General features: G+C 67.4%; 70 protein-coding genes and 36 pseudogenes (2 of these 106 only partly in view). 53 read left to right on the top strand and 53 right to left on the bottom strand.

Annotation, left to right across the window (positions count from 1 at the left end; genetic code table 11):
- The 6 genes and pseudogenes from SNOUR_RS01705 to SNOUR_RS01685 all read right to left on the bottom strand — a co-directional run.
- Nucleotides 1-8: the start of a hypothetical protein gene (locus SNOUR_RS01705; RefSeq protein WP_067357541.1), read on the bottom strand. It extends 520 nt beyond the left edge of the window; the window shows 8 of its 528 coding nt (coding positions 1-8); it begins with the start codon at nt 6-8; the stop codon falls past the left edge of the window.
- Between the two features lie 336 nt (nt 9-344).
- Nucleotides 345-1,394: a chitinase gene (locus SNOUR_RS01700; protein WP_312631639.1), complete on the bottom strand. Its 1,050-nt coding sequence runs from the start codon at nt 1,392-1,394 to the stop codon at nt 345-347.
- A gap of 281 nt (nt 1,395-1,675) precedes the next feature.
- Nucleotides 1,676-1,759: pseudogene (locus SNOUR_RS45145) on the bottom strand (dienelactone hydrolase family protein); the annotation flags it as partial.
- 205 nt (nt 1,760-1,964) lie between these two features.
- Nucleotides 1,965-2,936 (bottom strand): annotated as a pseudogene (locus tag SNOUR_RS01695) (cytochrome P450); the annotation flags it as partial.
- 282 nt (nt 2,937-3,218) lie between these two features.
- Nucleotides 3,219-4,589: pseudogene (locus SNOUR_RS01690) on the bottom strand (NAD(P)/FAD-dependent oxidoreductase); the annotation flags it as partial.
- Nucleotides 4,586-4,813, bottom strand: coding sequence for a ferredoxin (locus SNOUR_RS01685; protein ID WP_067357535.1), 228 nt, complete (start codon nt 4,811-4,813; stop codon nt 4,586-4,588). The gene SNOUR_RS01685 and the pseudogene SNOUR_RS01690, both read right to left, overlap by 4 nt.
- 416 nt (nt 4,814-5,229) lie before the next feature.
- Here SNOUR_RS01685 and SNOUR_RS01680 point away from each other — a divergent pair, with 416 nt between their 5' ends.
- Nucleotides 5,230-5,787 carry a GNAT family N-acetyltransferase gene (locus SNOUR_RS01680; RefSeq protein ID WP_067343205.1) on the top strand — a complete coding sequence of 186 codons (558 nt, stop codon included), beginning with the start codon at nt 5,230-5,232 and terminating at the stop codon, nt 5,785-5,787.
- 108 nt (nt 5,788-5,895) lie between these two features.
- Here SNOUR_RS01680 and SNOUR_RS01675 read toward each other — a convergent pair whose 3' ends face one another.
- The 11 genes and pseudogenes from SNOUR_RS01675 to SNOUR_RS01630 all read right to left on the bottom strand — a co-directional run bounded on the left by SNOUR_RS01675 (nt 5,896) and on the right by SNOUR_RS01630 (nt 33,266).
- Nucleotides 5,896-7,197 carry a cytochrome P450 gene (locus SNOUR_RS01675; protein WP_312631636.1) on the bottom strand — a complete coding sequence of 434 codons (1,302 nt, stop codon included), beginning with the start codon at nt 7,195-7,197 and terminating at the stop codon, nt 5,896-5,898.
- A gap of 546 nt (nt 7,198-7,743) precedes the next feature.
- On the bottom strand, nt 7,744-8,310 hold the full coding sequence (locus tag SNOUR_RS01670; protein WP_174717828.1) for a DUF6529 family protein: 567 nt from the start codon (nt 8,308-8,310) through the stop codon (nt 7,744-7,746).
- A gap of 4 nt (nt 8,311-8,314) precedes the next feature.
- Nucleotides 8,315-8,818 (bottom strand): hypothetical protein, encoded by a 504-nt coding sequence (locus SNOUR_RS01665; protein WP_067343204.1) that lies wholly within the window; start codon nt 8,816-8,818, stop codon nt 8,315-8,317.
- A 2-nt stretch (nt 8,819-8,820) separates the two neighbouring features.
- Entirely contained in the window at nt 8,821-9,306 is a 486-nt protein-coding gene (locus tag SNOUR_RS01660; RefSeq protein WP_067343201.1) for a cupredoxin domain-containing protein, read from the bottom strand.
- A 617-nt stretch (nt 9,307-9,923) separates the two neighbouring features.
- Nucleotides 9,924-10,058: pseudogene (locus SNOUR_RS42295) on the bottom strand (transposase); the annotation flags it as partial.
- A gap of 118 nt (nt 10,059-10,176) precedes the next feature.
- The gene (locus tag SNOUR_RS01655) at nt 10,177-11,400 is read right to left on the bottom strand and encodes a cytochrome P450 (protein ID WP_067343200.1); all 1,224 of its coding nucleotides are present in this window, start codon (nt 11,398-11,400) and stop codon (nt 10,177-10,179) included.
- A complete protein-coding gene (locus SNOUR_RS01650; RefSeq protein ID WP_079142050.1) occupies nt 11,397-15,236 on the bottom strand; it encodes a type I polyketide synthase in 3,840 nt (1,279 codons plus the stop codon). The genes SNOUR_RS01655 and SNOUR_RS01650 overlap by 4 nt, the downstream gene beginning before the upstream one ends.
- Nucleotides 15,229-20,709, bottom strand: a pseudogene (locus tag SNOUR_RS01645) (type I polyketide synthase); the annotation flags it as partial. The gene SNOUR_RS01650 and the pseudogene SNOUR_RS01645, both read right to left, overlap by 8 nt.
- 111 nt (nt 20,710-20,820) lie before the next feature.
- Nucleotides 20,821-22,083, bottom strand: coding sequence for a cytochrome P450 (locus tag SNOUR_RS01640; RefSeq protein ID WP_067343193.1), 1,263 nt, complete (start codon nt 22,081-22,083; stop codon nt 20,821-20,823).
- Nucleotides 22,084-22,086: 3 nt separating this feature from the next.
- Nucleotides 22,087-31,656, bottom strand: a complete 9,570-nt coding sequence (locus SNOUR_RS44420; RefSeq protein ID WP_376738491.1) for an SDR family NAD(P)-dependent oxidoreductase — start codon at nt 31,654-31,656, stop codon at nt 22,087-22,089.
- A gap of 377 nt (nt 31,657-32,033) precedes the next feature.
- The gene (locus tag SNOUR_RS01630; RefSeq protein ID WP_312631628.1) at nt 32,034-33,266 is read right to left on the bottom strand and encodes a cytochrome P450; all 1,233 of its coding nucleotides are present in this window, start codon (nt 33,264-33,266) and stop codon (nt 32,034-32,036) included.
- A gap of 308 nt (nt 33,267-33,574) precedes the next feature.
- On the opposite strand from SNOUR_RS01630, the pseudogene SNOUR_RS01625 reads away from it, so the two are divergent.
- Nucleotides 33,575-33,997: pseudogene (locus SNOUR_RS01625) on the top strand (transposase); the annotation flags it as partial.
- Between the two features lie 522 nt (nt 33,998-34,519).
- Nucleotides 34,520-35,818, top strand: a complete 1,299-nt coding sequence (locus SNOUR_RS01620; RefSeq protein ID WP_079142046.1) for a flavin monoamine oxidase family protein — start codon at nt 34,520-34,522, stop codon at nt 35,816-35,818.
- A 417-nt stretch (nt 35,819-36,235) separates the two neighbouring features.
- Here SNOUR_RS01620 and SNOUR_RS01615 read toward each other — a convergent pair whose 3' ends face one another.
- The 4 genes and pseudogenes from SNOUR_RS01615 to SNOUR_RS01605 form a co-directional block, all read right to left on the bottom strand.
- On the bottom strand, nt 36,236-37,162 hold the full coding sequence (locus SNOUR_RS01615) for a DUF4232 domain-containing protein (RefSeq protein WP_067343187.1): 927 nt from the start codon (nt 37,160-37,162) through the stop codon (nt 36,236-36,238).
- A 67-nt stretch (nt 37,163-37,229) separates the two neighbouring features.
- A complete protein-coding gene (locus SNOUR_RS49105) occupies nt 37,230-37,874 on the bottom strand; it encodes a hypothetical protein (protein WP_067343185.1) in 645 nt (214 codons plus the stop codon).
- A gap of 281 nt (nt 37,875-38,155) precedes the next feature.
- Nucleotides 38,156-38,371 (bottom strand): annotated as a pseudogene (locus tag SNOUR_RS47800) (carboxylesterase family protein); the annotation flags it as partial.
- A 24-nt stretch (nt 38,372-38,395) separates the two neighbouring features.
- A complete protein-coding gene (locus SNOUR_RS01605; protein WP_067343183.1) occupies nt 38,396-39,208 on the bottom strand; it encodes a maleylpyruvate isomerase family mycothiol-dependent enzyme in 813 nt (270 codons plus the stop codon).
- Nucleotides 39,209-40,291: 1,083 nt separating this feature from the next.
- Here SNOUR_RS01605 and istA point away from each other — a divergent pair.
- From istA to SNOUR_RS01590, 3 genes are all read left to right on the top strand, one after another.
- Nucleotides 40,292-41,830 carry an IS21 family transposase gene (gene istA, locus SNOUR_RS01600; protein WP_067343181.1) on the top strand — a complete coding sequence of 513 codons (1,539 nt, stop codon included), beginning with the start codon at nt 40,292-40,294 and terminating at the stop codon, nt 41,828-41,830.
- A complete protein-coding gene (gene istB, locus SNOUR_RS01595; RefSeq protein ID WP_067342987.1) occupies nt 41,830-42,621 on the top strand; it encodes an IS21-like element helper ATPase IstB in 792 nt (263 codons plus the stop codon). Before istA ends, istB begins: the two co-directional genes overlap by 1 nt.
- Before the next feature lie 151 nt (nt 42,622-42,772).
- Nucleotides 42,773-43,588: an SDR family NAD(P)-dependent oxidoreductase gene (locus SNOUR_RS01590; protein WP_067343179.1), complete on the top strand. Its 816-nt coding sequence runs from the start codon at nt 42,773-42,775 to the stop codon at nt 43,586-43,588.
- Nucleotides 43,589-44,031: 443 nt separating this feature from the next.
- On the opposite strand, the gene SNOUR_RS01585 is transcribed toward SNOUR_RS01590, so the two are convergent.
- Nucleotides 44,032-44,526 carry a DUF1269 domain-containing protein gene (locus SNOUR_RS01585; RefSeq protein ID WP_159425771.1) on the bottom strand — a complete coding sequence of 165 codons (495 nt, stop codon included), beginning with the start codon at nt 44,524-44,526 and terminating at the stop codon, nt 44,032-44,034.
- Nucleotides 44,527-46,287: 1,761 nt separating this feature from the next.
- On the opposite strand from SNOUR_RS01585, the gene SNOUR_RS47795 reads away from it, so the two are divergent.
- Nucleotides 46,288-46,833: a MerR family transcriptional regulator gene (locus tag SNOUR_RS47795; RefSeq protein WP_312631621.1), complete on the top strand. Its 546-nt coding sequence runs from the start codon at nt 46,288-46,290 to the stop codon at nt 46,831-46,833.
- Between the two features lie 13 nt (nt 46,834-46,846).
- Nucleotides 46,847-48,271, top strand: coding sequence for an MFS transporter (locus tag SNOUR_RS01575; protein WP_067343174.1), 1,425 nt, complete (start codon nt 46,847-46,849; stop codon nt 48,269-48,271).
- Between the two features lie 238 nt (nt 48,272-48,509).
- On the opposite strand, the gene SNOUR_RS01570 is transcribed toward SNOUR_RS01575, so the two are convergent.
- Nucleotides 48,510-48,866, bottom strand: a complete 357-nt coding sequence (locus SNOUR_RS01570) for a DUF1266 domain-containing protein (protein ID WP_079142042.1) — start codon at nt 48,864-48,866, stop codon at nt 48,510-48,512.
- Nucleotides 48,867-49,003: 137 nt separating this feature from the next.
- On the opposite strand from SNOUR_RS01570, the gene SNOUR_RS01565 reads away from it, so the two are divergent.
- From SNOUR_RS01565 to SNOUR_RS01545, 5 genes and pseudogenes are all read left to right on the top strand, one after another.
- Nucleotides 49,004-49,432: an MMPL family transporter gene (locus tag SNOUR_RS01565; protein ID WP_067343170.1), complete on the top strand. Its 429-nt coding sequence runs from the start codon at nt 49,004-49,006 to the stop codon at nt 49,430-49,432.
- Between the two features lie 178 nt (nt 49,433-49,610).
- Nucleotides 49,611-50,333, top strand: a complete 723-nt coding sequence (locus SNOUR_RS01560) for a GNAT family N-acetyltransferase (protein WP_159425769.1) — start codon at nt 49,611-49,613, stop codon at nt 50,331-50,333.
- A 13-nt stretch (nt 50,334-50,346) separates the two neighbouring features.
- Nucleotides 50,347-50,991, top strand: a complete 645-nt coding sequence (locus tag SNOUR_RS01555; RefSeq protein ID WP_079142038.1) for a beta-ketoacyl [acyl carrier protein] synthase domain-containing protein — start codon at nt 50,347-50,349, stop codon at nt 50,989-50,991.
- Between the two features lie 47 nt (nt 50,992-51,038).
- Nucleotides 51,039-52,301 (top strand): IS701 family transposase, encoded by a 1,263-nt coding sequence (locus tag SNOUR_RS01550; RefSeq protein ID WP_376738482.1) that lies wholly within the window; start codon nt 51,039-51,041, stop codon nt 52,299-52,301.
- A 267-nt stretch (nt 52,302-52,568) separates the two neighbouring features.
- Nucleotides 52,569-53,057: pseudogene (locus SNOUR_RS01545) on the top strand (winged helix-turn-helix domain-containing protein); the annotation flags it as partial.
- Between the two features lie 81 nt (nt 53,058-53,138).
- Here SNOUR_RS01545 and SNOUR_RS01540 read toward each other — a convergent pair.
- A complete protein-coding gene (locus SNOUR_RS01540) occupies nt 53,139-54,428 on the bottom strand; it encodes an IS256 family transposase (protein ID WP_067343128.1) in 1,290 nt (429 codons plus the stop codon).
- Between the two features lie 111 nt (nt 54,429-54,539).
- Between SNOUR_RS01540 and SNOUR_RS01535 the strand changes: the two are divergent.
- Together SNOUR_RS01535 and SNOUR_RS01530 are read left to right on the top strand one after the other, a co-directional pair.
- A pseudogene (locus SNOUR_RS01535) lies at nt 54,540-55,139 on the top strand (IS630 family transposase); the annotation flags it as partial.
- A 267-nt stretch (nt 55,140-55,406) separates the two neighbouring features.
- Nucleotides 55,407-55,937, top strand: a complete 531-nt coding sequence (locus tag SNOUR_RS01530) for a transposase family protein (RefSeq protein WP_079141959.1) — start codon at nt 55,407-55,409, stop codon at nt 55,935-55,937.
- An 18-nt stretch (nt 55,938-55,955) separates the two neighbouring features.
- Here the strand turns inward: SNOUR_RS01530 and SNOUR_RS01525 are convergent.
- Nucleotides 55,956-56,336, bottom strand: a pseudogene (locus SNOUR_RS01525) (transposase family protein); the annotation flags it as partial.
- Between the two features lie 561 nt (nt 56,337-56,897).
- Here SNOUR_RS01525 and SNOUR_RS01520 point away from each other — a divergent pair.
- From SNOUR_RS01520 to SNOUR_RS47790, 4 genes and pseudogenes are all read left to right on the top strand, one after another.
- Entirely contained in the window at nt 56,898-57,089 is a 192-nt protein-coding gene (locus SNOUR_RS01520; protein ID WP_067343163.1) for a hypothetical protein, read from the top strand.
- Between the two features lie 123 nt (nt 57,090-57,212).
- A protein-coding gene (locus SNOUR_RS01510) for an IS3 family transposase (protein WP_099055637.1) occupies nt 57,213-58,381 on the top strand; the annotation gives its coding sequence in 2 pieces (ribosomal slippage) (nt 57,213-57,465 and nt 57,465-58,381; 1,170 coding nt in all).
- Between the two features lie 659 nt (nt 58,382-59,040).
- Nucleotides 59,041-59,846, top strand: a pseudogene (locus SNOUR_RS01505) (transposase family protein).
- An 820-nt stretch (nt 59,847-60,666) separates the two neighbouring features.
- Nucleotides 60,667-61,347: pseudogene (locus SNOUR_RS47790) on the top strand (transposase).
- A 54-nt stretch (nt 61,348-61,401) separates the two neighbouring features.
- Here SNOUR_RS47790 and SNOUR_RS01495 read toward each other — a convergent pair.
- Nucleotides 61,402-62,580 (bottom strand): annotated as a pseudogene (locus tag SNOUR_RS01495) (ISL3 family transposase); the annotation flags it as partial.
- 63 nt (nt 62,581-62,643) lie between these two features.
- Between SNOUR_RS01495 and SNOUR_RS01490 the strand changes: the two are divergent.
- Nucleotides 62,644-63,132, top strand: a pseudogene (locus tag SNOUR_RS01490) (winged helix-turn-helix domain-containing protein); the annotation flags it as partial.
- Nucleotides 63,133-63,213: 81 nt separating this feature from the next.
- Here SNOUR_RS01490 and SNOUR_RS01485 read toward each other — a convergent pair.
- Complete coding sequence (locus SNOUR_RS01485; RefSeq protein WP_067343128.1) at nt 63,214-64,503, bottom strand: IS256 family transposase; 1,290 nt, start codon at nt 64,501-64,503, stop codon at nt 63,214-63,216.
- Between the two features lie 115 nt (nt 64,504-64,618).
- A pseudogene (locus SNOUR_RS01480) lies at nt 64,619-65,089 on the bottom strand (winged helix-turn-helix domain-containing protein); the annotation flags it as partial.
- Nucleotides 65,090-65,143: 54 nt separating this feature from the next.
- Between SNOUR_RS01480 and SNOUR_RS01475 the strand changes: the two are divergent.
- From SNOUR_RS01475 to SNOUR_RS45920, 10 genes and pseudogenes are all read left to right on the top strand, one after another.
- Nucleotides 65,144-65,698 (top strand): annotated as a pseudogene (locus SNOUR_RS01475) (transposase); the annotation flags it as partial.
- A complete protein-coding gene (locus SNOUR_RS01470; RefSeq protein ID WP_174717826.1) occupies nt 65,695-66,093 on the top strand; it encodes a hypothetical protein in 399 nt (132 codons plus the stop codon). The pseudogene SNOUR_RS01475 and the gene SNOUR_RS01470, both read left to right, overlap by 4 nt.
- 20 nt (nt 66,094-66,113) lie before the next feature.
- Nucleotides 66,114-66,593: pseudogene (locus SNOUR_RS45135) on the top strand (transposase); the annotation flags it as partial.
- Nucleotides 66,590-66,904: a transposase gene (locus SNOUR_RS45130; protein ID WP_067343154.1), complete on the top strand. Its 315-nt coding sequence runs from the start codon at nt 66,590-66,592 to the stop codon at nt 66,902-66,904. The pseudogene SNOUR_RS45135 and the gene SNOUR_RS45130, both read left to right, overlap by 4 nt.
- Before the next feature lie 64 nt (nt 66,905-66,968).
- The gene (locus tag SNOUR_RS01455; protein ID WP_067343125.1) at nt 66,969-68,234 is read left to right on the top strand and encodes an ISL3 family transposase; all 1,266 of its coding nucleotides are present in this window, start codon (nt 66,969-66,971) and stop codon (nt 68,232-68,234) included.
- A 7-nt stretch (nt 68,235-68,241) separates the two neighbouring features.
- Nucleotides 68,242-68,454, top strand: a pseudogene (locus SNOUR_RS49100) (transposase); the annotation flags it as partial.
- 277 nt (nt 68,455-68,731) lie between these two features.
- Complete coding sequence (locus SNOUR_RS42215; protein WP_079142032.1) at nt 68,732-69,478, top strand: bestrophin-like domain; 747 nt, start codon at nt 68,732-68,734, stop codon at nt 69,476-69,478.
- Nucleotides 69,479-69,655: 177 nt separating this feature from the next.
- A protein-coding gene (locus SNOUR_RS01440; protein ID WP_376738490.1) for an IS3 family transposase occupies nt 69,656-70,857 on the top strand; the annotation gives its coding sequence in 2 pieces (ribosomal slippage) (nt 69,656-69,941 and nt 69,941-70,857; 1,203 coding nt in all).
- A 259-nt stretch (nt 70,858-71,116) separates the two neighbouring features.
- Nucleotides 71,117-71,800: a transposase family protein gene (locus SNOUR_RS01435; RefSeq protein WP_159425767.1), complete on the top strand. Its 684-nt coding sequence runs from the start codon at nt 71,117-71,119 to the stop codon at nt 71,798-71,800.
- A gap of 171 nt (nt 71,801-71,971) precedes the next feature.
- A complete protein-coding gene (locus SNOUR_RS45920; protein ID WP_159425766.1) occupies nt 71,972-73,255 on the top strand; it encodes a DUF3472 domain-containing protein in 1,284 nt (427 codons plus the stop codon).
- A 216-nt stretch (nt 73,256-73,471) separates the two neighbouring features.
- On the opposite strand, the pseudogene SNOUR_RS47785 reads toward SNOUR_RS45920, so the two are convergent.
- A pseudogene (locus SNOUR_RS47785) lies at nt 73,472-74,140 on the bottom strand (transposase).
- Nucleotides 74,141-74,412: 272 nt separating this feature from the next.
- Here SNOUR_RS47785 and SNOUR_RS47780 point away from each other — a divergent pair.
- Nucleotides 74,413-74,592, top strand: coding sequence for an IS3 family transposase (locus SNOUR_RS47780; protein WP_079142026.1), 180 nt, complete (start codon nt 74,413-74,415; stop codon nt 74,590-74,592).
- 65 nt (nt 74,593-74,657) lie between these two features.
- A protein-coding gene (locus tag SNOUR_RS01420) for an IS3 family transposase (RefSeq protein ID WP_099055635.1) occupies nt 74,658-75,826 on the top strand; the annotation gives its coding sequence in 2 pieces (ribosomal slippage) (nt 74,658-74,910 and nt 74,910-75,826; 1,170 coding nt in all).
- Nucleotides 75,827-75,981: 155 nt separating this feature from the next.
- Here SNOUR_RS01420 and SNOUR_RS47775 read toward each other — a convergent pair.
- From SNOUR_RS47775 to SNOUR_RS01410, 3 genes are all read right to left on the bottom strand, one after another.
- A complete protein-coding gene (locus tag SNOUR_RS47775; protein ID WP_312631599.1) occupies nt 75,982-76,524 on the bottom strand; it encodes an IS3 family transposase in 543 nt (180 codons plus the stop codon).
- A gap of 32 nt (nt 76,525-76,556) precedes the next feature.
- Entirely contained in the window at nt 76,557-76,742 is a 186-nt protein-coding gene (locus tag SNOUR_RS47770; protein ID WP_312631597.1) for a helix-turn-helix domain-containing protein, read from the bottom strand.
- 126 nt (nt 76,743-76,868) lie between these two features.
- Complete coding sequence (locus tag SNOUR_RS01410; RefSeq protein WP_067343144.1) at nt 76,869-77,153, bottom strand: transposase; 285 nt, start codon at nt 77,151-77,153, stop codon at nt 76,869-76,871.
- Between the two features lie 32 nt (nt 77,154-77,185).
- Between SNOUR_RS01410 and SNOUR_RS42200 the strand changes: the two are divergent.
- The 5 genes and pseudogenes from SNOUR_RS42200 to SNOUR_RS47765 all read left to right on the top strand — a co-directional run.
- Nucleotides 77,186-77,377: pseudogene (locus tag SNOUR_RS42200) on the top strand (transposase family protein); the annotation flags it as partial.
- A 41-nt stretch (nt 77,378-77,418) separates the two neighbouring features.
- Nucleotides 77,419-78,843 carry a glutamate decarboxylase gene (gene gad / locus SNOUR_RS01405; RefSeq protein ID WP_067343146.1) on the top strand — a complete coding sequence of 475 codons (1,425 nt, stop codon included), beginning with the start codon at nt 77,419-77,421 and terminating at the stop codon, nt 78,841-78,843.
- Nucleotides 78,844-79,104: 261 nt separating this feature from the next.
- Nucleotides 79,105-80,451 (top strand): ISAs1 family transposase, encoded by a 1,347-nt coding sequence (locus SNOUR_RS01400; RefSeq protein ID WP_079142024.1) that lies wholly within the window; start codon nt 79,105-79,107, stop codon nt 80,449-80,451.
- Nucleotides 80,452-81,097: 646 nt separating this feature from the next.
- Nucleotides 81,098-81,466, top strand: coding sequence for a hypothetical protein (locus SNOUR_RS45910; RefSeq protein ID WP_159425763.1), 369 nt, complete (start codon nt 81,098-81,100; stop codon nt 81,464-81,466).
- A 243-nt stretch (nt 81,467-81,709) separates the two neighbouring features.
- A pseudogene (locus tag SNOUR_RS47765) lies at nt 81,710-82,390 on the top strand (transposase).
- Between the two features lie 108 nt (nt 82,391-82,498).
- Here the strand turns inward: SNOUR_RS47765 and SNOUR_RS01390 are convergent.
- Both SNOUR_RS01390 and SNOUR_RS01385 read right to left on the bottom strand, forming a co-directional pair.
- On the bottom strand, nt 82,499-82,783 hold the full coding sequence (locus tag SNOUR_RS01390) for a transposase (protein WP_067343144.1): 285 nt from the start codon (nt 82,781-82,783) through the stop codon (nt 82,499-82,501).
- A gap of 768 nt (nt 82,784-83,551) precedes the next feature.
- The gene (locus SNOUR_RS01385; RefSeq protein WP_159425762.1) at nt 83,552-84,331 is read right to left on the bottom strand and encodes a transposase family protein; all 780 of its coding nucleotides are present in this window, start codon (nt 84,329-84,331) and stop codon (nt 83,552-83,554) included.
- A gap of 526 nt (nt 84,332-84,857) precedes the next feature.
- On the opposite strand from SNOUR_RS01385, the gene SNOUR_RS01380 reads away from it, so the two are divergent.
- A complete protein-coding gene (locus SNOUR_RS01380; RefSeq protein ID WP_079142021.1) occupies nt 84,858-85,157 on the top strand; it encodes a transposase in 300 nt (99 codons plus the stop codon).
- Nucleotides 85,154-85,306 carry a hypothetical protein gene (locus SNOUR_RS45905; RefSeq protein WP_159425761.1) on the top strand — a complete coding sequence of 51 codons (153 nt, stop codon included), beginning with the start codon at nt 85,154-85,156 and terminating at the stop codon, nt 85,304-85,306. The genes SNOUR_RS01380 and SNOUR_RS45905 overlap by 4 nt, the downstream gene beginning before the upstream one ends.
- A gap of 55 nt (nt 85,307-85,361) precedes the next feature.
- Here the strand turns inward: SNOUR_RS45905 and SNOUR_RS01375 are convergent, their stop codons facing one another.
- Nucleotides 85,362-86,651 carry an IS256 family transposase gene (locus SNOUR_RS01375; RefSeq protein WP_067343128.1) on the bottom strand — a complete coding sequence of 430 codons (1,290 nt, stop codon included), beginning with the start codon at nt 86,649-86,651 and terminating at the stop codon, nt 85,362-85,364.
- Here SNOUR_RS01375 and SNOUR_RS45125 point away from each other — a divergent pair.
- Together SNOUR_RS45125 and SNOUR_RS01365 are read left to right on the top strand one after the other, a co-directional pair.
- Nucleotides 86,646-87,536, top strand: a complete 891-nt coding sequence (locus tag SNOUR_RS45125) for an IS3 family transposase (protein WP_079142019.1) — start codon at nt 86,646-86,648, stop codon at nt 87,534-87,536. The genes SNOUR_RS01375 and SNOUR_RS45125 overlap by 6 nt on opposite strands.
- Nucleotides 87,537-87,590: 54 nt before the next feature.
- Nucleotides 87,591-87,971 carry a transposase gene (locus SNOUR_RS01365; RefSeq protein ID WP_446677938.1) on the top strand — a complete coding sequence of 127 codons (381 nt, stop codon included), beginning with the start codon at nt 87,591-87,593 and terminating at the stop codon, nt 87,969-87,971.
- 135 nt (nt 87,972-88,106) lie between these two features.
- Here SNOUR_RS01365 and SNOUR_RS01360 read toward each other — a convergent pair whose 3' ends face one another.
- Nucleotides 88,107-88,688, bottom strand: a complete 582-nt coding sequence (locus tag SNOUR_RS01360; RefSeq protein WP_067343142.1) for a Uma2 family endonuclease — start codon at nt 88,686-88,688, stop codon at nt 88,107-88,109.
- Nucleotides 88,689-88,789: 101 nt separating this feature from the next.
- On the opposite strand from SNOUR_RS01360, the pseudogene SNOUR_RS01355 reads away from it, so the two are divergent.
- Both SNOUR_RS01355 and SNOUR_RS01350 read left to right on the top strand, forming a co-directional pair.
- Nucleotides 88,790-89,594, top strand: a pseudogene (locus tag SNOUR_RS01355) (transposase family protein).
- A 118-nt stretch (nt 89,595-89,712) separates the two neighbouring features.
- A complete protein-coding gene (locus SNOUR_RS01350) occupies nt 89,713-90,522 on the top strand; it encodes a transposase family protein (RefSeq protein ID WP_067343140.1) in 810 nt (269 codons plus the stop codon).
- A gap of 26 nt (nt 90,523-90,548) precedes the next feature.
- Here the strand turns inward: SNOUR_RS01350 and SNOUR_RS01345 are convergent.
- The 5 genes and pseudogenes from SNOUR_RS01345 to SNOUR_RS01335 all read right to left on the bottom strand — a co-directional run.
- Nucleotides 90,549-90,806 (bottom strand): annotated as a pseudogene (locus SNOUR_RS01345) (IS5/IS1182 family transposase); the annotation flags it as partial.
- A gap of 277 nt (nt 90,807-91,083) precedes the next feature.
- Nucleotides 91,084-91,206, bottom strand: coding sequence for a hypothetical protein (locus tag SNOUR_RS47760; protein ID WP_312631589.1), 123 nt, complete (start codon nt 91,204-91,206; stop codon nt 91,084-91,086).
- 53 nt (nt 91,207-91,259) lie between these two features.
- Nucleotides 91,260-92,873, bottom strand: coding sequence for a hypothetical protein (locus tag SNOUR_RS45900; protein ID WP_159425759.1), 1,614 nt, complete (start codon nt 92,871-92,873; stop codon nt 91,260-91,262).
- Between the two features lie 195 nt (nt 92,874-93,068).
- Nucleotides 93,069-94,115 carry an IS630 family transposase gene (locus SNOUR_RS01340; RefSeq protein WP_312631587.1) on the bottom strand — a complete coding sequence of 349 codons (1,047 nt, stop codon included), beginning with the start codon at nt 94,113-94,115 and terminating at the stop codon, nt 93,069-93,071.
- Nucleotides 94,116-94,131: 16 nt separating this feature from the next.
- A pseudogene (locus tag SNOUR_RS01335) lies at nt 94,132-94,936 on the bottom strand (transposase family protein).
- On the opposite strand from SNOUR_RS01335, the pseudogene SNOUR_RS01330 reads away from it, so the two are divergent.
- A pseudogene (locus SNOUR_RS01330) lies at nt 94,920-96,050 on the top strand (ISAs1 family transposase); the annotation flags it as partial. The pseudogenes SNOUR_RS01335 and SNOUR_RS01330 sit on opposite strands and share 17 nt — an antisense overlap.
- 5 nt (nt 96,051-96,055) lie before the next feature.
- Here the strand turns inward: SNOUR_RS01330 and SNOUR_RS47755 are convergent.
- A pseudogene (locus tag SNOUR_RS47755) lies at nt 96,056-96,733 on the bottom strand (transposase).
- 573 nt (nt 96,734-97,306) lie between these two features.
- Nucleotides 97,307-98,371 (bottom strand): annotated as a pseudogene (locus SNOUR_RS01320) (IS701 family transposase); the annotation flags it as partial.
- A gap of 67 nt (nt 98,372-98,438) precedes the next feature.
- On the opposite strand from SNOUR_RS01320, the gene SNOUR_RS01310 reads away from it, so the two are divergent.
- The 3 genes and pseudogenes from SNOUR_RS01310 (at nt 98,439) to SNOUR_RS01300 (ending at nt 101,674) form a co-directional block, all read left to right on the top strand.
- A protein-coding gene (locus SNOUR_RS01310; protein ID WP_376738489.1) for an IS3 family transposase occupies nt 98,439-99,640 on the top strand; the annotation gives its coding sequence in 2 pieces (ribosomal slippage) (nt 98,439-98,724 and nt 98,724-99,640; 1,203 coding nt in all).
- A gap of 329 nt (nt 99,641-99,969) precedes the next feature.
- Nucleotides 99,970-100,774: pseudogene (locus SNOUR_RS01305) on the top strand (transposase family protein).
- Between the two features lie 153 nt (nt 100,775-100,927).
- Nucleotides 100,928-101,674, top strand: a complete 747-nt coding sequence (locus SNOUR_RS01300) for a transposase family protein (protein ID WP_067342830.1) — start codon at nt 100,928-100,930, stop codon at nt 101,672-101,674.
- 7 nt (nt 101,675-101,681) lie between these two features.
- Here SNOUR_RS01300 and SNOUR_RS45895 read toward each other — a convergent pair whose 3' ends face one another.
- From SNOUR_RS45895 to SNOUR_RS01295, 3 genes and pseudogenes are all read right to left on the bottom strand, one after another.
- Nucleotides 101,682-103,367: a hypothetical protein gene (locus SNOUR_RS45895; RefSeq protein WP_159425756.1), complete on the bottom strand. Its 1,686-nt coding sequence runs from the start codon at nt 103,365-103,367 to the stop codon at nt 101,682-101,684.
- 224 nt (nt 103,368-103,591) lie between these two features.
- Nucleotides 103,592-103,885: pseudogene (locus SNOUR_RS47750) on the bottom strand (transposase family protein); the annotation flags it as partial.
- Nucleotides 103,886-103,894: 9 nt separating this feature from the next.
- Nucleotides 103,895-104,623 (bottom strand): annotated as a pseudogene (locus SNOUR_RS01295) (transposase); the annotation flags it as partial.
- Nucleotides 104,624-104,791: 168 nt separating this feature from the next.
- Here SNOUR_RS01295 and SNOUR_RS01290 point away from each other — a divergent pair.
- Nucleotides 104,792-105,889 (top strand): IS630 family transposase, encoded by a 1,098-nt coding sequence (locus SNOUR_RS01290; protein ID WP_312631584.1) that lies wholly within the window; start codon nt 104,792-104,794, stop codon nt 105,887-105,889.
- A gap of 92 nt (nt 105,890-105,981) precedes the next feature.
- Here the strand turns inward: SNOUR_RS01290 and SNOUR_RS01285 are convergent.
- The 4 genes and pseudogenes from SNOUR_RS01285 to SNOUR_RS01270 form a co-directional block, all read right to left on the bottom strand.
- Nucleotides 105,982-106,387 (bottom strand): annotated as a pseudogene (locus SNOUR_RS01285) (transposase family protein); the annotation flags it as partial.
- 111 nt (nt 106,388-106,498) lie between these two features.
- The gene (locus SNOUR_RS01280) at nt 106,499-106,897 is read right to left on the bottom strand and encodes a hypothetical protein (protein ID WP_174717826.1); all 399 of its coding nucleotides are present in this window, start codon (nt 106,895-106,897) and stop codon (nt 106,499-106,501) included.
- Complete coding sequence (locus SNOUR_RS01275; protein WP_312631495.1) at nt 106,894-107,748, bottom strand: IS5 family transposase; 855 nt, start codon at nt 107,746-107,748, stop codon at nt 106,894-106,896. Before SNOUR_RS01275 ends, SNOUR_RS01280 begins: the two co-directional genes overlap by 4 nt.
- A 111-nt stretch (nt 107,749-107,859) precedes the next feature.
- A pseudogene (locus SNOUR_RS01270) lies at nt 107,860-108,162 on the bottom strand (transposase family protein); the annotation flags it as partial.
- A 117-nt stretch (nt 108,163-108,279) separates the two neighbouring features.
- Here SNOUR_RS01270 and SNOUR_RS01265 point away from each other — a divergent pair.
- Nucleotides 108,280-108,918: pseudogene (locus tag SNOUR_RS01265) on the top strand (transposase); the annotation flags it as partial.
- 77 nt (nt 108,919-108,995) lie between these two features.
- On the opposite strand, the gene SNOUR_RS01260 reads toward SNOUR_RS01265, so the two are convergent.
- On the bottom strand, nt 108,996-110,285 hold the full coding sequence (locus tag SNOUR_RS01260; RefSeq protein WP_067343128.1) for an IS256 family transposase: 1,290 nt from the start codon (nt 110,283-110,285) through the stop codon (nt 108,996-108,998).
- Here SNOUR_RS01260 and SNOUR_RS45115 point away from each other — a divergent pair.
- The 3 genes and pseudogenes from SNOUR_RS45115 to SNOUR_RS47745 all read left to right on the top strand — a co-directional run.
- Nucleotides 110,194-110,532, top strand: a complete 339-nt coding sequence (locus tag SNOUR_RS45115; RefSeq protein ID WP_107407330.1) for an integrase core domain-containing protein — start codon at nt 110,194-110,196, stop codon at nt 110,530-110,532. The two genes, SNOUR_RS01260 and SNOUR_RS45115, sit on opposite strands and share 92 nt — an antisense overlap.
- 452 nt (nt 110,533-110,984) lie before the next feature.
- Nucleotides 110,985-112,250, top strand: a complete 1,266-nt coding sequence (locus SNOUR_RS01255; protein ID WP_067343125.1) for an ISL3 family transposase — start codon at nt 110,985-110,987, stop codon at nt 112,248-112,250.
- A 143-nt stretch (nt 112,251-112,393) separates the two neighbouring features.
- Nucleotides 112,394-113,142 (top strand): annotated as a pseudogene (locus tag SNOUR_RS47745) (IS3 family transposase); the annotation flags it as partial.
- A 120-nt stretch (nt 113,143-113,262) separates the two neighbouring features.
- Here the strand turns inward: SNOUR_RS47745 and SNOUR_RS01240 are convergent.
- A pseudogene (locus SNOUR_RS01240) lies at nt 113,263-114,322 on the bottom strand (IS701 family transposase).
- A 62-nt stretch (nt 114,323-114,384) separates the two neighbouring features.
- Between SNOUR_RS01240 and SNOUR_RS42175 the strand changes: the two are divergent.
- Nucleotides 114,385-114,663, top strand: a pseudogene (locus tag SNOUR_RS42175) (IS5/IS1182 family transposase); the annotation flags it as partial.
- Nucleotides 114,664-114,763: 100 nt separating this feature from the next.
- Here SNOUR_RS42175 and SNOUR_RS01235 read toward each other — a convergent pair.
- Nucleotides 114,764-115,343, bottom strand: partial view of a TetR/AcrR family transcriptional regulator gene (locus tag SNOUR_RS01235; RefSeq protein WP_067343123.1) — the 3' portion only. It continues 164 nt past the right edge of the window; the window shows 580 of its 744 coding nt (coding positions 165-744); its start codon lies beyond the right edge, outside the window; the stop codon is at nt 114,764-114,766.

Genomic DNA, 115,343 nt, shown 5'->3' with positions numbered 1-115,343 from the left:
GCGGACATGGTCACAAGCTATCGGCCCGTAGTCGCGACCGTGCGCCGTCCCCGGTGAACTGTTCGCGATCACTGAGCTGTTGATGCCTGACTGAGCCGGCCCGAAGCGGATCGCGGGCAGGCGGCGGCTGTAACCACCGGGGGATGGCGGCCCAGGTGACGTGCTTGTCACGGCCCTGCGACCCATGCCTTCCCGAACAGCGCCAGGTGACCCGTGCGGGACGGATCCATAAGTTACTGGCCGGTTGGAGTGCCAGAAAACCGCAGGTGGCACCCAGAATGCGAGCCCTGGATTCCGCGCCCGCATCGGACCACAGGCGCCGCTCGTTCTCCCGCGAGCGGGCGTCAGCCGTTGCTGAGTGCGTCCGTGAAGGCGAACGGCGACTGGGCGACGCCGCTGCATACCGGCGAGGAAGCCGGCCTCATGATGCGCGCGGCGTCCATGCCGCCGTTGCCCAACGCCTGGGCCTTGGCAACCGCGCTGCACGCTTGGTCGCGGCTGACGGACCAGTAGGACATCCGGCCGACCCCGTTGCTCGCCGCCCAGCTCGCCACCGAAGCGGCGTCGGCCAGGCTGAAGGTGGAGCCGTCGTCGTTCACACCGATCATCGGGGTGATGCCGAGGTTGGCGTAGGTGTAGCCGGGGTCCACGGACTGCATTTGCGCCAGGGTGGCCTTGCCCGCGCTGATCGCGGCCGCGCCCATGTCGGTGCCGGTGCCCTGCCCGTAGTCCATCGTCATGATGTTGACGTTGTCCAGCTGCACACCGGCCGCCTTGGCTGCCTTGAGCACGTTGACGCCGTCGGCGGTCAGGCCGGTGGGCATCACCGGCAGCGTCACCGAGGCGGTGAGCCCGGAGGTGCTCGCCTTGAGGTCCTTGATCGCGGTCATCTGCCGGGCCACGCCTGCGGTGTCCGCGACGGCCGCGCCCTCGATGTCGAAGTCCAGGGAGTTGGTGCCGTAGGCGGTGAGTTCCTTCTGGTAGCCCGCGTCGATCTGGCTCTGGTCGGTGCAGGTGAAGGCCAGCGGTTCACCGCTTGCTCCGCCGGAGGAGATGATCACGTTGGCGCCCTCGGCCTTGGCCTTGGCGATCTCCGGGTCGACGTTCGGGTCGTTGCCGACGGGGAGAGTGTCGCCCCAGATGTTGTTGCAACCGGCGCCGATGGTGAAAGCGGCGGTGTAGGTCTTCACGCCATGGTTGGTGATGGCCACATCGAGCTGGCCCTCGGCGGAGTTGCTCATGTCCACGAACGGGGCGAACTGTGCCGCGTCAAGGTGGGCCGCCGGGCGGGTCGACTGCAGGTGTGTGGTGTCCGCGCTGGCGGCGGTGATTCCGAGGGTGGACAACGCTCCGGCGACTGCCGCCGCCAGGGCTATGCGGGGGGATTTCCTCATCAGGTGTCCGGTCCTTCCGTGGGGGAGGAAGAAGGAGCATGACCGTTCACCGACACAAGCTGGACTAGACCAAGGCTGCCGTCAAGAGTCCCGCAGGCCGCAACCACCCCACCTTTACAACGGCTTGGGACGTTCCTGGGGCCGAGGTTGCCGTTGGTGCGGAGAGCGAGGAGTCCTCCGCGGTCCATACGGCGGAGGCCGGCACCGATGATCGCGTGGCCTTCCCCAGCGCCGGCCGGGGAAGGCCACGGCACACCTCACTCCGTAACCGGCAGGCGCTCGGCGAGCAGGTCGACGCCGTCGCGCCCGAGTTCCAACACGACGGCGCCGCCGGTGCCGTAGCCGATGCCGGCGATCCGGTCGGGGGCCGGGTATGCGACCGTGCGCGTGGTGACCGTCGTCATGAGACTGGACTGTAGCGACCGTCGAGCCCGGTCGGGCCTGCCCTCACCGTCGGCACATCAGCGCGGGTACGGCCCCGTGGGTGGGCACTGCCGTGGGCGGGCACTGTGGAAGGTACTGGTTCCGGCCGTCCGCGGCGTGAGCTTTCAACTGCCCTCGGCTGCCGGGTCACCCGTCACCCTGCTCGATGTCCAGATGGATCGGGCCCCGAAGAACGGGGCTGGGCCGGTACGGCGGCGGGTCGGCGACCAGCCTGGGGCGGTCGAGCCGGCGTACCAACTCGGTCAGCGCGATCTGGGTTTCCCGCCGGGCCAGCGGGCCGCCGAAACACAGGTGGATGCCGCTGCCGAACCCCAGGTGTTGGTTGTCGTGCCGATCCGGGTCGAAGCGGTCCGGATGGTGGAAGCGCTTCGGATCGCGGCTGCCTGAGGCCAGCATGAGCATGATCTGCGAGCCCTGGGGGATGACGGTGTCGGCGACGGTGATGTCGCTGTACGCCACCCGCCAGGGAATGATGTGCACGGGGGGCTCGTAGCGCAGCAGTTCCTCGACCAGCGGCACGACGAGGTCCGGTTCGTCGCGCAGCCGCTGCAGCACCTGCGGGTGACGCAGCAGCGTCAGCATGCCGTTGGTGATGAGGTTGACGACGGTCTCATGGCCGGCGACGAGGAACAGTCTGGCGGTGGCGACGATTTCGGCGTCGGCCATCCGACCGTCGGGCCCGTCGTCGTTGGCCAGCCGTGACAGCAGCCCGTCTCCCGGCCGCCCGTGGCACTGTTCCACCAGCTCGCCGAGGCACTGGCGCAAGTCCTTGCGTGCCTGTACGCCCTTGTCCAGTTTCTCCTTCGGGTCGGTCTCGGGGTTGTAGTCGATCGATTTCATGATGTCGTTCACCCAGAGGTGGAACCTCGGCTCGTCCTCGCGTGGCACGCCGAGCAAACGACAGGTCACGGTTACGGGGAGCGGGAAGGCGAAATCGTCGACGATGTCGATCTGCTCCTTGCCCACCACATCGTCGATCAGGCCGCCGACGGTGGCGGTCAGGAAGCCTTCAAGTCCGGTCACCAGCCCAGGGGTGTGCGGGGGGCCGAAGTGACGCATCGCCATCCGCCGCAGGCGTTCGTGCTCGGGCGAGTCCATGTGGATGAACGACGACGTGGCCCCGTCCTCGGGTGGGGGAATCGGATGCGCCAGATTGCGCAGGTCGGAACTCAGATGCGGGTCATTGAGTACGTCCGTGATCTCGCGGTAGGTGCTGATGACGTAGCTGCCGTCCTCCTGCCGAGCCACCGGTGTCTTGCGCAACTCGGCATACAGCGGGTAGGGGTCGGCCCGGGCGGAGTAGTCGAAGATCCGTTGCAGCGTGCCGGGCGTCCCGGTCGTGGTCGTCCGGTCCTCCTCCCGCCGATGCTGGTGCACGGTCGTGACGCGGGGCTCACCCGGGTCATGGCCTGTGACGACCGCCGTGGCACCTCGCGCGAGCAGAGCGGGGCCGGGGAAGTCGACGGGCACCGGTTTCCTGTCGGCCGGCTGGTCCGGCGTGGGGTAGGGAGGCGGGAAAGGTGCGGCCGTCTCGATCAACCGTCGGTAGTGGTCAAGCCACTTGCCGTTGTTGAAGCTCACGGCGGCCGTGACGCGGCCCCGATAGCCATATGCGGTGACGAAACGGTGGTCGTCCAGCGATCCCTGGGTGACGACCACCTCGTCGGCGAAGGTCGGCACGCCGACGGACTTGATGTTGACGCCGAACTGGATCGACCAGAACAGCGGGACGGACAGGTGGGGCCGGTGGCCCGCCTGGGCACTGACCATGTTGTGTGCCGCGATCTCCGCCTGCTCCACGGCGTTGGCCCAGTGCTCCAGCGAGATGAGCCGGTGTTCGTAGAGGGGGTTCGGGCAACGTGCCACGTCTCCCGCGGCGAAGACGTCGTCGGTGACGCGGCCGTTGAGGTCGAGGGCGCGGCAGCCCGTGTCACAGGTGATTCCCCATACGCCCGCCGCCAGTCCCGACTCCTTCAGCCATTCGGTGTTGCGGATGCTTCCGAGTGCCACCACCGCCACATCGGCGTCGACCGTACTGCCGTCGTCGAAGTGAGCGCGGCGGAACCGTCCTTGCGCGTCGCCCTCCAGCCGGGCGACCTTGACACCGCACCGCAGGTCGACACCGTGAGCGCGCTGCATGCCGGCCGCAACCTCGCCGATCATGGCGCCGAGTGCCCCGACCAGCGGGGCCGGCGCGAGTTCGGCGACGGTCACCGGGATGTCCCGCTCGCGGCAGACGGAGGCGATCTCGGAGCCGGTGAATCCCGCACCGATGACCAGCACACGGGAGGGCCCGGCGGCGAGGGCCCGCTGCAGGCTCTCGGCATGCTCACGTGTGCGTACGACGAACACCCCGTCCAGGGCCGCCTCGGACTCGACGAACCACGGCCGGGCCCGGACCCCGGTGGAGATCAGCAACCGGTCGAAGGGAACCTTGCGTCCGTCGGCGAGACGCACGTGGTTCGTCGCGAGGTCCAGCCCGCTGGCGGGCACGCCCAGCAGCCACTCCGCATCGATGCCACGACGGCGGGGCAAAGCGGTGCCTCCGGCCGGCACCCACCCGGTCAGTACCTGCTTGGACAGGGGAGGCCGGTCGTAGGGCTCGCCCAACTCGTCACCGATCATGGTCAACGATCCGGTGAAACCCTCGTCCCGCAGAGCCTCCGCGGCCCGCAGCCCCGCCAGCGAAGCCCCGACGACCACGATGCGGCCCTCGCGCTTGAACGCACGCAGGTCGTCGGCACCGGTCATGACGGCGACGCCTCCGCCGGGGTATGCCGCGCCTCCAGCTGGTCGACCAGGATCGCCTGGACCGGGCAGGCCGCCGCGGCGCGGAGCACCTGGTCGCGCTGGGCGTCGTCGGGGTTCGGGGCGTACATGAGCGCTTCCTCACCGTGCATCCGGAACGCCTCCGGAGCCAGGAACGCGCACTGCGCGTACCCCACACATCGGGAAAGATCAACGACAACTTTCACCCCGACCTCCACAGGGAGTGGGAGCTGCAGACCCTCAAGCCAGCGCCACTCCGGCGCGCAACGAGGGAGGATCCGGCCGCTGCCCACCCCTGCGAAGTGCGAGGGGGTGCACCGCGCTCGTCGGGTCCCCATGGAAAGAATGGATGATCGCGGCTGAGGCGATCGGTGCCTGATCAGGGGCGTATCCCTGGTTGCGGCTGCATTTTGGTTACGCGAGCGGCGTTCTTCTGGACTGCCGTTTCGACGGAAACCGTATGGCACGGTGCGCCGGAAAACCGTCACAAAATCAGCGTAACAGCGGCACCGATACCGGCGAGTCCGAGGACGACGACCAGCGGTGAGGCGGAGCACGGCGGGCAACGCCTGCCTCGGCGTGCCTGTCGGCCTCGTGCGCACAGCAGCGTTCAAATAAGGGCATGGCATCGTCCTGGACCGGCAATCGGGTACGCCTGCGCGCTGTCGAGCCCGACGACTGGACGGCGTTCGCGCGTTTCGCCGACGATGACGAGCCGCGAGCGGGACGGCTGGAGCTGCCGCGGTCCGCCGAGAGCTACCGTGCCTGGGCGAAGGAGCAGGCCGTCGCCGAGTGCGATGACGACCGCTTCCGGTTGGCGGTCGAAGCGACGGTCACGGGAGAGCTGGTCGGTACGGTCGGCTCACATCGCATCGGCCCTCACTCAGGCTGGTTCGAGTTCGACATCACCATCGGCGCAGGCCACCGGCGCAAGGGCTACGCGACGGAAGCCGTGGTGCTGCTGCTGCGCTTCATGTTCGCCGAGCGGCGCTATCACAAATGCCTGGCGGCGGTCTTGGCCCACAACGAGGCATCGCTGGCACTCTTTCGTGGGCTCGGCTTCACCGAGGAGGGGCGTTTGCGGGAGCACGTTTTCTTCGCCGGCCGGCACCACGACCTCGTCATGATGGGCATGCTCGTCGACGAGTTCGACCGGCGACACACGATGAGCGGACCATGAGCCGGTGATCCGTGCGCGTGTGGAACGGCACTCGGACGTGATCGACGTTCGTTGTTCGCGGGTGGAGGCGGCCTGCGAGGCGGCCTGCCACCGAGAGGAGGACTGCCCTCAGTCGCGCAAGGTGGCACGCAGGTGCAGGCCGGCGGTTGCCAGACCTTCGAAGGTGGTGACCCGGTAGCCGGGTTCCGCGCCGGGCGGCTCGCTCAAGTGGTAGCGGCGGGCGGTCTGCGCGGTCATGAGCGTGAGCATGGCCATGGCCAGGGCGGCTCCCTCGCAGCCGTGCGGCCCGGTACCGAAGCCGAGGAAGACCCCGGGTTTCGCCGGCGAGCCCGCATCGTCGAGCCAGCGTTCGGGCCGGAACCGGTCCGGCTCGGGGTGTTCCCGTGCGTCGCGGTGGGCGGTGTAGGGGCAGACGAGAACGGTGGACCCGGCGTCGATGGTGTAGTCGGCGAGCTGAGTCTGTCGCGGGGCGCGCCGGGTGAGCAGCCAGCTCGGGGGGTGCAGTCGGAGCACTTCGCGTACCAGCGCCCGGGCGTACTGCAGGTTGTCGAGGTGGGTGCTGGTCGTCGTGGTCGGGTCGGCGGGCAGCAGGGCGGCTTCGGCGGCGACGCGGTCCGCGGCCTGGGCGTATCGGGCCAGGTGGAGCAGGATCCATCCGGCTGCCCGGGCGGGAGTCTCGAAGGTGGCGACGGTGATTCCGGGGAGGGTGTCGAGGACGGCTTCTTCCGACAGCGGACCGTAGCGGGCGGAGGGCCGGAGCATCTGTCCCAGCACGTCGTCACCGAGCAGGCCCGATGCACGGCGTCGGCGGACGATGGGCCGCAGAGCGTTGGTGAAGGCGACTTGCCGGCGTGTGCGGAACCGCCGTGCCGGTGTGGGGACCCAGCGCGGCCACACCCAGCGCGAGGGTCGTACGAGCACCTCCCGGGCCACGAAGAGCTGCCAGGCGAAGGGCAGCAGGACGGGAGCGTCTTCGGAGAAGAGGTAGCGCACACCGATCTCCGCCAGGACGGGCCGGACAAGGGGCAGAATCTCGACGTCCCGGTCCGTGGGCCACTCGTCGACGAATCGAGCGGTCCCAGGTGCGATCTCACCGATCCGGGCCGCAACCGCCTGCGGGCGCAGTCCGCGCATGCGGGCGGCGCGAGCGTGCGCACGCTCCTCGGGCGTCGGCGCTCCGCCGGCCCGCTTCAACGGCGGGAAGAGGGGCGAGGACGGCTTGGGGAAGTCCTGCGCCCGGTGCAGGACCGCTTCACACACCCCGGCCGTAGCGGCTACGTAGACCCCCGGCTCCAGCTGCCAGACATCCCCGCACTCGTCGGCGCCACGGCGCGCCAGTGCCAGCCGGTCGCGGCTCCAGGCCGCGAAGCTGCCTCCGGGCAACCGCGGCGGCTCGTTCACTGGGCCCATGGGATCGCCCCTGACTTCTCGTGCCAGTCAGGCCGATATCGTCGGCAGCGCGACCAGGAGCCGGCGGGAGCCCGTGGCGCCCGCCGACCGTGTGGTCACACCCTGTCGTCGCCGGTGTGCGTGCCCCAGTCATGGGCCCCGTACGCACCGTAGTTGCGGGTGAAGGACAACTTGGCGAGCAGCTTGGCAATCATGAGGCGCTCCTCTCGCTTGCCTTCAGCGCCATGCGTCGGACGTGTATTTTCTTGACCCATAGCACATATGCCCTATTTTAGGGCATCGGTCGTACGCGTGGATACAACGCACGTGCTTGCAGGCCGGACTCGCAGCCGGCCGACGTCGCCCCGGTGCCCGCGGTCGGTGCCGCTCCCGGCGGCGAGGTGTGGCGGCGCGCCAGGCACCTCAAGACCGGCGGCACCAACGCCCCGAAGGAACGGACGGCTTTCGCGCGAACCGATCACCTCGCACCTCGGCAAGGCGGCGGGTGGGCGAGCCGTGACCACTGCCGACAGTGGCCGATGACGGCACCGATCCGGCGTCGTCCGCCTACAGGCCGGGCACCCGGAAGCCGTTCAGGTACCAGAACGCCGCCGAGTACCAGGCCAGAACGATCACCGTGACGAGCGTGCCACCGGCGAGCGGGAGTGCCCAGCCCGGCCAGCGGCGGTGGCGCACCACGACGACCTTGGCGACGAAGGCCCCGTAGAGAAAACAGCCGGCGAGCGAGTGCAGCGCCTGGCGGGGCCCGGTCAGGCTGACGCCGTAGGCGAGGATGCACTGCAGGGCGATCGGGATGGAGAACAGGAAAGCGAACATACCGATCACGCGGTGCACGGTGCCCACTGGGTGCGGCGCGGCGCGCAGGCCGGGCAGCCGGCCGTACATCCACAGCGCGAGGAGCAACTGGATCAGAGCCAGTCCCAACAGGGCGCTGCCCAGCTGGGACTTGAGCAGGATGACGGCGGGGCCGTGCGTCCCGAAGAAGCTGCGCCGGTGCTCCGGGGTGTGTACCAGGCCGAACCAGAACAGGGCGGCGGTCACCGCCAGGGGCAGTAGCAGCCACAGCAGCCCCAGGAACTGCCGGGGTTCGGCGCGGAGGGGGAGGCGTGACACGTGATCAGCCGCCCCCGCCGTCGCCCTTGTCGCCCTGAGGACTGGCGGCTCGAGTGGACGCGGAGCGCGGCGGGCCGGTGATCAGAAAGCCGCCGAGCGCGGTCACGGCACCGACGGCCTCGGCGATCGCACTGGCGGTCTTGTCCGGCCACCAGACCGGCTCGTACATGTTCGGCAGCGGACCGAGCGGGCCCACGTTCACATACCGATAGAGCAGCACGGCGCCCAAGGCGGAGACGGACACCAGGAAGGCGAACGCCCACACCGGTCGCCGGCGACCGAGGAGCAGGACCAGCAGCGCGGCCAGGGACGCCACAGCGGCTTCGAGGCGGAACAGCGTTCCCTGGCTGATCTGCTGCCCGACCGGGTCGAAGGCAGCGGCGAGGCCGGCGTGCACATAGGCGTTCACGGCCAGTGAGGCCGCGGTCACCACCTGGAGCAGCACGCGCACGACCGTGCGCCGGCTGATGGAGGTGCGGTCCGGGCGGCCGCCGGGTCCGGGAGCCATCGCTACTGCCCGGTCGCGGTCGCGGTCGCGGCGGCGCTGCCGGGGGCCTGTGACGCCGGGCTCTTCCCACCGACCTGGAGGTGGGTGTCCATGCCGAGTTCCCGATGATTGCCGATGGGGCACCACAGTTCGTAGCTGCCGGCCTGGAGGGTGACGGTGAGCCGCGCCTTGCCGCCGGGCGCGACGGTCGAGGTGTGCGCGTCGGACACGCCGGGCCCCGCGACGGTCAGTGCGTGTGCGACGGCGCCGGCGTTGTCCGCGACGAACGTGACGGTCCCCGCGGCCGCGTGGGCCGGCGAGAGGGCCAGTGAATACTCCTTCATCGTGACGGTGATCGTCGTGGCCGGCTTCGCGCTCGCGCTCGGACTCCCGGTCGGAGCCGGGGTCGAACCGCTGGAGCACGCGGTGGCGGCGGTCAGCGCGATGAGCGCCAGGAACCTCACTCCGTCGCGGGCGGGGCGCGGAGATCCGAAGCAGTGCACGACCATGTTTGGCGGGCCTCCCTTCCGCGACGAGACTGGCCCACGTTCCTGGCCGCGCCAACGCCGACACTCTCGGTGGGCGGGCCATCACCCGATCGGGCCGCGGCGGCCAGCATCAGCAGTGGCCGCGGCGGCCAGCATCAGCAGTGAAAGGGCCGCAGCCCCAACCGCGGCCGGTTACCGGCTGTCCCACGCAGGCGAAAGTCGAATCCGAAGCGGCACGGTGATGAGGCCGGGTCGCCCAGCCCCCAGGGGCCACTCACCGGCTGGGACCGGCGGTCGCCCCGCTGGTAGTGCCACTCGTCCTGCAGCCGCGGATCACGTACGAAGGAATCAGGCTGCTCGGCGTTGCGCGGTGGGTCGATGAGCGGTCAGGGAGCTCGGTGGCCCCGGGAAACACCGGGCGCGCCCGGTGCCGTCGTCCTTCGTCCTTTGGACCTCGCAACGAGACATGCCCGTCGCGTCTGTGACGTTCACTTGGAACCGCAAGGCGGAAACCTGGTGGCCAGGCGGCCAGGCGGCCAGGCGGCCAGGCGGCGGGACGGACACATGGAGCGTCGCCAGCCCGGCCTGCCGTGACGGTTGTGGGCGGTCTGGAACGGAACGAGTTCAACGGGCAGCTATCGCCAGGGCGAGTTGGTGCGGTACTTCCACGCGATGGCCTCAAGGGTGCGGCGGTGGTCGGCCCATCGCCGCCCGCGGACCGGATCGGCCGGCACCAGCGGCTCGATCCGGTCCCATATCGCATCAGTGATCACTCATCGGACAGGCACCTACGACCAACTGACCAACCCGTCAAAGAGACACGCGCCAGCCCGATGTAGCGGTGGGTTTCCTTGTCCTCGTCGTCGTTGCAGGACAGGTGGCTGGTGGCGGTCATTCCGGGCCGCCCTGCCAGGTCACGCGCATCGCCACCGCCCCCCGGATGTGCGGCCGTTCCCTCCACGTGATGTCGCGGACGGTCAGCTCCGGGGTCCTGGTGAGCAGCACCCGCAGTCCCTCCTGGAGGTCGATGCGCCCGAGCTGGGCGCCGGCGCAGTGGTGCGGGCCATGACCGAAAGTGAGGTGTCCACCGGGTGGCCGGGTGAAGTCGATCACGTCGGGGTCCTCGAATCGGGCCGGGTCGTGGTTGGCCGACTCGTTGACGACGGTCAGGGCTTCGCCCGCGCGCACCAGCGTGCCGCCGACGTTGACATCCTCCCGCGCATAGCGGACGAACATGCCGGCACCGGCGGAGGCGTTGTTGCGCAGCAGCTCCTCGACCGCCGCCGGCAGCCCGGCCGGATTCGCACGCAGCCGGTTCCAGAGCGCACGGTTGCCCCGCGTGAGAACGTAGACGCAGTTCGGAATCTGGGTGATGATCGTCTCGAAACTGGCCAGCAGCAGGGTGAAGACCAGGTCGATCAGCTCGGTGTCGGTGAGCCGGTCCTCCTCGTCCCGGGCCTGGATCATCGCCGACATCAGGTCGTCGCGGGGGCGGGCCCGACGCTCGGCGATGAGCTGCTCGGTGCAGGTACGCAGGGCACCGAACCGCCGCATCCTGTCCTCGGGGCCGACGCCGCTGTCGGGGAGCAGCGCCGCGCAGGTCGACTCGACCGCCACCCGGTCCGAGGCCGGCACGCCGAGCAGGTCGCAGAAGGACAGCACGCCGATCTGCTTCGCGTAGTCCACCACGATGTCCATGCCCTGCCCGGCGTTCATCGCCGACGACAGCGCATCGTCCGCCGCCGCGTGCACCGCCGGGCGCTGCGCTTCCATACGGGATCTGCTGAGGGCTTTGAGCAACAGCTTGCGCAGCCGGGTGTGTTCGGGGGCATCCAGGGTCATCAGCCCGGCGACGTCCGTCGCTTCTTCCTGGCGCGGGAAGTCCCGGCCGACCGACATCGCGCGGCTGAACCGCGCATCGCCCAGCACCAGCCGGACGTCCGCGTAGCGGGTGACCAGCCAGGTGGGTTCACCGTAGGCGAGCCGCACCCGGAGCAGCCCCTTGCGCTGCCGCAGCTCTCGGAACCGCTCGTTGACCTCGATGCCGCGGCCGTCGTCGAAGGGGAAGCGCTCCAGTGCCTCTGCGGCGTCGGGAAGATCGGGAAAGGTCGTCATGCGGGCTGCACCTCCGTCAGCCAGTCGTGCAGGTTCGCTGAGATCAGGTCGGCGTGCTGGGACAGGATGGTGAAGTGATCGCCGGGCAGCCTGCGCACGCGGTGCGCCAGTTCGGCCGGGAACGGGTGGTCCTCCGAGCTGGTGGGCATACCCGCGACGACCTCGCTGGCGAGCAGGTGCAGGATCGGCGCCTCCAGAGGGCCGGGCCGCCATCCGCTGAAGATCCTGCTGTACCCGCCCATCGCCGCGATCTGGCCGCTGGTGGTCACCGTCCGGTCCGGACGGTCGAGCGACATGCCCATGAGGTCACGTCGCCGGATCTGCTCGCGCATGAACTCGCTGCGGGTCTCGGTCTGGTCCATCTCCTCCTCCGGCAGGTACGAGTCCAGCAGGAGCAGCGCGGTGACGGGGACGCCGGTCTGCTCCAGGTGCGCGGCCAGGTCGTGCGCCAGCCAACCGCCCGAGGAGTAGCCAGCGATGATCAACGGGGTGCCGGCCAGCTCACGGCGCAGCGGTTTCGCCAGCATCCGCATCAGGGCGGCACGGTCGGCGGGCAGCGGAGCCTCACCCGCGAATCCGGGCGACCACAGCGACCACACGTCGCACGCGGGGTCCAGCCCGGCGTGCAGGTAGGAGTAGGGCAGGTCCAGGTTGGGGAAGATCGGCGGGGTGAGGCCGACGATCGTGGGGCCACCCGCGCCCGCCCCCACCTTGCGCAGTTCGGCGAGATCGCGCGGATCGTCCTGGTCGAACGTGTCGCGGGTCTCGGAGGCCGCGCGGGCCAGGCGGAGGGCGACGTTGATCCGGCCGGTGCGGATCGCCCGGATGTAGAACGAGGCCAGGCTGCCGTCGCCTTCGTCGGCGTTCTCGGGCGCCGGGTCCACCGGCCTGGTGCCGGATTCCGGGACCTCGTTCCCGGACCGGGCGGTCCCCACGATCTCGTCGAGCGTGCCCTCCTCGGCGCGGGCGGCCAGCTTTTCCAGCACGCGCTCGGTGAGATCGACCACCGTGGGATAGTTCAGCACGTCGGCGAGTTCGATCTCCACACCGGCACCGGTGGTGAGTCGATCGCGCAGCTCCTCCGCGCCCAGCGAGTCCATCCCGAGATCGCGGAACGTGGCGTCGGCGTCGACCTGGTCGTCCGGTCCGTTGCCCAGCGCCCGGTTCAGGCTCTCACGAACCAGCGTCTCGACGTGGCCGTTGCGCTCCTGCTCGTGCAGTGCCCACAGCAGAGCCGCGGGCGAGCGCCGATCGGGCTCGCGCGTCCCGGGGTCGTCGGAGATCAGCAGCGGCATGGACCACTGGCGCTCGATCCAGTACCGGCTGCGCTGGAAAGCGTAGCCGGGCAACGGGATACGCCGGGCACCGGCGCCGGCCAGGACGACACGCCAGTCCACCGCCGCGCCCATCACGTACGCGCGGCCCAGCGCGCGCACGAGCGCCGCTGGACCGGTCACCGCGCTCTCCGTCTCCTCCGGCACGGCCAGCACGGCGGGACCGTCGGACAGCGCGGCGGTCATGCCCGCGGTGTCCCCACCGAACACGAGCAGCAGTCGATGACCGTCGGCCCGCAGCTCGCGGGCAGCCAGGCCGGATTCGGCAGCCGGCGCCGTGCGGTAGTCGTCCTCGGCCGGACGGTCCCGCAGCCAACGGCCGGTGTCCCCGCACAGCACCGGCACACCGGGTGCGGGGGGCGGGACATCCACGACGTCGGGTTCAACGCCCGCGGGACACCCGGCCGCGATCCGCAGCGCCGAGGACAGGGACAGCCATCCGACCGCCCAGGACGCGGCCAGCCGGCCGGATCCGTGTCCCGCCAACGCCGCCGGGCGCACCCCGGACGCGCACCACACTCGTGTCACGCCGGTCAGCACGGCCAGCGTGGCCGGGGCCAACACGTCCGGCCGCTCCAGTGGTGGCACGTCCGGGTCACCGCGAAGCACGTCCGTCAGAGACCAGCCGACCAGCCCGGCCAGCGTGGCCGCACATGCGGAGAGGTGCTCGGCGAACGGCTCGGCCTCGGCGTACTGCGCGGCCAACGCGCGCACCACGGCCGGGGTGCACTCGTGTGGGTACAGGAACGCGGTGGTGCCGTTCCGCACGGCGGTGCCGGAGACCACCACCGCGGCGCTCCCGGTGTCGTTCCGGCCCGTGCTCAGCGCGGTCAGGCCCGCGGCGAGGTCGGCCGGGCGGGAGCCGAACACCACCGCGCGGTGCGGCAGGTGCGCCCGGGTGGTGGCCAGCGACCACGACAGGTCCAGCAGATCCGGGCGCGCCCGGTCGAGGTACTCGTGCAGCGCGGCCGCCTGCGCGGACAGCGCCTGTTCGGTCCTGCCCGACAGGGTCCAGGCCAGCAGTGGCGGGACGGTCCGGTCGCCGGGCTCGGTGTCCGGGGCGGGCCCTGGGTCCTCCAGGATCACGTGCGCATTGGTGCCGCCGACTCCGAACGCGGACACGCCCGCCCGCCGGGGACGCCCGTCGCGCGGCCACGGGACCGCGCTGGTGAGCAGTTCGACCCCGCCCTGCGCCCAGTCGACCCGGGGGGTCGCCGTGCCGATGTGCAGGGTCCTGGGCAGCGTGCTGTGCCGCATGGCCAGCACCATCTTCACCACGCCGGCGACTCCGGCTGCGGCCTGGGTGTGGGCGAGGTTCGACTTCACCGCGCCGACCAGCAGCGGCGGCCGGTCGCCGCGGTGGCGGCCGTACCCGGCCAACAGCGCCTGCGCCTCGATCGGGTCGCCGAGCGCGGTACCCGTGCCGTGCGCCTCCACCGCGTCGACGTCCGCGGGCGACAGGCCGGCCGAAGCGAGCGCGTCGGCGATCACCTGCTGCTGCGCGGTTCCGTTCGGGGCGGTCAGCCCGGAGGAGGTGCCATCGGAGTTGATCGCCGATCCGCGCAGCAGCGCGAGTACCGGGTGGTGGTTGCGACGTGCGTCGGAAAGCTTCTCCAGCACCAGCATCCCGGCACCCTCGCCCCACGCGGTGCCGTCGGCGGCCGAGGAGAAGGGCTTGCACCGCCCGTCCGGCGCCAAGGCGCGTTGCCGGGCGTAGTCGATGAACAGCAGCGGGCTGGACAGGACGGTCACCCCGCCCGCGAGCGCCAGGGTGCACTCGCCCGTGCGCAGCGACCGCACGGCCAGGTGGATCCCGACCAGGGACGAGGAACAGGCGGTGTCCACCGTGAGGACGGGCCCCTGCAGGCCGAACACATAGGCCAGCCGACCGGAGGTCACGCTGCCCGCGTTGCCGGTGGAGAGCTGGCCCAGCATGTCCTCGGGCATCTCGCGGACCGCCGTGGCGTAGTCCGCGTTGGACAGTCCGAGGAACACGCCGGTGCGGCTGCCGCGCAGCCCAGCCGGATCGATACCGGCGGACTCCAGCGCCTGCCAGCTGACCTCCAGCGCGATCCGCTGCTGCGGGTCCATGCCGAGCGCCTCGCGCGGCGAAATGCCGAAGAACTCGGAATCAAAGTCGGCCGCGTCGTCGAGGAAGGCACCGTGCCGGACGTAGGAGCGGCCCGGCGTGCCCGGTTCCGGGTGGTAGATCTGGTCTTCGGTCCAGCCGCGGTCAGCCGGGAACTCGGTGATCACGTCCCGCTCGGCGGCGAGCAGTTCCCACAGTTCCTCCGGCGAGCCGACCCCACCGCCGAACCGGCAGCCCATGCCGACCACGGCCACCGGGTCGTCGACGGGGTTCTCCAGCTCCCGCAACCGCTCCCGGGTGCGCTGGAGTTCCGCGGTGACCCGCTGGAAGTACTTGACGAGCTTCGGATCCTCGCCCACGGCTTTCGATTCCTCTCCGGTCGGCCGGTCGGCCCCGGCTGCTGGTTCACGCATCGCCGAGTTCCCGGTCCACGAAGGCGTAGAGCTGGTCCACGGAGGCCGAGCTCAGCTCGTCCACCCCGAGCCCCGGCTCGCCGTCCAGCGCGCGCAGCGCCGCCCGCAGTTGTCCGCGCAGCGCGTCGCGCTGCGCGTGCTCGCCGGCCAGCGCCTCCTCGACCGCCTGCGCGAGTCCGGAGAGTTGATCAGGGTCGCGCTCGGCGGGGCCGTCCGCCAGTTCCTCCGCGCCGGCGGCATCCGGCGCGATCTCCGTACCGAGGTGCGCCGCGAGGATGGCCGGAGTGGGGTGGTCGAACACCAATGTGGCCGGCAGGTTCAGACCCGTGGCGGCGTTGAGCCGGTTGCGCAGCTCGACCGAGCTCAGCGAGTCGAATCCGAGGTCTCCGAACGGACCGTCCGCGGGCACCCCGTCCGCGGACGGGTAGCCGAGCACGGCCGCGATGTGCCCGAGCACCAGGTTGAGGGCCTGTCGGTTCCGTTCGGTGGGGCTCAGCCTGCTCAGCCTGCGGGCCAGGTCCGCCGGGGACTCGGCGGGCGCGGCGGACCGCGCGGAGCGCCGGCGGGTCGGGCGGACCAGATCGCGCAGCAACGGCGGAATGCCCTCCTCTCCCAGACCGGCCACGGTGACCAGATCCAGCCCGATGGGCACCAGGTGGACCCTGCCCGAGCCGGTCGCGGTGTCCCAGAGGGCCAGGCCCTGCTCGACGGTCAGCGCGCGGATCCCGGTGCGGTCCATGCGGGCCCGGTCCGCGGCGCCCAGTCCGCCGCCCATCCCGTCGGTCGTGCTGGTCCCGCTGTCCGGCGCCCACAGGCCCCAGCCCAGCGAGCGGGCCGGGAGCCCGGCGGCGGCCCGCTGGTTCATGAGCGCGTCCAGGAAGGCGTTCGCCGCGGCGTAAGCCCCCTGGCCCGCGGTGCCGAACACGCCGGCGGCGGAGGAGAAACACGTGAACCCGACGAGATCGAGTTCCCGGGTCAACTCGTGCAGGTGCCAGGCTCCGTCGACCTTCGGCGCCAGCACGTTCTCCACTTGCCGATCGGTCAGCGACTCCACCATGCCGTCGTCCAGCACACCGGCCGCATGGACCACGGCGGTGAGCGGGTGTGCCGCGGGCACCTCGGCCAGCACCCGGGCCACGTCGTCCCGCCGGGCGACGTCGCCGCGCGCCAGCTCGACGTGCGCGCCGAGCTCGCCGAGTTCGGCGACCAGTTCCGCGGCGCCGGGGCTCTCCGCGCCACGGCGCGAGAGGAGCATCAGTCTGCGGGCGCCCCGGCTTGCCAGGTGCCGGGCCAGCGAGCGGCCCAGCGACCCGAGTCCACCGGTGATCAGCACGGTGCCGTCGGGATCGGGCGTGCGGGCGGCCGAGCCGCCGTCGCTCTCCGCCGGACCGTCGTCGCGGTGCAGCCGGGGCACCAGCAGCTCGCCCGCGCGCAGCGCCACCTGGGGCTCACGGGCCGCGGAGGCGGCGGCGACCGCGTCGCGCAACGCGGTGTCGGTCGGTTCGTCGACGTCGACCAGCAGGAGGCGACCCGGGTACTCGTTCTGTGCCGAGCGAGCCAGCCCGTAGGCCGCGGACAGTGCCAGGTCGGGTTCGTCGTCCGCACGCACGCCGAGCGCGCGCTCGGTGCGGACCACCAGCAGCGAACCGGCGAACCGCTGGTCGGTGAGCCACACTCGCAGGTGCCCGGTCAGCTCGGTGAGCGCGGCGCGGACCCGTGCGGTGACGTCGTCCCCGGCGGGACGGGACGGGCGTAGCACCACCACCGGCGGCACCGGGTCCTCCGCGTCCGCCAGCGTCGCGAGGTCGAGCCGACCGATCCCAGGATCGTGCCACCCACCGGCATCGTCCACTGTGGAGGGCCGGCGCACGGGCACCCAGTCCTGTGCGAGCAGTTCCGCGCCGTCCTCGGCCGGTCCCAGCAGGTAGGACTCATCGGCGGGCAGCGGCCGGAACACCAGGGAGTCCACCGTGGCCACGGTGGCACCGGTCTCGTCCGCCAGCGTGATCGCCACGTCACCGTTCCCGCCGGTGGCGTGCACCCGCACCATCGAGGCTCCGGCCCGGAACAGCGACAGCCCCGACCACGAGAACGGCATCGAGCCGCTGCCCTGGTCGATCCCGTCCAGTTGCGGGCCGAGACCGACCGCGTGCAGTGCCGCGTCCAGCAGCGCCGGATGCAGGCTGTAGCGCTTCGCGTCCCCCGCCGCTTCGGCGGGCAGGGCGACCTCGGCGAACATCTCCGAGCTCCCGTCGGGGTGGTCGCGTTGCCAGAGGGTCCGCAGACCTCGGAACGCGCCCTCGTAGCGGAAGTGCCTGCCCTCCACCACCTCGTCGTAGACGTCCGCGACCGGGATCTCCCGCACGTCCCCCGGCGGCCAGTGCGCGAGGGTCGTGTCCGGCGTCGCGGTGCGGATGCCCAGGTAGCCGAAGGCGTGTGACCGCCATGGGCCCGGCTCGGCCTGGCCCACGCCCTCCGGCCGGGAGTACACCCGCACCGGGCGGCGGCCGGTCTCCTCGGTGTTGCCCACCACCACCTGCACCGATACCCCGCCGTGCTCCGGCAGGATCAGCGGTGCCTCGACGGTCAGCTGTTCGAGCAGGTCGCAGCCGACGTGCTCGCCCGCGGCCAGTGCCAGTTCCACGAAGCCGGTGCCGGCCAGCAGGGGCATGCCGCGCACCCGGTGGCCCCCCAGCCAGGAGTGCGACTGCAAGGACAGCCTGCCGGTGAGCAGCACGCCGTCGCCCTCGGCCGCGGACAGCATGGCGCCCAGCAGCGGGTGGCCCACCGAGAGCAGCCCGCTGGAACGCAGGTTCAGCCCGTTCCCGTCGGGCACCAGCCAGTACCTCTCGTGCTGGAACGCGTAGGCGGGCAGGTCCGCCGTCCTGGCGGGCGCGGCGGGCAGCGCGGCGGGCCAGTCCACCTCCACGCCTTGCGTGTGCAGCGCGCCGAGGGCGAGCAGCACGTCCTTGGTCTCGTCACGATCGGCCCCGCGCAGGGTGGGCACCCTCGCCTCGTCCGGCCCGGCATCCCGCCCGGCCAGCGCGGAAAGCACCGCGCCCGGTCCCAGTTCGAGCAGGACGCGTGCACCGGCCTCGCGTGCGGTGCGCAGCCCGTCGTGGAACCGCACCGCCTGCCGGACGTGCGCGGTCCAGTACTCCGGCGAGCGCAACTGCTCCGACGTGGCCAGCTCGCCGGTGAGGTTGGATATCACCGGGATTTCCGGTTCGTGCGCCGTCAACCCGGCCACAACGGTGCCGAATTCGGCCAGCATCGGCTCCATCAGCGGCGAGTGGAACGCGTGGCTGACCCGCAGCCGCCGGGTCCGCCGTCCCCGTCCCGCCCAGTCGGCCTCCAGTTCCGTGATGTCTTCGTCCGCACCGGAGATGACCACCGTGTCCGAGGCGTTCACCGCCGCGACGGACACCCGCTGCGCGCGCCCCGCCAGCCAGGGGGCCAACTCCTGCTCGGTGCCCTGCACGGACAGCATCGCGCCGCCCTTGGGCAACGCGGCCATCAGGCGGCCTCTGGCGGCCACCAGCCGGACCGCGTCCGGCAGCGACCACACCCCGGCCACGTGCGCCGCGCTGATCTCCCCGATCGAATGTCCCAGCAGCAGGTCCGGGCGCACACCCCAGGAGTGCATCAGCCGGAACAGCGCGACCTCCACCGCGAACAGGGCGGCCTGGGCGTAGTCGGTGCGGTCGAGCAGGTCCGGTTCGCTCTCCAGCACGGTCCGCAGCGGACTCTCCAGCTCCCGGTCGAACAGCTCGCACACCTCGTCGAACGCCTCGGCGAACGCCGGAAAGGAGGCGGCGAGCTGCCGCCCCATGCCGGGCCGCTGCGCGCCCTGGCCGGTGAACAGCACGCACAGCCCGCCGCCGGCCGCAGCGCCCACCGCCACGTCGGGGACCCGGCCGGTGTCGAGGTGGCCGCGCAGCGCGGAGATGAGTTCGGCCCGGTCCCGGCCGGGCACTGCCAGCCGGTGGCGGAAGTGGGTGCGGCGGGTGGCCAATGCGTGTGCCAGCCCCTCGGCGGAGGGAGCGTCGTCGGACTCGGCGAAGGCCAGCAGCCGGGTCGCCTGGGCGCGCAGCGCGTCCTCGGTCCGGCCCGACACCGTCCACACCAGACCGGCGGACGGCACGTCGGGCTCCGGGGCCTCCGGCTCGACGTGCTGTTCCAGCACGACATGGGCGTTGGTGCCGCTGATCCCGAAGGAGGAGACGGCGGCGCGGCGCGCTCGACCGGTCTCCGGCCAGGGCATCGCGTCGGCGAGCACGCTGACCCCGTCCACTCCCCAGTCCACCTTCGGGGTGGGGCTGTCCACGTGCAGCGTCTTCGGCGCGAGACCGTGCCGCATCGCCATGATCATCTTGATGATGCCGGCCACGCCGGCCGCGGCCTGGGTATGCCCGATGTTGGACTTCAGCGAGCCCAGCAGCAGCGGCTGGCCGGGCGGCCGGTTCCGGCCATAGGTCGCTACCAGCGCGGTGCCCTCCACCGGGTCGCCGAGCGGGGTGCCGGTGCCGTGCGCCTCGACCACGTCGACGTCCTGGGTGGACAGTCCGGCGTCGGCGAGCGCGGTACGGATCACCTCCTGCTGGGCGGTGCCGTTGGGTGCGGAGAGCCCGTTGCTGGTGCCGTCGGAGTTGACCGCCGAGCCGCGCAGCACCGCGAGCACCTGATGGCCGTGCCGCCGCGCGTCGGACAGCCGCTCCAGTACCAGGAGACCCGCCCCCTCGGCCCAGATCGAGCCGTTCGCCCCGGCCGCGAACGCCTTGATCCGAGCGTCCCGGGAGGTCACGCCCTGGCCGCAGAACTCGACGAACGTCTCCGGAGTGCTCAGCACCGTCACACCGCCCGCCAGCGCGATCGGGCACTCGCCGGCGCGCAGGGCCCGCATCGCGAGGTGGGTGGCAACCAGGGAGGACGAGCAGGCGGTGTCCACGGTGAGGGCCGGGCCGTGGAAGCCCAAGGCGTAGCTGATCCGGCCCGAGATCACGCTCATGGTGTTGCCGGTGATGCCGTACTGGGAGAACTGGTCGGTGCCTTGCCAGAGCATCTCGTAGTCGTTGCTGGACGCGCCGACGAAGACCCCGGCCCGCTCGCCCACCAGCGAGTCCGGCAGGATGCCCGCGGACTCCAATGCCTCCCAGGCCAGCTCCAGCACCAACCGCTGCTGCGGGTCCATCACCAGCGCCTCGCGCGGGGAAATCCCGAAGAACGCGGGGTCGAAATCGCCCGCCCCGCCGAGGAATCCGCCCTCGCGCACGTAGGACCGCCGCGCCTGCTGGGACTCCGGATCGGCGTCGTAGAGCTCCTCGATCGGCCAGTGCCGGTCCCCGGGGAAAGCCGAAATGGCGTCCGTGCCCGCAGCCACCAGGTCCCACAGCTGGGCGGGCGAGGCCACGTCGCCGGGCAGCCGGCACGACATGCCGACCACCGCGATCGGCTCGGCGGACTGCTCGGTCGCGTCACGCAACTCCTCCCGGGTGCGTAACAGATCGGTGGTGACCCTTTTCAGATATTGCCGTAGCGTGCTGACTTCATCGGACATGAACGACTCCCTGCGACGGATGGCGGGTCAGAGTTGGAAGGTGATCCGTTCGGTCTCGAGACCGCGGACGACCACGTGCCTGCGATAGCTCAGTGAGTCCTCGTGCACGTGGAAGCCGCGCAGCCGGCGAGCCAGCTCACCGAACACGATCTCCGCCTCCAACCGGGCCAGGCTGCTGCCGAGGCAGAAGTGCGCGCCGGCGCCGAAGGCGAGGTTCATCACGGACGGCTTCCGGTCCGCGATGAACTGGCCCGCCCGCGGGTGCACCCGCTCGTCCCGGTTCCCGGACGCGAGGACCAGGGTGACCACCGAGCCCTCGGGGATGTCGAGGCCGTTGATCCGGTCGGACCGCAGCGCGACACGGCCGGTCAGCATGATCGGGCAGTCGTAGCGCAGCGCCTCGCTGACCACGTCGCCGACGATCGCCGGGTCCTGGCGGAGCAGTTGGAACTGCTCCGGGTGGCGCGACATCGCGAGCAGGCCGTTGGTGATCAGGTTCGTGGTGGACTCGTGGGCCGCGGTGAACACGGTCACCACGACGTTCGTCACCTCACGTCGGCTCAGCCCGCGCCCGTCCTCCTGCGTGGCGAGCAGGCTGGAGATGAGGTCCTCGCCGGGGTTGCGGCGGCGCTTGTGGATGAGGTTCGCGAAGTAGCCGTGCAGTTCGGTGGTGGTGCGGATGATGCGGACGAGTTCCTCGCGGTCGAACATCGCGGCGGAGTGGAAGCTGGCCACCAGCGTGGGCAGCTCCGTGGACAGCGCCATGTCGCTGGACCACTCCCGCAGCATCGGGATGTCCTCGCGCGGGATGCCCAGGAGAGTCGCGATGACCCGCAGCGAGAGCACCGAGGCCAGGTCCTGCACGCCGTCGAACTCGCCGTCGGCCAGGCAGTCGCGGAGCAGTTCGTCCACGATCTCGCGAATCCACGGCTCGAAGCGCGCGGTGATCCGTGGCGTGAACGCCTTGCTGACGAGGTTCCGCTGCCGCCCGTGGCCGGGATCGTCCATGAAGAAGATCGAGTTGAGCACCGGCTCGTCGCCGCGGTCGCCGAAGAGTTCCCGCATCCCCGGCGCGTTGAACGTGTCACTGCCCATGGTCGTGTGGCTCTTGAGCACCGCCAGACAGCTGTCGTGGTCGCTCAGCAACAGGGAACCGTCCGACGTCCACATCGGACCTTGCTCTCGCCACCGCTCGAACAACGGGTAGGGGTTCGTGAGCACCTCCCGGTCGAGCAGGGCGTGCAGCGGGTTGTCAAGCACGGTGGTCGGTGGGCGGCTTGGCACTGACATGGGCTAGCTCCTCTCCGTGACACGGCCGGCGGTGCGACCGATGTCCGATTTCGCGTCGTCGAGCACTCCGTCGATCAGCGTGAACATCTCGTCGTCCGTGGCGCCGCTCAGGTCGGGCACCGCGGCCCGCTCATCGGCGGTGCCGTCTTCCTGGCTGCGCAGCAGTCGCCGCAGTGTCGTAGTGATCACCTCGGGGACGGGCGCGGACGGAGACCGCCGCAGCAGGGCCGCCTCCAGCTCCCTGAGGCGGTCCAGCACGACCCGCTCGGCCTGGTCGCCCTCGTCGACACCGAGCGCGTCGCCGAGGTACCGGGCCAGTGCGGCGGCGGTGGGATGGTCGTAGACCGCGGAGGCCGCCAGCGGCACTCCGGTGTCCGCGCCGAGCAGGTTGCGCAGCCGGACCCCGGCCAGCGAGTCCAGGCCCAGCTCCTGGAACGGCCGGTGCGCGTCCAGGTCTCCGGCCGGCCGGCCGGAAACGACGGCGACCCGGGCGGTGACCAGCTCCAGCAGCACCGACGACCGCCGCTGCGGCGCGGTGGCCGCCAGCTGTTCCCGCAACGCGTTCGCGGGTTCGGGCCCGGTGTCCGCGCCCACACCCGGCAGTCCGGAGCACAGGCGCCCCGGCCGTGCGGCGGCGAACCGCGGCCAGTCCACGGCACCGACGGCGTACTGCGCCGCACCGCCGGACAGTGCCCGCTCCAGCGCGTCCAGCGCCCGGTCGGCGGGCATCGGCGTGGCGCCGCTGTCCGACCGCGAGTCGACAGGCCAGGACGTGGTCATCCCGGTGTCCAGCCAGGGGCCCCAAGCCAGGCTCGTCGCGGGCAGGCCGCCCGCCTGCCGATGGGCTGCCAGCGCTTCCACGACGGCGTTGGCCGCGGCGTAGTTGCCCTGCCCCGGCGAGCCTGCGGTGCCGGCCAGCGAGGAGCACAACACGAAGAAGCGCAACGGATGGCCGGCGGTCAGCTCGTGCAGGAACCGCGCGCCATCCGCCTTCGCCGCGAACACACGCGCCAGCCGGGCCTCGGACAGCGCCTCCAGCACCCCGTCGTCGAGCACCCCGGCGGCGTGCACCACACCGGTGAGCGACCGCCCGGCGAGCAGCCCGGCCAGCGCCTCGCGGTCCGCCACGTCGCAGCCGGCGATTTCGACCTCGGTACCCAGCGCGGTGAGTTCGGCGCGCAGTTCCGTCGCGCCAGGGGTGTCCACGCCCCGGCGGCCGACCAGCAGCAGGCGTTCCGCGCCCCGGGCCGCCAGCCGGCGGGCGACGTGCGCCCCGATGCCGCCCAGCCCCCCGGTGATCAGCACGGTGCCGAGGGGCTCCGTCGTGGCGGGTTCGGTGCGGGGCACCGGGACCAGTCGCCTGGCGTGCAGCCGCCCGTCCCGGATCGCGATCTCGTCTCTGGCAGCCAGCGCGGCGGGCAGCGCGGCCAGATCCTCCACGGCCGGTCGCAGCGGCAGGTCCACCAGGCCACCGTGCAGCCGGGGCGCTTCCATGCCCGCGACCCGGACCAACCCGCACACGGCGGCCTGCTCGGGATTCGGCACGGTGTCCGCCGCGTCGGCCCGCACGGCGCCGCTGGTGATCGACCACACGGGCGTATCCGCGCCTCTGGACAGCAGCGCCCGCAGCAGCGCCACGGTGGCGGCCAGGCCGGTCGGCACCCGCGACGTGTCCGAGCCCTCGGCCATCGCCAGGAGGGACACGATGCCGCCGCCCGGCAGGTCGGGCAGCAGCCGGTCCCAGTGCTCGCCGTCCACGGCGTCGCCGCGCACGGTGCGGGTCCCTTCGCCCAGCACGCCCGCCACGTCCTCGGTGAGCCGGTCCCAGTCCGCGCCCGGCGGGGCCACCACCAGCCACGGCCCCGGCGCGTCGGCGACCGGTCCGGGGACGGGCAGCAGCGGCCACTCGACACCGTGCAGCAGAGGGTCGGCGGGGGCCCCGTCGTCGTCGGGCAGCCAGAACCGCTGCCGGGTGAACGCGTAGCCGGGCAGCGGCACCGCCCGCCCGCCCGCGCACCAGGCCGCCCAGTCCACGTCGACCCCCCGGGTGTGCGCGGTCGCCAACGCCGTCAGCAGGCCGTGCACTTCGTCGGCGTCCTGCCGTAGCACCGGCAGGAAACCGTCCCCGCCCAGCGCCTCCTGGCCGAGCGCGCTGAGCGTCGCGCCCGGTCCCAGCTCCAGGTAGGTGCTGGTGCCCGCCGCGTCCAGAGCGCGCAGGCAGTCGTGGAAGCGCACCGGTTCCCGCGCATGCCGGACCCAGTACTCCGGGTCACGAAGCTCTTCGGTGACCGGTGCGCCGGTCACCGAGGACACGAACGGAATCACCGGTGTCCGGAACTCCAGTCCGGCCAGCACCTCCCGCAAGGGGTCCAGAACCGGGTCCATGTGGTGGGAGTGGAACGCGTGCCGCACCGCCAGGTGGTGCGCGTGTGCCACCCGCTGCGAGATCTCCCGCACCGCGTCCGCGTCCCCGGCGAGCACCACCGAGGCGGGCCCGTTCACCGCGGCCAGCGCCACCCGGTCCTCGCGGCCGCGCAGCAGTTCCGGCACATCGGTTTCCGGTACCCGGACCGCCACCATCGCGCCCTCGCCACCGAGTTCGCGCATCAGCCGCCCGCGCGCGGCCACCAGTGCGCAGGCGTCGGCCAGCGAGAACACGCCCGCGGCGTGCGCTGCGGCGAGTTCGCCGACCGAGTGCCCGGCCACCGCGTCCGGCCGCACCCCCATCGTGGTGAGCAGCCGGAACACCGCCACCTGAACCGCGAACACCGCGGCCTGCGCATGGTCGGTGCGTTCACCGGGTCCGTCCCGGAGGATCTCGGCGAGCGGCCGGTCCAGCAGCGGGTCCAGCTCGGCGGCGATCTCCTGGAGGGCCGCCGCGAACACCGGTATCCGGTCTCGGAGCGACGTGGCCATGTCCGCGTACTGCACGCCCTGGCCGGGGAACAGGAACGCGGTCGCGCCGTCGGCCGCCACTCCGGTACTGCCGGTCCCGGCTCGCAGCGCGGCGGTCAGCTCGCCGGTGTCCGTGCCGAGCACGACGGTGCGGGCACGCAGCCGGGCCCGCGTGGTGGCCAGCGAGTACGCCACGTCCAGCGCGGACGGCGCGCCGTTCCCGTCCTCGTCGGTCAGTCGGCGGAGCAGGGCCTCGGCCTGCGCGGGCAGCGCCTCCGGGGTGGCCGCGGAGAGCACCCACGGGATCAGCGGCGGAGCCGCGGCGGTCGCCGGCTCCGGTTCGGGCTGGGGCTCGGGTTCCTCCAGGATCACGTGCGCGTTGGTGCCGCTGAGGCTGAACGAGGACACCGCCGCCCGGCGCGGACGGCCCGCGCGCGGCCAGTCCATCGGCTCGTCCAGCAACCGCACCGCGCCGTCGTCCCAGTTCACGTGCGGGCTCGGGACATTCAAGTGCAGGGTCGAGGGCAACCGGCCGTGCCGCATGGCCAGCACCATCTTGAGCACACCCGCCACGCCCGCCGCGGCCTGGGTGTGCCCGAGGTTGGACTTCGCGGAACCGACCAGTACGGGCCGCGCCCGGTCCTGCCCGTAGGTCGCCAGCAGCGCGGTGGCCTCGATCGGGTCGCCGAGTGGGGTGCCGGTGCCGTGCGCCTCCACCGCGTCCACCTCGCCGGGCGCCAGGCCCGCGACGGCCAGCGCGTCCCGGATCACCCGCTGCTGGGCCGATCCGTTCGGCGCGGTCAGCCCGTTGGACGCGCCGTCGGAGTTGAGTGCCGAGCCGCGCAGCACGGCGAGCACCCGGTGGCCCCGTTCGCGCGCGGTGGAAAGCCGCTCCATCACGAGCAGGCCGGCGCCCTCGCTCCACGCGGTGCCCTCCGCGGCCGCGTCGAAGGGTTTGCACCGGCCGTCCGGGGCGAGCACCCCCACCTGGGAGAACTCCACGAACAGCGTCGGCGTGGTGAGCACCGTGATGCCACCCGCCAGCGCGACGGTGCACTCACCGGCCCGCAGCGCCTGCGCGGCCTGGTGCATCGCCACGAGCGCGGAGGAACACGCCGTGTCCACCGTGATCGCCGGGCCGTGGAAGCCGAACGTGTAGGCCAGCCGCCCCGACGCGACGCTGCCCGCGTTGCCGATCGAAACGTCGCCGGTGAGGTCCTCGGGCGTCCGGTGCGCGCGGCGCGCGTAGTCGTTGCCCATCAGCCCGAGGTAGACACCGGTGCGGGTGCCCCGCAACGCGGTCGGGTCGATCCCGGCGTCTTCCAGCGCGTGCCAGACCAGTTCCAGCAGGATGCGCTGCTGCGGGTCCATCGAGACCGCCTCGGCCGGGGCGACGCCGAAGAAGCCGTTGTCGAACTCGGCGATCCCGTCCAGGAAGCCGCCGTGCCGCACGTAGCTGCGCCCGCCACGGCCCGGCTCCGGGTGGTAGACCTCGTCCAGGTTCCAGCCGCGATCTGCCGGGAACTCGGTGATCGCGTCCCGCCCGGCGGCCAGCAGCGTCCACAGCTCGTCCATGGTGGACACCCCGCCGGGAAAGCGGCAGCTCGCGCCGACCAGCACCACCGGGTCGTCCATGTCGTGCGGGCCGGGCCCGGCGAGCGGTGTCCGGCCGCCGGGTATCGCGTCGGGGAGCTGCCCGGACAGGTACCCGGCCAGGGCCGTGGGGGTGGGGTGGTCGAACACCGCGGTCGCGGGGAGCCGCACCCCGGTCGCGGCGGTGAGCCGGTTGCGCAGCTCCACCCCGGACAGCGAGTCGAAGCCGATGTCGCGGAACGCCCGTGCCGGGTCCACCCGGCGCTCCACGCCGAGCACGGAGCCCACCGTGGCCAGCACGAGATCGAGCACCGACCGCTCGCCACCGGAGACCAACACGGGCGCTGCGGCCACGGCGGCCGGCCGGGCCGCGCTCCGCCGGACGCCGAGCAGCCCGGCCCACACCGGAGCCCGCTCCGGGCCTGCCGCACGCACGTTGGCCAGGTCGAAACGGGCGGGTACGGTGCACGCCAGGTCGGTGCCCAGCGCCGCGTCGAACAGTGCGAGCCCGTGTTCGCGGGACATCGGCACGAGGCCGGTCCGCCGCAGCCGAGCCCGGTCGGTGTCGCCCAGCCGCCCGGTCATGCCGGTGTCCTGCGCCCAAAGTCCCCACGCCATCGACGAAGCGGGCAGTCCCCGCGAACGGCGGTGCTGCGCCAGCCCGTCCAGCCACGCGTTGGCGGCCGCGTAATTCGCCTGCCCCGGCGTGCCGAGGACACCGGCTACGGAGGAGAAAAGCACGAACGCGGCCAGGTCGAGGTGTTCGGTCAGTTCGTGCAGGTTGCGCGCACCCTCGACTTTCGGTCGCAGCACCGCGTTGAGCCGTTCGGCGGTGAGGGAGCGCACCGTGCCGTCGTCCAGCACCCCGGCGGCGTGGATCACCGCGGTCAGCGGGCGGTGCGCGGGGATCGCCGCCAGCAGCTCGGCGAGGGCGGCCCGGTCGGCGACGTCGCATGCCACGACCGTGATCTCGGCGGTGCCGGTCAGGTCCTCGAGACCGGACTCGAGCGCCGCCGCGCCGCCCCGCCGCCCCGCCAACACCAGGTGCCGCACCCCGTGTTCGGTGACCAGGTGCCGGGCCAACTCCCGGCCGAGTACGCCGGTCCCGCCGGTGATCAACACCGTTCCTCCGGCGAGGTCGGGCCGGTCCCCGGTCCGCGTCACCCGGGCCAGCCGCGGCGCGAACGCCCGCCCGCCCCGGACGGCGATCTCCGGCTCACCGGTGCCCAACGCCAGCTCCAGGGCGGAGTCGGCGTCCTCGGGGTCGCCGGGGCGGTCCAGGTCGACCAGCACGAACCGGCCGGGATGTTCGGTGCGTGCCGTGCGGACCAGGCCCCAGACCGCCGCGGCGTCGGGGTCCTGATCGTCCTCCGGGGCGATCGCGACCGCACCGCGGGTCCGCACGATCAGGGGCCCGTCCGTCGCCTTCTCGTCGTCGGTGCCCAGAAACTCGCGGACCCGCGCCAGTGCTTCCTCGGGCCCGGCCACGTCCACGATCGGCGCGTCCACGATCGCCGGGGTGGACCGCCGTGCAACCGGCACCCAGTCCAGCCGGTGCAGCGCCCGGTCCACGCCCGCCGCCCCCGACCGCACGGGCCCCACGGGCCGGAGCGCGAGCGCGCTGATCGTGGCCACCGCTTCCCCCGCCGCGTCGGCGAGCGCCACGGCGAACGAGTCGTTGCCCTGCGGAGTCAGCCGCACCCGCAATGCCGTGGCCCCGACCGCGTGGAGTGCGACCCCGCTCCAGGAGAACGGCAACCTCACCGGCGCGTCCCCGGCATCCAGCAGCAGCGGGTGCAATGCGGCGTCGAGCAGGGCCGGGTGCAGGCCGAACCGCCCGGGATCGACCGGCAGCTCGACCTCGGCCCAGCGCTCCGCACCGAGCCGCCAGGCCCGCCGCAACCCCTGGAAGGCCGGCCCGTACTCATAACCTCGCTCGTCGAGCTGTGCGTACTCGCCGTCGAGGTCGATCTCCTCGGCACCGGGCGGCGGCCACTCCGTCAGGGTCGCGCCGCCGGACTCCGCGGCCCGGAGCGTCCCCGTCGCGTACCGGGTCCACGGCGCGTCCGGCGCGGACCGGGCGTACATCGCCAGCGTGCCCGGATCCGTCTCGCCGATCGCGATCTGCAACTCGGTCTCGCCCCGCTCGGGCAGCACCAGCGGGCTCTCCAGCACCAGTTCGTCCAGCACCGGCAGCCCTGCCCGCTCACCCGCGTGCAGCGCCAGTTCGACGAACGCGGCCCCGGGCAGCAGCACGGTGCCGCGCACCTCGTGCTCGGCCAGCCAGGGGTGCCGGGTGAGAGAGAGCCGACAGGTGGCGACCAGGCCACCGCCGGCGAGCTGGACCACAGAGTCCAGCATCGGATGCCCGGTGACGGGCCCGGAGGCGGCGGTGGGCAGCATCCAGTACCGCTGCTCGCGGAACGGGTAGGTCGGCAGCTCCACACTCCGGGCGTCGTCGAACAGCCCGTTCCAGTGCACGTCCACGCCGTGCACGGCTGCCTCGGCCACCGCCAGCAGGAAGCGGTCGGCACCACCGTCGTCCCGTTTCAGGGTCTCCAGCACCACGCCGCCCCCGTCGTGGTCCTCCTGGTGGTTTTCGAGGATCTGCCGCACGCCGCCGGCGAGCACCGGATGCGGGCTCGACTCCAGGAACGTGGTGTGCCCGGCGGCGACCAGCCCGCGCACCGTCGCCTCGAACTCGACCGTGGCGCGCAGGTTGCGGTACCAGTAGTCCGCGTCCAGCCCGGTGGTGTCCACCAGGCCGCCGGTCACGGTCGAGTGGAAGGGAATCTCGGCCGCCATCGGAGTCACCGGCGCCAGCAGTTCGCGCAGCTCGGCACGCAGCAGTTCGACCTGCGCCGAATGCGAGGCGTAGTCGACCGGCAACAGCCTCGCCCGTTTGTCCTCGGCGACCAGTGCGGCGGCGAACTCTTCGACCGCCTGGACGGCGCCCGAGACCACCGTCGCGCGCGGCCCGTTGACCGCGGCCACCGAGAGATCCTCGCCCCAGCGGGCCATCGCCTCTTCGACCGCCGCTCTCGGCAGCCCCACCGACAGCATCCGGCCCGTACCGGAGAGCGCCCGCAATGCTCGGCTGCGCAGCGTGACGATCCGCGCCCCGTCGTCCAGGGACAGCGCGCCGGCCACGGTCGCGGCCGCGATCTCGCCCTGGGAGTGGCCCACCACCGCGGCCGGCCGCACCCCGTGTGCCCGCCAGAGTTCGGCCAGCGACACCATGACCGCCCACAGCGCGGGCTGCACCACGTCCACCCGGAGCAGCGCGTCCGCGTCGGTGAGCACGTCGCCCAGGTTCCAGTCCACGTACGGCGCCATCGCGTCCTGACAGGCCGCCATGTGCCCGGCGAAGACCGGGCTGGACTCCAGCAGTTCCGTGGCCATCCCGGTCCACTGCGTGCCCTGGCCGGGGAACAACAGCACCGGACTGGTGTCCCGGCAGGGTGACCCGACGACCGTGCCCGGTGCCGAACCGCCCTCGGCGAGCGCGTCCAGCCCGTGCACTAACGAGTCCCGGTCCCGGCCGAGGACGGCGGCCCGGTGCTCGAACCTGGCCCGGCCGGTCGCCAGCGTCAATCCGGCGTCCAGCAGGCCGACCCGGTCCGGGCGGAGCCGCTCGGCCAGCCGGCCGGCCTGCTCCCGCAGCGCCTCCGCCGACCGTGCGGACAGCAGCAGCGGTACTGCGGACGCCGGTTCCGGTGTCGCGGCGGGCGCGGGTTCCGGCGCCTGTTCCAGGATCACGTGGGAGTTGGTGCCGCTGATGCCGAACGAGGACACCCCGGCCCGGCGCGGGAGTCCGGTCTCCGGCCACGGCGTGTCCTCCGCGAGCGGGGTGACCCTGCCGGACTCCCAGTCCACGTGCGGGCTGGGCTCGGTCAGGTGCAGGATGCGCGGCAGCACGCCGTCGCGCATGGCGTGCACCATCTTCATGACGCCCGCCACCCCGGCAGCGGCCTGCGTGTGCCCGATGTTCGACTTGACCGACCCCACCAGCAGCGAGCGCGCCCGCTGCGGGCCGTGCACCGCCAGCAGCGCCCGTGCCTCGATCGGGTCGCCGAGCGTGGTGCCCGTGCCGTGCGCCTCCACCGCGTCGACGTCCGCTTCGGACAGTCCGGCGTCGGCCAGCGCCGCCCGCAACACCCGTTCCTGAGCCGGCCCGCTGGGTGCGGAGAGCCCGTTGGAGGCCCCGTCCGAGTTGACCGCGGTGCCGCGCACCAGCGCGTGCACGGTGTGCCCATGGCGCAGGGCGTCGGAGAGCCGTTCCAGCACCAGCATTCCGACGCCCTCGGACCAGGCCGTACCGTCCGCAGTCTTGGAGAACGGCTTGCACCGGCCGTCCGGGGCGAGGCCCCGCAGCCGCGAGAACTCCACGAACATCTCCGGGGTCGCCATCACCGTGACCCCGCCGGACAGGGCCAGGTCACACTCGCCGAGACGCAGCGACTGCACCGCGAGATGAGTGGTCACCAACGACGAGGAACAGCCGGTGTCCACCGTGACCGCGGGGCCGCTGAGACCGAGTACGTAGGCCACTCGGCCGGACACCACGCTGGAGGTGTTCCCGGTGATCAGGTACCCCTCCAGCCCGTCCGGGACGGTATGCACCCGGGGCGCGTAGTCGTGCATCATCGAGCCGGCGAACACGGCCGTGCGGCTGCCCCGCAGCGAGGTGGGATCGATGGCCGCGTTCTCCAGTGCCTCCCACGCCGTCGTGAGCAGGAGGCGCTGCTGCGGATCGGTGGTCAACGCCTCGCGGGCGGAGAGCCCGAAGAACTCGGCGTCGAAATGGCCGGCGTCGTAGAGGAACCCGCCGTGCCGGACGTAGGAGGTACCGGGCCGGTCCGGGTCGGGATCGTAGAGGGCCGCCAGGTCCCAGCCCCGGTCGTCCGGTAACTCGCCGATCGCGTCGATCCCGTCCCTGGCCACCCGCCAGAGCCCTTCCGGGCCGACTATTCCGCCCGGATAGCGGCACGCCATTCCCACAATCGCAATCGGTTCGCCCGGCATCCGGTGCCCTCCCAGAGCAGTTTGGACTTTGTCGGCTGCCATGGACGCAAAATCATTCACCGAACTCGCGACCATCTAACCAAACGCCGACAAATCGAGGTGCATCAACATGGTTGGCGCCCAGACTCATTCCGCACAACATTTGCAACCGACTAAAATCTGGGGCTTCCGCTAGAAACTTCCACCTGTTGTCAAGAATTTCTATCACTACTGTGATACGTGGTGGATCTCGCCGAATTCTGCTACCCGCCAAAAGTGAGGCAACCATTCCGCCGCACAGGGCATCCCCAGGCGAGCACTCCCTTTGATCGTCGCCGGGCCAGCCGCGGAGAACGGCCAAAACCACAGGCCACGAATTCGACCAGTGGTGTCGCTTGATTACCGGGCAGCGGGACGACTCGTCCCTACCCGCTGACGGCCGGCGCCTTTTGTCTCCATCACCAAGTGACCGGGAGCGCCGATACCGAGAACGTGGAGCCGTTGACGTAGCGCAGTTCGTCGCGTGGCGTGGCCAGGCGGAGAGTGGGGATGCGCCGGAACAGAGTGTCGAGGACGATGCGCAGCTCCATCCGGGCCAGATTCTTGCCGAGGCACTGGTGCGGTCCCGAGCCAAAAGCCAGGTGCCTGCGATTGTCCCTGGTGACATCGAACGTGTCCGGGTCGGCGAAGGCCGCGGGGTCGCGGTTGGCGGCGGCGGACAGGGCGACGACCCCCTCACCCGTCCGTACCAGAGTGCCGCCGATCTCGACGTCCGCCGTGGCGCGGCGCATCAGGGACAGCTCGGCGACGGAGAAGAACCTCAGCAGTTCCTCCACCGCCGCCGGGGTGAGGCCCGGGTCGGCGGTGAGGAGGGCGAGCTGGTCGGGGTGTTCGAGGAGAGCCAGGATCCCGAGTGCGGTCGTCGTGGCGGTGGTCTCCAGGCCCGCGACGACCAGGAGTATGCACAGTTCGACCATGGCCCAGCGGCTCTCGGCACCGCTGAAGAGCTGGTGGCCCGCCAGCCTGCCCAGCAGGTCCTCGGGCCGCTCGGTCATCTTGGTGGCGCACAGCGCGTCGAAATACGCGATCAGAGAGCGGAAGGACTCGGCGCGATCCGCATCAGCGGAGTCGTGGGCCGTCAGCACCGTGGTGTTGGTGGTGAACTCCTGCCGGTCACTGGTCGGGATGCCGAGCAGCTCGCACAGCACCAGACCGGACATCGGCACGGCCAGCGCGGACACCAGGTTGGCGGGCTTGACGCCGGCCAGCACATCGTCGAGCAGACCGTCGACGATGCACTGGACCTTGGGGCGCAGTTCTCGCATGCGGTGGATGGTGAACTCGCTGGCGACCGCACGACGAGCGGGGCCGTGCTCGGGTGGGTCCATCTCGATCAGCGAGGGCCTGAAGCCGGGGAACACGGTCTCGCCGACGCGCATCCACGGGAAGTCCGGGTGCGAGCGGTCGGAGCTGAACCGGGCGTCGCCGAGCACAGCGCGGACGTCTTCATGTCGTGCGGCAACGAACACGGTGCGTCCGCTCGGGCCCGTCAGCCTGGGCAGGCCGGGGTGCTCGCGCAGGCTGGCGTATTCCGGTGGCAGGGAGAAGGGGCAGGTCCGAGACATCGGCCAAGTCTCGGCTCGCAGCGGGCTCTGGTCGTGCATGGTCACCACCTCGACTCCTTCGGACATCGAGGACGACCGTATGACCGGTGATACCCGAATTTCCGTAGAGTCCCGTTGAGGTCGGAAGTCAGCCTTCCGTCCGTATCGCCCGGGGGAAGCCGTGACTGTGCCGATGCTGATCTTTTTGGGGGCGGCGGAAGGCGTGTTGCGCGGGCCTCTGGATGTCTACGCCCGGTTCCTCGACTGGCAAGCGACCGCCGTGCCAACCTGCTGTGAACCGCCCGGGCAGGAGGGTGAATCGCCACGGTTCCCACAGTATTTCGACCCCGTCGGCGATCCTGTCGCGGCTGTGGTCCACAGCGCGATGGGTGCCGGGGCGACCCCTGGCCTTCACCGTCACGGCAGGCCGGGCTGGTGACGCACCCATGTTCGAGACGCTGATGTCCCGCATCCGCGTGCCCCGCAGGGGACCGGGCAGGCCCCGGACTCGGCCATTGCCCGGCCTGGCCGATCGCGCATATTCCTCACGCGCCATCAGCACCCACCTGCGGCGCCGGGGCATCCGAACAGTCATCCCGCAGCCATCCGATCAAGTCGACCACCGCCTGCGACGAGGCCGGCTCGGTGGCCGTCCGCCCGGCTTCGACCCCGAGGCAGACAAGCAGCGCAACACCGTCGAGCGCTGCATCAACCGCCTCAATCAGTGGCGCGACCTGCCCACACGAACCGACAAACTCGCCATCGCCTACCAGGCCACACTCCACCTCGCCGGCATCCTCATCTGGACCCGACGCTGACCAAAGAGACACAACCCAGGCGGTTTCCGATGGCTCTTGGGAGGTGTCGCGGGGCCCGGGCTTCCCTCTCCGCTCCCAGCGGCGAAGTAACTGACGGGTAGCCAGCCAGATCGCTTCCTCGCCACGGACGCCCCGTTGGCCCCTTCGGATGAATCCCCACAGCGGGCGAGGAGTGGGCGACAAAGAGGCAGGAGTGGCCACCGAGACGGCTCTTGGCGAGCTGGGCTCTGCGACCGGCAGAGCCGGGAGCCCGAGGCGCATGCCGACCGTTGAGAGGCCGTATCGGGTCTCAACGCTCCGATCCCATGGCGAGATTGGCGAGGATCGTGTCGTAGATCCGCACGGCCGCTTCGCCGAGTACTTCACCCAGCAGGCACTCGTCGACACGGTCACGGGTAAAGCCCGGCCACGCTCAAGGCCGACGGCGTGATGCCGGTCATCGCGTTCTGAGACACACGCGGGCCTGTTCGGCTCGGGGAACCAGTCTCATCGGCACACAGCACCGAAAGAGAGAGCTGCCCAGTGAACGCAACGTATGACGCAGTAGTGGTGGGAGCGGGCTTCGCCGGGATCACGGCAGCCCGCGACCTCGCCGACCGCGGACGCTCCGTCGTGCTCCTCGAAGCGGGAACACGCATCGGCGGCCGCACCTACACACGCCCCTTCACGGGGCGGGAGGACCTGACAGTCGATCTCGGCGGCAGCTGGGTCAACCGTGAGCTGCAACCCGAGATCCGGCGCGAGATCGCGCGCTACGGCATCCCATTGACCGAGGACGCGATGCCCACAAGCGCCGCGTTCATCACCAACGGTGTCCTGCGTTCGTTCCCGGTGCCCGCAGGCGAGATCGCGGACCTGGAGCGTGTCGTCGGGCACCTGCGGGACGCATCGAAGCGGATCGCGCCCTCCCAACGCCTGAGCAGACAACCGATCCGCGACCTGGACGTCTCGGTGGACGAGTTCATCGCCCCCCTCCAGCTGGGGCCAGCCACGCGGGATCTGGTCTACGCGGCGCTGGCCTGGTACGCCGGAGCCGATCCGCGCAACGTGTCGATGCTCGGCTTCATCGCCCAGACAGCCGGGTTCGGCCACAGCCCGTACGGCTTCTTCGGCGCGCTGACGGAACGCATCCTCGGCGGCGCAGGCACGCTGCTCGACCGCATGGTCGAACAGTCCCGCCTGGAGATCCGCCTGGACCACCACGTCGCGCAGATCGAGCAGAGTCAGGACGGCGTGACGGTCCGCACGCGCCACGGCCAGTGCGTGCGGGCCCACTCGTGCGTCGTGGCCGTGCCCACCAACGTCCTTCGCCACATCGACTTCCGGCCCGGCCTGGCCGGCGACAAGCAGCGCTTCCTCACCGAGAACCACATGGGCCGCGCCACCAAGCCGTCGATGCTGGTGCGACACGTCCCGGCCCGGCCGTTCGCGCTCGGCCTGGGCACCTTGCAGGCCCTGTGTCTCGGCCACGAGTACCCCGACGGCTCATGCCTGCTCATGGGCTTCGGCGGGGAGCGCACCAAGCTCGACCTGACGAACCGGGAGCAGATCGAGGCCGCGGTGCGCGAGTACTACCCCGAGGCCGAGGTGCTGGCGGTGGACGCCCACGACTGGAACACCGACCCGCTGTTCGACGGGACCTACCGCATCGACCGCCCGGGGCAGGCGTACGACTTCCTGCGTGCGATGAACGAGCCGGAGGGCCGCATCGTGTTCGCCGGAACCGATCTCGACGACTCGGTCTGGCGCATCTGGATCGAGGGCGCAGTGCACAGCGGTCGTCACGCGGCCGACAGGGTCAGCGCCATCCTCGCTCGGTGAAGCCCCCTCGCCCCGGCAGGGTTTGTGCCATACATGAACCAGGAGGACTCACCCGGCCGCTTTGGCGCCGCTGATCGGGTGCCCAGCCCAGCCCGGTCCGCCGTAACTTCACGTCACGCGCAAGGCGGTTCCGGCTTTGGTGAGGAGCCTCGACGCCACAGGACGTAAGCCCGCCCACCACACGGCCCCCGCCTTCGACGCAAGTCGAGACGGGGGCTGACGTGCGTTGGCCATCCTGGGCCATCCTGGACGGCAACCGCGAGGGTGTCGTCCACTGCTCGAACGGCACGAGAGCCAGGAGCATGGCGACTGCCCAGCCCAGGAACGGCGGGTAGCCGATGGACTTGACCAGCGGTTCGGCGATGAGCAGGTAGACGGCGACGATCAGCGATCCGGGGGCAAGGTGTCGACTTGGTGCTAGTGCTCCGCCTTCGCCCACGGTTTGACTCCGAGCTTTCCGGTGGTTCCCAGGTCGAGGTCCGGGCTTACCGTGACTGGGGCGGCGCCGGTCTTCGCCCGGACCCGCACCGAGGGCACGTTCACCGGTGTACCGGGCTCGGTGGTGTTGCGCCATACCAGGCCGGCGGTCGCCGACTCGCCGGGTTTGAGCGTCATGGGCCGGGGCTGCTCGTCGGGCCCGGCGCCGGTGGTGATCTGGCCGCTGCCGTGGAGGATCTTGATGCCGTGGACGGGCTGGAGGTCTTTGTCCAGGAGTTCCAGCAGTGGGTAGCCCTCCAGGGTGTAGTCGCCTGTGCCGCAGTTGTCCAGGTGCAGGCCCACGACGCGCAGTCCCATGGCTGCGTCGCCCTGATCGGCACTGACGCGGACTCCGGAGGCGGGGCATGTGCCTGGCTCGGCCGGCGCCTCACTCGCGGGGACCTTGGTCACTTTGAGGACCTTGGCCTGTGTCACCCGCGGCGCGGCGGACGGCAGTTCTCCGACCCGGACTGTGCCTCGCACGGTCTTCCCGGGTCCGACGTCGCGCACGATCGCGGTCTGATTGGTCACCGCCCCACCATCACCACCCATGAAGGTGAACACGACCGAGTAGGTCAGTGTCTCGGTGCCCTCATTGGTCACTTCGTAGGACGCAGCGACCCCTGGGCCTGTGGCGAGGTTGTCGGCGGAGACCGAAGTGCTGAGGGTGGGTGAGACGGAGTCCGACGGGAGGGTCAGTGAGGTGATCCGCACGCCGTCCTTGCCTGGATCGTCGACCTGCGTGCGGGATGGTGGCACGGCCGCGCGGGTGCCGGTGTTCCCGGCACCCGCGCGCTCCGTCCCACAGGCCGTCAGGAGCAGGGCGGTCGTGGCGAGAGCCGAGATGAGGGAAACAGGTCGTCGCATTCGATCACCTCACCAAGGCATCGACTACGCGCACATGATGGAGGCCATAATTCCGGTCACAAGCGTGTCACAAAGTCGGGCTGCTGCGGCTATATGGGGTGAATGCGGCGACGTCGATGGCGCCGTCGCCGCCCAGCACCGAGAGTTCGGAGAGTTCCGTGACGATCTGCTTCGGGGCGTCCGGCCGGCTTGGTTCGCGATGTCCGCAGGCGCCGGCGCGCAGCCACGGAAGCCACATGAGCGCCTGCAGGCCGACGTCGACGGGCCTGGTGCCAAGAGCAAGTAGCCGTTCCAACTTGGCGTCCTGGTGCTGTTCGGTGGCATTGAGGTCGATGTGCAGCTGAAGCTTCCCTGGCCGCCGCGGCTTGCTCCTGAGAGCGAGGAGGAGGACGTGGAGGAGGGCGCGGACGGGCTGCGGGCCATCGGGGACGCAATGGCACTCCAGGAATGCCTGGAGCTGTGCGCGGATGTGCTGTCGGTAGGTATGGAGCCGTCTCAGGCGTGCCGCCCCGTTGCCGGAACCGTGCCGCGCCAGCTCAGCAAAACGCCCCGCCTTCGCGTTCGCGAAGACGGGGAGTTGTGCACCGGAGAAGGTGTACGCATGGCCATCCTGGACGCATACGATGCGTTCGGCATCTTGACGTGCATGGCCTGTAGGCCGTTTGGTCGAGCGCCTGGACCGAGCGGGGCCGGGGAACTCATGCTGTTCCACCGGCCTCCCTGCTCACAGCCCCCAGCCGCACTCCGCCCCGCCACGTTCAGCCGACTCGGTTGACCCGGCGGACCTGGTTCACTCGGTTGATTCGTTGGCGCCCGGGCCCCCGACCAATTCCCCCCCCGACCGCTCACCACCGCGCTCACGCAGCGGGTGGGCCGCGCCGAGCGGAGACGGCCCGCGCTCGCCCGCGGGTGCCTGGCGCGGGACTGCGCCACCAGTGTGGCCGGATCGGAGCGGATCTGGGTGGCGAGGACATACACGTCCAGCAATCCGGCGGCGCCCAGTCGGTCGTTGACCGTCACCAGCGCCACACCGCCGCGGGCGAAGGAGGCGCCGTCGTCGTAGAGCGCGGCGCGGGTGGAAGCGGTCAGGGACCCGCCGCCGTGCACGAAGACCGTGACCGGGTTGCCGCGGGCACCGGGCGGGGCCCATACGCCGAGCGTCAGGCAGCCGGCGCCGGGAACCCAACCCGGACCGAAGTACGGTGTCACCAGCCCGCGCTCCGGCGCCGCCGGTCAGAAGGCCGTATGGGCGAACCAGTGGTCGAGTGCGGTGGCCTCTCCCGAGACCTCGAAGGCGGTCTCCTGGTAGGACCTGCGTCCGTAGAGCAGCAGCAGGAGGTCCGCCGCCTTCCCTCGCACAGCCGTTCGTGGCTCGGCCGGTGGGACGTCGGTCGCTGTCTGCGGAAGCAGGCGGAAGCCGTCCGGATCCAGCCGTACCTGCCACTCTTCTCCGGCCTCACCGACGGGATCGGTGCACCGGAAGGCGATGGTCTCGCCGTTGCCGCGCAGTTCCGCCACGGCCGGGGCGAAGATGCCCGCGTAGGGCAGATTGACCAGGAATTCGTCCACCCCGTCCGCCGCCAGCGCAGGGTCGATCTCCGACTCCCGACCGACGGCGCGTTCCGCGTCCACCCGGTGCACCAGCGTTTCGAACAGCATCCGGCGGGCCCAGAACCGCGCGTGCTGGTCCTCACCCCAGGCCCACATCGCCGCTTGGGGGTCGATCGTCCGCAGCACGCCAACCACGTCGGGTACGCCAGCGGCCAGCCAGTCGGCATACTCCTCCGTGTGGTGCGGCAGCCCCAGCTCCACGTCGCGGCTGGACGGAGGTTCCTGCACCATCCGGGTCAGCAGTGCGCAGAACCAGCGTTGGACTGCTCCCACGTGCTGGGTGAGCTCGGCCAGTGTCCAGTCCGGGCAGGAAGGCACGGCGGTCGCGGGATCCACACCCCTGACCACCTGGACGAAAAGCAGGGTTTCCCGCTCGATCGCCTGTTGGTAGATGCCGTACGGCAGAGGATGCCCCGCCCGGCCTGTCGTCTCCATCTCCTGCCACCTTTTTCTGTCTGTTCTGTCCGCAGTACGGTCTCGTCCTCAACAGTGTGAAGGTTGGAGCGCGCTCAAAGGCAAATCCGACAGCACGGGGCGTGTGCTCATCGCCCAGGGTGCCGATGCGTGATGGGAGTCCGGCCTGCCTGGTGGCTGCCCGCCGGCCAGGCGTGAGGAGGCCACTCGCGGGGCCCGCAGGATTGCTGCTCCAGGCGCCATGGGGCTGGTGGGCTCTCGCGTGCTGAGGTACCGAGGATTCGTCGGTGAGGCTGGTCCCGGTAACACTGTGTGGTTGCCGGGGCGTCTCGACTCCAGGTTCCGCGGGCTCCGGCAACCAGTCGTGTGGCGGTTTGTCGAGGTATGACGGGGCTGGGGCTGGGGCTGGGGCTGGGCTCGGGCCTGGGAGGACGAGTCGGCGGATCGTGGAAGCCCTGCCGTGCTGTGGCGGGACGACGAACTCGCGTACGTGAGCCTGGAGGCTGCCCGTGCGGCCGGGCGTGAGCGCCGACGTCGAAATCAGCGGTGCCAAGTGGCGCACAACGACACATACAAGTCCGTTCCCCTGATGGCCACTTGACGGTATGTCGCCGAGTCGGCAGGGTGCGCTGTTCCGAGGTGAGAGTGCTCTCATTCCGGGTACGACTGCACCGAACTCCTCAATCCCCCCACCACATCGAGGAGCAATACGACATGGGTCTGAAGAAGAAGACGGTGTTCTGCGCCGCGAGTGCGGTGATCGTCACCGCGTACGCCCTCGCCCTCCCCACGGCCTCCGGAAGAGCAGTGGCTGCTCCTGCGAGGCAGACCGCTGCCTTCGAGCAAGTCTGGCGTGCGGATTTCGACGGTGCCGCCGGATCGTCTCCCTCCGCCGACGACTGGATCGTCGACACCGGTACCGGGTACCCGGGAGGCCCGCCCAACTGGGGCACGGGTGAGCGGCAGACGTACACTGACGGCGGCCTCCGTAAGCTCCCCGGTGGCGGCCATATACGGCGCAATTTGTGGCCACGGGTTTCCCCGAGTACGGCCAGATTTCTCCCCGCTCGCCCCGAGTAGTCCCGCTCGGCGACGCTGGAGCGGGTGAAGAACAGCAGGGAGATCATGGAGATCCTTGAGGCATACGACCTCACAGGCAGTTACCGTGCCGCGGCCGAGCTGGCCGGGTGCGACCACCACACGGTGGCCCGTTATGTGAAGATGCGGGCGGCCGGCCAGCAGCCCGACAAGCGCCGGCAGCGGGCCCGGCAGATCGACGACTATCTGCCGAAGATCGAGGAACTGGTGGTCCGCTCGCAGGGCAAGATCCGCGCGGACGTGGTCCACAAGAGGATCGCCGCGATGGGCTTCACCGGCGGGGAACGCACCACCCGCCGCACCGTTGCCGAGGCAAAAGCCCAGTTCAGGGCAGGTCGACGCCGTGTCTACCGGCCATGGGTGACCGAGCCCGGGCTCTGGCTTCAGTACGACTTCGGCGACGGCCCGGTGATCAAGGGCCGCAAGACCACGCTGTTCTGCGCATGGCTGGCCTGGTCGCGTTTCCGCGTCGTCATTCCGATCTGGGACAAGACGCTGCCAACGATCACCGCGTGTCTGGACACCACTTTCCGCAGGATCGGCGGCATCCCGGCCTACGTCCTGACGGACAACGAGAAGACGGTCACCACCGACCACGTCGCCGGGATCGCGGTCCGCAACTCAGAAGTCGTCGAGGTCGCCCGGCACTACGGCACAACGATCCGTACTTGCCTGCCGGCGGACCCGGAAACGAAGGGCGGCTCGGAGTCCACAGTGAAGATCGCGAAGGCCGATCTGGTGCCCAGGGACGTCAATCTGCGCGAGCAGTACAAGACCTTCGGCGAGCTTGAGGCCGCCTGCCGACAGTTCTGCGAAGAGGTCAACTCCCGCACACACAAGGTGACTCGGCGCAAGCCGGTCGAGCGGCTCGCAGAAGAGCAGCATCGACTGCACCCGCTGCCGCGGCGGCCGTTCACCGCGGCGTTCGGCACCACCCGGCGGGTCTCCTGGGAGTCGACGATCTCGGTCGACGCGGTCCGCTACTCGGTCCCGCACGAGCTGATCGACACCCGGGTCTGGGCCCGTTTCCACGGGGACGAGCTGATCGTCACCGCCGTCGACGAGACGGGCTCGGCCCTTGAGGTCGCCCGCCATCCGCGCGGCGAGCCTGGCTCGCCGGTCCTGGAGGATGCCCACTATCCGCCGCGCGAGGACAAGGAAGCCGACCGCACTCCGAGGGCGACCTCCGCCGAGGAGGCTGCGTTTCTCCAGCTCGGCCCGGGTGCTGCGAGCTGGCTGATCGAGGCCGGGGCGGCCGGGGTTCGCCGGATCAAGGCGAAGATGGCCGAGGCCGTTGCCCTCTCGAAGCTCTACTCGATAGCGGAAGTTGACCGCGCGCTCGGCACCGCCGCGGTCACCGCCCGCTTCGCGGACAAGGACCTCATGTCGATCCTCGACTACCAGGCCGTCCACGGCCTGGCCGAGCCGGTCCGTCGCAGCGAGGCCCACTCGCTGCAGCCCGGCACCTCCGCCTGGTCCGCCCTCGGCGCCGCCGCCCCGAGCACTGCTGATCTTTCCGAGTACGACGAAAGCGACCACTTCTGATGGCCACCCCTCTTCGCACCGTTCCCGGCACGAACGGCGACCCGCTCGCCGAGGCCATCGAGCTGACCAAGCGACTCAAACTCCCGCACATCCGGCGGTCGTTGACCGACATCATCCCCACCGCGAAGGCCCAACGCTGGGATCCCGCCGAGGTCGTCCGCGTCCTGCTGGCGGAGGAAGCGGCCGGACGTGACCGGGCCAATCTCCACACCCGGCGCAAGCGGGCCGGGTTCCCCACCGGGAAGACCTTCGGGGACTGGCACGAGTCCAAGTCCTCCATACCCAGGACCACGCAGGACGCCCTGAAGAGCCTGGAATGGGTCGGCCGCCGGGAGAATTTTTGTATCTGTGGACCGTCGGGGACGGGAAAGTCACACTTCACTGAGGCGCTCGGGCAGACCGCGGTCGAGGCCGGCCTGACCGTCGCCTGGTTCACCATCGAGGACCTGGGCGCCCTGGTCCGCCGGCACCGCGCGGACGACTCCATCGCCCGGGCGCTGGCGAAGATTGTCCGCTCGGACCTGATCATCGTCGATGACATCGGGCTGCTGCCCGTCTCCGAGGACGCCGCCGAGGGCTTCTACCGCCTGGTGGATGCCGCATATGAACGGCGCTCGATCGCAGTTTCGAGCAATCTCCACCCGTCTGGATTCGACGAGATCATGCCCAAGACCTTGGCCACCGCGACCGTCGACCGGCTCCTCCATCACGCTCACGTCACGGTCACTCAGGGTGATTCGTTCAGGTTCACCGAGGCCACCACCGGAAAGGGAGTGAAGCCCTTCAGCTGATCCACACCGACCCAGGGCGGGGAGAACATCTGGCCGCGAGTGGGGCGACAATGCCTTCCACCAGCAGGGATGTCTCAAGGCCGCCAGCGGGGACGACCAAGAGGCCGTTGACACGGAACCGGAAGCTGACCACCTTCGGAGGCGAACGACCATGTCGGAACAGCGTGTTGTCCTGGTGACGGGTGGGGGAACTGGAATCGGGGCCGCCACCGCCCGGCTGCTGCGCACCGCCGGGCACCAGGTCGTGATCTCCGGGCGGCGGCCCGAGCCACTGCGCCGGGTGGCCGAGGAGACCGGAGCACTGGCCCACCCCTCCGACGCCGCCGACCCCCAGGCCGTGCGCGAGCTCGTCGAGGCGACGGTTGCGGCCTACGGCAGACGCGACGGCGTGGTGCTCAACGCCGGAATCGGGCGGGGCGGTGCGGTCGGCGACATCGCGGTCGAGGACTGGGAAGAACAGATACGGACCAACCTCACCGGGCCGTTCCTGCTGCTGCGTGCCGCGCTGCCGCATCTGCTGGCGGCCCGCGGCGCGGTGGTCGCGGTCGCCTCGGTCGGTGCGCTCCGCAACAGCGTCGGCAACGCCGGATATGCGACATCCAAGGCGGGTTTGCTCCACCTCTGCCGCTCCCTCACCGTCGACTACGGGCCACAGGGGCTGCGGGCCAACACGGTGTGTCCGGGCTGGGTGCGTACGGAGATGGCCGACCAGCGGATGATACGGTTCGCGACGGAGGCGGGGCTGGCGGGCGGTACCGAGGCGGCATACGAGGAGGCGAACCGGCTGACTCCTGCCGGGCGGCCGGGCGATCCGCAGGAGGTCGCCGAGGCGATCGACTGGCTGCTGTCGCCCGCCGCGTCCTACGTCAACGGGGCCGTCCTCACCGTCGACGGCGGGGTGACCACGGTCGGCGTCGGCGGTGCCGCCTTCGACCACCGGATCGAGCCCCGCACCCCGCGCCCGTAGCGGACTGCTGACGGGAGGCTGAGCCCGGACGGCACCCAGCACCAGCCATGCTCGTCGCCGGGGACATCGATGCCCGCGACGGGAGCGAGGCGCTGGCCGACCTCAGCCCCCTCGGGCCCGGTCAGGGCACGATCGTCGGGAGGGAGCAGGACGTCGCCCCCGGCCCAGGTGAAGATGCGTCAGGCTTCGTTGGTTCCTGCCGGTCGTCCCGCGTGACATGACCGCGCGATGACAGCGAAGAGGGGGAAGGGCAAGAAAGACCTCAAGCTGACCATCCCCAACCGAGCCCCACCGGGCGTACTGACTCCGGCCGATCGGCTGGAAGCAGACCGGGTGCCGGGCAGAGCCATCACGCTCGCCGTCCGGCATCCGGGTGTACGAGCCGGCCCCGGACGCCGCGCCACGGGGAGAGGGCAGCGCCGGGGCCGGTGAGCCGCGCCGGCCTAACCCTTCTGTGCGATGGCCTCCTCCACTTCCTTGCGGACCTCTCTCGCGGGATAGCGCGCGGCCGTCCCGTAAGGGGCGAGCAGTTCGTCGACGCGTGAGGGATCGTCCTCCACCAGTTCGGCCACCAGCACGGTGCTTCCCGGCGGCACTTCCGCCGCCAGCATCTCCAGCGCCGCGGTGGCTGCGGTCGCCTCGCGCGCGTCATGGGCGCCGCCGATCAGCCCGCCCGCGCCGAAGCCGATCATGACGCCGAGCGGGCCGCCGAGGATGCCCAGGAGCCCGCCGATCAGGCCACCGACGGTGAAGGCCCGGGCGGTGCCGGTGCTGTCGACGGCGTCGGGGAAGTCCAGGACGCCGTCGGCGTCGCGCGCGACGACCGCCGCCTCGCGCAATTTCACCTCGCCGGTGGCGTGCGCCTGCCGCAGCGCGTCGAGCGCCTGGTGGCCGGCCTGCGGGTCGTTGACGTTCAGGAAAAGGATGTTGTCGTTCATGATGTCCACTGTTGGCGTTCCCGGCCCTTGGCGCACCCCAGCGGGGCCTGCCGTGCCGAGTGAGCCCGCACGTCGCGCCCTGTCAGCGGTGAACCAGCGAGGACGACTCCGGCACCAACTCTGACAGACTGGACGCCGCCTTCCACTGCACGAGGGGGTGCGCCCCCGAGTACTGCCTGCATGGCATGGCGTCCATCTGACGTGGGACCAGTACGACGGGTGGTGCCTCATCGAAGCCGGCGACAGACCGTGACACCGACGGCCGTCGCCGGACTCGCGGGTTCACTGCGACCCTCGGCGGGTCGCTGCCGACGCACCGGCTCGCCTCACCCATGGGCCTGGCGGATGGACCCCGGCCCGATCCGTATCGACGGCGACCGATGGGCCATCCAGACCATCCAGACCACTGGGAGACGTGTCCCCAGCCCGGCCTCGCCGGTGCCTTCGAGCAGCGCTCACCGCGACCGCTCCACGTCCTCGAACGCTTCCGCCCCGTCTTCCGCGCCCCAACCCCGCCCGGGCCACCCGCCCGGCGAAGGTAACCGCCCAACCATCGGACCGCTCCGCGATCCATCGCGCCGGTGTCGCCGGCACGCGGGACCGTTCCGGCTTCCGCAGTCCCGCGGCCCTGCCGTTGTCGTCCCGGTCGCGGCCAAGCGCTGCGCAGAGCAGCGGATCGTGGGACTCGACGGACGCCCACCAGCAAGCGAAAGGACCATCAGATGTCCGTCCCCGCCGCCCCGTCCCACACGTACGGCGACGACACGAACCGCCGGGAGGACCAGATGAGCGCCCAGTCCGACCACGCCCCCTCCCCTCCGTATCCCCAGCACCGGGGCTCCGGCCGAGCTGCTCACCCAGCTGCGCGTCAGCACCCGCGCCGGGCGGTGGGTGCCGGCCTTCGAAACGGAGTGGGCGGCAACTCCAGAGGAGTGGTGCCGGACGTTCTCCCTCGCCGGCCTGTACGAGGCCGCGGATGCTCACCCCCGCTGTCGGTCCACACCAGCTGAGCCATGGCCGGGACTAGCCGTGCGTCGGCCACGGCCACCACCTCGGGGAAGACGACCGCGTCCCAGCCCACGATCCGCGACCGCTCCAGGGCGTCCCCGGCGTTGCCGACGGCGACCTGATCGTCATCCACCGCGACCGGAAGACGTACGGATGGGCTGCCTCACAGGGAGTCACGGCATCTGCATCTTCCTCCGGTGCAGGTGCACGGCCGCCACCACTCCATTGACGCGGCTTGTCGTGCAGCTCTTGGAGAGTTTCCGGGTCGATCCTGGTCGGCGATGCCGAGGCCACCCAGGGCCTGCGCCGAAGTAGCCGAGCCTCTGTCTGAGGCGAATCCACCGGACAGTTCCTCTCCCTGGCCCACCCGGTGCCCCTGGACGCCGAGCCGGCGTGCTCTGAGCGGGGCCAGGCAGGTGGCAGGTATCGGGGGTGTCGTCGCGGCACCCGGCGAGGAACGCCAGAAGCGATGCGGTTGCGGTGTGCATCGTGGTCGGTTCCTCCCGTGCCGTCCGTTCGACAGTCCGGAGGGTCGCCGGGTCCCGCGGCTGACGAACCGTTGGGCCGCGGCCGGTACCGTGATCAGTACCGGCGCGCATGATCCGCCGACGGCATTGCGCCGCCGACGGTCGCCCTACGTGGCAGTGGCTGGTTCTCACGTCCCCGTCGGCGGCCGTTCTCGCTCGGGACGGCCGCTCGGCGTACTCGTCGGCTTGACCTTGACGCTAGCGTCAGGGTTCTAGCGTCCCCACCATGTTGAAGCAGACCGTGATGCGGATCGGAGAACTGGCCGACCTCACCGGCGTCAGCCCCCGATCCCTGCGCTACTACGAGCAACAGGGTCTGCTGGCCCCGCAGCGCGCCGACAACGGCTACCGCGCGTACGACCCGTTGGATGCCGTTCGGGTCGCGAACATCAAGGAGCTCCTGGACGCGGGGCTCACCCTGGAGGATGTCCGCCCCGCCCTGGAGAAGGGCTGCCTGGACGCGCCGCTGCGACAATCCGCGTACTGCGCCGAGGAGTTGAATATGGCCACCGACCGGCTGGCCACACTCGATGACCGGATCGCCGCGCTCCAGGAGCTCCGGGGACGGCTGGCCAAGCACATCGACGAGACGGTGGCCACACGCCCGGCGGTGGGCGAGGGCTGGTGTGGAGCACCGCAGCGCGGTCAGGAATTCCGGCGCCGCGCCGATCAGTCGTTCCCTGCCGCTGACTCCCGCCTCGTTCGCGCCGGCCCCGACGAAACTCCAACAGTTCCCTGGGTAACCATCGGAGTACGAAGTGACACTTCATGACACGGAATCACAGATGGCAGCGCCGGATGCCGGCCTCCCTCAAAGCCGACGCGGGTGGGCGCTCGTTCTCCTTGCCGGAGCGCTGGCGCTGGACACCAGCGGAGTTGCGGTCATCAATGCCGCCTTACCCTCCATCGGTGATGAGTACGGCATTGACAGCTCCGCGCTGCAGTGGACGATGACCGCCTATTCCATCGTGTTCGCCGGGTTCCTCCTGTTCGGGGGCAGGATCGCGGACGTCCTGGGCCGCAGGAAGATCTTCGCGGTGGGCGTTGCGCTCTTCGCCGCGGCCTCGCTGGGCGCCGCGCTCGCTCCGACCGTTGGGGTGCTGATCACGGCTCGTGCACTGCAGGGGATCGGTGCAGCGCTGTCCGGTCCTGCGTCGCTTGCTCTGCTCAGCCAGATCTTTCCTGAGGGACCGCAGCGGAACCGGGCGCTGGCGGTCTATGCGGCGACCGGCGCGTCCAGCTTCAGCGCAGGGTTGGTTGTCGGCGGGGCGCTCACCGACTTCCGTGGCTGGCGCTCGGTGTTCGCCGTCAGTGTCCTCGCCGGAGTTTTGATCCTGGCAGGGGTCCGGGCGCTGCTTCCTGCGGGCCGGCGCCAGCCGCGCCCCCTGGATATCCCGGGCGCGATCCTGGTCACCCTGGGTATAGGCCTGGTCGTGTACGGCGTCAGCGAGGGAAGTGAAGTCGGCTGGGGGTCCGCACAGGTCCTGATCTCACTGGTGTCGGCCGTGATCGGACTGGCGGGCTTCGTCGTGTGGGAGAAGGGGCGTACGGAGCCGCTGCTTCCGACGAGTATCTTCCGTAGTCGCCCGGTGAGGGCCGCCTCCCTCACCGGTGCTGTCTTCTACACCGGTGCCGGTGGGCTGCTGTTCTTCTCGCCGTTGTACGCGCAAGGGATACTCGGTTACTCGCCGTTCGAGTCTGCACTGGCCGTCCTGCCCGTGGGCGTAGTCGTGATCATCAGCTCGCAGATCGCCGGACGTCTGATGTCGCCGGCGGCTTACAAGCCCCTGATGGCTGCCAGTCTGCTCCTCATCGGAACCGGCGTCACTCTGTGGGTGGGCACGCCTGCGGATGGCTCGTACTGGGTGCACATGCTCCCCGGCATCGTGGTCATGAGCGCTGGCCAGGGGTTGGGATTCGGCGCGATGACGGCCGCCACGCTGGAGGGCCTGCCGCTCCACCAGCACGGAGTCGCTGGTGCGGTCAATGTGACTGCGCAGCAGATCGGCAACAGCGTCGGTTTGGCGATACTGGTTGCTGTTTCGACCGGTGTCAGCGGCGGTGCCACCGATCCAGCCGATCAGCTGTCAGGTTTCCACGCGGCATATTGGGCGGCGGGCGCCATCGGGCTCCTGGGTGGGCTGACCGTTCTGCTCACCAGGTTTCCCAAGGTGGACATCGTGCCATCAGCTTCCGGGGAGAGGCCGTGACAGTGCAGGTCGGACGTAGCTGAACGACCGCGACGGCCCGCGCCCAGCCCCGTTACGGTGAGCGTGCATTCCGCGCGTTGCAGCTGCGCCAGCCGCTCCGGCGCCGCGTCGCAGCCCGCGAGCGCGGGGTTCCGATCACGTTCTGGGGCAGAAGTTCCCGCTCCTGCTGGTCTTCGCCGCTCTGCCAGCCACGCGTCGACTGTTGGAAGTTCCGGGCTTGCTGTCGTCCGGCGTGTTGTCAGGAGTGCTGTGGCTGGTCGGGCTGGTAGATGGCCTCCCAGGGGACTTGTCGCCAGGGACTGTTGGCGTTGGTGGGATCGAGGAGGCGTTGGGCGGCTTGCACTGTGTCTTGTTGGGAGCCGGACCATTCGGCTCCGGCACTGCGCATCCACAGATCTCGGCCGGCGATGAAGTCGTGTGCGAACGCGTTCCAGGAGCGGTACGTCTGCGCCACGGGAGCCACCGCATGTCCCAGGAGCTGCCAAGCGCCTGGCCCGTCCACGTATCCGGCTCCGAAGGCGAGCCTGACGACCGTGGCATAGCGGCCGAAGTCCCAGGCCACGGGAGGATGCCCGAGGACGGGGGCCATCTGCATGCTCGAGCCCGTGCCTGTGCGGCAGGGCAGCCGCGGCTGCCGGGTGTCCTGGCGGTCAGCGGACCCGACGCGGTGTACCGGGCCGGTCACCCGGAGCGGGCCGACAGGAGGTTCGGACGGTCCGATGCGCGCGGTACGTGGGTGGAGGCGTCACCGCCTTCTCGCGCTCGGATCAGCAGGCGCGCGACCTCGTCCGGGAGATCCGTGCGCTCCCCGGCCCCGGCCCCGGCCCGGTCCTGGTGGGTGGCGAGACCGCGGCCATGATCGACGAGGAGCAGACGATCGGACGGATGCTCGGCCTGGTCGCGGTGTTGATCGTGGGCGCGACCGCGGTGGCACTGTGGTGCTTCACCAGGAGCCTCGTCATTCTCTTGAAGGCGCTCATCATGAACGCACTGAGTTTCGGCGCCGCTTTTGGCATCGCGGTATGGGTCTTCCAGGAAGGGCACCTGCATGGTCAGCGGGGGCATGGCGCGGATGACTGCTGTGTCGGAGAGCGATCACCTGTGGACCTGCGGCGTTGGAGATCGATGACCGGGGGGGCCTGCTGCGTTGGAGATCGATGACCAGGGGACCTGCTGTGCTGGAGATCGACAGCACACGGACCGATCCTGCCGGGAGAACGTCGCGCGGTAGCGGCCTAGAGAGGGACCGTCGTGGAGGCCAGGCTCAAGTGTGCGCCACCAGCAAGGTCCCGGCGGGGAGATGCATGGCGATGGGTGTTATGGACCCTATTCTGCCCCCGTGACGTACGCGCTTTCGCTGGCGCGGCACGAGCACGAGGTTCGGGCTGCCCAGCGGCTCCGCCACCTGGTGTTCGTGGAGGAGCTGGGTGCTGCCGACCTCGACATCGACGGTCTTGATGCCGATGGCCTCGACGAACACTGTGACCACCCGCTCGCCCACGAGGACGGCACCGGAGCCCTGGTCGCTGCCTGTCGGCTGCTGGCGCCGAAGGGAGCCCTGGCCGCGGGGAGTTGTGCGGCCGAGGCGGACTTCGACCTCAGTCCACACAGGCCGCTCGACGGCGATCTCGTGGAGATCAGCAGGGCGTGCATCCATCCGGCGCACCGTGACGGCATCCTGGTGCTGATGATGGCGCTCGGCGTCGCCCGCTACGTCCTCCAGACAGGGCATCAATGGGTGGGGGGAGATTGCCTGGTGCCACTGGGGGAGCACGGCGAAGTTCCCTCTGCCGTGTGGCAGATGGTCGCCCCCCGGCACCTGTCGCCAGAGGAATACCGGGTCAGTCCACGCGTTCCGCTGCGCCAGCGGGATGTCTGCGCACCGCTGGATCCTCAGTTGATTCCGCCGCTGGTGAACGGTGCCCTCTCGCTCGGCGCGTGGGTGTGCGGAGACCTCGGCTACAGCCCGAGGTTCGGTACCGCCGCGCTGTACGTCCTGATGTCGATGCGCCGGGTCGATCCGGCACACCTGCGAAGCCTCCCCGATTTCGCTTCCGCGTGAGAAGGAGTCCTCCATGACGCCGCAGCCTCCCCATGCCTGCGTGCCCATCGCCGTGGTGGGCTCCGCCTGTCGGCTACCGGGCGGGATCACCACGCTGGACGGGTTGTGGTCCGCGCTCGTCGAAGGAAGGGACCTGGTGGGCGAGGTTCCACCGGAGCGGTTCGACCCCGCCCGCTGGCTCGATGCCAACGCTGCCTGGCGCTCGGGGAAGACGTACACCGTCGCGGGAGGCTTCCTCGACGACATCCACGGCTTCGACGCCGGGTACTTCGGTATGTCACCGCGCGAGGCCGGGCGGACTGATCCGCAGCAGCGGACCTTCCTGGAGCTGGCGGTGGAGGCGTTGGACGACGCGGGGATCGCGGCGGCGTCGCTCGCCGGCTCCGACACCGCCGTGTACGGGGGCGTCTCCAGCGCGGCCTTCGGGGTGATGCAGGGGCTGGAGGAGATGTCGACCGACGCCTACACCATGACCGGCGGCGCCACCTCCAACGTCGCCAACCGCGTCTCGCACGTCCTGGACCTGCGTGGCCCCAGCCTCGCCGTGGACACCGCCTGCTCCTCCGCCCTGGTCGCCCTGCACCACGCCTGCGAGGCAGTGCGCACCGGGCGCTGCCAGATGGCGTTGGCCGGCGGTGTCCATGTAGGGCTTTGTTAGGTGTGTCAACTGGCCTGCACTGAGGGCTCTGTGATGTCCTGTCAGGTGTGACTCCTGAGGAGATGGAAGAGGTCCGTCCGCGCCTGGAGGCGTTTGCGGCGGAGATGCTCGGCTCGCTGCCGCGTTGTGATCAGCGGGCCAAGGGCGAGTTGTACCTGCGTGGGCTGATGCTGGACGGCAAACGCAAGTCGATGCAGCCGATGGCCGAGCGTCTGGGAGTGGACCATCAGCAACTCCAGCAGTTCGTCTCCTCCTCCACCTGGGACTGGACCGTGGTCCGTCAGCGGCTGGCGCAGTGGGCGGCTGCGCATGTCGCACCACAGGCGTACGCCATCGACGATGTGGGCTTTCCCAAGGACGGCTACGACTCTCCGGGGGTGGCGCGGATGTACTGCGGCGCGCTGGGCAAGCAAGGCAACTGCCAGATTGCCGTCAGCGTCAACCTGGTGTCCGACCACGCCTCCTCGGCCGTCGACTGGCGCCTGTTCGTGCCCGAGAGCTGGGACGACACCACGACCGAGGACGACAGGCTGCTGGCCGAGGCCATCCGACGCCGACGCGCCAAGGCAGGGATCCCGGACTGTGAGCGGCACCGGGAGAAGTGGCGCCTGGCCTTGGAGATGCTGGATGAGGTGCGAGGGGACTGGGAACTTCCCGACTTGCCGGTGGTAGCCGATGCCGGGTATGGGGACGCCACCGGCTTTCGCGAGGGCCTGACCGAGCGCGGCCTGACCTACGCGGTGGCGGTCAAGGGCACCACCACCGCCTATCCGGGCCAGGCGGTCCCCGTCCGCCCTCCCTACAGCGGCCGGGGCCGACCACCCGTGCCGGCCTACCCGATCCCGCACACCACCTTGCGGCAACTCGCCCTGGATACGGGCAGGTCCGCGGCGCGGACTGTCACCTGGCGCCAGGGCAGCAAGACCACAAAACGCAACCCCAAAGTCGCGATGCGCTCCCGGTTCCTGGCCCTGCGGGTCCGTCCGGCCAACCGCACCATCCGCCGCGCCACCGACGGCTCCCTACCCGAATGCTGGCTGCTGGCCGAATGGCCATCCGGCTCTGCCGAACCCACCAACTACTGGCTGTCCACCCTGCCCGCCGACACCCCACTACGCGAACTGGTCCGCACCGCCAAGATCCGCTGGCGCATCGAGCACGACTACCGCGAACTCAAGGACGGCCTGGGACTGGACCACTTCGAAGGCCGCAACTACCCCGGATGGCACCGCCACGTCACCCTCACCGCCCTCGCCCAGGCATTCTGCACCCTGCTCAGGCTCGACCCAAAAGCCCCTGCGCCGGCCTGACCCTCTACGCCGCCCTCCGCGCGTTACAGACACTCCTGGCCACCTGGACCGGCGCCTGCCACATATGCAGCCAACCAGCCCCCACACCCGAACCCCACCACAGAACCTAACAAAGCCCTACTATTCACGGGGGTTTCAACCATCGTTCTTGATCACGAGGACGGCCCTGCTCGGTAGCGTGACGTTTGAGAGAGCGTCAGTTACTGACGTTGAAGTCGGGTTGTCGTAGGGGCTGACGGTCGGTGATCGTCGCGGTATGCCGGGTGTATGAGGTATCCGCAGGGTGGGGGTCTGACCGCGGAGCGGCAAGCGTTCCGTGAGCGGGTCCGGATGGAAGCGGTCGCGCTGTTCGCCGCAGGGCGGGGCAGCACGGACATCGCGAAGGAGTTACGGGTCAGCGTCCGGTCGGTTCAGCGGTGGCGGCAGGCGTGGAGGGCGGCCGGTCAGGACGGGGTTCGTTCCCGTGGCCCGGCGTCCCGGCCGAAGCTGAGCGAGACCCTGTTCGCCGTCCTGGAGGAGGAACTGGCCAAGGGGCCGGTCGCTCACGGCTGGCCGGACCAGCGATGGACGCTGGCCAGGATCAAGACCCTGATCGGCCGCCGGTTCCACAAGTCGATGACGCTGTCAGGGATTTCGCAGATGCTGCGGAGGCATGGCTGGAGTCATCAGGTTCCGGCCCGCCGTGCGGTCGAGCGGGACGAGACGGCGGTGGCCGGCTGGGTGAAGGATGTGTGGCCACACGTGGAAACACCGCGGGGGGATGTCAACTGGTTTGTGTGTGATGCCTGTTGTGCTCTGTTGGTCTGGTTCCTGCCGTTGGTTACTGTCGGTTGATGGTTAGAGGGGGAGCCGGTCGCCGAAGCGGATCTTGAACTGGTTCATGGCGCGGGTCCAGCCGAGGGTCCCGGTCCCGCGGATCCGGCCGGCGGGGACTTTGGTTCCGTGGCCGTCGATGTGCCTGCCCTCGATGTTGCGGATGCCGAGGTAGAGCATCTTCAGGGCGGCGTCGTCGGACGGGAAGTGCCCGCTGGTCTTGACGAGTTTGCGCAGGTTGCGGTTCATGGACTCAATCGCATTGGTCGTGTAGATGACGCGGCGGATGTCCTGGTCGAAGTCGAGGAACGGGATGAACTGGGCCCAGGCGTTCTCGAACACGCTGATCGTGCCGGGATACTGCCGCCCCCACTCCTCGCGGACGGCCTCGAGGGCTTCGAGGGCGGCGGTCTCGTCGACGGCGGTGTAGACGGGCTTGAGGGCGGCGGCGACCTTCTTGCGGTCGGTGGAGTTCACGTATTTCAGCGCCGACCTGATCAAGTGAACGACGCACGTCTGCGTGACCGCCTGGGGCCAGACGGCCTCGATCGCCTCCGGCAGGCCCTTGAGGCCGTCACAGCACACCACGAGGGCGTCGGCCAGGCCTCGGTGCTTGAGCTGGGTCAGCACGTGCAGCCAGAACTTGGCACCTTCGTTGTCCTGGAGCCAGATGCCCGGGACGTTCTTGATGCCGTCCACGTCGACGCCGATGACCAGGTGGGCGGCCTTGTTGACGACGTGTCCGTTGTCCCGGACCTTGATCCGGATCGCATCCACATACAAGATCGGGTAGCACTCGTCCAGCGGCCGGTGCTGCCAGGACTGCACCTCATCGGCGATGACGTCGGTGACCTTCGAGACCAGCGCCGGGGACACCTCGGCGCCGTAGACCTCGTGCAGGTGGGCGGTGATGTCACGGGTCGTCATGCCGCGCGCGTAGAGCGACAGGATCATCTCGTCGACCTGCCCCAGCCTGCGGGTCCCCTTCGGCACGATCCGCGGCTCGAACTCGCCCTTGCGGTCTCGCGGCACGTCGAGTTCGACCGGGCCGGCCGTGGTCGTCACCGTCTTCGGGTACGAGCCGTTGCGGTTGTTCCCGCTGCCCCGCCCGGCCGGATCGCCGGCCTCGTAGCCGAGGTGGTCGCTCATCTCGGCCTGCAGGGCCCGCTCGATGACCTGCTTCATCATCTGCTGCAACAGACCGCCCCGGCCGTCCAGACCGATCCCGGAGTCCTTCGCGTCCGCGATCAGCGCGTCGATCGCCTCCGGCGACAGCACCCGCTTCACCCGCTCCGCAGCCTCGGCACGGTGCATCTCGTCGTCCTGCCTCGATATCACGCTGTGTCACTTTCCGTTCAGGGCAGGAACCGGACTCAACAGGAGCAATCATCGCTCACTCACACAACCTGGTGTACACCCTCCACCGCGGCGGCGCTCGGGGCCTGGATCGTCTTCGAGGACGAAGCCGGATTCTCGATGACGCCGCCGACCTCACGCACCTGGAGCAAACGCGGCAGCACACCGGTCATCCGGGTCCGCGGACGCTCCCAGCGACGCTTCTCCATCGCAGCCCTGTGCTGCTACAAACCCGGCGAACGCTCCCGCCTGATCTACCGGCCCAAACGACACACCGATCACAAGGCAGGGGGCCGCAAGAGCTTCGCCTGGACCGAGTACCGCGACCTCCTCATCGCCGCCCACCAGCAACTCGGCGGACCCATCCTCCTCATCTGGGACAACTTGAACGTCCACAAAGACCGCCGGATGCGCGCCTTCATCGACGCACAGGACTGGATCACGGCCTACCACCTGCCGCCCTATGCACCCGACCTCAACCCGGTCGAGGGCATCTGGTCGATCCTCCGCCGCACCACCCAGGCCAACACCGCCTTCACCGACCCCGACCACCTCAACCGCCGGCTCCGACACGGCCTCCGACAAATCCAATACCGCAACGACATCATCGACGGATGCCTCACCGAAACCGGACTCACACTCACGACACCACGACTACAAGCTCAGTAACCACCGTGGCAGGGCCGTTGAGCTGGAACATTACGACAGGACTGGACACCGAGCAACTTGACGGGCTGGTCGCACGAGTTCACCAAGAGCTCGTGCAGGATCCGGACCCACCGGTGATGCCGGGGCGGATGTGGGCGCTGGGCCTGTACAAGTCGGTGGTGTTGGTGCTGTTCCTGCTGCGGCAGAACCCAGTCCAGGAGGTGGCCGCCGAGTTGTTCGGGATCTCCCAGGCCACCGTCTCCAGGCGATCGGACGGCCCTGCTGCCGATGGTGGAGAAGGTCCTGGCCACGCACGTTCCCGATCCCACCGAGGCCTCTGCCGGCCGGATCGTACTCGTGGATGGCACCTTGGTCACGACGTGGGACTGGTCCAGCGAGGGCACCACGATGTTCTCCGGCAAGCACCGCGACACCGGCTTCAACCTGCAGATCGCCGCCACTCTCGCCGGCGACCTGCTCGCGGTCTCCGCGCCGGTGCCCGGCAGCCGGCACGACATGCACGCCTGGCGCCAGTCCCACTTCCCCGAGGCCTTCGCCGAACGCGAGGGCATAGGCGACCTGGGCTACGCCGGCTCCCGACTGTTCACCCCCAGGCGCAAGCCGCCCGGCCAGGAACGATCCGCCGGAGACAAGAGAGCCAACCGCTCCGTCAACACGCTCCGAGCCGCAGTCGAACGGGCCATCGCGCACCTGAAGAACTGGAAGATTCTCGCCACCCGCTACCGCGGCCCCCTCACCCGCTTCCCCGACATCGTCAAGACCGTCACCGCCCTCACCTTCTACACAAGAGGCTGGTGAGGCCTACGTGAATAACCCTCCATGTCGCTTGTGTTTCCCGGAGCAGTACGGGCGGTCAGCGGCGGTCCGGTCGATGGGCAGCAGCGTCCCATCGAGAATCACGAACGCCTTCCCCGCAGCACTCCTGATCGCCTGCTGAAGCGTCGGCGCAAGAACGGCGAGGACGCCGATCGCCTCGTGGACGTAGCGGCATACGGTCGCAACCCCGATCGCGAAACCCGCCGCGAGGCGCGCGTAAGTGTCCCCACAACGCAGATGTGCCAGGACCAGCAGAGCCTGACGACCTGCAGTCAGCCGTCGCCACCGCGTCCCGACCTCCCGACGGTGCGCAGCCAGGCGGCCGGCGAGGAACCGCAGAGACGCACCGGACAGATCGATCGCCGACGGGTAGACAAGCACACGAAGCTCCTGGTGAGACACGGTTGATCTTGGTCGACGACCCGTCTACCAGGAGCTTCGTCGTACCGTCCCCCCTTCCCAACCACACCCCCACCAACCACATCAGGTTGGAAAAGGCTCAGGCAGCGTGACGACCCGCTGACAAAGGTTGACACACGACAGGAGTTGTCACACGCTCTTAAAAGCGTGGTGCTGCACGCGCAGGGCTCTTGTAAGGTCGCTGTGATCTCGTGAATGTGCTGGTCAACTGCGGTGTGACCGGAGATGCCGAAGCTCCGTTGATATGGGTGAGCTACCAACTCGCCTGCAAACAATGGAGATGCTTCGATGTGCCGTCAGTCTGCCATGTCTGCGTTCGTGTTGTCGCGTTCTGTCCTCTCGACGGCCACGTCGTCACCGCCGACGCAATGCGCACCCAGACCAGCCACGCCGAGCAGATCACCGCCCGGGGCGCCCACTCCATCCCGGCCTTCAAGGACAACCCGAGGCACTCCCGCCGCCAGCTGCGGCACCTGCCCTGACAGGAGGCCCCACTTCAACACCGCACCCACAAACGGGCGCATGGAAGACAAGATCCGTCGCCTGAAGGTCTGCACGGTCCGGCCGACCCTGCCCTTTCCACACGCGGTCCAGGCAATCAAGCTCAAGCGTCGCCGCACCCACCGCACGACCGGCGAGACCACCTTCACCTCGCCCCTGCGGTCACCAGCCTCACTCCTGGACGGGCCAATCCCGCCCGGCTCACCGAACTGACCCACGGGCCGGCAGGTCAAGACCCTACACTCCACCTACTCGACCTTGTGACTTGTGAGGAGCCCCGAAGTTCTCGGACAGCGGTCCCCATAGGATCGAAGTCCAGAACGACGGAGAGAGCACGTGGCACAGAAGCGTAGGAAGTTCAGTCCCGAATTTCGGGACGAGGCGGTCAAGATGGTGGTTGTGGAGTCCCGCCCGATCGCTGAGGTCGCCCGAGAGATACAGGTGAACGAGGGAACGCTGGGCACCTGGGTCAGCCGGTACCGGCAAGAGCACGCCGGTGAGGAGCCCCCGTTGAACATCAGCGAACGTGCCCGCCTTCGCGAATTGGAACGTGAGAACCGGGAACTCCGCATGAAGACCGAGTTCCTGGGAAAAGCTGCGGCCTTCTTCGCCCAGGAATACCGGTGACGGAGAAGTACGAGTTCATCGACGGCGAGTCTGACAACTTTCCCGTGCAGCAGATGTGCGCCTGGGCGGGAGTGTCCACGTCGGGCTTTTACCATTGGAGATCGAGGCCATTGTCGGCCACGGCGAAGCGCCGTGCAGAACTGAAGACCGTCATCCTCCAGGTCTTCTCTGACTCGCAAGAGACCTACGGCTACCGGCGTGTCCACGCCGCGCTCCAGCGAATGAACGTGCAGGCCGGAGCAGAACTGGTCCGCGCGCTGATGCGCGAGCTCGGTCTGGTGCCGTGCCAGCCGCGGCCCTGGCGGGCGACCACGATCGCCGATGATGCGGCGCCGGCCACGCCAGACCTTCTGGCCCGTGACTTCACCGCTGACGCTCCCGGGCGCAAACTGGTCAGCGATATCACCTACGTTCACACCTGGGCCGGGTTCCTTTATCTCGCAACCGTCATCGACTGCCACACCATAGCTGTGGTCGGCTGGGCGATGGCCGACCACATGAAGACCTCTCTCATATCGGATGCACTCGATATGGCGGCCCGGAACATCGACCTCGCCGAAGGCTGCATATTTCATTCCGATCGCGGCAGTCAATACACGTCTCGGGAACTTCGTCGTAAGCTCGGCTCGTTGGGCCTGCGAGCTTCGGTCGGCCGCACCGGTGTCTGTTGGGACAATGCGATGGCTGAATCCTTCTTCGGCGCCCTCAAAAACGAACTCGTGCACCGAACTACGTTCCCAACACTCGCACATGCCCACCGAGCGATCGTTCGCTACATCGAGATGTTCTACAATCGAAAACGCCTCCACTCCGGACTCGGCTACAAGACCCCCGCAGAAGTCCACGCCGAGTACGAGGAGTTGCAGGCAGTGACATAAGGAAAACCTTCAATACCGCTATCCGAGAAGCGCAGGGCCCCTCATTGAAACCTGAGAACGCATCAGCCCTGTCAGCGAGCTGGCGGCCCCTCATACAAGATCGAGGCACGTACTTCCGTCGAAGCACGGACATTCATGGTCCGTGCCACGCCGACGGAATCACAAGAATAGGAGAATGCTGAATGTTTCGTGCAATCACATCCCGATTAGCCACAGCTACGGCATTAGCAGTCCTCTTTACCGGAGTCGCCGCAGGAGTGGGGACCGCTGCCTACGCGGCGCCTGCCACAACCTCAGGCCCGCACGCCCATGCCGCCACCTTCAACGGCCACCACGGCACACACCACAGGCACCACCGACACACCCATCGCCATGGGGCCACCACCGACTTGTACCACGATTCGTTCGACTCAGGGTACTGCGGGGACACCTACTACCCGGAAGCTAGATAAGCTCGACTTCTCCCTTTTCCCCTCCAACAGAGGAGAAAAGGGAGACACGCAGCTGAGCTTTACCCCGAATCTTGGAGACCATGCGACCCCATGCGACCTCCGCCCGAATAGGCGATACCTCACTGAGCCTCTTTCATCCTGGCCCTTGAGGGGTGAAGTGCCTGGTCAGGTGGGGTGTGGGGGACAGGGCAGGCCCTGGTCGTTGGCGTGGTGATTCCCGTCATCACACCGGCGTCCGAGGGGCCCTGTTGGTTGCTTATCCTGTTATGCTCGATGTCCCTCACGAGGTCGTTGAGCACGTTTCCTGGCTCATCTACGCCCGCAGGCAGGAGATCAACTCGCCGTGGTGGCGGCTGGGTTGCTTCAAACAGGCCCTTCTCGTCCTCGCACACCTGCGGAAGAATGAGACGTTCGCGCAGGTCGCAGCGGGTTTCGGTGTCTCCGTCACGACGGCCTGGCGGTACGTAGACGAGACCCTGGACCTCCTCGCTTTCTGGGCCCCGGGCCTTCACGAGGCCCTGGCCGGTCTGGGCGAAGGCGACTTCGTGATCGTTGACGGGACGCTGATCCCGACCGACCGGATCGCCGCGGATGCGCCGTACTACAGCCAAAAGCACAAGCGGCATGGGATGAACGTGCAGGTCATCGCCGCCCCGGACGGCACACCCTTGTGGTTCTCCCGCGCCCTGCCGGGACGTACCCATGGCCTGACCGCAGCCCGGGCCCACGGCATCGTCCAGGCCTGCCTGACCCGGCACATCCTCGTCCTAGCCGACCGCGCCTACCAAGGCGCCGGCTCAACCGTCCGCACCCCCTACAAGAACCACCAACAACAACCCGAGCACTACCAACAGTTCAACCGCGACCACGCACGACTATGAGCACCCGGCGAACGCGCCTTCGCCCAACTGAAGTCGTGGCACATCCTTCGCCGAGCACGCTACTCAACCAACCGCATCACACGCATCACCACAGCCATCCACACGCTCCTGACCTGCAGAAACAGTGGATGAAAGACGCTCACTGACCGACCACGCACTCCAGCTACTCGATCTTGAAACCTAAGAACGCATCATGCCGTCAGCCAGCTGGCTGCCCCTCAAACAAGATCGAGGATAGTACTTCCGTCGAAGCACAGACACCCATGGCCTGTGCCACGCCGACGGAATCACAAGAACAGGAGAATACTGAATGTTTCACGCAATCACATCTCGATTAGCCACGGCTACGGCATTAGCAGTCCTCTTTACCGGAGTCGCCGCAGGGGTGGGGACCGCTGCCTACGCAGCGCCAGCCTCAGGCCCTCACACCCATTCCGTCACCTTTACACCCAAAGGCAGTTCCCGGAACAGCCACCACGGCACACACCACGCCAGGCACCACCACAGGCATAACCGACACGCCCATCGCCATGTCACCACCGACTTTTACCAGGGTTCGTTCGACTCGGGATACCCGCAAGAGAATTACGGGGACACCTACCACCCCGAGAGCTAGATAGACTCACCGTCTCCCTTTTCCCCTCCATCAGAGGGGAAAAGGGAGACACTCGACTGCGCTCCCCTAATATCTCTCCCGTAGCCGCTCGGGATACGGGCCGAGGGGGGTCTGTACGGTCAACGGCCCTGGAGGCCTATTCACGGGGGTTTCAACCATCGTTCTTGATCACGAGGACGGCCCTGCTCGGTAGCGTGACGTTTGAGAGAGCGTCAGTTAACCACCGTGGCAGGGCCGTTGAGCTGGAACATTGCGACAGGACTGGACACCGAGCAACTTGACGGGCTGGTCGCACGAGTTCACCAAGAGCTCGTGCAGGATCCGGACCCACCGGTGATGCCGGGGCGGATGTGGGCGCTGGGCCTGTACAAGTCGGTGGTGTTGGTGCTGTTCCTGCTGCGGCAGAACCCAGTCCAGGAGGTGGCCGCCGAGTTGTTCGGGATCTCCCAGGCCACCGTCTCCAGGCGATGGACGGCCCTGCTGCCGATGGTGGAGAAGGTCCTGGCCACGCACGTTCCCGATCCCACCGAGGCCTCTGCCGGCCGGATCGTACTCGTGGATGGCACCTTGGTCACGACGTGGGACTGGTCCAGCGAGGGCACCACGATGTTCTCCGGCAAGCACCGCGACACCGGCTTCAACCTGCAGATCGCCGCCACTCTCGCCGGCGACCTGCTCGCGGTCTCCGCGCCGGTGCCCGGCAGCCGGCACGACATGCACGCCTGGCGCCAGTCCCACTTCCCCGAGGCCTTCGCCGAACGCGAGGGCATAGGCGACCTGGGCTACGCCGGCTCCTGACTGTTCACCCCCAGGCGCAAGCCGCCCGGCCAGGAACGATCCGCCGGAGACAAGAGAGCCAACCGCTCCGTCAACACGCTCCGAGCCGCAGTCGAACGGGCCATCGCGCACCTGAAGAACTGGAAGATTCTCGCCACCCGCTACCGCGGCCCCCTCACCCGCTTCCCCGACATCGTCAAGACCGTCACCGCCCTCACCTTCTACACAAGAGGCTGGTGAGGCCTACGTGAATAACCCTCCCTGTCTCACATTCGGTGGTGACGGAGCGCACTGCTATCCGAGGAGGATGCGGTGGCGAAGGAGAGCGAAGCCTGCTCGTCCGTGCATCTGGCGCGCGATCCGCTTGGTCTTGGTGTTGACGCCCTCGGTGGGGCCGTTGCTGTAGGGAAGGGTGAGCGCGGCGATCACGGCGTCGCGGTCCCGTTCCAGGCCCCGGGTGAAGGCGTGCAGATGGGGCAGGTCGACTGCGCGGACCTGGATGATCCAGCGCGGGAGCCCGTCGGCGTTTCCTGCGCAAGGTGTCAGGAGTTCGGCGAAGTCCCCGATATGGGCGGCTAGTTGAGTCATCTCGGGGCAGGCGTCGGCGAGACGCGCCAGAAGATCGCGATGCTCGGTCTTGAGGTTGTCGGGCCTGGTGAGGAGCATCCAGGCGAGCCGGCGCGGGGAGATGTGGCTGCGGTCGGCGTCCGCCCGGCCTTGGTTGATGTACTTGTGCAGGAGGTTCAGGCAGCCTGTGAAGCCGAGAGCCTTGATCTCTTCGAAGAGGCGCTTGACGGGGACGGCGGGGTCTTCGGTGCGGCGTTTGCGTAGGTGCTCGCGGTAGGGGTCCACGAGGCTGATCCGGTACTTGGGGACACGGAGCATCCGCTCGGGCCGGTCGGTGCGGGCATAGCGCTTGACGGTGTTCAGGGCCAGCTGCAGACGGCGGGCGCATTCGAGCAGGCCCACCCCCTGGTCGAGGAGTCCATGGACCTGGTGCCAGCGTTCGAGGGTGGTCTGGGCACGGGGCCCGTCGTACACGGGCGCGTCCAGCACGGTGGCCCAGCAGCTGCTCTGCGCCTTCACCTCGCTGAGGGCGGCTTCGCACAGGTTGTGCCACAGATGCCACCTGTCTGCGACCTGCACCGCGTCGGGCAGAGCGCGGCGGATGGACTCGGCGTAGGTCGCGGAGCCGTCGCGGCACACAACCTCGATGCCCGGATGCTCGCGTAGCCACGCTTCCAGCGTGTCGGCGGTGCGGTCGCACCGTACGTCGATCCGCTCATGGCTCTCGGCATCGATCACCACGGTGGCATAGCGGTGCCGCCGGCGCAGAGCGAAGTCGTCGACGCCGATCACGCGGGGCACCCGCCCGGCGGACAACGGGATGCGCAGCAGCGTGCGCAGAGCGGTGTGCCGCGACAGGCCCACCGCGAGTGCCGCCAGCAGGCGCGCCCCCGCCCGGCCTGCTACTGACGTTGAAGTCGGGTTGTCGTAGGGGCTGACGGTCGGTGATCGTCGCGGTATGCCGGGTGTATGAGGTATCCGCAGGGTGGGGGTCTGACCGCGGAGCGGCAAGCGTTCCGTGAGCGGGTCCGGATGGAAGCGGTCGCGCTGTTCGCCGCAGGGCGGGGCAGCACGGACATCGCGAAGGAGTTACGGGTCAGCGTCCGGTCGGTTCAGCGGTGGCGGCAGGCGTGGAGGGCGGCCGGTCAGGACGGGGTTCGTTCCCGTGGCCCGGCGTCCCGGCCGAAGCTGAGCGAGTCGTTGTTCGCCGTCCTGGAGGAGGAACTGGCCAAGGGGCCGGTCGCTCACGGCTGGCCGGACCAGCGATGGACGCTGGCCAGGATCAAGACCCTGATCGGCCGCCGGTTCCACAAGTCGATGACGCTGTCAGGGATTTCGCAGATGCTGCGGAGGCATGGCTGGAGTCATCAGGTTCCGGCCCGCCGTGCGGTCGAGCGGGACGAGACGGCGGTGGCCGGCTGGGTGAAGGATGTGTGGCCACACGTGGAAACACCGCGGGGGGATGTCAACTGGTTTGTGTGTGATGCCTGTTGTGCTCTGTTGGTCTGGTTCCTGCCGTTGGTTACTGTCGGTTGATGGTTAGAGGGGGAGCCGGTCGCCGAAGCGGATCTTGAACTGGTTCATGGCGCGGGTCCAGCCGAGGGTCCCGGTCCCGCGGATCCGGCCGGCGGGGACTTTGGTTCCGTGGCCGTCGATGTGCCTGCCCTCGATGTTGCGGATGCCGAGGTAGAGCATCTTCAGGGCGGCGTCGTCGGACGGGAAGTGCCCGCTGGTCTTGACGAGTTTGCGCAGGTTGCGGTTCATGGACTCAATCGCATTGGTCGTGTAGATGACGCGGCGGATGTCCTGGTCGAAGTCGAGGAACGGGATGAACTGGGCCCAGGCGTTCTCGAACACGCTGATCGTGCCGGGATACTGCCGCCCCCACTCCTCGCGGACGGCCTCGAGGGCTTCGAGGGCGGCGGTCTCGTCGACGGCGGTGTAGACGGGCTTGAGGGCGGCGGCGACCTTCTTGCGGTCGGTGGAGTTCACGTATTTCAGCGCCGACCTGATCAAGTGAACGACGCACGTCTGCGTGACCGCCTGGGGCCAGACGGCCTCGATCGCCTCCGGCAGGCCCTTGAGGCCGTCACAGCACACCACGAGGGCGTCGGCCAGGCCTCGGTGCTTGAGCTGGGTCAGCACGTGCAGCCAGAACTTGGCACCTTCGTTGTCCTGGAGCCAGATGCCCGGGACGTTCTTGATGCCGTCCACGTCGACGCCGATGACCAGGTGGGCGGCCTTGTTGACGACGTGTCCGTTGTCCCGGACCTTGATCCGGATCGCATCCACATACAAGATCGGGTAGCACTCGTCCAGCGGCCGGTGCTGCCAGGACTGCACCTCATCGGCGATGACGTCGGTGACCTTCGAGACCAGCGCCGGGGACACCTCGGCGCCGTAGACCTCGTGCAGGTGGGCGGTGATGTCACGGGTCGTCATGCCGCGCGCGTAGAGCGACAGGATCATCTCGTCGACCTGCCCCAGCCTGCGGGTCCCCTTCGGCACGATCCGCGGCTCGAACTCGCCCTTGCGGTCTCGCGGCACGTCGAGTTCGACCGGGCCGGCCGTGGTCGTCACCGTCTTCGGGTACGAGCCGTTGCGGTTGTTCCCGCTGCCCCGCCCGGCCGGATCGCCGGCCTCGTAGCCGAGGTGGTCGCTCATCTCGGCCTGCAGGGCCCGCTCGATGACCTGCTTCATCATCTGCTGCAACAGACCGCCCCGGCCGTCCAGACCGATCCCGGAGTCCTTCGCGTCCGCGATCAGCGCGTCGATCGCCTCCGGCGACAGCACCCGCTTCACCCGCTCCGCAGCCTCGGCACGGTGCATCTCGTCGTCCTGCCTCGATATCACGCTGTGTCACTTTCCGTTCAGGGCAGGAACCGGACTCAACAGGAGCAATCATCGCTCACTCACACAACCTGGTGTACACCCTCTCCACGTGTGGCCACACATCCTTCACCCAGCCGGCCACCGCCGTCTCGTCCCGCTCGACCGCACGGCGGGCCGGAACCTGATGACTCCAGCCATGCCTCCGCAGCATCTGCGAAATCCCTGACAGCGTCATCGACTTGTGGAACCGGCGGCCGATCAGGGTCTTGATCCTGGCCAGCGTCCATCGCTGGTCCGGCCAGCCGTGAGCGACCGGCCCCTTGGCCAGTTCCTCCTCCAGGACGGCGAACAGGGTCTCGCTCAGCTTCGGCCGGGACGCCGGGCCACGGGAACGAACCCCGTCCTGACCGGCCGCCCTCCACGCCTGCCGCCACCGCTGAACCGACCGGACGCTGACCCGTAACTCCTTCGCGATGTCCGTGCTGCCCCGCCCTGCGGCGAACAGCGCGACCGCTTCCATCCGGACCCGCTCACGGAACGCTTGCCGCTCCGCGGTCAGACCCCCACCCTGCGGATACCTCATACACCCGGCATACCGCGACGATCACCGACCGTCAGCCCCTACGACAACCCGACTTCAACGTCAGTAGAGGACCCGTCCCTCGTGATCCTTGACACCCAGTCCGTGCGTGCGGCCGCGGGTGTCCCGAAGAGCACGACGGGGCTGGATGCCAACAAGAAGGTGTCGGGCCGCAAGCGGGGGCTGGCTGTGGACGTGCTGGGGCTGGTTGTCGGCGTCGTGGTGCTGGCCGCGTCCGCCCACGACAACACGGCCGGCATAGCCCTGCTCGACCAGGCCGCCGAACGGTGCGGGAACCGGCTGGAGAAGGCCCTGGTGGACCAGGGCTTCAAGGACCAAGTCGTCATCCACGGCGCGTTGATGGACATCGACGTCGAGGTCGTCCGCCGCAACCCCGAAGATCAGAGCAAAGGCTTCGTCCCGCAGCCCAAGCGGTGGATCGTGGAGCAGGTCAACGGCACGTTGATGCTGCACCGGCGCCTGGCTCGTGAGTACGACCACCGCCCCGACACCTCCGCCTCGCGCGTCTACTGGGTCTCCATCGCGAACATGACCCGTCGTCTCACCACACCGAGTCCCACCTGGCGCGACGCCCTTGAGCTGGCCGCGTGAACGTCATCGAGCTGCTGGCCAACCTCCAGGTCCAGCACGACGAGACCACGGCCCGGTCCGGTGAACTACGCGACCAGATCGAGCACTTGACCGCCGCCTTGGCCGAGACCGAAGCTCGACTCGCGGACCTGACCACCACCCAGAAGGTCATCGCCGAACTCGCATCGGCTGGAGACGAACCTGAACCGCCCGAGGTTGCCACCGCCTATCAGGCCATCGTGAACGCTTTCAACGAGCATCCCGGCCGGGCATTCAGAGCCCGTGAGCTGCACGAACTCCTCGGTATGCCCACCCATGAGGCGGCTGTCAACTTCACTCGCAGCCGCCTCGGACGCCTTACCCGCCAAGGCTTCCTCACCCAGCCCGGACGAGGCCGCTACCAGAAACGGACTTAACGTCCACTCAGTTCGCCGAGAACCTGACCGACCGGCAGGCTGCCGCGATGGCCGTCCGTGCGATCGATTGGAAGTACGCGATCGGGGCGGAGTTGACCGATGCCGGCTTCGACCCCAGCGTGCTGGCCCGCTTCCGCGGTCGGTTGGCCGGGCACGGCCTGGAGCGACTGGTGTTCGACCGGCTGGTGGACCACTGCCGCGATGCCGCCCTGGTCGGTGCCGGTGGCAAACAGCGCACCGACTCCACCCATGTCATCTCCGCGGTGCGGGATCTGAATCGGCTGGAGCTGGCCGGGGAGAGCGTGCGGGCCGCGCTGGAGGCGCTGGCGGTCGCGGCCCCGACCTGGCTGGCCAGCCAGATCAATGTCGCCGAGTTCGCCCACCGCTACGGACCGAGGATCAACGGCTGGACCATGCCCTCGTCCCAGACCAAACGGGACCACCTGGCGCAGCTGTTCGCACAGGACGGCTACGCGATCGTGCGGGCGGCATCACCATGATCACCCCGCTGATGGCCGACCACTCCCCGCAAGCCAAGGCCGGTGCCGGATACGCCAAGGGTGAGTTCCGCATCGACTGGAAGTCCCGAACCGTCTGCTGTCCCGAAGGATCCACCAGCATCGGCTGGCATCCCGTCACCCAGCACGGACACGACGCCATCGTCGTCGAGTTCGACCGATGGGACTGCCGGGCCTGCCCCGCACAGAAACGATGCACCACCTCGGCCCGCGGCTCCCGCATGCTCACCCTCCGCCCGAAAGAAGGCTCTCCTGCCGTATGTGTGGGTGCTGTGAGCTGGGCTGATGCGTGAAACACGCCGTTCTCTGCCAGGCTTGAGGTGTCTAGCAACAAGTCTGATCTTGCAGAGAAACGGCGTGTCTGTCTTCAGCATATGGAAGAGAACTCTGACGGTCGAAAACACCGTGGTCGAGGGGATCCGCTTCGACGAGAGCGAACAGTGTGTGATCGTGTCGGTACGACCCGATGCGCGGAGTCGGCAGCGGTGTGGGATCTGCCGCAGACCGGCTGCCCGGTATGACGCCGGCCGGGGGCGTCGGCGGTGGCGGGATCTGGATCATGGTGCGGTGCGGGTGTTCCTGGAGGCTGATGCACCGCGGGTGGGATGCCACATCCACGGTTCCGTCGTGGCCTGGGTGCCGTGGGCCAGACACGGTGCCGGCCACACCCTGGCCTTCGATCAGCAGGCTGCCTGGATGGCCGCCGAGTGCTCGAAGACGGCAACAGCCGCACTGATGCGGATCTCCTGGCGGACGGCCGGGGCGATCGTGGCCCGGTTCGTCGCCGACCGGGACCGCGATGTGGACCGACTGGCAGGACTACGGCGGATCGGTATCGACGAGATCTCCCACCGCCGGGGGCAGAAGTACATGACAGTCGTGGTCTGCCACGACACTGGCCGGGTGGTGTGGATGGCCGACGGCCACGGCAAACACGTCCTGCACCGCTTCTTCGACGGCCTTGGCCCCGGCAGGACCGGACGCCTGATCGATATCAGCGCCGATGGCGCCGGCTGGATCGCCGGCGTGCTGGCCGAACGCGCCCCACACGCCAGGCGCGTGATGGACCCCTTCCACGTGGTCGCCTGGGCCACCACCGCCCTGGACGCCGAGCGCCGGACGGCCTGGAACCGGGCCCGCCACAGCCTCGGCGACCGGGAGACGGCCCGCGCACTGAAGGACTCCCGCTTCGCGTTGTGGAAGAACTCCGATGACCTCACCGACCGGCAGGCCGCGAAACTCGCCTGGATCGCCGCCACCGACCCCCAACTCCACCGCGCCTGGCGCCTGAAAGAAGCCCTCCGGACCGTGTTCACCCTGGCCAAGTCCCGCCCCACCGCCGCCCTCAAAGCCCTGGACCGCTGGATCGCCTGGGCCCGACGCTGCCGCATCCCCACCTTCGTCGACCTCCAACGCAAGATCATGCGCCACTACGACGCCATCCGCGCCGCGCTGACCACCGGCATGAGCAACGGACTGATCGAGTCCACCAATACCAAGACTCGCCTGATCATCCGACGCGGCTTCGGCTTCCACACCGCCAACGCCATCATCGCCCTCGTCATGCTCACCCTGGGCGGACCACGACCACAACTCCCAGGCCGCCAACTCGCCACAGAATGACCCACACATACGACAGGAGAGCCCGAAAGAAGCCCACGACACCCTCACCCGAGCCCGCACCGAACAGAAGACCAAGACCTGGAAGGACACATACGCGCTGAGGGCGGGCATCGAGGGCACGATCAACCAGACCCTGGACGTCACCGGCCTGCGTAGGGCCCGCTACCGCGGCCTGCCGAAAGTCCGCCTCCAGCACGCCTTCTCCGCCACCGCAATCAACGTGGTGCGGCTGGACGCCTACTGGACCGACCACCCCCTCGGCCGCCAACGCACCAGCCGCCTCGAACGCCTCGCCTACCAACTCACCACATAGACCTCACCAATTGCGCAGCAGAGTCGCCCTGACAGGACCCCGAAGGAGCCACCCGCCACAGATCCCCAGACTCAACCATGCCCCATCAACGAGAAGAGCAACTGAACAGTTCCGACTCAATAATTTTCAACAGTTCCAGCTCAATAACAAAAGGACGTTCCACCGCTATGAGCGGAGGCCCAACATGCTGACAGCCGTGCTGATAGTGCTAGCGGCCTGCGCCTTGGTGTGGGCAACGTTACTGCTTGTGCAAAAAATGTGTCCGCCCATTCGGCGGGCACCACATAACGACGTTCTCGGTTTCGTCTACGCGGTGGTGGGCGTGCTCTACGCGATGGTTCTCGCATTTATGGTGATCGTCGTCTGGGAGAACACCGGAGCAGCGCAGCAAACTGTCTACTCAGAGATGGTGGCGCTGCGTCAAATCCATGACCTGGCTGCCGCTCTGCCCGCAGGTCCAGGTGCCAAGGTCATCACCGAGGAGCGGGCCTATGTCGATTCGGTCATCACTCACGAATGGCCGAACCTAGACCACGGCGTCGAACCCAAAACCGAGGAGCACGCCGCTAAATTGCGAGCAGCGATATTGCGTATTGACCCAGGAAACAATCCCCAACAGCAAACAATATATACACACTTGTTAGACCGACAGCATGATTGGCTGCAGGCCCGCCGAGAGCGGATCGAACGGGCCAAAGAGGGCATCAAGCCGGCCTTCTGGTGGTTTATGGTCATCGGCGCAGTGCTGACCATCGGCTACATCTACTTTTTCGGGCTCACCCGAACATGGCCACACCTGATCATCACCCTGATCCCGACGATAATGATCGTGGGAATGCTAGTGCTGGTCTGGGATGCCTCCAAACCCTTCCACGGAATGATCTCCATAAGCCCTGAACCATTCAAGACCATGCTCACAAGCTGGCAATAAAACATCCGCCACGAGCCCACAACCAAACAGTCCGAAACAGCAAGACTCCAGACACACAGCCCGTGAGCCTTTTCCAACCTCAGGTTGTGGTGTTGAGGGTCAGGGTGAGGAGGGCCTTGACCCTTGATCCTGGACACGCGAGACACTGGATCCTGAGGATCTGAGAACGGGCATCTCGTGGTCATGAAGAACTATCCGCCGCAGTTCAAGGTGGACGCGGTCGCGTTGTACCAGTCGCGGCCCGGGGCGACGATCCGGCAGGTCGCTGCCGATCTGGGGATCAATCCCGAGACCTTGCGGAACTGGGTCCGGGCAGCTGGCGCGAGCCGGCCGCGGGGGCGGCGGGCGGAGGTGCCGACCGAGCCGCCGACGCCGTTGGAGGCGGAGAACGCCGCTCTGCGGAAGAAGGTCCGCGAGTTGGAGGAGGAACGCGAGATCCTGCGCAAGGCGGCGAAGTATTTCGCCGGGGAGACGCGCTGGTGAACCGCTTCCAGTTCGTTGCCGACCACCAGCGCCGCTACGGCGTGAAGCGGCTGTGCACCATCCTCGGCATCGCCCGTTCCAGTTTCTACTACTGGCGTCGGACGGCCGCGGATCGGGCCGCCCGGGCGGCGGCCGACGCTCGCCTCGCCGTCCGGATACGGGCCGTGCACCGTGAGTCGGACGGCACCTATGGCGTCCCCAGGATCACCGCCGAGCTCCGCGAGGCGGGTGAGCGCGTCAACCACAAGCGGATCGCGCGGGTGATGCGCAGCATCGGCCTGGCAGGCGTGCGGCTGCGTCGCAGGCATCGCACCACTGTCGCGGACCCGGCCGCGGCGAAGGCCCCGGACCTCATCGGCCGCGACTTCACGGCAAGCGAGCCGAACACGAAGTACGTCGGCGACATTACCTATCTCCCGCTGGACGGCGGGAAGTTCCTGTATTTGGCCACTGTCATCGACCTCGCCTCACGCCGCCTGGTCGGCTGGGCGATCGCGGACCGCATGCGCACCGACCTCGTCACCGACGCCCTGGCCGCCGCCGAACATACCCGCGGCAGCCTCGCCGGAGCGGTCATGCACACCGACCACGGCGCCCAGTACACCAGCCGAGCCTTCGCCGACGCCTGCCGCCAAGCCGGCGTCCGCCAGTCCATGAGCGCCATCGGCTCCAGCGCGGACAACGCGCTCGCCGAGTCCTTCAACGCAACGTTCAAACGCGAAACACTCCAGGGCCGCAGGACCTGGTCCAGTGAACGCGAGGCTCGCCTCGACGCGTTCCGCTGGCTCAACCGCTACAACACCCGACGCCGTCACTCCCGCCTCGGACAACGCAGCCCGATCGCCTACGAGACAGCCTCCGAAACAACATCAACTACGCCGACACCAGCCGCATAACCCGTGTCCAGGATTCAGGGTCAAGGCCCAACCAACCCGAATGCTGACTGGACGATGCGGCCGTGAGGGTTATTCACTGGCCCGGTTTTCTTGATCACGAAGGCGGCCCTGCTCGGTAGGCTGATGTCTGCGACAACGTCAGTTTTCTACCGGGGCAGGGCCGTTGGGCTGGAACGTTACGACAGGACTGGACGCGGATCAACTTGATGGACTGGTGGCGGAGGTTCACCAGGTACTCGTAGAGGATCCGAGCCCCGCTGTGAGGCCGTCACGGATGTGGGCGTTGGGCCTGTACAAGTCGGTGGTCCTCGTGTTGTTCCTGCTGCGCCAGAACCCCGTCCAGGAGGCGGCAGCCGAGCTGTTTGGGATCTCCCAAGCCACTGTCTCACGGCGCTGGACGGGCCTGCTCCCCGTGGTGGAGAAGGTCCTGAACAGTTATGTTCCCGACCCGACCGAGGTCTCGCAGGGGCGGATCGTACTCATCGACGGCACCCTGATCCCTACCTGGGACTGGGCGAGGGAGGGCACCTCGATGTTCTCCGGCAAGCACCGCGACACCGGCTTCAACCTGCAGATCGCCGCCACACTTGCCGGGGACCTGCTCGCAGTGTCCGAGCCCGTGCCCGGAAGCCGGCACGATACCCATGCCTGGCGACAGTCAACTTTCCCCGAGGCGTTCGCCGCCCGTGAGAACATCGGCGACCTCGGCCACGTCGGGACCAGCCTGCTCACAGGCCAACGCAAGCCACCCGGCCGCGAACGCTCCGTGGGAGACAAGGTGGCCAACCAGTCCATCAACACCCTCCGCGCTGCAGTCGAACGCGCGATTGCACACCTGAAGGACTGGAAGATCCTCGCCACCCGCTACCGCGGCCCCCTCACCCGCTTCCCCAACATCGTCCGCACCGTCACCGCCCTCACCTTCTACAAGAAGGGCTGGTGAAAGCCCGTGAATGTGAATAACCCTCCAAGACCGTCACCGCCCTCGCTTTCTACAAGAAAGGCTGGTGAAACACCGTGAATAGACCTCCATCCATGCCATCCTCACCCTGACCCTCAACACCCCAACCTGAGGCTGGAAAAGGCTCAATGCAAAAATGAGAGGAAGAACCTCATGCAGCATCTATCTACCGTGGGGGGCGCTCTGGCAGTGGCGCAGTTAACCGTGTCCGGCTTCATCAGTCTTCCCACATCAACCCCTGGTTCGTTCCGCAGCAATGAGACTGCGGACCATACCATAGAAGCGCCAACCATGCATGGTATTAATCCTTTTCTAGACACGGCCAACCTGCAACTTACCCTTACGCCGGAAGAAAAGGTGGCGGATAGCGGTAAGCCTGTTACCTACAAACTTCAGATTCATAGCATCGGCACGAAAGACGCCACCACCGTCAAAATCTCCGGTAAACTTACGCTACCGATCGGCCGTAGCAGCCTGCAGAGCAACACTAAAATCTCTGCCGTGCTGACGCCTCCGGGCTCCGGATGGCACTGCAATGGAGACGGGACATCCCATTTCGAGTGCGGGATCGATACCTTAGCCGCAAACACAGACGCGTCGCTCGATGTGCAGATTGACACTACGTGGGACCAGGTCCTGAGCGATGTGCCCATGCAGGTGGAAGCCTCCGCCGCCAACCTTGATCCATCTAACCCCATGCCGACCGCACAAGGCACGATTGTGTTACGAGGAGCTGCTGGTGGTGTAATTGGTGTTAACCATGACATGTCTGGCACGGGAAGCCCTACGCGCACTTCATGGTCGTCTATGACCTTCCCAATCACAATTCACTCATCACCAGTTGTAGATGGATGGTTCTTTGCCCGGCAATTCGCCATTGGCGATAAACATGGCGGGTATGTCGGACTACAACCAACAGCGGACGGCAAGCAGCGAGGAGTGTTTTCCATCTGGGGAGCAGAAGCCAAGATCGCGGATAACCAAAACTGCCATTCCGGGGCTGATAACGATCCGGGGGTGAGCTGCGGGCTGAGGGGTGTGGACCTAGTATACGGCCACCCTTATAACCTTACCGTGAAACAGGACCCTATCGCCGATGGTGATATGATGGCAACCTGGCGGGGTTTTGTCCAAGATGGAGATGAACCTACATCTATACCCCTACAGATAGGCGCCTGGAGCGTTCCCGTGACCTGGGGCGAACTCACCAGCCATATAGGCGGATTCGTGGAGCAATTCGGCGGAGAATTGGAAAGGTGTGAGCAAATTCCACACGTAGACGTCACTTTCGGGGCACCCGAAGCGGTAGACAGTACTGCGAAAATTTCTGACGTTGGGGACTACGGAGTGTGCAAGGGGAAGGTGAATTACCACGGCGAGGCAAACGGTGCGGATCAAAGAGTATCCCTTGGCCCAAGTCAGAGTACGGACGAGTAAGCAGGAGGGGAAATCCAGGACTGATTCATATTGATCCGAAGCGGTTCGGGTTCTGGGTCGTTGGAGGGATGAGGAACTGGCGAGGCTGCGGGCGGAGAACGGCCGGCTGCGCAAGGCCGATAAGGAGTGGGAACTCGAGCGGGAGATCCTGCGCCGGGCGGCCCAATATTTCGCGAAGGAGATGAGGGCATGACCGGAGGGTTATTCACGTAGGCCTCACCAGCCTCTTGTGTAGAAGGTGAGGGCGGTGACGGTCTTGACGATGTCGGGGAAGCGGGTGAGGGGGCCGCGGTAGCGGGTGGCGAGAATCTTCCAGTTCTTCAGGTGCGCGATGGCCCGTTCGACTGCGGCTCGGAGCGTGTTGACGGAGCGGTTGGCTCTCTTGTCTCCGGCGGATCGTTCCTGGCCGGGCGGCTTGCGCCTGGGGGTGAACAGTCAGGAGCCGGCGTAGCCCAGGTCGCCTATGCCCTCGCGTTCGGCGAAGGCCTCGGGGAAGTGGGACTGGCGCCAGGCGTGCATGTCGTGCCGGCTGCCGGGCACCGGCGCGGAGACCGCGAGCAGGTCGCCGGCGAGAGTGGCGGCGATCTGCAGGTTGAAGCCGGTGTCGCGGTGCTTGCCGGAGAACATCGTGGTGCCCTCGCTGGACCAGTCCCACGTCGTGACCAAGGTGCCATCCACGAGTACGATCCGGCCGGCAGAGGCCTCGGTGGGATCGGGAACGTGCGTGGCCAGGACCTTCTCCACCATCGGCAGCAGGGCCGTCCACCTCCTGGAGACGGTGGCCTGGGAGATCCCGAACAACTCGGCGGCCACCTCCTGCACCGGGTTCTGCCGCAGCAGGAACAGCACCAACACCACCGACTTGTACAGGCCCAGCGCCCACATCCGCCCCGGCATCACCGGCGGATCCGGATCCTGCACGAGCTCTTGGTGAACTCGTGCGACCAGCCCGTCAAGTTGCTCGGTGTCCAGTCCTGTCGTAATGTTCCAGCTCAACGGCCCTGCCACGGTAGTTAACTGACGCTCTCTCAAACGTCACGCTACCGAGCAGGGCCGTCCTCGTGATCAAGAACGATGGTTGAAACCCCCGTGAATAGGCCTCCCGGCCGCTGGAACTTCATCTCCGCCCACCGCGCCGGCTTCGGCGTGCAGCGGATATGCCGGGTCCTTGGGGTCCCGTCGGGCTACTACCGGTGGCTCGCTGGGGCGAAGGCCCGCGAAGAGCGGCAGGCTACCGACGGGCCTTGGTCGCGGAGATCCGCGAGATCCACACTGACCACAAGGGCACGTACGGAGTTCGCCGCGTCCACGCCGAGCTGCGGGGCTTCGGGCACTGAGGAGCCCCGAAGTTCTCGGACAGCGGTCCCCATAGGATCGAAGTCCAGAACGACGGAGAGAGCACGTGGCACAGAAGCGTAGGAAGTTCAGTCCCGAATTTCGGGACGAGGCGGTCAAGATGGTGGTTGTGGAGTCCCGCCCGATCGCTGAGGTCGCCCGAGAGATACAGGTGAACGAGGGAACGCTGGGCACCTGGGTCAGCCGGTACCGGCAAGAGCACGCCGGTGAGGAGCCCCCGTTGAACATCAGCGAACGTGCCCGCCTTCGCGAATTGGAACGTGAGAACCGGGAACTCCGTATGAAGACCGAGTTCCTGGGAAAAGCTGCGGCCTTCTTCGCCCAGGAATACCGGTGACGGAGAAGTACGAGTTCATCGACGGCGAGTCTGACAACTTTCCCGTGCAGCAGATGTGCGCCTGGGCGGGAGTGTCCACGTCGGGCTTTTACCATTGGAGATCGAGGCCATTGTCGGCCACGGCGAAGCGCCGTGCAGAACTGAAGACCGTCATCCTCCAGGTCTTCTCTGACTCGCAAGAGACCTACGGCTACCGGCGTGTCCACGCCGCGCTCCGGCGAATGAACGTGCAGGCCGGAGCGGAACTGGTCCGCGCGCTGATGCGCGAGCTCGGTCTGGTGCCGTGCCAGCCGCGGCCCTGGCGGGCGACCACGGTCGCCGATGATGCGGCGCCGGCCACGCCAGACCTTCTGGCCCGTGACTTCACCGCTGACGCTCCCGGGCGCAAACTGGTCAGCGATATCACCTACGTTCACACCTGGGCGGGGTTCCTTTATCTCGCAACCGTCATCGACTGCCACACCAAAGCTGTGGTCGGCTGGGCGATGGCCGACCACATGAAGACCTCTCTCATATCGGATGCACTCGATATGGCGGCCCGGAACATCGGCCTCGCCGAAGGCTGCATATTTCATTCCGATCGCGGCAGTCAATACACGTCTCGGGAACTTCGTCGTAAGCTCGGCTCGTTGGGCCTGCGAGCTTCGGTCGGCCGCACCGGTGTCTGTTGGGACAATGCGATGGCTGAATCCTTCTTCGGCGCCCTCAAAAACGAACTCGTGCACCGAACTACGTTCCCAACACTCGCACATGCCCACCGGGCGATCGTTCGCTACATCGAGATGTTCTACAATCGAAAACGCCTCCACTCCGGACTCGGCTACAAGACCCCCGCAGAAGTCCACGCCGAGTACGAGGAGTTGCAGGCAGTGACATAAGGAAAACCTTCAATACCGCTATCCGAGAAGCGCAGGGCCCCTCAGTCGTCCTGAACTGGAGCCCCGATGTGCCGTCAGTCTGCCACTGTTTGCTTGGTCAAGTCCGTTCCGTTGTTGGGGTGTTTGTCCATCCCCTCTGTGTGTGGAGGGTTTCGTTAAGCAGCTTGGGGCTGCTGTTCCCTGGCGTGGTGTCGGTTTTCGTAGTCGATGGGTGACAGCCAGTCGCAGGCAGAGTGCCTGCGGTGCGGGTTGTACCAGTCGGTGATCCAGGTCGCGATCTTGATGCGGGCCTCGGCCCGGGTGCGGAAAGGGTGCCGGTGGATGTACTCGACCTTCAGCGTCGAGTTCGTTGCCTCGGCGACCGCGTTGTCCAGGGCGGATCCGACGCGCCCCATGGACTGCACCACGCCCAGGCGACCACAGGCGTCCCCGAAGGTCTTGGACGTGTATTCGCTGCCGCGGTCGGTGTGGAACACGATGCCGGCCACATCACCGCCGCGGGTCGCGGCGGCCATGTTCAAGGCGGCGACCACGAGTTCGGTGTCGTGGTGGGCGTCCGTCGCGTAGCCGAGCAGGCGGCGGGAGTGCAGGTCGATGACGGTGGCCAGGTAGAGCTTGCCCTCGTCGGTGACGATCTCGGTCATGTCGCCGCACCAGGCGACATCCGGTGCCGGCGCGGTGAACTTCCGCTGGACCAAGTCCGGCGCGACCGGTCGTTTGCCCTGCCGGGTCAGCGACCGCCGGCGCTTTGGGACGCGGCCAGGCCGAGCTCGGCCATCAACGTCGCGACCGTGTTCTTCGACACCCGCCAGCCACGCTCGCGCAGCTCAACGTGGACTCGCGGGGAGCCGTAAGTGCCGCCGGAGGCATCGAAAGACCTCACGGATCGCCAGGGCGAGGTCTGCGCGACGCTCATCGCATGCGGATAGTGTGCGTCCCAGCCACTTGTAGAACCAGGACTGCGAAACCTCAAGGGCCCGGCAGGAGACGGCGTGCGGCACCCGGTGGCTGGCCCTCTGGTCGGCGATGAACTCCGCACCCCTCACTTCGTCGCCTCCTTCACCCACAGGACCACCGATCGCTTGAGGACATCACGCTCCATCCGCAGCTCGTGAATCTCCCGGCGCAGCCGCGCGAGCTCGGCCCGCTCATCGGGGTCCAAGCCAGCCCGGGCGGCCTCCTTCTCCCGCGAAATCCACGTCGCCAACGTGCCCTCGTTGATCCCCAGATCCCTCGCGACCTGCGCCACCGGCTTCCCCGTCTCACGGACAATCCGAACGGCCCCGGCCCGGAACTCCGCGTCGTACCTCTTGCATATCTCTGACATCAAACTTCCCCATAGCGGACATCTCCACACTACGAGGGGAAGCGCAACCCGACCACTACCAACAGTTCAACCGCGACCACGCCCGCCTCCGAGCACCCGGCGAACGTGCCTTCGCCCAACTCAAAACCTGGCACATCCTGCGCCGGGCACACTGTTCAACCAACCGCATCACACGCATCGTCACAGTCGTCCACACACTGCTGACCTGCGCAAATGCAGGATGAAAAACCCTCACTGACCACCTTGAGCCCCGGAAGGATTCACTATGGCACTCAAACGTCCACACCAGCACCGCAATGCCAAGCGCCATCTCGCTGTTAACCCGGTCTTCAGCCGGCAGCCGGTCCACGTCCCCCGGTACGAGCTGCCGGCCGACGGCATGGACCCCGACACCGCCTACCAGATCGTCCACGACGAACTCATGCTGGACGGCAACGCCCGGCTCAACCTCGCCACCTTCGTGAGCACCTGGGCCGAGCCGCAGGCCCAGCGGCTGATGGCCGAGTGCGCCGAGAAGAACATGATCGACAAGGACGAGTACCCGCAGACCGCCGAGATCGAGGCGCGCTGCGTGCACATGCTCGCCGACCTGTGGCACGCCCCCGACTCCCATGCCGCGGTGGGCTGTTCGACGACCGGGTCCAGCGAGGCGGCGATGCTCGCCGGGCTGGCGCTCAAGCGCCGCTGGCAGCAGCGCCGGCGCGCCGAGGGCAGGTCCACCGAGCGCCCCAACATGGTGATGGGCATCAACGTCCAGATCTGCTGGGAGAAGTTCGCCAACTACTTCGAGGTCGAGCCGCGCTACGTGCCCATGGAGGGCGACCGGTTCATCCTCTCCCCGGAGCGGGCCGTCGAGCTCTGCGACGAGAACACCATCGGGGTCGTCGCCGTCCTCGGCTCCACCTTCGACGGCGCCTACGAACCGGTCGCCGAGATCTCCGCGGCCCTCGACGACCTCCAGGAGCGCACCGGCATCGACGTCCCGCTGCACGTCGACGGCGCCTCCGGCGCGATGATCGCGCCCTTCCTCGACCCCGAACTCGTCTGGGACTTCCGGCTCCCGCGGGTCGCCTCCATCAACACCTCGGGCCACAAGTACGGCCTGGTGATGCCCGGTGTCGGCTGGGCCCTGTGGCGGGACGCCGACGCGCTCCCCGAGGACCTGGTCTTCCACGTCAACTACCTCGGCGGCGACATGCCGACCTTCGCGCTGAACTTCTCCCGGCCCGGCGCCCAAGTCATCGCCCAGTACTACAACTTCCTGCGCCTGGGCTTCGAGGGCTACCGCGCCGTCCAGCAGACCAGCCGGGACGTCGCCACCCGGATCGCCGCCGAGATCGCCGGGATGGGACCGTTCACGCTGCTCACCGACGGCAGCCAACTCCCCGTCTTCGCCTTCCGGACCAGCGACGACGTCACCAACTTCACCGTCTTCGACGTCTCCGCCGCGCTCCGCGAACGCGGCTGGCAGGTCCCCGCCTACACCTTCCCCGCCAACCGCACCGACCTCGCGGCCCTCCGCGTCGTCGTCCGCAACGACTGCGGCCACGACCTCGGCGACCTACTCCTCGAAGACTTACACCGCGCCCTGCCACGCCTGCACGCCCAACAGCACCCGCACCGCGACGCCACCGACGCCGGCGCATTCGCCCACGGCGCCGAAACCACACTCGAGGCTGCCGCATATTGATCCGAAACGCTATTGGTTCTCGGTGATGGTGTAGTGGACGTGGGGTCCGTGGAAGTAGCCGCGGGCGGTGTGGGGGAGGCGTTGGCGGCGGCGGAGGAAGCGCCGGCGAGGCGACCCCGGTGGTGTGGACACAGGGCCCCGGCGTTTGCCCGGCTCGTCCGACCTTGGGTCGGTTGATGTCGGTGGCGGGCCCCGGAAGCAGGCGAACACGGCCCCTGTGGATCATGGAGTTCTCTACGCTTCAAGATCCACGAAGGTGCCGTGTTCGTCCCACCATCATCCCCCATCCCTGCTCCTGTCTGCCCCGCACCCCGTCTGCAAGATCTGCGTGAGGGTGCTGCCCGGGATCAAGTCCGCAGCCTGGTCGCGGAGTTCGAGTCGCTCACCGATCCGCGCGGAGCCAGCGGGGTGCGTTACCGGCTCTCCTCCCTGCTGGCCCTGGCGGTCTGCGCGATGACGCCCGCGGGCCACGACTCGATCACTGCGGCAGCGGAGTGGTGCCGGCGTGCGGCACCCGAGGAACTGGCCGCCTTCGGCCTGCCCTACCACCCGCTCCTGGGCCGCTACCGGGTGCCGAGCGAGAAGACCCTGCGCAGCCTGCTGGGGCGCCTTGATCCTGCCGAGCTCAGCGCGGCCGGGTTCGCCTACCTGACGTCCCTGCTCTCCGACGAGCGCGCGCATCCCGCGCCGCTGATGCCCGACGGCGGCCAGGAACGCGAACAGCGCCGGGCTCACCAGGCTGCCGCCCAGACCGATCCGGTGCGCCAAAGGCGCAGGGCGATCGCGGTGGACGGCAACTGCCTGCGCGCCGCACGACGCCCTGACGGCAGCCGGGTCTTCGTGCTCTCCGCGGTCCGCCACGGCGACGGCATCACCCTCGCCTCCCGCGAGATCGGCGCGAAGACGGACGAAATCACCGAGTTCGCACCCCTGCTCGACCAGATCGCAGACGTGGACCTCGCCGGCGCGGTCATCACCGCCGATGCTCTCCACGCCCAGCACGCCCACGCCACCTACCTGCACGAACGTGGCGCCCACTACCTCCTCACGATCAAGAACAACCAGCGAGGTCAGGCCCGCCAACTCCACCGGCTGCCCTGGAAAGAGGTCCCCGTGATCCACCGTGACGACACCCGCGGCCACGGTCGCCACGAGCAGCGCCACGTACAGGTCGTCACCGTCGACGGCCTGCTCTTCCCCAACGCCCGTCAAGCCCTGCGCATCCAGCGCAGACGCCGCCTCTACGGGGCGAAGAAGTGGTCCAGCGAGACCGTCTACGCCATCACCGACCTGCCCGCTGAGCAGGCTGACGCGGCCGAGATCGCCGCCTGGGTTCGCGGGCACTGGACCGTGGAGAACACCGTCCACTGGGTACGTGATGTCGTCTTCGGTGAGGACAAGTCCCAGATCAGGACTCGCAATACGCCGGCCGTGCTCGCCGCCGTCCGCGACCTGATCCGCAGTGCACTCAAACTCGCCGGGGACGTCAACACCGCCGCCGGACGCCGAGCCCACACCGAACGCCACCGCGTCCTCGCCCTCTACGGCATCACACGATCAACCAGACATCCGAGGCAAACGCCGGGGTTCTGGAGGCAGGATGAATGAGGTTCACTGGTATTGAGGCTAATAGTTGACGGAATCGTAATCCCCACCTACCGTATCAGGATAGCCGAGTCGCCCGGTTCGACGAAAAGTAAGAAGCACGGAATGAACATGCAGGCCATCACAGCCTGAGACAGTACACCGCTGCGGTTCTCCCGCAATGCCAGGCCTGACTCGAATCTCCTAAGAGACCCGCGCCCACTACGCACCCAGAAGCCCACATAGGCAACTGTACCCTTCTTGACCACTCATGGGCCGGGCTTGCCAAAGCGCCGACGCCATCATCCACCCACCACGCGTCCCAGGCCACCTAAAACATCTACACTTGACCTAGAATTGCGCAAGTCGAAATTGACCTACCTGGAAACATTTGACGACCAATTACACATCTCGAGAATCTTGGCGAGAGGCATTCATAATGGAAAACAAGAATCACCCCCTAGCGAAGCGATTAGTCTCCACGCTTGTCGTGGCAGCCGTCCTTGCCGGACCCACGCAAGCCGCATGCGCAGCCGCGGGCGTGGACCGTCAGTCTGTACGCACGGCAACGGAACCCCGGTCCCTCGAGTCGCCGTTAACCCTGGTAGATCCGGCCACAATCGGCACACTGGCGTTAGGGGCAACAGTACTGGCGTGCGGGGTTGGGATCTTGGACACAAAACTTGATGAAAAAACAGCCGGAGGGATAACAAGAAAGGAAAAAATCGCAGGTTACTGGAATGGCACTTATCCTGACAAAAATGGCAAACCTACAACTAAAGGTGCGATAATGGCAGTCTGGAAAGTGGTGAAATACTACGGGAAGGGCTGCCTTGGTGGAGTAGTTGACCTTGTGAAGAAAATGAAAGAGGTTATCTTCAAAAAGCTAAATGACGAGCAGAAGAAGATCGAAGAAGATTTAGCGAAAAAGATCGGCATAGGAATCGATAAGGCACTGACCGGCCTAAAGGAGGCGGATGTGGATAAATCTCAGGCTGATATCAAAAAGGGAGTCGAAGAGGCCGACAACGCTAGCTAGAAGGGCATGCACACGTCCTGATACTTAACCTAAGCCGGGAGGCCTATTCACGGGGGTTTCAACCATCGTTCTTGATCACGAGGACGGCCCTGCTCGGTAGCGTGACGTTTGAGAGAGCGTCAGTTAACCACCGTGGCAGGGCCGTTGAGCTGGAACATTACGACAGGACTGGACACCGAGCAACTTGACGGGCTGGTCGCACGAGTTCACCAAGAGCTCGTGCAGGATCCGGACCCACCGGTGATGCCGGGGCGGATGTGGGCGCTGGGCCTGTACAAGTCGGTGGTGTTGGTGCTGTTCCTGCTGCGGCAGAACCCAGTCCAGGAGGTGGCCGCCGAGTTGTTCGGGATCTCCCAGGCCACCGTCTCCAGGAGGTGGACGGCCCTGCTGCCGATGGTGGAGAAGGTCCTGGCCACGCACGTTCCCGATCCCACCGAGGCCTCTGCCGGCCGGATCGTACTCGTGGATGGCACCTTGGTCACGACGTGGGACTGGTCCAGCGAGGGCACCACGATGTTCTCCGGCAAGCACCGCGACACCGGCTTCAACCTGCAGATCGCCGCCACTCTCGCCGGCGACCTGCTCGCGGTCTCCGCGCCGGTGCCCGGCAGCCGGCACGACATGCACGCCTGGCGCCAGTCCCACTTCCCCGAGGCCTTCGCCGAACGCGAGGGCATAGGCGACCTGGGCTACGCCGGCTCCTGACTGTTCACCCCCAGGCGCAAGCCGCCCGGCCAGGAACGATCCGCCGGAGACAAGAGAGCCAACCGCTCCGTCAACACGCTCCGAGCCGCAGTCGAACGGGCCATCGCGCACCTGAAGAACTGGAAGATTCTCGCCACCCGCTACCGCGGCCCCCTCACCCGCTTCCCCGACATCGTCAAGACCGTCACCGCCCTCACCTTCTACACAAGAGGCTGGTGAGGCCTACGTGAATAACCCTCCAGGACTGCGAAACCTCAAGGGCCCGGCAGGAGACGGCGTGCGGCACCCGGTGGCTGGCCCTCTGGTCGGCGATGAAGTCCGCAACCCTCACTTCGTCGCCTCCTTCACCCACAGGACCACCGATCGCTTGAGGACATCACGTTCCATCCGCAGCTCGTGAATCTCCCGGCGCAGCCGCGCGAGCTCGGCCCGCTCATCGGGGTCCAAGCCAGCCCGGGCGGCCTCCTTCTCCCGGGAGATCCAGGTCGCCAGCGTGCCCTCGTTGATCCCCAGATCCCTCGCGACCTGTGCCACGGGCTTCCCCGTCTCACGGACAATCCGAACGGCCCCGGCCCGGAACTCCGCGTCGTACCTCTTGCATATCTCTGACATCAAACTTCCCCATAGCAGACATCTCCACACTACGAGGGGAAGCACAGGCAACGTGACGCCCCGCTGACAAGGGTTGACACACGACAGGAATTGTCACACGCTCTTAAAAGCGTGGTGCTGCACGCGCACGGCTCTTGCAAGGTCGCTGTGGTCTCGTGAATGTGCTGGTCAACTGCAGTGTGACCGGAAATGCCGAAGCTCCGTTGATATGGGTGAGCTACTGTACCAACTCGCCTGCAAACAACGGAGATGCTTCGATGTGCCGTCAGTCTGCCATGTCTGCATTCGTGTTGTCGCGTTCTGTCCTCTCCCTCTCGACGGCCACGTCGTCACCGCCGACGCAATGCGCACCCAGACCAGCCACGCCGAGCAGATCACCGCCCGGGGCGCCCACTCCATCCCAGCCTTCAAGGACAACCCGAGGCACTCCCGCCGCCAGCTGCGGCACCTGCCCTGACAGGAGGCCCCACTTCAACACCGCACCCACAAACGGGCGCACGGAAGAGACAAGATCCGCCGCCTGAAGGTCTACACGGTCCGGCCGACCCTGCCCTTTCCACACGCGGTCCAGGCCATCAAGCTCAAGCGCCGCCGCACCCACCGCACGACCGGCAAGACCACCCTCACCTCGCCCCTGCGGTCACCAGCCTCACTCCTGGACAGGCCAACCCCGCCCAGCTCACCGAATTAACCCACGGGCACCGGCAGGTCAAGACCTGACACTCCAACTACTCGACCTCGAAACCTGGAGGGTTATTCACGTAGGCCTCACCAGCCTCTTGTGTAGAAGGTGAGGGCGGTGACGGTCTTGACGATGTCGGGGAAGCGGGTGAGGGGGCCGCGGTAGCGGGTGGCGAGAATCTTCCAGTTCTTCAGGTGCGCGATGGCCCGTTCGACTGCGGCTCGGAGCGTGTTGACGGAGCGGTTGGCTCTCTTGTCTCCGGCGGATCGTTCCTGGCCGGGCGGCTTGCGCCTGGGGGTGAACAGTCGGGAGCCGGCGTAGCCCAGGTCGCCTATGCCCTCGCGTTCGGCGAAGGCCTCGGGGAAGTGGGACTGGCGCCAGGCGTGCATGTCGTGCCGGCTGCCGGGCACCGGCGCGGAGACCGCGAGCAGGTCGCCGGCGAGAGTGGCGGCGGTCTGCAGGTTGAAGCCGGTGTCGCGGTGCTTGCCGGAGAACATCGTGGTGCCCTCGCTGGACCAGTCCCACGTCGTGACCAAGGTGCCATCCACGAGTACGATCCGGCCGGCAGAGGCCTCGGTGGGATCGGGAACGTGCGTGGCCAGGACCTTCTCCACCATCGGCAGCAGGGCCGTCCATCGCCTGGAGACGGTGGCCTGGGAGATCCCGAACAACTCGGCGGCCACCTCCTGGACTGGGTTCTGCCGCAGCAGGAACAGCACCAACACCACCGACTTGTACAGGCCCAGCGCCCACATCCGCCCCGGCATCACCGGCGGATCCGGATCCTGCACGAGCTCTTGGTGAACTCGTGCGACCAGCCCGTCAAGTTGCTCGGTGTCCAGTCCTGTCGTAATGTTCCAGCTCAACGGCCCTGCCACGGTAGTTAACTGACGCTCTCTCAAACGTCACGCTACCGAGCAGGGCCGTCCTCGTGATCAAGAACGATGGTTGAAACCCCCGTGAATAGGCCTCCTGAGAATGCATCAGCCCTGTCAGCGAGCTGGCGGCCCCTCATACAAGATCGAGGCACGTACTTCCGTCGAAGCACGGACATTCATGGTCCGTGCCACGCCCACGGAATCACAAGAATAGGAGAATGCTGAATGTTTCGTGCAATCACATCCCGATTAGCCACAGCTACAGCATTAGCAGGAGGTCTATTCACGGGGGTTTTCGGCCTGCTGTTCTTGATCACGAGGGCGGCCCTGCTGGGTAGCGTGACGTTTGCGACGACGTCAGTTTTCTACCGGGGCAGGGCCGTTGGGCTGGAACGTTACGACAGGGCTGGATGCCGATCAACTTGATGGGCTAGTCACACGGGAGCCTTGACCCTTGATCCTGGACACGCGAGACACTGGATCCTGAGGATCTGAGAACGGGCATCTCGTGGTCATGAAGAACTATCCGCCGCAGTTCAAGGTGGACGCGGTCGCGTTGTACCAGTCGCGGCCCGGGGCGACGATCCGGCAGGTCGCTGCCGATCTGGGGATCAATCCCGAGACCTTGCGGAACTGGGTCCGGGCAGCTGGCGCGAGCCGGCCGCGGGGGCGGCGGGCGGAGGTGCCGACCGAGCCGCCGACGCCGTTGGAGGCGGAGAACGCCGCTCTGCGGAAGAAGGTCCGCGAGTTGGAGGAGGAACGCGAGATCCTGCGCAAGGCGGCGAAGTATTTCGCCGGGGAGACGCGCTGGTGAACCGCTTCCAGTTCGTTGCCGACCACCAGCGCCGCTACGGCGTGAAGCGGCTGTGCACCATCCTCGGCATCGCCCGTTCCAGTTTCTACTACTGGCGTCGAACGGCCGCGGATCGGGCCCGGGGGGGATGTCAACTGGTTTGTGTGTGATGCCTGTTGTGCTCTGTTGGTCTGGTTCCTGCCGTTGGTTACTGTCGGTTGATGGTTAGAGGGGGAGCCGGTCGCCGAAGCGGATCTTGAACTGGTTCATGGCGCGGGTCCAGCCGAGGGTCCCGGTCCCGCGGATCCGGCCGGCGGGGACTTTGGTTCCGTGGCCGTCGATGTGCCTGCCCTCGATGTTGCGGATGCCGAGGTAGAGCATCTTCAGGGCGGCGTCGTCGGACGGGAAGTGCCCGCTGGTCTTGACGAGTTTGCGCAGGTTGCGGTTCATGGACTCAATCGCATTGGTCGTGTAGATGACGCGGCGGATGTCCTGGTCGAAGTCGAGGAACGGGATGAACTGGGCCCAGGCGTTCTCGAACACGCTGATCGTGCCGGGATACTGCCGCCCCCACTCCTCGCGGACGGCCTCGAGGGCTTCGAGGGCGGCGGTCTCGTCGACGGCGGTGTAGACGGGCTTGAGGGCGGCGGCGACCTTCTTGCGGTCGGTGGAGTTCACGTATTTCAGCGCCGACCTGATCAAGTGAACGACGCACGTCTGCGTGACCGCCTGGGGCCAGACGGCCTCGATCGCCTCCGGCAGGCCCTTGAGGCCGTCACAGCACACCACGAGGGCGTCGGCCAGGCCTCGGTGCTTGAGCTGGGTCAGCACGTGCAGCCAGAACTTGGCACCTTCGTTGTCCTGGAGCCAGATGCCCGGGACGTTCTTGATGCCGTCCACGTCGACGCCGATGACCAGGTGGGCGGCCTTGTTGACGACGTGTCCGTTGTCCCGGACCTTGATCCGGATCGCATCCACATACAAGATCGGGTAGCACTCGTCCAGCGGCCGGTGCTGCCAGGACTGCACCTCATCGGCGATGACGTCGGTGACCTTCGAGACCAGCGCCGGGGACACCTCGGCGCCGTAGACCTCGTGCAGGTGGGCGGTGATGTCACGGGTCGTCATGCCGCGCGCGTAGAGCGACAGGATCATCTCGTCGACCTGCCCCAGCCTGCGGGTCCCCTTCGGCACGATCCGCGGCTCGAACTCGCCCTTGCGGTCTCGCGGCACGTCGAGTTCGACCGGGCCGGCCGTGGTCGTCACCGTCTTCGGGTACGAGCCGTTGCGGTTGTTCCCGCTGCCCCGCCCGGCCGGATCGCCGGCCTCGTAGCCGAGGTGGTCGCTCATCTCGGCCTGCAGGGCCCGCTCGATGACCTGCTTCATCATCTGCTGCAACAGACCGCCCCGGCCGTCCAGACCGATCCCGGAGTCCTTCGCGTCCGCGATCAGCGCGTCGATCGCCTCCGGCGACAGCACCCGCTTCACCCGCTCCGCAGCCTCGGCACGGTGCATCTCGTCGTCCTGCCTCGATATCACGCTGTGTCACTTTCCGTTCAGGGCAGGAACCGGACTCAACAGGAGCAATCATCGCTCACTCACACAACCTGGTGTACACCCTCCGCCCGGGCGGCGGCCGACGCTCGCCTCGCCGTCCGGATACGGGCCGTGCACCGTGAGTCGGACGGCACCTATGGCGTCCCCAGGATCACCGCCGAGCTCCGCGAGGCGGGTGAGCGCGTCAACCACAAGCGGATCGCGCGTGTGATGCGCAGCATCGGCCTGGCAGGCGTGCGGCTGCGTCGCAGGCATCGCACCACTGTCGCGGACCCGGCCGCGGCGAAGGCCCCGGACCTCATCGGCCGCGACTTCACGGCAAGCGAGCCGAACACGAAGTACGTCGGCGACATTACCTATCTCCCGCTGGACGGTGGGAAGTTCCTGTATTTGGCCACTGTCATCGACCTCGCCTTACGCCGCCTGGTCGGCTGGGCGATCGCGGACCGCATGCGCACCGACCTCGTCACCGACGCCCTGGCCGCCGCCGAACATACCCGCGGCAGCCTCGCCGGAGCGGTCATGCACACCGACCACGGCGCCCAGTACACCAGCCGAGCCTTCGCCGACGCCTGCCGCCAAGCCGGCGTCCGCCAGTCCATGAGCGCCATCGGCTCCAGCGCGGACAACGCGCTCGCCGAGTCCTTCAACGCAACGTTCAAACGCGAAACACTCCAGGGCCGCAGGACCTGGTCCAGTGAACGCGAGGCTCGCCTCGACGCGTTCCGCTGGCTCAACCGCTACAACACCCGACGCCGTCACTCCCGCCTCGGACAACGCAGCCCGATCGCCTACGAGACAGCCTCCGAAACAACATCAACTACGCCGACACCAGCCGCATAACCCGTGTCCAGGATTCAGGGTCAAGGCCCGTCCGCGATCAGCACGAAGGGCCGGATGCACTTCATGGTGTTCACCGAGACCTTCGACGCCGACGTCATATGCCGCTTCCTCGACCGGCTCGCGGGCCACTTCGACCACAAGGTGCACCTCGTCGTGGACGGCCACTCCGCCCACCGCTCCCGCCAGGTCCGCGCCTGGCTCGCCGATCACCCCGACCGCATCGAGCTGCACTTCCTGCCGCCGTACTCGCCGGAGCTGAACCCCGACGAACTGGTCAACGCCGACCTCAAACGCAGCCTGCCGATGCACAGCCGGGCCCGCGACCAAGTCCAACTCGCCACCGAAACCCGCACGTTCTTCCACCGCCGCCAACGCCAGCCACACATCGTCCGCGGATACTTCGGCGGCCCACACGTCCGCTACACCATCGAATAGAACCCTTTGAGTTTCGGATCAATACTTCTTCGACCGGGAGGCGTTCGAGGCGGGAGATGTTGGGTTGGGCGGTGCCCATACGAACCGCGGCCTCTGCTTGGGTGAGGCCTGTGTGCTCCCTCAGTTCCGAGAGGCTCATTCGTCGCCCTTGCCGTACCTGCGGAAAGCAGTGGTGTCGATCCCCCATGGACCGAAGGGGACCTTGTCGCCGAAAATGTAGGGCTTGCTGCTCTGGTACTTGCCATGGTATGGCTCATCATGGACCGTGATAGTGCCGTCCCGCGGATCGACAATCATATACAGGCCGATGCCCATCGCAGGGTAGTCGGCCATCTTGTCAACATAATCGTTGCTTGGGTTAGACTTCGACACCACCTCAATACATGCCAGAACCTCATGTGGGGCGAGGCAATCCCGGTCAGAGTCGAGTGCCTCCTCGTCACACACCAGAACGTCAGGCCGACGCAGACGGCCGAGCCTCGGATCTTCAACCTCAGGCCCAGTTTCCGCAATCCACCCCGGATGCGTGGCGCGGATCTGTTGGTTAATCTGGTCCCGGACCCGACCAGCGATTCTCTCGTGCCGGTTGACTGGGCTCATCATCGTCAAGACCGGACCGCCGGCGCCGATCTCCACCGTCCAGGCACCCTCGAGATGCTGGGCGTATTTCGACAGCTCATCGGCGATCTTCCGCAACCGCGCATAGTCCAGGCTCACGCCTATAGAGTATCAGTGAACCTCTTTCATCCTGCCTCTGCGAGGGTGAAATGCCTGGTCAGAGGGGAGTTAGTGACAAGACAGGGCCCCTGGTCGTTGCTGTGGTGACATCACTCATCACGCAGCGTCCGAGGAGCCCTGTTGGTTCCGTATTCTTCCATGCGCGACGTCCCGCACGAACTCGTTGAGCACGTTTCCTGGCTGATCCATGCCCGCCGGCAGGAGCTGAACTCGCCCTGGCGACGGCTCGGTTGCTTCAAGCAGGCCCTACTGGTGTTGGCGCACTTTCGGAAGAACGAGACGTTCGCGCAGGTCGGAGCCGGTTTCGGGGTATCGGAGGCGACGGCTTGGCGGTACGTGGACGAGACCTTGATGATCCTCGCCTCGTGGGCACCCGGCCTGCGCGAGGCCCTGGTGGGCCTGGGTGAGGGCGACTTCGTCGTCGTTGACGGGACACTGATCCCCACCGACCGCATCGCCGCAGACGAGCCGTACTACAGCCAAAAACACAAGCGGCACGGAATGAACGTGCAGGTCATCGCGTCCCCAGACGGCACTCCACTGTGGTTCTCCCGCGCGTTGCCCGGACGCACCCACGACCTGACCGCGGCACGGGCTCACGGCATCGTCCAGGCCTGCCTCACCAGGCAGATCCTCGTCCTGGCCGACCGCGCCTACCAAGGCGCCGGCGCAACCGTCCGCACCCCCTACAAGAACCACCGCGAACAACCCGACCACTACCAACTGTTCAACCGCGACCACGCCCGCCTCCGAGCACCAGGCGAACGCGCCTTCGCCCAACTCAAGCAATGGCGGACCCTCCGCCAGGCACGATGCTCAACCAACCGCATCAGCCGCATCGTCCAGGCCGTTCACACGCTCCTGACCTGCGACTACTCAGGATGAAAGAGGTTCAGTGAGGTGTTCTCAGCGAAAGGGGTGCGGTCCGGGCTGGTGAAGACGTGAAGCCCCTGGTAGGAACGGGTCTGCCAAGATCACGTTCCTGAATCCCAGAGGCTTCACGATGGTTCGCTATTCTGCCATGCTCGACGTGCCACGCCCGGTGGTGGAGTACTTGTCCCGGCTGTTGGCCGCGCACCGCCGTGCGATCGGCACGCCGAAGGGATCGCGGGCACTGGGCCCGTTCCGCCAGGCGGTGTTGATACTGCGCTGGTTCCGGGAGAAGAGGTGTGTGCACTGCGCCGCGGTGGATGCTGGGATCTCGCAAGCCACCGGCTACCGCTACCTTCATGAAGGCATCGGCGTTCTCGCGGGGCAGGCCCCTGACCTGCACGAAGTCCTCCAGCAGTGCCGGCGCGAGGGGACGAGCCATGTGGTCCTGGACGGCACACTGATCGAGTGTGACCGGCTCGCCGGGGCGCGGGAGACGGGGACGGACTGGTGGTACTCAGCCAAGCACAAGGCCTTCGGTGGGAATATCCAGTTCCTCTCTGCCCCCGACGGTACCCCGCTGTGGGTTTCCGACGTCGAGCCCGGCTCCGTTCCAGACATCACCGCCACTCGACACCACGTGCTACCCGCGCTCTACAAGGCGGCCGCCGAAGGCCTGCCGACCCTGGCCGACAAGGGCTACCAAGGCGCCGGCATCGGAGTGCACACCCCCATCAAGCGGCCCTGCGGCCGCTCCGAGAAAGCTCTGCATGTCAACAACCGCACCTACAACCAACTCCTCCGCGGCATCCGAGCACTGGGCGAACGCACCGCCGCTGAACTCAAGCAACGCTGGCGGGCCCTACAGCACGTTACCCTCAGCCCCAGCCGCATCGGCGCCATCGCCCAAGCCGCCCTCACCCTCAACAACCAATGGAAATAACCCCCGTTGAGAAAACCTCAATCGATCGCACGGACGGCCATCGCGGCAGCCTGCCGGTCGGTCAGGTTCTCGGCGAACTGAAGCACCGTGACCAGCGACAGCACCGCCGGCGCCATCCCCGGGGCACCACGGACCCCGAAGGCACCGGTGAACGGCTCGTCGGCGAAGACCTCCGCCAAGCGGTCCCGCACCCGCATCGCCAGGCTCCCCTTCGGGAACGCCGCCCGGGCCACCACAACAGTCTGCTCCGGAATCTCCGGCAGCCCCTTCACCCGCAACGACATCCGCATCATCTCCCCAGCGGCCGCACGACAAGAAAACGACCACCAGGGCAATCATCTCGCCAACACCCACTGCCCCACAGCGAATTGCGCAGCAGAGTCGCCCCGCCCCGAACACCGATGCAAAGCAACGGACTTGACCAGACACACAGTGGCAGACTGGCGGCACATCGGGGCTCCGGTTCAGCAGAACGACTTGGCGGTCGCCTGCTTCAACCAGAGCCCCGTTGCTCATGGAACGGCCCGACCGGACATCGCCACAACGCCGTGATCAGCACATTCACTTGATCACCTGGACTTTGGAACGGCCCTGGGTACGCTCCCCATCACAGGCGACAATCACCATCGTCACCAGCTCCAGAAGCTCTTCCTCGAGGTCGCATGCGGCAGGATAGGAGAACACGGGTCAATGACATCTCTGGCGATGCCCTCTACCTCTGGGGCGTTGAGAGAGTGCTAGTTACTTTCGACCTTGAAGGGCTTCCCTTTGCCGCCGGACCAAGAAGGAAGATCCAGCGTCCCGGTAGCTCCGGGCGTCAGGTGGACGGAAGGGACAATGTGTTCTCGAACACCTTCACTGGTCTCATGCTTGATAGTGAACCCGTAGTTGGCATCAGAACCAGACTTGGACCGACTAAGGGTAAGCTTACTATCATCGGGAGCGATATCGAAGGTGGTGGCGCCTTCACCCTTGAGTTGCGCGTTCCCCTCAAGCTCATAGTAGTCCCCATTGTGGCCATTCGACAGAGCCAACGTCGGACTCTGCGCATCGTTGGTCTTATAAGTAACCCTCTCCGTATTGCCAGAGACATCGAGAACGTGGACATCGCCGGGCTTCAGATCGATATCTTCAATTCTAAAGGTGCGAGATCCTGAGGATATGTCTACGCCCGTCTTCGCCTCGGCCTTTAGGTTGGCGCCATCGATAGTTAGATTGAAATTGGTCCCAGCCGGGATGGCGTACTCGGGTTCAGGATTCTCTGCAGAAGTGTTAACGCCATCGGCTAAATCTGGGCGAACTTTGGCACCGGGTATTTCGTTTACGACTTTCCCGTCAAGGAAGCCAGTACGGCGCCCCTTATCATCTGTAATCAGCAGATGAGCGTGCTGCTCAGTAAACGATCCGTTGAGAGAAATCTCCGTCTCTGTGGCCGACTGCTGGCTGACGCTATCCACATCGAACGGTGCCGGTGACTGCTGGACACTAGGCGATGCCGGATCCAGCAATACGGGTGGACCGCCTTCACCGCCCCCCCAATCTAAATCCGCATATGACCAAGTATTCCTGCTTCGATCGAAATTCATCACCTGCTCTTCACCGGGGTGGTTATTGTCATAAATGAGAACGTCGTATTCTCCGTTACCTTTATCCTTTACGGCATAGGGCGTGACGGCGTGACCAACCGAGCCATCTTGCTTATAGAAGGAAAGGGTGTATCCCTCGGGATCTTCCGGCTTCAAGACCTCAATCAGCTTATCCAGTATCTGATTCGGAGGGCCTGCGATACGGCCCGACTGAACCTTTGCCAAACTGAAGCTAGACCAACTGTACGCGAGCTGATGCTGGAGCGGAAGGTTGCCTTCTACTCTAAGTTCCGGTACCTTGTCGGCGCCGAAGGAGTTGGAATGAAGGTGCTCTTTCTTCCACATTAAAAGGCTCGCAACCGAGAAGCCGTAGCAATGACCGCCCTTCATGTATTCATTGTTTTCTTTCATCCAGTCCGCGGCCTGCGGGGTGAGCGTGCATTCATCCGTGCGTCCACCGACACAAACACCATCTCCGAACATCTTACGCATCTCAACTTCAGATAATCCGGCGGCTTCTTCGCCGGGGGTGGCCTCTGAGCCATAGTTTGCGAATCCGAAGCCATCTCTCTCCGGGCGAAATCCGTCATCCGCCACAACCCCAGCATCTGACTTGAACGCCAATCCGCTTTCGATTTTTTTGCTTTTACCGTACTTGCCAATTGTGACACTTTCACCCGCAAAACTCCGACCACCCAACGTGTCGCCCTGAGCTGCGGCAATCGCAGGCGAATCAGCGGCCAGCCCGATAGCGGAAAGTGTCAAGGATATCGCTGTAGCCCCGGCAAGATGACACCATCCATATTTCGGCATAATATTCCCCTTCCCTCGAAAGGTTTCATCCTAAGTGGAATCCTTCAAAGTGATCGAACGAAACTGCAGGGCAGATACGCGAGACGCTCTGCCCAGAGTGAGTAGCGCGGTCCTCCATTTTTTATTGAGGCAAAACTATTTGGTTGCCTATTCGATGGTGTAGCGGACGTGGTGGGTGTGGAAGTAGCCGCGGACGGTGCGGGGTTGTTTCTGGCGGCGGTGGAGGAAGCGTCGGGTCTCGTGGGCGAGGTCGTCCGCCGAGCGGGTGCGTGCGGCGTGGACGTGGCGCTTGAGGTCCGCGTTCAGGAGCTCGTCGGGGTTGAGTTCGGGACTGTAGCCGGGCATCAGGTGCAGTTCGACGCGGTCGCTGTTGGCCTCCAGCCAGGCGCGGACGGTCTTGCTGCGGTGGACGGGGTGCCGGTCGGCGATCACGTGGACCTTGCGGCCGGCTTGGCGGGCCAGGCGGTCGAGGAAGACGGTGAAGACCTTCGCGGTGAACTTGCCGGTGAACACGGTGAACCAGAGCGAGCCGCGGGAGGCGATGGCGGACATGATGTTCACCCGGAACCGTCGGCCGTTCACGCGCACGACGGGGGTCTGGCCGGCTGGAGCCCAGCTCCTGCCGGGCGGGGCGGTGTCCGAGCACAGGCCGCACTGGTCGGCCCACACGATCACCGCCTTCTCAGCCGAGGCCCGGGCGGCGATGGCCGGGTAGTCCCGCTGCAGCCAGACGTCGACCTTCTCCTGGTCCTGCCGGTACGAGCGCCGGTCCGGGCGCTGCGGGGAGAAACCGTGGCGTCGCAGCCACTTGCCGAGGCCCTGCTCGGTCATCGTCACGCCGGTGACCAGCCGGATCAGCTCGCCGACCAGGGCCCGGGTCCACAGCGGCCCGCCGATCAGCAGATCCTCGGGGGTGTAGTCGGCCATCGCCTGGAAGAGCACCGCCCGGTCCTGGTCACTGACCAGCTCGTCCCGGCCCATCCCGGTCTTCACCGGGGCGGCCAGCGCCTCCCGGCCCCCAGTCCGGTACGCACGCCACCACGTACCCACCGACCGCGACGAGACACCGAACACCTCGGCCGCCTCGCGGTACGAGCCCACCCGCCCCGACTCCAGCGCGGCCACCACCCGCAACCGCACCACCTCCTGCGCGGCCGCCGACAACAACCGCGCATCCCCCACCTCGATCGCCACGACCACTGAACCTCTTTCATCCTGAGTAGTCGCAGGTCAGGAGCGTGTGAACGGCCTGGACGATGCGGCTGATGCGGTTGGTTGAGCATCGTGCCTGGCGGAGGGTCCGCCATTGCTTGAGTTGGGCGAAGGCGCGTTCGCCTGGTGCTCGGAGGCGGGCGTGGTCGCGGTTGAACAGTTGGTAGTGGTCGGGTTGTTCGCGGTGGTTTTTGTAGGGGGTGCGGACGGTTGCGCCGGCGCCTTGGTAGGCGCGGTCGGCCAGGACGAGGATCTGCCTGGTGAGGCAGGCCTGGACGATGCCGTGAGCCCGTGCCGCGGTCAGGTCGTGGGTGCGTCCGGGCAACGCGCGGGAGAACCACAGTGGAGTGCCGTCTGGGGACGCGATGACCTGCACGTTCATTCCGTGCCGCTTGTGTTTTTGGCTGTAGTACGGCTCGTCTGCGGCGATGCGGTCGGTGGGGATCAGTGTCCCGTCAACGACGACGAAGTCGCCCTCACCCAGGCCCACCAGGGCCTCGCGCAGGCCGGGTGCCCACGAGGCGAGGATCATCAAGGTCTCGTCCACGTACCGCCAAGCCGTCGCCTCCGATACCCCGAAACCGGCTCCGACCTGCGCGAACGTCTCGTTCTTCCGAAGGTGCGCCAACACCAGTAGGGCCTGCTTGAAGCAACCGAGCCGTCGCCAGGGCGAGTTCAGCTCCTGCCGGCGGGCATGGATCAGCCAGGAAACGTGCTCAACGAGTTCGTGCGGGACGTCGAGCATGGAAGAATACGGAACCAACAGGGCTCCTCGGACGCTGCGTGATGAGTGATGTCACCACAGCAACGACCAGGGGCCCTGATCTGCGTGAGGGTGCCGCCCGGGATCAAGTCCGCAGCCTGGTCGCGGAGTTCGAGTCGCTCACCGATCCGCGCGGAGCCAGCGGGGTGCGTTACCGGCTCTCCTCCCTGCTGGCCCTGGCGGTCTGCGCGATGACGCCCGCGGGCCACGACTCGATCACTGCGGCAGCGGAGTGGTGCCGGCGTGCGGCACCCGAGGAACTGGCCGCCTTCGGCCTGCCCTACCACCCGCTCCTGGGCCGCTACCGGGTGCCGAGCGAGAAGACCCTGCGCAGCCTGCTGGGGCGCCTTGATCCTGCCGAGCTCAGCGCGGCCGGGTTCGCCTACCTGACGTCCCTGCTCTCCGACGAGCGCGCGCATCCCGCGCCGCTGATGCCCGACGGCGGCCAGGAACGCGAACAGCGCCGGGCTCACCAGGCTGCCGCCCAGACCGATCCGGTGCGCCAAAGGCGCAGGGCGATCGCGGTGGACGGCAAATGCCTGCGCGCCGCACGACGCCCTGACGGCAGCCGGGTCTTCGTGCTCTCCGCGGTCCGCCACGGCGACGGCATCACCCTCGCCTCCCGCGAGATCGGCGCGAAGACGGACGAAATCACCGAGTTCGCACCCCTGCTCGACCAGATCGCAGACGTGGACCTCGCCGGCGCGGTCATCACCGCCGATGCTCTCCACGCCCAGCACGCCCACGCCACCTACCTGCACGAACGTGGCGCCCACTACCTCCTCACGATCAAGAACAACCAGCGAGGTCAGGCCCGCCAACTCCACCGGCTGCCCTGGAAAGAGGTCCCCGTGATCCACCGTGACGACACCCGCGGCCACGGTCGCCACGAGCAGCGCCACGTACAGGTCGTCACCGTCGACGGCCTGCTCTTCCCCAACGCCCGTCAAGCCCTGCGCATCCAGCGCAGACGCCGCCTCTACGGGGCGAAGAAGTGGTCCAGCGAGACCGTCTACGCCATCACCGACCTGCCCGCTGAGCAGGCTGACGCGGCCGAGATCGCCGCCTGGGTTCGCGGGCACTGGACCGTGGAGAACACCGTCCACTGGGTACGTGATGTCGTCTTCGGTGAGGACAAGTCCCAGATCAGGAGGGTTATTCACGTAGGCCTCACCAGCCTCTTGTGTAGAAGGTGAGGGCGGTGACGGTCTTGACGATGTCGGGGAAGCGGGTGAGGGCCGCGGTAGCGGGTGGCGAGAATCTTCCAGTTCTTCAGGTGCGCGATGGCCCGTTCGACTGCGGCTCGGAGCGTGTTGACGGAGCGGTTGGCTCTCTTGTCTCCGGCGGATCGTTCCTGGCCGGGCGGCTTGCGCCTGGGGGTGAACAGTCAGGAGCCGGCGTAGCCCAGGTCGCCTATGCCCTCGCGTTCGGCGAAGGCCTCGGGGAAGTGGGACTGGCGCCAGGCGTGCATGTCGTGCCGGCTGCCGGGCACCGGCGCGGAGACCGCGAGCAGGTCGCCGGCGAGAGTGGCGGCGATCTGCAGGTTGAAGCCGGTGTCGCGGTGCTTGCCGGAGAACATCGTGGTGCCCTCGCTGGACCAGTCCCACGTCGTGACCAAGGTGCCATCCACGAGTACGATCCGGCCGGCAGAGGCCTCGGTGGGATCGGGAACGTGCGTGGCCAGGACCTTCTCCACCATCGGCAGCAGGGCCGTCCACCTCCTGGAGACGGTGGCCTGGGAGATCCCGAACAACTCGGCGGCCACCTCCTGGACTGGGTTCTGCCGCAGCAGGAACAGCACCAACACCACCGACTTGTACAGGCCCAGCGCCCACATCCGCCCCGGCATCACCGGTGGGTCCGGATCCTGCACGAGCTCTTGGTGAACTCGTGCGACCAGCCCGTCAAGTTGCTCGGTGTCCAGTCCTGTCGTAATGTTCCAGCTCAACGGCCCTGCCACGGTGGTTAACTGACGCTCTCTCAAACGTCACGCTACCGAGCAGGGCCGTCCTCGTGATCAAGAACGATGGTTGAAACCCCCGTGAATAGGCCTCCTGGAGTCGCCGCAGGAGTAGGGACCGCTGCCTACGCAGCGCCAGCCTCAGGCCCTCACACCCATGCCGTCACCTTTACCCCCAAGGGCAGTTCCCGGAACAGCCACCACGGCACACACCACGCCAGGCACCACCACAGGCATAACCGACGCACCCATCGCCATGTCGCCACCGACTTTTACCAGGGTTCGTTCGACTCGGGATACCCGCAAGAGAATTACGGGGACACCTACTACTAGGGCTTTGTTAGGTTCTGTGGTGGGGTTCGGGTGTGGGGGCTGGTTGGCTGCATATGTGGCAGGCGCCGGTCCAGGTGGCCAGGAGTGTCTGTAACGCGCGGAGGGCGGCGTAGAGGGTCAGGCCGGCGCAGGGGCTTTTGGGTCGAGCCTGAGCAGGGTGCAGAATGCCTGGGCGAGGGCGGTGAGGGTGACGTGGCGGTGCCATCCGGGGTAGTTGCGGCCTTCGAAGTGGTCCAGTCCCAGGCCGTCCTTGAGTTCGCGGTAGTCGTGCTCGATGCGCCAGCGGATCTTGGCGGTGCGGACCAGTTCGCGTAGTGGGGTGTCGGCGGGCAGGGTGGACAGCCAGTAGTTGGTGGGTTCGGCAGAGCCGGATGGCCATTCGGCCAGCAGCCAGCATTCGGGTAGGGAGCCGTCGGTGGCGCGGCGGATGGTGCGGTTGGCCGGACGGACCCGCAGGGCCAGGAACCGGGAGCGCATCGCGACTTTGGGGTTGCGTTTTGTGGTCTTGCTGCCCTGGCGCCAGGTGACAGTCCGCGCCGCGGACCTGCCCGTATCCAGGGCGAGTTGCCGCAAGGTGGTGTGCGGGATCGGGTAGGCCGGCACGGGTGGTCGGCCCCGGCCGCTGTAGGGAGGGCGGACGGGGACCGCCTGGCCCGGATAGGCGGTGGTGGTGCCCTTGACCGCCACCGCGTAGGTCAGGCCGCGCTCGGTCAGGCCCTCGCGAAAGCCGGTGGCGTCCCCATACCCGGCATCGGCTACCACCGGCAAGTCGGGAAGTTCCCAGTCCCCTCGCACCTCATCCAGCATCTCCAAGGCCAGGCGCCACTTCTCCCGGTGCCGCTCACAGTCCGGGATCCCTGCCTTGGCGCGTCGGCGTCGGATGGCCTCGGCCAGCAGCCTGTCGTCCTCGGTCGTGGTGTCGTCCCAGCTCTCGGGCACGAACAGGCGCCAGTCGACGGCCGAGGAGGCGTGGTCGGACACCAGGTTGACGCTGACGGCAATCTGGCAGTTGCCTTGCTTGCCCAGCGCGCCGCAGTACATCCGCGCCACCCCCGGAGAGTCGTAGCCGTCCTTGGGAAAGCCCACATCGTCGATGGCGTACGCCTGTGGTGCGACATGCGCAGCCGCCCACTGCGCCAGCCGCTGACGGACCACGGTCCAGTCCCAGGTGGAGGAGGAGACGGGGCCTTGCCCCTTGATCCTGGACACACGAGACACTGGATCCTGAGGATCTGAGAACGGGCATCTCGTGGTCATGAAGAACTATCCGCCGCAGTTCAAGGTGGACGCGGTCGCGTTGTACCAGTCGCGGCCCGGGGCGACGATCCGGCAGGTCGCTGCCGATCTGGGGATCAATCCCGAGACCTTGCGGAACTGGGTCCGGGCAGCTGGCGCGAGCCGGCCGAGGGGGCGGCGGGCGGAGGTGCCGACCGAGCCGCCGACGCCGTTGGAGGCGGAGAACGCCGCTCTGCGGAAGAAGGTCCGCGAGTTGGAGGAGGAACGCGAGATCCTGCGCAAGGCGGCGAAGTATTTCGCCGGGGAGACGCGCTGGTGAACCGCTTCCAGTTCGTTGCCGACCACCAGCGCCGCTACGGCGTGAAGCGGCTGTGCACCATCCTCGGCATCGCCCGTTCCAGTTTCTACTACTGGCGTCGGACGGCCGCGGATCGGGCCGCCCGGGCGGCGGCCGACGCTCGCCTCGCCGTCGGGATACGGGCCGTGCACCGTGAGTCGGACGGCACCTATGGCGTCCCCAGGATCACCGCCGAGCTCCGCGAGGCGGGTGAGCGCGTCAACCACAAGCGGATCGCGCGGGTGATGCGCAGCATCGGCCTGGCAGGCGTGCGGCTGCGTCGCAGGCATCGCACCACTGTCGCGGACCCGGCCGCGGCGAAGGCCCCGGACCTCATCGGCCGCGACTTCACGGCAAGCGAGCCGAACACGAAGTACGTCGGCGACATTACCTATCTCCCGCTGGACGGCGGGAAGTTCCTGTATTTGGCCACTGTCATCGACCTCGCCTCACGCCGCCTGGTCGGCTGGGCGATCGCGGACCGCATGCGCACCGACCTCGTCACCGACGCCCTGGCCGCCGCCGAACATACCCGCGGCAGCCTCGCCGGAGCGGTCATGCACACCGACCACGGCGCCCAGTACACCAGCCGAGCCTTCGCCGACGCCTGCCGCCAAGCCGGCGTCCGCCAGTCCATGAGCGCCATCGGCTCCAGCGCGGACAACGCGCTCGCCGAGTCCTTCAACGCAACGTTCAAACGCGAAACACTCCAGGGCCGCAGGACCTGGTCCAGTGAACGCGAGGCTCGCCTCGACGCGTTCCGCTGGCTCAACCGCTACAACACCCGACGCCGTCACTCCCGCCTCGGACAACGCAGCCCGATCGCCTACGAGACAGCCTCCGAAACAACATCAACTACGCCGACACCAGCCGCATAACCCGTGTCCAGGATTCAGGGTCAAGGCCCAACTTGCGCTAGCCCTGGGCATAGATCAGCCAGGAGACGTGCTCGACCAACTCATGCGAGACGTCGAGCATGGAAGAATACGGAACCAACGAAGCCCCCGGCGACCGGTTGTGATGAGTGGAATCACCACACCAACGACGGGGCTTCGCCATGTCACCCACACCCACCCTGACCTACCCTTTCACCCTTCAAGAGCCAGGATGAAAGAGGTTCAGTGAGCCTCTTTCATCCTGCCTCTGCGAGGGTGAAATGCCTGGTCAGAGGGGAGTTGGTGACAAGACAGGGCCCCTGGTCGTTGCTGTGGTGACATCACTCATCACGCAGCGTCCGAGGAGCCCTGTTGGTTCCGTATTCTTCCATGCGCGACGTCCCGCACGAACTCGTTGAGCACGTTTCCTGGCTGATCCATGCCCGCCGGCAGGAGCTGAACTCGCCCTGGCGACGGCTCGGTTGCTTCAAGCAGGCCCTACTGGTGTTGGCGCACTTTCGGAAGAACGAGACGTTCGCGCAGGTCGGAGCCGGTTTCGGGGTATCGGAGGCGACGGCTTGGCGGTACGTGGACGAGACCTTGATGATCCTCGCCTCGTGGGCACCCGGCCTGCGCGAGGCCCTGGTGGGCCTGGGTGAGGGCGACTTCGTCGTCGTTGACGGGACACTGATCCCCACCGACCGCATCGCCGCAGACGAGCCGTACTACAGCCAAAAACACAAGCGGCACGGAATGAACGTGCAGGTCATCGCGTCCCCAGACGGCACTCCACTGTGGTTCTCCCGCGCGTTGCCCGGACGCACCCACGACCTGACCGCGGCACGGGCTCACGGCATCGTCCAGGCCTGCCTCACCAGGCAGATCCTCGTCCTGGCCGACCGCGCCTACCAAGGCGCCGGCGCAACCGTCCGCACCCCCTACAAAAACCACCGCGAACAACCCGACCACTACCAACTGTTCAACCGCGACCACGCCCGCCTCCGAGCACCAGGCGAACGCGCCTTCGCCCAACTCAAGCAATGGCGGACCCTCCGCCAGGCACGATGCTCAACCAACCGCATCAGCCGCATCGTCCAGGCCGTTCACACGCTCCTGACCTGCGACTACTCAGGATGAAAGAGGTTCAGTGAACCTCTTTCATCCTGTTCCGTGGGGGTGAAGTGGCCTGGTCAGCGGGGTGGTGGGTGACATGGCAGAGCCCCTTGTCGTTGGGGTGTTGATCTCACTCGACACCGGCGCCAAGGGGCTCTGTTGGTTCCGTATCCTGCCATGCTCGATGTCCCGTACGAGCTCGTTGAGCACGTCTCGTGGCTGATCCACGCCCGTCGGCGCGAGCTGAAGTCGCCCTGGCGGAGGCTGGGGTGCTTCAAGCAGGCCCTGCTGGTGCTGGTGCATCTCCGGAAGAACGAGACGTTCGCCCAGGTCGGAGCAGGTTTTGGAGTCTCGGAGTCCACGGCCTGGCGATACGTCGACGAAACCCTCGAGATCCTCGCTGCCTGGGCCCCAGGCCTGCGCGAGGCCCTGGTCGGGCTGGGTGAGGGCGACTTCGTCATCGTTGACGGCACGCTCATCCCCACCGACCGCATCAAGGCGGACGAGCCATACTACTCCCAGAAACACAAGCGGCACGGCATGAATGTCCAGGTCGTCGCGGCACCGGACGGGACCCCGCTGTGGTTTTCCCGCGCGCTGCCGGGGCGGGCGCACGATCTGACCGCTGCCCGGGCCCACGGCATCGTCCAGGCCTGCCTGACCAGGGAAGTCCTGGTCCTGGCCGACCGGGCCTACCAGGGGGCCGGCGCCACCGTGCGCACTCCGTACTACAGACACCGCGAACTCCCCGAGCACTACCAGCAGTTCAACCGCGTCCACACGCGACTCCGAGCGCCGGGCGAACGGGCCTTCGCCCGGCTGAAGTCCTGGCGGATCCTCCGCCGGGCCCGATGCTCCACCAACCGCATCAGCCGCACCGTACAGGCCATCCACACCCTTCTCACCTGCAGCTATTCAGGATGAAAGAGGTTCAGTGACCGATTTCGAACGGTTTTCCATTACCTTCAGCCCACGAAGGCAAGTCGAGGGTGGCAGTAGCACCGGGCGCCAGAAGAATTCGCGGAATTGCGTGTTCACTCTTACCCTTTCCAGTTTCATGCTTGATCGTAAACTCGTAATCAGCCTCAGACCCAGACTGATGCAGAGCGAACTTGCTGCCGTCAGAAACAATGTCAAATGTAGCAGCCCCTGGCGCTTTGAGCTGCATCTTACCCACAAGATCGTAATAGTCACCGTTTTGGCCATTCGATAGAGAAACGGTCGGACTCTGTGCATCGTTGGCCTCATAGGAAATTCTTTCCGCATCGCGAGAGACGTCTAGAGTTTGGACAGTGCCAGGCTCCATTTCAATCCCGTGCAGATGGAAGACTCGTGACCCAAAGGATACACCTATATCAGTCTTGGCGTTCTCCTTCAAAGTGGTACCATCTACGGCCACCTTGAAATTGACGCCAGCAGGGATAGTGTATCTTGGTTCAGGGCTCTCGTCAAAGGTATCAACGCCACCCGATTCGGGGAAGTTAACTTTTGCTCCGGGAATCTCGTTTACGAGCTTCCCGTCCTTCTCGGCAAATCCAGTTCTATTCCCTTTGTCGTCAGTAATCAGCAAGTGTGCATGCCTCTTTAGGTCGCCATCTAAATACACCTCAGTTTCGATATCTTCCTGTCGACTGGACCCATCTTCCGTAAATGGCGCAGGCGACTTGTGGAGAGTGAGTGATACCGGGTCCATGTCGAGTTGCTGTTTATTCGATGAGTCACCCTCGTATAGCTCCGGCTCGACGCTGGGGTTAATTGATGCATCATAGGACCAAGAGTTGTTTGTTTCGTTGAACTTCATCACCCGTTGCTCTTTGGGGTAGTTGTTATCGTAGATGAGAACGTCATACTTGCCGTCGCCATTGTATTTCACGGCGTATGGCGTAACCGCATGTCCGCCTGTCATGTCTCGTTTAAAGAATCCCAGGGTGTATGTTTCGGGCGCGTCTGCCCTTAATGATGTAATGAGTTTGTCGAGAATTTCGTTCGCAGTTCCGGCGAATCGATGCTCTGTGATCTGATCCAAAACTTGAGTCGTTGCGGCATAGGCAAGCTGTCGCTGTAGAGGAACGTTATCTTTAAGTTTAAGGCTCGGCACGTCACTGGCGCCGAACTGGTCGGAGGTCACATGATCCTTCTTCCACATGAGAAGGCTCGTCACGGTAAAGCCGTAGCAATGGCCACCGCCCAGGCCTTTATTCTGTTCCGTCATCCATTCTTCAGCTTGTGGAGTAAGATTGCAATTATCGCCATCGCCACCTATACACACGCCATCACCAAACAATTTGCGCATCTCGACCGCAGATAAGTCGGCGGCCTGTTGGTCATCCGCATGGGTGCCATAATTCGGAAACGGGAGCCCGTTCTTATCGGGGCGGAATCCGCTATCCGCCACTATCCCGATCTCCGGCTCGGCCTTCAACTTGTATGCCGACTTATTACCTAAAGGGGCCTTGCCCCCGAGCATTCCGGGCGCGCTGCCTCGGCTTGCATCATCTCCGTCACGCGCGCCATCTCTTGCCGCTGCCAGTGTATTGGTGACGAGTGGGGTAACGGAAAGGGATGCGGACGCTATTGCGACTCCCACAAGGCGCAACCACCTGTACTGCAACATCACAGCCTACCTTCCTGCATATGGGTAAATTTGAAGAATTCTCGCAAGTGCAAACCGCTAGTAGGGCTTGGCCAGGTTGGTTTTCGGTGGAGCGTGTCCCTTGCATGATGTGGGTCGTTGAGAGGGTGTGACCCCAGAGGAAATCGCTGTTGTTCGTGGTGAGTTGGAGGATTTCGCGGAAGATGTCTTCGATTCGTTCGGACGCAGTGAGGTTTTCTCAACGCTGATCACTTCCAGATTCCGTTGAGAACAAGGGCTGCGCGGGCGATGTCGCCGATCCGGCTGGGGCTGAGCGTGACACGTTGCAGGGCTCGCCACCTCTGCTTGAGCTCGGCGGCGGTCCGCTCGCCCAGGGCCCGCACGTGCCGCAGCAGGGTGTTGAACACGCGGGTGTCGACGTGAAGTGCCTGCTCTGACTTGCCTTTTGGGCGGCGGACCGGGATAAGGATGCCGATGCCCGCGCCGATGTAGCCCTTGTCCGCCAGGGTGGGCAGGCCGTTCGCCGCCGCCTTGTACAGCGCGGGGCGGGCCCGGTTCCAGGCCGTCCGGCGCTCGGCGTCCAGGGCGGTGGTGGCCCAGGCGACCACGTGGAAGGGGTCCATCACGCGCCTGGCGTGTGGGGCGCGTTCGGCCAGCACGCCGGCGATCCAGCCGGCGCCATCGGCGCTGATATCGATCAGGCGTCCGGTCCTGCCGGGGCCAAGGCCGTCGAAGAAGCGGTGCAGGACGTGTTTGCCGTGGCCGTCGGCCATCCACACCACCCGGCCAGTGTCGTGGCAGACCACGACTGTCATGTACTTCTGCCCCCGGCGGTGGGAGATCTCGTCGATACCGATCCGCCGTAGTCCTGCCAGTCGGTCCACATCGCGGTCCCGGTCGGCGACGAACCGGGCCACGATCGCCCCGGCCGTCCGCCAGGAGATCCGCATCAGTGCGGCTGTTGCCGTCTTCGAGCACTCGGCGGCCATCCAGGCAGCCTGCTGATCGAAGGCCAGGGTGTGGCCGGCACCGTGTCTGGCCCACGGCACCCAGGCCACGACGGAACCGTGGATGTGGCATCCCACCCGCGGTGCATCAGCCTCCAGGAACACCCGCACCGCACCATGATCCAGATCCCGCCACCGCCGACGCCCCCGGCCGGCGTCATACCGGGCAGCCGGTCTGCGGCAGATCCCACACCGCTGCCGACTCCGCGCATCGGGTCGTACCGACACGATCACACACTGTTCGCTCTCGTCGAAGCGGATCCCCTCGACCATGGTGTTTTCGACCGTCAGGGTTCTCTTCCATATGCTGAAGACAGACACGCCGTTTCTCTGCAAGATCAGACTTGTTGCTAGTGGCTCGTCACACAGCCTTGGTCGGGTAATCGATGTGCTGGTCGTCGGCGAGCAGACTGTCTCCAAGTCCTGGTCTTGGAGGTGGTTGTGGGACGTCGACCGAGTGTGTTCGTCCGGCCGGTCGCAGTGGACGAGGGCCGGAAGCTGCAGCGGATCAGCCGGAGCGCGAGGGACCCGGTGAAACTCCGCCGGGCGATCGTGGTCCTCATGTCCGCCCAGGGCCAGACGGTCAAGGACATCACGACATTGATGCAGGTCGGAGAGGACTACGTTCGCGAGGTCATCCACGCCTTCAACGAGCGGGGGTTTGACGCGCTGGACCCAAAATGGAGCGGGGGACGCCCCAAGACGATCAGCGATGAGGTGCGTGAGCACATCTGCCTGATCGCCCGGACGTCCCCCACCGACTGGAAGATCACCGCGTTCTCCACCTGGAGCCTTGCCAAGCTCGCCGAGCATCTGGTCAGGCAGAACGTCACCACGTCCATCAGCCGAGAGACCCTGCGTCGGATCCTGCGCGAGGGCAAGGTCTCCTGGAAGACCACCACGACCTGGAAGGCGTCCACCGACCCGGAGTTCATCGCCAAGATGCACCGCGTCCTGGCGTTGTACGACACCCCACCCACCGACGGGCGGGTGATATGCGTCGACGAGTTCGGGCCGCTGAACCTGATGCCCCGCAAGGGCAAGGCATGGGGGCCTGCCAGACGCCCGCGTCGGCTGCGGGCCACCTACCGCCGCACAAGCGGAGTGCGGCACATGCTGGCCGCCCTCGATCTGGCCACCGGCAAGCTGTACTACCGCATCCGCCCGCGCAAGCGGTGGCGAGAGTTCCTCGGCCTCCTCAAGGCCCTGCGCGCCCGCTGGCCCGGTCAGAAGTTCTACGTGGTGCTGGACAACTTCTCCCCGCACAAACACACCGAGGTCCGCACCTGGGCGGCCGACAACGGCATCGAGCTGGTCTTCCTGCCGACCTACGGCTCCTGGCTGAACTGGATCGAGGCCGAGTTCGCAGCCCTGCGCTACTTCGCGCTCAACGGCACCGACCACCGCAGCCACGACGAGCAGAACGCCGCCATCGGAGCCTACGTCCGCTGGCGCAACACTCACACGAAACCGAAGACACACTTCGCCCCAGACTCAACGATCCGAACATGGACTCATTACCCCGCCAAGACAGCGTGACGAGCCACTAGACACCTCAAGCCTGGCAGAGAACGGCGTGTTTCACGCATCAGCCCAGCTCACAGCACCCACACATACGGCAGGAGAGCCTGTTTTTGGCTGTAGTACGGCTCGTCTGTGGCGATGCGGTCGGTGGGGATCAGTGTCCCGTCAACGACGACGAAGTCGCCCTCACCCAGGCCCACCAGGGCCTCGCGCAGGCCGGGTGCCCACGAGGCGAGGATCATCAAGGTCTCGTCCACGTACCGCCAAGCCGTCGCCTCCGATACCCCGAAACCGGCTCCGACCTGCGCGAACGTCTCGTTCTTCCGAAGGTGCGCCAACACCAGTAGGGCCTGCTTGAAGCAACCGAGCCGTCGCCAGGGCGAGTTCAGCTCCTGCCGGCGGGCATGGATCAGCCAGGAAACGTGCTCAACGAGTTCGTGCGGGACGTCGAGCATGGAAGAATACGGAACCAACAGGGCTCCTCGGACGCTGCGTGATGAGTGATGTCACCACAGCAACGACCAGGGGCCCTGTCTTGTCACTAACTCCCCTCTGACCAGGCATTTCACCCTCGCAGAGGCAGGATGAAAGAGGTTCAGTGAACTGAGGTTTTCTCACTGGACGTTAAGTCCGTTTCTGGTAGCGGCCTCGTCCGGGCTGGGTGAGGAAGCCTTGGCGGGTAAGGCGTCCGAGGCGGCTGCGAGTGAAGTTGACAGCCGCCTCATGGGTGGGCATACCGAGGAGTTCGTGCAGCTCACGGGCTCTGAATGCCCGGCCGGGATGCTCGTTGAAAGCGTTCACGATGGCCTGATAGGCGGTGGCAACCTCGGGCGGTTCAGGTTCGTCTCCAGCCGATGCGAGTTCGGCGATGACCTTCTGGGTGGTGGTCAGGTCCGCGAGTCGAGCTTCGGTCTCGGCCAAGGCGGCGGTCAAGTGCTCGATCTGGTCGCGTAGTTCACCGGACCGGGCCGTGGTCTCGTCGTGCTGGACCTGGAGGTTGGCCAGCAGCTCGATGACGTTCACGCGGCCAGCTCAAGGGCGTCGCGCCAGGTGGGACTCGGTGTGGTGAGACGACGGGTCATGTTCGCGATGGAGACCCAGTAGACGCGCGAGGCGGAGGTGTCGGGGCGGTGGTCGTACTCACGAGCCAGGCGCCGGTGCAGCATCAACGTGCCGTTGACCTGCTCCACGATCCACCGCTTGGGCTGCGGGACGAAGCCTTTGCTCTGATCTTCGGGGTTGCGGCGGACGACCTCGACGTCGATGTCCATCAACGCGCCGTGGATGACGACTTGGTCCTTGAAGCCCTGGTCCACCAGGGCCTTCTCCAGCCGGTTCCCGCACCGTTCGGCGGCCTGGTCGAGCAGGGCTATGCCGGCCGTGTTGTCGTGGGCGGACGCGGCCAGCACCACGACGCCGACAACCAGCCCCAGCACGTCCACAGCCAGCCCCCGCTTGCGGCCCGACACCTTCTTGTTGGCATCCAGCCCCGTCGTGCTCTTCGGGACACCCGCGGCCGCACGCACGGACTGGGTGTCAAGGATCACGAGGGACGGGTCCTCTAATCGCCGGGCTCTCTCCCGCACCTGGCAGCGCAGGAGTTCCTGAACCCGCTGATCGAGCCCGTCCTCGCGCCACAGGCCGAAGTAGTACAACACCGCTGACCAGGCCGGGAAATCATGCGGAAGGAGGCGCCACTGGCAGCCCGTCCGGTTCTGGTAGAAGATCGCGTTCACGACCTCCCGCAGGTCGCAGGACCCGGGATCCCCGGTCGCCGACCGGGCCACCCGGTCCTGCTTCCAGGCCGTGATCATCGGCTCGATCAACGCCCACTGCTCGTCCGATAAGTCGCTGAGGTACGGCTCTCTCTTCACGCCCACATCTCAACATGGACATGCCCAGCAGGCCCCCTGGACGGCGATCAGTACCACGATCGAGCGATCACGAACCGAGGAAGATCGGACTTAACGTCCACTCAACGGGGGTTATTTCCATTGGTTGTTGAGGGTGAGGGCGGCTTGGGCGATGGCGCCGATGCGGCTGGGGCTGAGGGTAACGTGCTGTAGGGCCCGCCAGCGTTGCTTGAGTTCAGCGGCGGTGCGTTCGCCCAGTGCTCGGATGCCGCGGAGGAGTTGGTTGTAGGTGCGGTTGTTGACATGCAGAGCTTTCTCGGAGCGGCCGCAGGGCCGCTTGATGGGGGTGTGCACTCCGATGCCGGCGCCTTGGTAGCCCTTGTCGGCCAGGGTCGGCAGGCCTTCGGCGGCCGCCTTGTAGAGCGCGGGTAGCACGTGGTGTCGAGGAGCAATGCTCAATACCTGTGGATCACTCCTGACGGAAGGAGGCGTACCTTCCCGATGGATCGATCGATAGGCCGACGTTGCCGCGTCGGTCGGGAAGGCACGCCGGTGCTTACCGTAGTCAACGAGGACGGAACCACGCCAAGCGGCAGTTCGCTGTTGGATGAGGTTGTTCGGGAAGGCGCACGGCGGATGCTGGCCGCCGCACTGGAGGCCGAAGTCAACGCCTACATAGCCGAGTTGGCCGATGGGCGCGACGCCAGGGGGCGCCGCCTGGTGGTCCGCAACGGCTATCACCAACCCCGGCAGGTCACCACCGCTGCGGGCGTGGTCGAGGTGAAGGCGCCGCGGGTGAACGACAAGCGCGTCGACGAACAGACCGGCGAGCGCAGGCGGTTCTCGTCCGCGATCCTGCCGCCGTGGTGCCGCAAGTCGCCGAAGATCAGCGAGGTGCTGCCCCTGCTCTACTTGCACGGCCTGTCCTCTGGCGACTTCGTGCCCGCCCTGGAGCAGTTCCTCGGCTCCTCTGCCGGGCTGTCGGCGGCGACGGTTACCCGGCTGACGACGCAGTGGCAGTCCGACCACGCCGCCTTCATGGACCGCGACCTGTCGGAGGTCGAGTACGTCTACGTGTGGGCCGACGGCATCCACCTCAACGTCCGTCTGGAGGAGGCCAAGGCGTGCGTCCCGGTGCTCATCGGGGTTCGCGCCGACGGCTCCAAGGAGCTCGTCGCCCTCAAGGAGGGGATGTCAACTGGTTTGTGTGTGATGCCTGTTGTGCTCTGTTGGTCTGGTTCCTGCCGTTGGTTACTGTCGGTTGATGGTTAGAGGGGGAGCCGGTCGCCGAAGCGGATCTTGAACTGGTTCATGGCGCGGGTCCAGCCGAGGGTCCCGGTCCCGCGGATCCGGCCGGCGGGGACTTTGGTTCCGTGGCCGTCGATGTGCCTGCCCTCGATGTTGCGGATGCCGAGGTAGAGCATCTTCAGGGCGGCGTCGTCGGACGGGAAGTGCCCGCTGGTCTTGACGAGTTTGCGCAGGTTGCGGTTCATGGACTCAATCGCATTGGTCGTGTAGATGACGCGGCGGATGTCCTGGTCGAAGTCGAGGAACGGGATGAACTGGGCCCAGGCGTTCTCGAACACGCTGATCGTGCCGGGATACTGCCGCCCCCACTCCTCGCGGACGGCCTCGAGGGCTTCGAGGGCGGCGGTCTCGTCGACGGCGGTGTAGACGGGCTTGAGGGCGGCGGCGACCTTCTTGCGGTCGGTGGAGTTCACGTATTTCAGCGCCGACCTGATCAAGTGAACGACGCACGTCTGCGTGACCGCCTGGGGCCAGACGGCCTCGATCGCCTCCGGCAGGCCCTTGAGGCCGTCACAGCACACCACGAGGGCGTCGGCCAGGCCTCGGTGCTTGAGCTGGGTCAGCACGTGCAGCCAGAACTTGGCACCTTCGTTGTCCTGGAGCCAGATGCCCGGGACGTTCTTGATGCCGTCCACGTCGACGCCGATGACCAGGTGGGCGGCCTTGTTGACGACGTGTCCGTTGTCCCGGACCTTGATCCGGATCGCATCCACATACAAGATCGGGTAGCACTCGTCCAGCGGCCGGTGCTGCCAGGACTGCACCTCATCGGCGATGACGTCGGTGACCTTCGAGACCAGCGCCGGGGACACCTCGGCGCCGTAGACCTCGTGCAGGTGGGCGGTGATGTCACGGGTCGTCATGCCGCGCGCGTAGAGCGACAGGATCATCTCGTCGACCTGCCCCAGCCTGCGGGTCCCCTTCGGCACGATCCGCGGCTCGAACTCGCCCTTGCGGTCTCGCGGCACGTCGAGTTCGACCGGGCCGGCCGTGGTCGTCACCGTCTTCGGGTACGAGCCGTTGCGGTTGTTCCCGCTGCCCCGCCCGGCCGGATCGCCGGCCTCGTAGCCGAGGTGGTCGCTCATCTCGGCCTGCAGGGCCCGCTCGATGACCTGCTTCATCATCTGCTGCAACAGACCGCCCCGGCCGTCCAGACCGATCCCGGAGTCCTTCGCGTCCGCGATCAGCGCGTCGATCGCCTCCGGCGACAGCACCCGCTTCACCCGCTCCGCAGCCTCGGCACGGTGCATCTCGTCGTCCTGCCTCGATATCACGCTGTGTCACTTTCCGTTCAGGGCAGGAACCGGACTCAACAGGAGCAATCATCGCTCACTCACACAACCTGGTGTACACCCTCTGCGTCAGGCGAGGCTGGAGATCTTCCAGTGGCTGATCTACTACAACGCCCGCAGACGCCACAGTGCTCTCAACTACCTCTCACCAGCTGAGTTCGAACAACAGCACCTGCGAGCAGATACACTCACCACCGCAGCATGAGCCCCTGTGTCCACACTCCGGGAGACGCCTCACTCCACCGCATCACCCGTCGAGAGGACAGAACGCGACAACACGAACGCAGCCATGGCAGACTTACGAATCATCGAAGCTCCGTTGTTTGCTGGCGAGTTGGTAGCTCACCCACATCAACGGAGCTTTGGCATCTCCGGTCACACCGCAGTTGACCAGCACGTTCACGAGATCACAGCGACCTTGCAAGAACCCTGCGCGTGCAACACCACGCTTTTAAGAGCGTGTGACAACTCCTGTCGTGTGTCAACCCTTGTCAGCGGATCGTCACGCTGACTGCCTGATCCTGGACCAGCGGCGGTGGGTTTTCGGCTCTCCTGCCGTATGTGTGGGTGCTGTGAGCTGGGCTGATGCGTGAAACACGCCGTTCTCTGCCAGGCTTGAGGTGTCTAGCAACAAGTCTGATCTTGCAGAGAAACGGCGTGTCTGTCTTCAGCATATGGAAGAGAACTCTGACGGTCGAAAACACCGTGGTCGAGGGGATCCGCTTCGACGAGAGCGAACAGTGTGTGATCGTGTCGGTACGACCCGATGCGCGGAGTCGGCAGCGGTGTGGGATCTGCCGCAGACCGGCTGCCCGGTATGACGCCGGCCGGGGGCGTCGGCGGTGGCGGGATCTGGATCATGGTGCGGTGCGGGTGTTCCTGGAGGCTGATGCACCGCGGGTGGGATGCCACATCCACGGTTCCGTCGTGGCCTGGGTGCCGTGGGCCAGACACGGTGCCGGCCACACCCTGGCCTTCGATCAGCAGGCTGCCTGGATGGCCGCCGAGTGCTCGAAGACGGCAACAGCCGCACTGATGCGGATCTCCTGGCGGACGGCCGGGGCGATCGTGGCCCGGTTCGTCGCCGACCGGGACCGCGATGTGGACCGACTGGCAGGACTACGGCGGATCGGTATCGACGAGATCTCCCACCGCCGGGGGCAGAAGTACATGACAGTCGTGGTCTGCCACGACACTGGCCGGGTGGTGTGGATGGCCGACGGCCACGGCAAACACGTCCTGCACCGCTTCTTCGACGGCCTTGGCCCCGGCAGGACCGGACGCCTGATCGATATCAGCGCCGATGGCGCCGGCTGGATCGCCGGCGTGCTGGCCGAACGCGCCCCACACGCCAGGCGCGTGATGGACCCCTTCCACGTGGTCGCCTGGGCCACCACCGCCCTGGACGCCGAGCGCCGGACGGCCTGGAACCGGGCCCGCCACAGCCTCGGCGACCGGGAGACGGCCCGCGCACTGAAGGACTCCCGCTTCGCGTTGTGGAAGAACTCCGATGACCTCACCGACCGGCAGGCCGCGAAACTCGCCTGGATCGCCGCCACCGACCCCCAACTCCACCGCGCCTGGCGCCTGAAAGAAGCCCTCCGGACCGTGTTCACCCTGGCCAAGTCCCGCCCCACCGCCGCCCTCAAAGCCCTGGACCGCTGGATCGCCTGGGCCCGACGCTGCCGCATCCCCACCTTCGTCGACCTCCAACGCAAGATCATGCGCCACTACGACGCCATCCGCGCCGCGCTGACCACCGGCATGAGCAACGGACTGATCGAGTCCACCAATACCAAGACTCGCCTGATCATCCGACGCGGCTTCGGCTTCCACACCGCCAACGCCATCATCGCCCTCGTCATGCTCACCCTGGGCGGACCACGACCACAACTCCCAGGCCGCCAACTCGCCACAGAATGACCCACACATACGACAGGAGAGCCGTATTTTCGGTGGTTCATTGAACCTCTTCATCCTGCGTGAGGAGGGTGAAGGGGGGTTAGCCCTTGATCGTGGACACCCTGATCATTGGATCGTGAGGATCCGAAGGACAGGAGTTCCCGTTGGGGACGTCGAAGTACTCGCCTGAGTTCCGGGCTGATGCCGTCGCGCTCTACCACGCCAGCCCGGGTGGGACGTACGCGTCGGTGGCCAAGGACCTGGGCGTCAACCATGAGACGCTCCGCACCTGGGTGCGGGACGCCGAGCAGGACGCTCGGCCCGGCGCCGGCGAGGCCAGCGTGATGGAGAAGGAGAACCGGCAGTTGCGGGCGCGAGTGAAAGAACTCGAGCTCGAGCGGGAGATCCTGCGGAGGGCCGCGAAGTATTTTGCGGCGGAGACCAGCTGGTGAGCAGCCGCTTCCAGTTCGTTGACGATCATCGTGGCGCCTTCGGCGTCAAGCGGCTGTGCCGGATCCTGGCCGTCTCACGGTCCGGGTTCTACCGGTGGATTGCCGGCGCGGACGCGCGGGCCGAGCGGGTCCGGGCGGATGCCGATCTCGCCGAGCGGATCACCGCCATCCACGCCGAGTCCGACGGAACCTACGGCGCCCCGCGGGTCACCGCCGAGCTTCGCGACGCCGGAGTACGCGTCAATCACAAACGCGTCGCACGGGTCATGCGTGCGCGAGGCGTCGTCGGCTTCCACCTGCGCAAGAAGGTCCGCACCACCACCCCCGAGCCGTCGGCGACGCCGGTTCCCGACCTGCTACGGCGCGACTTCACCGCGAAGACGCCGAACACGAAGTACGTGGGCGACATAACGTATCTCCCCGTCGGGAATGGCCAATTCCTTTACTTGGCAACGGTGTTGTAGGGCTTTGTTAGGTTCTGTGGTGGGGTTCGGGTGTGGGGGCTGGTTGGCTGCATATGTGGCAGGCGCCGGTCCAGGTGGCCAGGAGTGTCTGTAACGCGCGGAGGGCGGCGTAGAGGGTCAGGCCGGCGCAGGGGCTTTTGGGTCGAGCCTGAGCAGGGTGCAGAATGCCTGGGCGAGGGCGGTGAGGGTGACGTGGCGGTGCCATCCGGGGTAGTTGCGGCCTTCGAAGTGGTCCAGTCCCAGGCCGTCCTTGAGTTCGCGGTAGTCGTGCTCGATGCGCCAGCGGATCTTGGCGGTGCGGACCAGTTCGCGTAGTGGGGTGTCGGCGGGCAGGGTGGACAGCCAGTAGTTGGTGGGTTCGGCAGAGCCGGATGGCCATTCGGCCAGCAGCCAGCATTCGGGTAGGGAGCCGTCGGTGGCGCGGCGGATGGTGCGGTTGGCCGGACGGACCCGCAGGGCCAGGAACCGGGAGCGCATCGCGACTTTGGGGTTGCGTTTTGTGGTCTTGCTGCCCTGGCGCCAGGTGACAGTCCGCGCCGCGGACCTGCCCGTATCCAGGGCGAGTTGCCGCAAGGTGGTGTGCGGGATCGGGTAGGCCGGCACGGGTGGTCGGCCCCGGCCGCTGTAGGGAGGGCGGACGGGGACCGCCTGGCCCGGATAGGCGGTGGTGGTGCCCTTGACCGCCACCGCGTAGGTCAGGCCGCGCTCGGTCAGGCCCTCGCGAAAGCCGGTGGCGTCCCCATACCCGGCATCGGCTACCACCGGCAAGTCGGGAAGTTCCCAGTCCCCTCGCACCTCATCCAGCATCTCCAAGGCCAGGCGCCACTTCTCCCGGTGCCGCTCACAGTCCGGGATCCCTGCCTTGGCGCGTCGGCGTCGGATGGCCTCGGCCAGCAGCCTGTCGTCCTCGGTCGTGGTGTCGTCCCAGCTCTCGGGCACGAACAGGCGCCACGGTCCAGTCCCAGGTGGAGGAGGAGACGAACTGCTGGAGTTGCTGATGGTCCACTCCCAGACGCTCGGCCATCGGCTGCATCGACTTGCGTTTGCCGTCCAGCATCAGCCCACGCAGGTACAACTCGCCCTTGGCCCGCTGATCACAACGCGGCAGCGAGCCGAGCATCTCCGCCGCAAACGCCTCCAGGCGCGGACGGACCTCTTCCATCTCCTCAGGAGTCACACCTGACAGGACATCACAGAGCCCTCAGTGCAGGCCAGTTGACACACCTAACAAAGCCCTACTACTCGTCTCGCCGGAATCGCCGGTCCCTACGACGTCGGCAGATTAAACACACGATTCCTGAGCGCAAGGACCAGCGGGCCAACCGTCGGCGCCGCGGTAGCGCGGGCGGTAGGCCCATCGGCTTCGACAAGGCGATCTACACGCGCCGCAACGAAGTCGAGCGAACGATCAACGCGCTGAAAGGCTTCCGTGCCGTAGCCTCCCGCTTCGACAAGAGAGCGTACGTCTTCTACGGCACCGTGACCGTTGCTGCCCTTCGCCTCTGGCTCCGCTCGTGACCTGCCGGGCGGTCCATAGGACCGCGGGCTGGCTCGCGCGGCGGTTGGATGCGGGTGTCTGGTTGATCTCGTTCATGCCGCGACCGGCTCGGGGCGACAGTTACTCGCCAATTGTGACGATGCGACCTGCCAGGCCGTCGAGAACCCTTTGAAGCCCGTATGCGAACTTGTCGTCGCGCATCTCGCGCGGGTCCTTTCCCCGTAGCGAGGCGTACTGCTCCCGCAGTTGGGGATGGTGCTGCGCGGCTTCCTCGGCAGCCGGCCACAGGTGCTCCATCGACTCCTGCTCGTCCTGTCCACTGCGGGCGAGCATCGACAGCCAGGCGGCCTCGCTGGTGGTTATGCCGATGACGTACGCGGTGAGGGTGGTCATGGCGTGATCGACCTCGTCCGCAGGGAGGCCCGCCTTCCGGAACACGTCGAGCATCGTCTCGGAGATCCGCATCATGTTCGGCCCGAGGTACGACATCCCCACCCCGCCGAGGACGGAGGCCATCCAGGGGTGCCGCAGAATCACTGTCCGCAGACTGTGGGCGCAGTCGCCGACGGCGCTGCGCCAGTCTGTCCGTGCCCCGGCGTCCGGGACCTCGATCTCGCCGTAGATCTCGTCGACGACCAGCTCGATGAGCTCGTCCTTGTTGGCCACGTGCGAGTACAGGGAGGCCGCGCCTGCGTTCAGA

The organism is Streptomyces noursei ATCC 11455 (assembly GCF_001704275.1).
GTDB lineage: Bacteria > Actinomycetota > Actinomycetes > Streptomycetales > Streptomycetaceae > Streptomyces > Streptomyces noursei.
Note: the sequence above shows the minus strand (reverse complement) of the source record. Positions and strands in the feature narration are given on the sequence as shown.

What these genes read in the sequence shown, in the direction of transcription:
- SNOUR_RS01700 (WP_312631639.1), bottom strand. Translation starts at nt 1,394, where the DNA reads ATGAGGAAATCCCCCCGCATAGCCCTGGCGGCGGCAGTCGCCGGAGCG.
- SNOUR_RS01680 (WP_067343205.1), top strand. Translation starts at nt 5,230, where the DNA reads ATGGCATCGTCCTGGACCGGCAATCGGGTACGCCTGCGCGCTGTCGAG.
- SNOUR_RS01675 (WP_312631636.1), bottom strand. Translation starts at nt 7,197, where the DNA reads ATGGGCCCAGTGAACGAGCCGCCGCGGTTGCCCGGAGGCAGCTTCGCG.
- SNOUR_RS01665 (WP_067343204.1), bottom strand. Translation starts at nt 8,818, where the DNA reads ATGGCTCCCGGACCCGGCGGCCGCCCGGACCGCACCTCCATCAGCCGG.
- SNOUR_RS01660 (WP_067343201.1), bottom strand. Translation starts at nt 9,306, where the DNA reads ATGGTCGTGCACTGCTTCGGATCTCCGCGCCCCGCCCGCGACGGAGTG.
- SNOUR_RS01655 (WP_067343200.1), bottom strand. Translation starts at nt 11,400, where the DNA reads ATGACGACCTTTCCCGATCTTCCCGACGCCGCAGAGGCACTGGAGCGC.
- SNOUR_RS01650 (WP_079142050.1), bottom strand. Translation starts at nt 15,236, where the DNA reads ATGCGTGAACCAGCAGCCGGGGCCGACCGGCCGACCGGAGAGGAATCG.
- SNOUR_RS01640 (WP_067343193.1), bottom strand. Translation starts at nt 22,083, where the DNA reads ATGTCAGTGCCAAGCCGCCCACCGACCACCGTGCTTGACAACCCGCTG.
- SNOUR_RS01630 (WP_312631628.1), bottom strand. Translation starts at nt 33,266, where the DNA reads ATGTCCGAAGGAGTCGAGGTGGTGACCATGCACGACCAGAGCCCGCTG.
- SNOUR_RS01615 (WP_067343187.1), bottom strand. Translation starts at nt 37,162, where the DNA reads ATGCGACGACCTGTTTCCCTCATCTCGGCTCTCGCCACGACCGCCCTG.
- SNOUR_RS01605 (WP_067343183.1), bottom strand. Translation starts at nt 39,208, where the DNA reads ATGGAGACGACAGGCCGGGCGGGGCATCCTCTGCCGTACGGCATCTAC.
- istB (WP_067342987.1), top strand. Translation starts at nt 41,830, where the DNA reads ATGGCCACCCCTCTTCGCACCGTTCCCGGCACGAACGGCGACCCGCTC.
- SNOUR_RS01590 (WP_067343179.1), top strand. Translation starts at nt 42,773, where the DNA reads ATGTCGGAACAGCGTGTTGTCCTGGTGACGGGTGGGGGAACTGGAATC.
- SNOUR_RS01585 (WP_159425771.1), bottom strand. Translation starts at nt 44,526, where the DNA reads ATGAACGACAACATCCTTTTCCTGAACGTCAACGACCCGCAGGCCGGC.
- SNOUR_RS47795 (WP_312631621.1), top strand. Translation starts at nt 46,288, where the DNA reads ATGTTGAAGCAGACCGTGATGCGGATCGGAGAACTGGCCGACCTCACC.
- SNOUR_RS01575 (WP_067343174.1), top strand. Translation starts at nt 46,847, where the DNA reads ATGGCAGCGCCGGATGCCGGCCTCCCTCAAAGCCGACGCGGGTGGGCG.
- SNOUR_RS01570 (WP_079142042.1), bottom strand. Translation starts at nt 48,866, where the DNA reads ATGCAGATGGCCCCCGTCCTCGGGCATCCTCCCGTGGCCTGGGACTTC.
- SNOUR_RS01555 (WP_079142038.1), top strand. Translation starts at nt 50,347, where the DNA reads ATGACGCCGCAGCCTCCCCATGCCTGCGTGCCCATCGCCGTGGTGGGC.
- SNOUR_RS01540 (WP_067343128.1), bottom strand. Translation starts at nt 54,428, where the DNA reads ATGCACCGTGCCGAGGCTGCGGAGCGGGTGAAGCGGGTGCTGTCGCCG.
- SNOUR_RS01530 (WP_079141959.1), top strand. Translation starts at nt 55,407, where the DNA reads ATGGTGGAGAAGGTCCTGGCCACGCACGTTCCCGATCCCACCGAGGCC.
- SNOUR_RS01520 (WP_067343163.1), top strand. Translation starts at nt 56,898, where the DNA reads ATGGAAGACAAGATCCGTCGCCTGAAGGTCTGCACGGTCCGGCCGACC.
- SNOUR_RS01485 (WP_067343128.1), bottom strand. Translation starts at nt 64,503, where the DNA reads ATGCACCGTGCCGAGGCTGCGGAGCGGGTGAAGCGGGTGCTGTCGCCG.
- SNOUR_RS45130 (WP_067343154.1), top strand. Translation starts at nt 66,590, where the DNA reads ATGATCACCCCGCTGATGGCCGACCACTCCCCGCAAGCCAAGGCCGGT.
- SNOUR_RS42215 (WP_079142032.1), top strand. Translation starts at nt 68,732, where the DNA reads ATGCTGACAGCCGTGCTGATAGTGCTAGCGGCCTGCGCCTTGGTGTGG.
- SNOUR_RS45920 (WP_159425766.1), top strand. Translation starts at nt 71,972, where the DNA reads ATGCAGCATCTATCTACCGTGGGGGGCGCTCTGGCAGTGGCGCAGTTA.
- SNOUR_RS47780 (WP_079142026.1), top strand. Translation starts at nt 74,413, where the DNA reads ATGCCGGGTCCTTGGGGTCCCGTCGGGCTACTACCGGTGGCTCGCTGG.
- SNOUR_RS47770 (WP_312631597.1), bottom strand. Translation starts at nt 76,742, where the DNA reads ATGAGCGTCGCGCAGACCTCGCCCTGGCGATCCGTGAGGTCTTTCGAT.
- SNOUR_RS01410 (WP_067343144.1), bottom strand. Translation starts at nt 77,153, where the DNA reads ATGTCAGAGATATGCAAGAGGTACGACGCGGAGTTCCGGGCCGGGGCC.
- gad (WP_067343146.1), top strand. Translation starts at nt 77,419, where the DNA reads ATGGCACTCAAACGTCCACACCAGCACCGCAATGCCAAGCGCCATCTC.
- SNOUR_RS01390 (WP_067343144.1), bottom strand. Translation starts at nt 82,783, where the DNA reads ATGTCAGAGATATGCAAGAGGTACGACGCGGAGTTCCGGGCCGGGGCC.
- SNOUR_RS01380 (WP_079142021.1), top strand. Translation starts at nt 84,858, where the DNA reads ATGAAGAACTATCCGCCGCAGTTCAAGGTGGACGCGGTCGCGTTGTAC.
- SNOUR_RS01375 (WP_067343128.1), bottom strand. Translation starts at nt 86,651, where the DNA reads ATGCACCGTGCCGAGGCTGCGGAGCGGGTGAAGCGGGTGCTGTCGCCG.
- SNOUR_RS01365 (WP_446677938.1), top strand. Translation starts at nt 87,591, where the DNA reads ATGCACTTCATGGTGTTCACCGAGACCTTCGACGCCGACGTCATATGC.
- SNOUR_RS01350 (WP_067343140.1), top strand. Translation starts at nt 89,713, where the DNA reads ATGGTTCGCTATTCTGCCATGCTCGACGTGCCACGCCCGGTGGTGGAG.
- SNOUR_RS01300 (WP_067342830.1), top strand. Translation starts at nt 100,928, where the DNA reads ATGCTCGATGTCCCGTACGAGCTCGTTGAGCACGTCTCGTGGCTGATC.
- SNOUR_RS01260 (WP_067343128.1), bottom strand. Translation starts at nt 110,285, where the DNA reads ATGCACCGTGCCGAGGCTGCGGAGCGGGTGAAGCGGGTGCTGTCGCCG.